102 protein-coding genes and 1 pseudogene (1 of these 103 only partly in view) are annotated in these 114,129 nt (G+C 72.5%); 42 read left to right on the plus strand and 61 right to left on the minus strand.

The window, feature by feature from the left end:
• Positions 1-427: 427 nt before the first annotated feature.
• The 5 genes from proC to D581_RS0123705 form a co-directional block, all read right to left on the minus strand.
• Complete coding sequence (gene proC / locus D581_RS0123685) at positions 428-1,237, minus strand: pyrroline-5-carboxylate reductase (RefSeq protein WP_018959680.1); 810 nt, start codon at positions 1,235-1,237, stop codon at positions 428-430.
• A 120-nt stretch (positions 1,238-1,357) separates the two neighbouring features.
• Positions 1,358-2,143, minus strand: coding sequence for an ABC transporter permease (locus D581_RS0123690; RefSeq protein WP_018959681.1), 786 nt, complete (start codon positions 2,141-2,143; stop codon positions 1,358-1,360).
• Positions 2,140-2,982: an ABC transporter ATP-binding protein gene (locus D581_RS0123695; RefSeq protein WP_018959682.1), complete on the minus strand. Its 843-nt coding sequence runs from the start codon at positions 2,980-2,982 to the stop codon at positions 2,140-2,142. The genes D581_RS0123690 and D581_RS0123695 overlap by 4 nt, the downstream gene beginning before the upstream one ends.
• A 160-nt stretch (positions 2,983-3,142) precedes the next feature.
• On the minus strand, positions 3,143-3,673 hold the full coding sequence (locus D581_RS0123700; protein ID WP_018959683.1) for a hypothetical protein: 531 nt from the start codon (positions 3,671-3,673) through the stop codon (positions 3,143-3,145).
• Positions 3,674-3,717: 44 nt separating this feature from the next.
• Entirely contained in the window at positions 3,718-4,083 is a 366-nt protein-coding gene (locus D581_RS0123705) for an SH3 domain-containing protein (RefSeq protein WP_018959684.1), read from the minus strand.
• A 133-nt stretch (positions 4,084-4,216) separates the two neighbouring features.
• On the opposite strand from D581_RS0123705, the gene D581_RS0123710 reads away from it, so the two are divergent.
• Positions 4,217-6,391, plus strand: a complete 2,175-nt coding sequence (locus D581_RS0123710) for a serine/threonine-protein kinase (protein WP_018959685.1) — start codon at positions 4,217-4,219, stop codon at positions 6,389-6,391.
• 352 nt (positions 6,392-6,743) lie between these two features.
• On the opposite strand, the gene ilvD is transcribed toward D581_RS0123710, so the two are convergent.
• The 4 genes from ilvD to D581_RS0123730 all read right to left on the minus strand — a co-directional run bounded on the left by ilvD (position 6,744) and on the right by D581_RS0123730 (position 11,482).
• On the minus strand, positions 6,744-8,594 hold the full coding sequence (gene ilvD / locus D581_RS0123715; RefSeq protein ID WP_018959686.1) for a dihydroxy-acid dehydratase: 1,851 nt from the start codon (positions 8,592-8,594) through the stop codon (positions 6,744-6,746).
• 181 nt (positions 8,595-8,775) lie between these two features.
• On the minus strand, positions 8,776-9,402 hold the full coding sequence (locus tag D581_RS0123720; protein ID WP_026290840.1) for a TetR/AcrR family transcriptional regulator: 627 nt from the start codon (positions 9,400-9,402) through the stop codon (positions 8,776-8,778).
• A gap of 50 nt (positions 9,403-9,452) precedes the next feature.
• Positions 9,453-10,286 carry a sugar phosphate isomerase/epimerase family protein gene (locus tag D581_RS0123725; protein ID WP_018959688.1) on the minus strand — a complete coding sequence of 278 codons (834 nt, stop codon included), beginning with the start codon at positions 10,284-10,286 and terminating at the stop codon, positions 9,453-9,455.
• Between the two features lie 245 nt (positions 10,287-10,531).
• Entirely contained in the window at positions 10,532-11,482 is a 951-nt protein-coding gene (locus D581_RS0123730; protein WP_026290841.1) for a Ppx/GppA family phosphatase, read from the minus strand.
• Between the two features lie 238 nt (positions 11,483-11,720).
• Between D581_RS0123730 and D581_RS0123735 the strand changes: the two genes are divergently transcribed.
• The gene (locus D581_RS0123735) at positions 11,721-12,602 is read left to right on the plus strand and encodes a DUF3109 family protein (RefSeq protein ID WP_026290842.1); all 882 of its coding nucleotides are present in this window, start codon (positions 11,721-11,723) and stop codon (positions 12,600-12,602) included.
• 37 nt (positions 12,603-12,639) lie between these two features.
• On the opposite strand, the gene D581_RS0123740 is transcribed toward D581_RS0123735, so the two are convergent.
• Positions 12,640-14,607 (minus strand): BACON domain-containing protein, encoded by a 1,968-nt coding sequence (locus D581_RS0123740; RefSeq protein ID WP_018959692.1) that lies wholly within the window; start codon positions 14,605-14,607, stop codon positions 12,640-12,642.
• 210 nt (positions 14,608-14,817) lie between these two features.
• Between D581_RS0123740 and radA the strand changes: the two genes are divergently transcribed.
• Complete coding sequence (radA, locus tag D581_RS0123745) at positions 14,818-16,239, plus strand: DNA repair protein RadA (RefSeq protein ID WP_018959693.1); 1,422 nt, start codon at positions 14,818-14,820, stop codon at positions 16,237-16,239.
• 79 nt (positions 16,240-16,318) lie between these two features.
• Complete coding sequence (disA, locus tag D581_RS0123750; RefSeq protein ID WP_007456913.1) at positions 16,319-17,443, plus strand: DNA integrity scanning diadenylate cyclase DisA; 1,125 nt, start codon at positions 16,319-16,321, stop codon at positions 17,441-17,443.
• 593 nt (positions 17,444-18,036) lie between these two features.
• On the opposite strand, the gene D581_RS0123755 is transcribed toward disA, so the two are convergent.
• A complete protein-coding gene (locus tag D581_RS0123755) occupies positions 18,037-18,783 on the minus strand; it encodes a hypothetical protein (RefSeq protein WP_018959694.1) in 747 nt (248 codons plus the stop codon).
• 292 nt (positions 18,784-19,075) lie between these two features.
• On the opposite strand from D581_RS0123755, the gene D581_RS0123760 reads away from it, so the two are divergent.
• The 5 genes from D581_RS0123760 to cseC all read left to right on the plus strand — a co-directional run bounded on the left by D581_RS0123760 (position 19,076) and on the right by cseC (position 24,176).
• Complete coding sequence (locus tag D581_RS0123760; protein WP_026290844.1) at positions 19,076-19,981, plus strand: HhH-GPD family protein; 906 nt, start codon at positions 19,076-19,078, stop codon at positions 19,979-19,981.
• Between the two features lie 444 nt (positions 19,982-20,425).
• A complete protein-coding gene (locus D581_RS0123765) occupies positions 20,426-21,097 on the plus strand; it encodes a SigE family RNA polymerase sigma factor (protein ID WP_018959696.1) in 672 nt (223 codons plus the stop codon).
• 230 nt (positions 21,098-21,327) lie between these two features.
• Positions 21,328-22,005, plus strand: a complete 678-nt coding sequence (locus D581_RS0123770) for a hypothetical protein (protein ID WP_018959697.1) — start codon at positions 21,328-21,330, stop codon at positions 22,003-22,005.
• 64 nt (positions 22,006-22,069) lie between these two features.
• Complete coding sequence (cseB, locus tag D581_RS0123775) at positions 22,070-22,783, plus strand: two-component system response regulator CseB (protein WP_018959698.1); 714 nt, start codon at positions 22,070-22,072, stop codon at positions 22,781-22,783.
• A 55-nt stretch (positions 22,784-22,838) separates the two neighbouring features.
• On the plus strand, positions 22,839-24,176 hold the full coding sequence (gene cseC, locus D581_RS0123780) for a two-component system sensor histidine kinase CseC (RefSeq protein WP_018959699.1): 1,338 nt from the start codon (positions 22,839-22,841) through the stop codon (positions 24,174-24,176).
• A 265-nt stretch (positions 24,177-24,441) separates the two neighbouring features.
• On the opposite strand, the gene D581_RS0123785 is transcribed toward cseC, so the two are convergent.
• Positions 24,442-25,146 (minus strand): M23 family metallopeptidase, encoded by a 705-nt coding sequence (locus D581_RS0123785; RefSeq protein ID WP_018959700.1) that lies wholly within the window; start codon positions 25,144-25,146, stop codon positions 24,442-24,444.
• A 457-nt stretch (positions 25,147-25,603) separates the two neighbouring features.
• On the opposite strand from D581_RS0123785, the gene D581_RS0123790 reads away from it, so the two are divergent.
• A complete protein-coding gene (locus D581_RS0123790) occupies positions 25,604-26,020 on the plus strand; it encodes a trypco2 family protein (RefSeq protein ID WP_018959701.1) in 417 nt (138 codons plus the stop codon).
• Positions 26,017-29,241, plus strand: a complete 3,225-nt coding sequence (locus D581_RS0123795) for a serine protease (RefSeq protein ID WP_018959702.1) — start codon at positions 26,017-26,019, stop codon at positions 29,239-29,241. The genes D581_RS0123790 and D581_RS0123795 overlap by 4 nt, the downstream gene beginning before the upstream one ends.
• A gap of 7 nt (positions 29,242-29,248) precedes the next feature.
• Here the strand turns inward: D581_RS0123795 and D581_RS0123800 are convergent, their stop codons facing one another.
• Positions 29,249-31,777, minus strand: coding sequence for an ATP-dependent Clp protease ATP-binding subunit (locus D581_RS0123800; protein ID WP_018959703.1), 2,529 nt, complete (start codon positions 31,775-31,777; stop codon positions 29,249-29,251).
• Positions 31,778-32,227: 450 nt separating this feature from the next.
• Here D581_RS0123800 and D581_RS0123805 point away from each other — a divergent pair, with 450 nt between their 5' ends.
• The gene (locus tag D581_RS0123805) at positions 32,228-32,830 is read left to right on the plus strand and encodes an SCO3374 family protein (RefSeq protein WP_018959704.1); all 603 of its coding nucleotides are present in this window, start codon (positions 32,228-32,230) and stop codon (positions 32,828-32,830) included.
• Here D581_RS0123805 and D581_RS0123810 read toward each other — a convergent pair.
• The 11 genes from D581_RS0123810 to D581_RS0123860 form a co-directional block, all read right to left on the minus strand.
• Complete coding sequence (locus tag D581_RS0123810) at positions 32,809-33,144, minus strand: histone-like nucleoid-structuring protein Lsr2 (protein WP_003968298.1); 336 nt, start codon at positions 33,142-33,144, stop codon at positions 32,809-32,811. The genes D581_RS0123805 and D581_RS0123810 overlap by 22 nt on opposite strands.
• Positions 33,145-33,288: 144 nt before the next feature.
• The gene (locus tag D581_RS0123815) at positions 33,289-33,858 is read right to left on the minus strand and encodes an amino-acid N-acetyltransferase (RefSeq protein ID WP_063738211.1); all 570 of its coding nucleotides are present in this window, start codon (positions 33,856-33,858) and stop codon (positions 33,289-33,291) included.
• A gap of 9 nt (positions 33,859-33,867) precedes the next feature.
• A complete protein-coding gene (locus D581_RS0123820) occupies positions 33,868-34,329 on the minus strand; it encodes a BlaI/MecI/CopY family transcriptional regulator (RefSeq protein ID WP_032752961.1) in 462 nt (153 codons plus the stop codon).
• Between the two features lie 168 nt (positions 34,330-34,497).
• Positions 34,498-34,677 carry a hypothetical protein gene (locus D581_RS0123825; protein WP_026290848.1) on the minus strand — a complete coding sequence of 60 codons (180 nt, stop codon included), beginning with the start codon at positions 34,675-34,677 and terminating at the stop codon, positions 34,498-34,500.
• A gap of 82 nt (positions 34,678-34,759) precedes the next feature.
• Entirely contained in the window at positions 34,760-35,344 is a 585-nt protein-coding gene (locus tag D581_RS0123830) for a hypothetical protein (protein WP_018959708.1), read from the minus strand.
• A 173-nt stretch (positions 35,345-35,517) separates the two neighbouring features.
• Positions 35,518-36,315 (minus strand): type III pantothenate kinase, encoded by a 798-nt coding sequence (locus D581_RS0123835; RefSeq protein WP_018959709.1) that lies wholly within the window; start codon positions 36,313-36,315, stop codon positions 35,518-35,520.
• Positions 36,315-37,388: a carboxylating nicotinate-nucleotide diphosphorylase gene (gene nadC, locus D581_RS0123840; RefSeq protein ID WP_018959710.1), complete on the minus strand. Its 1,074-nt coding sequence runs from the start codon at positions 37,386-37,388 to the stop codon at positions 36,315-36,317. The genes D581_RS0123835 and nadC overlap by 1 nt, the downstream gene beginning before the upstream one ends.
• A 112-nt stretch (positions 37,389-37,500) precedes the next feature.
• The gene (locus D581_RS0123845; protein WP_018959711.1) at positions 37,501-39,192 is read right to left on the minus strand and encodes an L-aspartate oxidase; all 1,692 of its coding nucleotides are present in this window, start codon (positions 39,190-39,192) and stop codon (positions 37,501-37,503) included.
• A complete protein-coding gene (gene panC, locus D581_RS0123850) occupies positions 39,189-40,208 on the minus strand; it encodes a pantoate--beta-alanine ligase (protein WP_018959712.1) in 1,020 nt (339 codons plus the stop codon). Before panC ends, D581_RS0123845 begins: the two co-directional genes overlap by 4 nt.
• Positions 40,205-40,573: a hypothetical protein gene (locus D581_RS0123855; protein ID WP_018959713.1), complete on the minus strand. Its 369-nt coding sequence runs from the start codon at positions 40,571-40,573 to the stop codon at positions 40,205-40,207. Before D581_RS0123855 ends, panC begins: the two co-directional genes overlap by 4 nt.
• The gene (locus tag D581_RS0123860) at positions 40,570-41,511 is read right to left on the minus strand and encodes a Rossmann-like and DUF2520 domain-containing protein (protein WP_018959714.1); all 942 of its coding nucleotides are present in this window, start codon (positions 41,509-41,511) and stop codon (positions 40,570-40,572) included. The genes D581_RS0123855 and D581_RS0123860 overlap by 4 nt, the downstream gene beginning before the upstream one ends.
• Positions 41,512-41,758: 247 nt before the next feature.
• Between D581_RS0123860 and D581_RS0123865 the strand changes: the two genes are divergently transcribed.
• Positions 41,759-42,922: a beta-eliminating lyase-related protein gene (locus tag D581_RS0123865; protein WP_018959715.1), complete on the plus strand. Its 1,164-nt coding sequence runs from the start codon at positions 41,759-41,761 to the stop codon at positions 42,920-42,922.
• A gap of 246 nt (positions 42,923-43,168) precedes the next feature.
• A complete protein-coding gene (locus D581_RS0123870; RefSeq protein ID WP_018959716.1) occupies positions 43,169-44,281 on the plus strand; it encodes a DUF5937 family protein in 1,113 nt (370 codons plus the stop codon).
• A 41-nt stretch (positions 44,282-44,322) separates the two neighbouring features.
• Here D581_RS0123870 and D581_RS0123875 read toward each other — a convergent pair whose 3' ends face one another.
• Complete coding sequence (locus D581_RS0123875) at positions 44,323-45,003, minus strand: response regulator transcription factor (RefSeq protein ID WP_018959717.1); 681 nt, start codon at positions 45,001-45,003, stop codon at positions 44,323-44,325.
• A gap of 134 nt (positions 45,004-45,137) precedes the next feature.
• Positions 45,138-46,340, minus strand: a complete 1,203-nt coding sequence (locus tag D581_RS0123885) for a sensor histidine kinase (protein WP_018959718.1) — start codon at positions 46,338-46,340, stop codon at positions 45,138-45,140.
• A gap of 96 nt (positions 46,341-46,436) precedes the next feature.
• On the opposite strand from D581_RS0123885, the gene D581_RS0123890 reads away from it, so the two are divergent.
• Together D581_RS0123890 and D581_RS0123895 are read left to right on the plus strand one after the other, a co-directional pair.
• Complete coding sequence (locus tag D581_RS0123890; protein WP_018959719.1) at positions 46,437-47,441, plus strand: SAM-dependent methyltransferase; 1,005 nt, start codon at positions 46,437-46,439, stop codon at positions 47,439-47,441.
• 133 nt (positions 47,442-47,574) lie between these two features.
• Positions 47,575-48,717, plus strand: a complete 1,143-nt coding sequence (locus tag D581_RS0123895) for an NADH-quinone oxidoreductase subunit D (RefSeq protein WP_018959720.1) — start codon at positions 47,575-47,577, stop codon at positions 48,715-48,717.
• Between the two features lie 6 nt (positions 48,718-48,723).
• Here the strand turns inward: D581_RS0123895 and D581_RS0123900 are convergent, their stop codons facing one another.
• The 4 genes from D581_RS0123900 to D581_RS0123915 all read right to left on the minus strand — a co-directional run bounded on the left by D581_RS0123900 (position 48,724) and on the right by D581_RS0123915 (position 52,375).
• Complete coding sequence (locus D581_RS0123900) at positions 48,724-49,791, minus strand: coiled-coil domain-containing protein (protein ID WP_106434449.1); 1,068 nt, start codon at positions 49,789-49,791, stop codon at positions 48,724-48,726.
• Between the two features lie 101 nt (positions 49,792-49,892).
• Positions 49,893-50,861, minus strand: a complete 969-nt coding sequence (locus D581_RS0123905; RefSeq protein ID WP_026290850.1) for an ABC transporter substrate-binding protein — start codon at positions 50,859-50,861, stop codon at positions 49,893-49,895.
• 65 nt (positions 50,862-50,926) lie between these two features.
• Positions 50,927-51,601, minus strand: coding sequence for an ABC transporter permease (locus D581_RS0123910; RefSeq protein ID WP_018959723.1), 675 nt, complete (start codon positions 51,599-51,601; stop codon positions 50,927-50,929).
• A 3-nt stretch (positions 51,602-51,604) separates the two neighbouring features.
• Positions 51,605-52,375 carry an ABC transporter permease gene (locus D581_RS0123915; RefSeq protein ID WP_018959724.1) on the minus strand — a complete coding sequence of 257 codons (771 nt, stop codon included), beginning with the start codon at positions 52,373-52,375 and terminating at the stop codon, positions 51,605-51,607.
• Positions 52,376-52,646: 271 nt separating this feature from the next.
• On the opposite strand from D581_RS0123915, the gene D581_RS0123920 reads away from it, so the two are divergent.
• Positions 52,647-53,861, plus strand: a complete 1,215-nt coding sequence (locus tag D581_RS0123920) for a betaine/proline/choline family ABC transporter ATP-binding protein (RefSeq protein ID WP_018959725.1) — start codon at positions 52,647-52,649, stop codon at positions 53,859-53,861.
• An 11-nt stretch (positions 53,862-53,872) separates the two neighbouring features.
• Here the strand turns inward: D581_RS0123920 and D581_RS1000000138685 are convergent.
• Positions 53,873-54,525 (minus strand): annotated as a pseudogene (locus D581_RS1000000138685) (hypothetical protein).
• A 160-nt stretch (positions 54,526-54,685) separates the two neighbouring features.
• On the opposite strand from D581_RS1000000138685, the gene D581_RS0123930 reads away from it, so the two are divergent.
• The 6 genes from D581_RS0123930 (at position 54,686) to D581_RS0123955 (ending at position 59,606) form a co-directional block, all read left to right on the plus strand.
• Positions 54,686-56,515, plus strand: a complete 1,830-nt coding sequence (locus D581_RS0123930; protein ID WP_051114632.1) for a phosphatidylglycerol lysyltransferase domain-containing protein — start codon at positions 54,686-54,688, stop codon at positions 56,513-56,515.
• A gap of 41 nt (positions 56,516-56,556) precedes the next feature.
• Positions 56,557-57,417, plus strand: coding sequence for a dihydropteroate synthase (gene folP, locus D581_RS0123935; RefSeq protein ID WP_026290851.1), 861 nt, complete (start codon positions 56,557-56,559; stop codon positions 57,415-57,417).
• Entirely contained in the window at positions 57,414-57,887 is a 474-nt protein-coding gene (locus D581_RS0123940; protein WP_018959728.1) for a nuclear transport factor 2 family protein, read from the plus strand. The genes folP and D581_RS0123940 overlap by 4 nt, the downstream gene beginning before the upstream one ends.
• A gap of 188 nt (positions 57,888-58,075) precedes the next feature.
• The gene (folB, locus tag D581_RS0123945; protein ID WP_018959729.1) at positions 58,076-58,435 is read left to right on the plus strand and encodes a dihydroneopterin aldolase; all 360 of its coding nucleotides are present in this window, start codon (positions 58,076-58,078) and stop codon (positions 58,433-58,435) included.
• Entirely contained in the window at positions 58,432-59,043 is a 612-nt protein-coding gene (gene folK, locus D581_RS0123950) for a 2-amino-4-hydroxy-6-hydroxymethyldihydropteridine diphosphokinase (protein ID WP_018959730.1), read from the plus strand. Before folB ends, folK begins: the two co-directional genes overlap by 4 nt.
• A gap of 74 nt (positions 59,044-59,117) precedes the next feature.
• The gene (locus D581_RS0123955) at positions 59,118-59,606 is read left to right on the plus strand and encodes a DUF3180 domain-containing protein (RefSeq protein WP_018959731.1); all 489 of its coding nucleotides are present in this window, start codon (positions 59,118-59,120) and stop codon (positions 59,604-59,606) included.
• 65 nt (positions 59,607-59,671) lie between these two features.
• Here the strand turns inward: D581_RS0123955 and folE are convergent, their stop codons facing one another.
• The 6 genes from folE to dacB all read right to left on the minus strand — a co-directional run bounded on the left by folE (position 59,672) and on the right by dacB (position 67,309).
• Positions 59,672-60,277, minus strand: a complete 606-nt coding sequence (gene folE / locus D581_RS0123960) for a GTP cyclohydrolase I FolE (protein WP_018959732.1) — start codon at positions 60,275-60,277, stop codon at positions 59,672-59,674.
• Between the two features lie 161 nt (positions 60,278-60,438).
• Complete coding sequence (gene ftsH / locus D581_RS0123965) at positions 60,439-62,499, minus strand: ATP-dependent zinc metalloprotease FtsH (protein ID WP_018959733.1); 2,061 nt, start codon at positions 62,497-62,499, stop codon at positions 60,439-60,441.
• Between the two features lie 182 nt (positions 62,500-62,681).
• Entirely contained in the window at positions 62,682-63,221 is a 540-nt protein-coding gene (hpt, locus tag D581_RS0123970; protein ID WP_032752963.1) for a hypoxanthine phosphoribosyltransferase, read from the minus strand.
• 97 nt (positions 63,222-63,318) lie between these two features.
• Complete coding sequence (gene tilS / locus D581_RS0123975) at positions 63,319-64,431, minus strand: tRNA lysidine(34) synthetase TilS (protein WP_018959735.1); 1,113 nt, start codon at positions 64,429-64,431, stop codon at positions 63,319-63,321.
• A gap of 186 nt (positions 64,432-64,617) precedes the next feature.
• On the minus strand, positions 64,618-65,754 hold the full coding sequence (locus tag D581_RS0123980) for a zinc-dependent metalloprotease (RefSeq protein ID WP_020679239.1): 1,137 nt from the start codon (positions 65,752-65,754) through the stop codon (positions 64,618-64,620).
• A gap of 70 nt (positions 65,755-65,824) precedes the next feature.
• Positions 65,825-67,309 (minus strand): D-alanyl-D-alanine carboxypeptidase/D-alanyl-D-alanine endopeptidase, encoded by a 1,485-nt coding sequence (dacB, locus tag D581_RS0123985; protein ID WP_018959737.1) that lies wholly within the window; start codon positions 67,307-67,309, stop codon positions 65,825-65,827.
• Between the two features lie 113 nt (positions 67,310-67,422).
• Between dacB and D581_RS0123990 the strand changes: the two genes are divergently transcribed.
• Both D581_RS0123990 and D581_RS0123995 read left to right on the plus strand, forming a co-directional pair.
• Positions 67,423-67,917 (plus strand): inorganic diphosphatase, encoded by a 495-nt coding sequence (locus tag D581_RS0123990; protein WP_018959738.1) that lies wholly within the window; start codon positions 67,423-67,425, stop codon positions 67,915-67,917.
• Between the two features lie 191 nt (positions 67,918-68,108).
• Complete coding sequence (locus D581_RS0123995) at positions 68,109-69,809, plus strand: threonine/serine exporter family protein (protein WP_018959739.1); 1,701 nt, start codon at positions 68,109-68,111, stop codon at positions 69,807-69,809.
• A 185-nt stretch (positions 69,810-69,994) separates the two neighbouring features.
• On the opposite strand, the gene D581_RS0124000 is transcribed toward D581_RS0123995, so the two are convergent.
• The gene (locus D581_RS0124000) at positions 69,995-70,720 is read right to left on the minus strand and encodes a DedA family protein (RefSeq protein ID WP_018959740.1); all 726 of its coding nucleotides are present in this window, start codon (positions 70,718-70,720) and stop codon (positions 69,995-69,997) included.
• A gap of 340 nt (positions 70,721-71,060) precedes the next feature.
• Here D581_RS0124000 and D581_RS0124005 point away from each other — a divergent pair, with 340 nt between their 5' ends.
• From D581_RS0124005 to gad, 3 genes are all read left to right on the plus strand, one after another.
• Entirely contained in the window at positions 71,061-72,353 is a 1,293-nt protein-coding gene (locus D581_RS0124005; protein ID WP_018959741.1) for an ion channel protein, read from the plus strand.
• Positions 72,354-72,479: 126 nt separating this feature from the next.
• On the plus strand, positions 72,480-73,103 hold the full coding sequence (wrbA, locus tag D581_RS0124010) for an NAD(P)H:quinone oxidoreductase (RefSeq protein ID WP_018959742.1): 624 nt from the start codon (positions 72,480-72,482) through the stop codon (positions 73,101-73,103).
• A gap of 96 nt (positions 73,104-73,199) precedes the next feature.
• On the plus strand, positions 73,200-74,627 hold the full coding sequence (gene gad / locus D581_RS0124015) for a glutamate decarboxylase (protein WP_018959743.1): 1,428 nt from the start codon (positions 73,200-73,202) through the stop codon (positions 74,625-74,627).
• A 30-nt stretch (positions 74,628-74,657) separates the two neighbouring features.
• Here the strand turns inward: gad and D581_RS0124020 are convergent, their stop codons facing one another.
• The 4 genes from D581_RS0124020 to D581_RS0124035 all read right to left on the minus strand — a co-directional run bounded on the left by D581_RS0124020 (position 74,658) and on the right by D581_RS0124035 (position 78,535).
• Positions 74,658-75,485: an ABC transporter permease gene (locus D581_RS0124020; protein WP_018959744.1), complete on the minus strand. Its 828-nt coding sequence runs from the start codon at positions 75,483-75,485 to the stop codon at positions 74,658-74,660.
• Entirely contained in the window at positions 75,482-76,465 is a 984-nt protein-coding gene (locus D581_RS0124025) for a daunorubicin resistance protein DrrA family ABC transporter ATP-binding protein (protein ID WP_018959745.1), read from the minus strand. Before D581_RS0124025 ends, D581_RS0124020 begins: the two co-directional genes overlap by 4 nt.
• An 80-nt stretch (positions 76,466-76,545) precedes the next feature.
• Positions 76,546-77,187, minus strand: coding sequence for a PadR family transcriptional regulator (locus D581_RS0124030; RefSeq protein WP_018959746.1), 642 nt, complete (start codon positions 77,185-77,187; stop codon positions 76,546-76,548).
• A gap of 34 nt (positions 77,188-77,221) precedes the next feature.
• A complete protein-coding gene (locus tag D581_RS0124035) occupies positions 77,222-78,535 on the minus strand; it encodes an MFS transporter (RefSeq protein WP_018959747.1) in 1,314 nt (437 codons plus the stop codon).
• Between the two features lie 64 nt (positions 78,536-78,599).
• On the opposite strand from D581_RS0124035, the gene D581_RS0124040 reads away from it, so the two are divergent.
• The gene (locus D581_RS0124040; protein ID WP_018959748.1) at positions 78,600-79,601 is read left to right on the plus strand and encodes a helix-turn-helix domain-containing protein; all 1,002 of its coding nucleotides are present in this window, start codon (positions 78,600-78,602) and stop codon (positions 79,599-79,601) included.
• 133 nt (positions 79,602-79,734) lie between these two features.
• Here D581_RS0124040 and D581_RS0124045 read toward each other — a convergent pair whose 3' ends face one another.
• Positions 79,735-81,192, minus strand: a complete 1,458-nt coding sequence (locus D581_RS0124045; protein WP_018959749.1) for an aldehyde dehydrogenase family protein — start codon at positions 81,190-81,192, stop codon at positions 79,735-79,737.
• A 58-nt stretch (positions 81,193-81,250) separates the two neighbouring features.
• Positions 81,251-82,114 (minus strand): Scr1 family TA system antitoxin-like transcriptional regulator, encoded by an 864-nt coding sequence (locus tag D581_RS0124050; RefSeq protein WP_026290853.1) that lies wholly within the window; start codon positions 82,112-82,114, stop codon positions 81,251-81,253.
• A 357-nt stretch (positions 82,115-82,471) separates the two neighbouring features.
• On the opposite strand from D581_RS0124050, the gene D581_RS0124055 reads away from it, so the two are divergent.
• Positions 82,472-82,978 carry an ATP-binding protein gene (locus D581_RS0124055; protein WP_018959751.1) on the plus strand — a complete coding sequence of 169 codons (507 nt, stop codon included), beginning with the start codon at positions 82,472-82,474 and terminating at the stop codon, positions 82,976-82,978.
• A gap of 37 nt (positions 82,979-83,015) precedes the next feature.
• On the opposite strand, the gene D581_RS0124060 is transcribed toward D581_RS0124055, so the two are convergent.
• Positions 83,016-83,258: a DUF397 domain-containing protein gene (locus D581_RS0124060; RefSeq protein ID WP_003968242.1), complete on the minus strand. Its 243-nt coding sequence runs from the start codon at positions 83,256-83,258 to the stop codon at positions 83,016-83,018.
• Between the two features lie 255 nt (positions 83,259-83,513).
• Here D581_RS0124060 and D581_RS0124065 point away from each other — a divergent pair, with 255 nt between their 5' ends.
• Entirely contained in the window at positions 83,514-84,041 is a 528-nt protein-coding gene (locus D581_RS0124065) for a hypothetical protein (protein ID WP_018959752.1), read from the plus strand.
• 18 nt (positions 84,042-84,059) lie between these two features.
• Here D581_RS0124065 and D581_RS0124070 read toward each other — a convergent pair whose 3' ends face one another.
• Both D581_RS0124070 and D581_RS0124075 read right to left on the minus strand, forming a co-directional pair.
• Positions 84,060-86,186 (minus strand): FUSC family protein, encoded by a 2,127-nt coding sequence (locus tag D581_RS0124070; protein ID WP_018959753.1) that lies wholly within the window; start codon positions 86,184-86,186, stop codon positions 84,060-84,062.
• Between the two features lie 38 nt (positions 86,187-86,224).
• Complete coding sequence (locus D581_RS0124075; protein WP_026290854.1) at positions 86,225-87,397, minus strand: DUF2786 domain-containing protein; 1,173 nt, start codon at positions 87,395-87,397, stop codon at positions 86,225-86,227.
• 109 nt (positions 87,398-87,506) lie between these two features.
• Here D581_RS0124075 and D581_RS0124080 point away from each other — a divergent pair, with 109 nt between their 5' ends.
• Positions 87,507-89,183: a bifunctional 3'-5' exonuclease/DNA polymerase gene (locus tag D581_RS0124080; RefSeq protein ID WP_018959755.1), complete on the plus strand. Its 1,677-nt coding sequence runs from the start codon at positions 87,507-87,509 to the stop codon at positions 89,181-89,183.
• A gap of 146 nt (positions 89,184-89,329) precedes the next feature.
• Here the strand turns inward: D581_RS0124080 and D581_RS0124085 are convergent, their stop codons facing one another.
• The 4 genes from D581_RS0124085 to D581_RS0124100 all read right to left on the minus strand — a co-directional run bounded on the left by D581_RS0124085 (position 89,330) and on the right by D581_RS0124100 (position 93,492).
• Positions 89,330-90,238, minus strand: a complete 909-nt coding sequence (locus tag D581_RS0124085) for a hypothetical protein (RefSeq protein ID WP_026290855.1) — start codon at positions 90,236-90,238, stop codon at positions 89,330-89,332.
• Between the two features lie 125 nt (positions 90,239-90,363).
• Positions 90,364-90,873, minus strand: a complete 510-nt coding sequence (locus D581_RS0124090; RefSeq protein ID WP_018959756.1) for a SigE family RNA polymerase sigma factor — start codon at positions 90,871-90,873, stop codon at positions 90,364-90,366.
• A 241-nt stretch (positions 90,874-91,114) separates the two neighbouring features.
• Positions 91,115-91,978 carry a dioxygenase family protein gene (locus D581_RS0124095; protein ID WP_018959757.1) on the minus strand — a complete coding sequence of 288 codons (864 nt, stop codon included), beginning with the start codon at positions 91,976-91,978 and terminating at the stop codon, positions 91,115-91,117.
• Between the two features lie 134 nt (positions 91,979-92,112).
• Positions 92,113-93,492 carry an alpha-lytic protease prodomain-containing protein gene (locus D581_RS0124100; RefSeq protein ID WP_018959758.1) on the minus strand — a complete coding sequence of 460 codons (1,380 nt, stop codon included), beginning with the start codon at positions 93,490-93,492 and terminating at the stop codon, positions 92,113-92,115.
• 252 nt (positions 93,493-93,744) lie between these two features.
• On the opposite strand from D581_RS0124100, the gene D581_RS0124105 reads away from it, so the two are divergent.
• On the plus strand, positions 93,745-94,425 hold the full coding sequence (locus D581_RS0124105; RefSeq protein ID WP_018959759.1) for a phosphotransferase: 681 nt from the start codon (positions 93,745-93,747) through the stop codon (positions 94,423-94,425).
• Positions 94,426-94,494: 69 nt separating this feature from the next.
• On the opposite strand, the gene D581_RS0124110 is transcribed toward D581_RS0124105, so the two are convergent.
• Both D581_RS0124110 and D581_RS0124115 read right to left on the minus strand, forming a co-directional pair.
• Positions 94,495-94,776, minus strand: coding sequence for a DUF3263 domain-containing protein (locus D581_RS0124110; protein WP_018959760.1), 282 nt, complete (start codon positions 94,774-94,776; stop codon positions 94,495-94,497).
• A gap of 44 nt (positions 94,777-94,820) precedes the next feature.
• The gene (locus D581_RS0124115; RefSeq protein WP_026290856.1) at positions 94,821-96,101 is read right to left on the minus strand and encodes an extracellular solute-binding protein; all 1,281 of its coding nucleotides are present in this window, start codon (positions 96,099-96,101) and stop codon (positions 94,821-94,823) included.
• A 433-nt stretch (positions 96,102-96,534) separates the two neighbouring features.
• Here D581_RS0124115 and D581_RS0124120 point away from each other — a divergent pair, with 433 nt between their 5' ends.
• From D581_RS0124120 to D581_RS0124130, 3 genes are all read left to right on the plus strand, one after another.
• Complete coding sequence (locus D581_RS0124120; RefSeq protein ID WP_018959762.1) at positions 96,535-97,425, plus strand: ROK family protein; 891 nt, start codon at positions 96,535-96,537, stop codon at positions 97,423-97,425.
• Positions 97,425-98,582, plus strand: a complete 1,158-nt coding sequence (gene nagA / locus D581_RS0124125) for an N-acetylglucosamine-6-phosphate deacetylase (RefSeq protein WP_018959763.1) — start codon at positions 97,425-97,427, stop codon at positions 98,580-98,582. Before D581_RS0124120 ends, nagA begins: the two co-directional genes overlap by 1 nt.
• A gap of 148 nt (positions 98,583-98,730) precedes the next feature.
• Positions 98,731-99,657, plus strand: coding sequence for a 1-phosphofructokinase (locus D581_RS0124130; protein ID WP_018959764.1), 927 nt, complete (start codon positions 98,731-98,733; stop codon positions 99,655-99,657).
• A 41-nt stretch (positions 99,658-99,698) separates the two neighbouring features.
• Here D581_RS0124130 and D581_RS0124135 read toward each other — a convergent pair whose 3' ends face one another.
• Both D581_RS0124135 and cdgB read right to left on the minus strand, forming a co-directional pair.
• A complete protein-coding gene (locus D581_RS0124135; RefSeq protein ID WP_018959765.1) occupies positions 99,699-100,706 on the minus strand; it encodes a hypothetical protein in 1,008 nt (335 codons plus the stop codon).
• A gap of 143 nt (positions 100,707-100,849) precedes the next feature.
• Positions 100,850-102,538 (minus strand): diguanylate cyclase CdgB, encoded by a 1,689-nt coding sequence (gene cdgB / locus D581_RS0124140; protein ID WP_018959766.1) that lies wholly within the window; start codon positions 102,536-102,538, stop codon positions 100,850-100,852.
• A gap of 491 nt (positions 102,539-103,029) precedes the next feature.
• Between cdgB and D581_RS0124145 the strand changes: the two genes are divergently transcribed.
• The gene (locus D581_RS0124145) at positions 103,030-103,536 is read left to right on the plus strand and encodes a flavin reductase family protein (RefSeq protein ID WP_018959767.1); all 507 of its coding nucleotides are present in this window, start codon (positions 103,030-103,032) and stop codon (positions 103,534-103,536) included.
• An 83-nt stretch (positions 103,537-103,619) separates the two neighbouring features.
• Here D581_RS0124145 and arfB read toward each other — a convergent pair whose 3' ends face one another.
• Positions 103,620-104,054, minus strand: coding sequence for an alternative ribosome rescue aminoacyl-tRNA hydrolase ArfB (gene arfB, locus D581_RS0124150; protein WP_018959768.1), 435 nt, complete (start codon positions 104,052-104,054; stop codon positions 103,620-103,622).
• 215 nt (positions 104,055-104,269) lie between these two features.
• Here arfB and D581_RS0124155 point away from each other — a divergent pair, with 215 nt between their 5' ends.
• Positions 104,270-104,845 (plus strand): TerD family protein, encoded by a 576-nt coding sequence (locus tag D581_RS0124155; RefSeq protein WP_018959769.1) that lies wholly within the window; start codon positions 104,270-104,272, stop codon positions 104,843-104,845.
• 108 nt (positions 104,846-104,953) lie between these two features.
• Here D581_RS0124155 and D581_RS0124160 read toward each other — a convergent pair whose 3' ends face one another.
• From D581_RS0124160 to D581_RS0124175, 4 genes are all read right to left on the minus strand, one after another.
• A complete protein-coding gene (locus tag D581_RS0124160) occupies positions 104,954-106,369 on the minus strand; it encodes a M1 family metallopeptidase (RefSeq protein ID WP_018959770.1) in 1,416 nt (471 codons plus the stop codon).
• A 171-nt stretch (positions 106,370-106,540) separates the two neighbouring features.
• Positions 106,541-107,758, minus strand: coding sequence for a hypothetical protein (locus tag D581_RS0124165; protein WP_018959771.1), 1,218 nt, complete (start codon positions 107,756-107,758; stop codon positions 106,541-106,543).
• Positions 107,755-108,351, minus strand: a complete 597-nt coding sequence (locus tag D581_RS0124170) for an ankyrin repeat domain-containing protein (RefSeq protein ID WP_018959772.1) — start codon at positions 108,349-108,351, stop codon at positions 107,755-107,757. The genes D581_RS0124165 and D581_RS0124170 overlap by 4 nt, the downstream gene beginning before the upstream one ends.
• Positions 108,352-108,449: 98 nt before the next feature.
• The gene (locus D581_RS0124175) at positions 108,450-109,007 is read right to left on the minus strand and encodes a heme-binding protein (protein ID WP_018959773.1); all 558 of its coding nucleotides are present in this window, start codon (positions 109,005-109,007) and stop codon (positions 108,450-108,452) included.
• A gap of 274 nt (positions 109,008-109,281) precedes the next feature.
• Here D581_RS0124175 and D581_RS0124180 point away from each other — a divergent pair, with 274 nt between their 5' ends.
• From D581_RS0124180 to D581_RS0124195, 4 genes are all read left to right on the plus strand, one after another.
• Positions 109,282-110,817 (plus strand): sensor histidine kinase, encoded by a 1,536-nt coding sequence (locus tag D581_RS0124180; protein ID WP_018959774.1) that lies wholly within the window; start codon positions 109,282-109,284, stop codon positions 110,815-110,817.
• Positions 110,814-111,458: a response regulator gene (locus tag D581_RS0124185; RefSeq protein WP_018959775.1), complete on the plus strand. Its 645-nt coding sequence runs from the start codon at positions 110,814-110,816 to the stop codon at positions 111,456-111,458. Before D581_RS0124180 ends, D581_RS0124185 begins: the two co-directional genes overlap by 4 nt.
• A 109-nt stretch (positions 111,459-111,567) precedes the next feature.
• Positions 111,568-112,395, plus strand: a complete 828-nt coding sequence (locus D581_RS0124190) for a helix-turn-helix domain-containing protein (protein WP_026290858.1) — start codon at positions 111,568-111,570, stop codon at positions 112,393-112,395.
• A gap of 82 nt (positions 112,396-112,477) precedes the next feature.
• Positions 112,478-113,542: a methyltransferase gene (locus tag D581_RS0124195; RefSeq protein WP_018959777.1), complete on the plus strand. Its 1,065-nt coding sequence runs from the start codon at positions 112,478-112,480 to the stop codon at positions 113,540-113,542.
• Between the two features lie 78 nt (positions 113,543-113,620).
• On the opposite strand, the gene D581_RS0124200 is transcribed toward D581_RS0124195, so the two are convergent.
• Positions 113,621-114,129, minus strand: the 3' portion of a protein-coding gene (locus D581_RS0124200; RefSeq protein ID WP_026290859.1) for a hypothetical protein. 376 nt of this gene lie beyond the right edge of the window; 509 of the gene's 885 nt are visible here — the last part of the coding sequence; its start codon lies beyond the right edge, outside the window — the gene reads right to left on this strand; it ends in the stop codon at positions 113,621-113,623.

Here is a 114,129-nt window from a genome sequence, read left to right on the forward strand (position 1 = left end):
TGTCCGATTCCCGGTCGAAGCGGGTCTCACATCTCGCTTTCCAGGTCCTCCGCTTTCGCGTTCTCCCTTTCCGGCGAGTCCGACTCTATCAGATCCTTTCGGGCCTGATTCCCAGTCAGCGGGGTTTGTCTTCCCGGCTGTTGGGCCGTTCCGACGAGTGAGACTTTAGCGGAATCCTGCTCCCCGACGCTAATCGGGGTGCGTTCCTTCGAACGCGGATTCCTCATTTCGCGCAGGCACACGAAAGAGCATGCGACACGAGGTCGCGCGTTCTGTCGTGGTTACTGCGGAATGGCTGTCCGGGGACCGACCGGAGTCGGCGCTCACGTCGGACAACTCGGAGCACACTACGGAGGTGTCCGGAGTGTGTCAACCCCCGGCCGGTGGTGCCGGTGGCCGGGGGCGGGCGGTGGGGCTGAGCCGGTCGTCAGCCGTTGCCGGAGGCCAGTTCGCGGCTGCGGTCGCGGGCCGCCTCCAGGGCGGCGATGAGGGCCGCGCGCACTCCGTGGTTCTCCAGCTCGCGGATGGCGCTGATGGTCGTGCCGGCCGGGCTGGTGACGGCTTCACGGAGCTTGACCGGGTGTTCGCCGCTGTCCCGGAGCATGACGGCCGCACCGATCGCGGCCTGGACGATGAGGTCGTGGGCCTGGGCGCGGGGCAGTCCGAGCAGGATGCCCGCGTCGGTCATGGCCTCGACCAGGAAGTAGAAGTAGGCGGGCCCGGAGCCGGAGAGGGCGGTCGCCGCGTCCTGCTGGGACTCCGGGACGCGCAGGGTCTTGCCGACGCCGCCGAAGATCTCCTCGGCGGTGGCGAGGTGCGCGCCGGTGGCGTGGCTGCCGGCGGAGATGACGGACATGCCCTCGTCGACGAGGACCGGGGTGTTGGGCATGACCCGGACGACCGGGGTGTCCGGGGTGAGCCGGTCCTCGATGAAAGCGGTGGTGATGCCGGCCGCGGCGCTGATGACCAGGCGGTCGGCGGTGACGTGCGGGGCGAGTTCGTCCAGGAGCTTGCCCATGTCCTGGGGCTTCACGGCGAGGATGAGGATGTCGGCGTTCTTCGCCGCCTCCACGTTGGTGACGGACTCGACCCCGTACCGCGTGTGGAGTTCCTGGGCCCGGTCGCCGCGGCGGGTGGTCACCAGGAGGTCGGCCGGTCGCCAGCCCGCCCGGATCATCCCGCTGAGCAGGGCCTCGCCGATCTTGCCGGTGCCGAGGACTGCGACTGTCTGGGTCATGCGTTCACCCTCCGGGCGGTGCTGGGCTGTGCTTTGGGCGGTGCTCTGGCTGTGGATCTGGGCTGTGATCTGTCGTCTGGTGCGGGCCGTCGTCCCGTCGTCATCCTCGCATCGGGGTTCTCACGGCGTACGGCGGCGGAGGGTGATCGCGCCGAGGCAGAGAACCAGGAGGGCGCTTCCGGCGACCACGGCGATGTCGCGGACGAAGTCTCCGGTGATGTCGGGGTGGTGGAGGACCTGGTTCATGCCGTCGACCGCGTACGACATGGGCAGGACGTTCGAGATCGCCTCCAGGGCGGGGTGCATCGCCTCGCGCGGGGTGAACAGGCCGCACAGCAGGAGCTGCGGGAAGATCACCGCCGGCATGAACTGGACCGCCTGGAACTCGGACGCGGCGAACGCGGAGACGAACAGGCCGAGCGCGGTGCCGAGCAGGGCGTCGAGGAGGGCGACCAGGAGGAGCAGCCAGGGTGAGCCGGTGACGTCCAGGCCCAGCAGCCAGATGGAGACGCCCGTCGCGAGCGCCGACTGGAGAATTGCGACCGCGCCGAACGCCAGGGCGTAGCCCGCGATCAGGTCGCCCTTGCCGAGTGGGAGGGCGAGAAGGCGCTCCAGGGTGCCCGAGGTGCGTTCGCGCAGGGTGGCGATCGAGGTCACCAGGAACATCGTGATCAGCGGGAAGATGCCGAGGAGGGCGGCCCCGATCGCGTCGAAGGTCCCGGCCGCGCCGTCGAAGACGTAACGGAGCAGGGTGATCAGCAGGACCGGGACGATCACGAGGAGCGCGATCGTGCGGGGGTCGTGGGTCAGCTGGCGCAGGACGCGTCCCGCGGTGGCTGCCGTGCGGGACGGGCCGAGCGGGCGGGCAGGGGCGCTCTCGGCCGCGGGCGGGGCGGTGGCCGTCATCGGGAGGCCTCCCGGGTGTGGGGCGGGGTGGGTGGTGGCGTGGCCAGGTCGGCCGGGTGTTCGTCGACCAGGTGGAGGAACGCTTCCTCGACGGTCTCCGTGCCGGTGCGGCGGCGCAGTGCGTCGGGGGTGTCCTCGGCGAGGATCAGGCCGTCCCGCATCAGGAGGAGGCGGTGGCAGCGCTCGGCCTCGTCCATGACGTGGGAGGAGATGAGGAGTGCGGTGGAGCGGTCGGCGGCCAGGCGGTGGAAGAGGTCCCAGAGATCGCGGCGGAGTACGGGATCGAGCCCGACGGTCGGTTCGTCCAGGACCAGCAGCTCCGGGGTGCCGAGGAGGGCGACGGCCAGCGAGACGCGGCTGCGCTGGCCGCCGGAGAGCGCCCCTGCGAGGGCGTCGGCGTGGCGGGTGAGGTCGACGTCCTCGATGGTGCGGGTGACGGCGTCGCGGCGGGCGGCCCGGTGGGCGCGGCCGGGGTGCAGGACGGCGGCGAAGTAGTCGAGGTTCTGCCGGACGGTGAGGTCGGTGTAGACGGAGGGCGCCTGGGTGACGTACCCGATGCGGCTGCGCAGCGCGGGGTCGCCGGCGGGGCGGCCGAGGACGGCGAGGGTGCCGGTGGCCCTGGCCTGGGTGCCGACCACGGTGCGCATGAGGGTGGTCTTGCCGCAGCCCGAGGGGCCGAGGAGGCCGGTGACGCTGCCGGGGCGGACGGTGAAGTCGAGGGCGCGCAGGACGGTGCGGTCGCCCCGGGCGACGGTGAGGCCGCGGGCTTCGATCGCCGGGGGTGGTGGTGGGTGCGTCGGGGGGTTGGGTGGCGCCGCCCCGGGTCCGTTATTCATCATGTGATGAATTCTTCGCCCGACAGTGCCGCCCGTCAAGAGGTCCTGTCAGGGGTCCCGTGAAGGTGTGAGGGCACGGGACCGAACGGCTCAGCCCGCCGACGCGGGGTCGGCGGGCTGCTGGGTCTCGTCTCTCAGACGCGGGCGGGGGCGGGGCCGGCCCTCAGGCGCGCTTGGGGCGCTTGCGGCCGGAGGTCCTGCGGGCCGCCGGGTTGCCGGTCCGGGTGGAGCGGCGCTTCTCGAACTGGGCGCGGGCCTTCTCGTACTCGGTGCGGCGCAGCTTCTCGCCCGGGGCCTCGGTGAGCGAGCGGACGAAGTAGGCGAGGAGCGAGCCGATGAAGCCGATCGACTTCAGGCCGCGCAGGGCGTCCTCGCGGCCCGGGTCCTTCGGGCGGGCGCCGAAACCCTCCCAGGTCTTGCGGAACGCGATGGCGCTGCAGACGGAGAACATCCCGATCACCAGCATTCCGACGATGCCCCCGACCTCCGCGATCTCCAGCCCCTGGTAGGCGAAGCGCAGGAGGAAGCAGGCGGCCACGGCTGCGGCCAGCGAGCCGACGGCGACGCCGGCCCGCCGGAGGCCGTAACCGCCGTCGTGGTCGACCCAGGTCGTGCCGAAGAAGCGGATGGGCTCGGGCCGCGGGCCCGGGGCCGTGGCGGGCGGGGTGCCGGGGGCTGCGCTGTTCTCGCTCACGAGGCCGATTATCCCCGCACGCCCCCGGGTGCCCGGCGGAGCCGTCAGTCGCAGCGCGGTGCGACGTAGCCGTCACGCCCCGTGTAGACGTAGGCGTCCGCGACGAACTGGCCGTTGGCGATGTTGTCCCAGAGGTTCGACGTGCCGTACGGACCGGTGACCCACTCGCCCGGCTTCTGGCAGTAGATCGGGATCTTCTGCCCGTACGGCATGGTCCTGACGATGCGGTAACTGGTGCCGGGGCCGGTACGGACGTTGACCCGGTAGCCCGGGGCGACCGGGTAGCGGGTGCCGGACGCGGTGGTCTCCACCTTCAGCTCGGCCTCCGCCACGGCCGTCGCCCTCTCCGCCCCTTCCGCCCCGTCCACCTCGTCGCGCGTGGGCTCTGCGGTGTGCTCTTCAACGCCCATGTGGGCCTCCCCCGTTGAGATGTCGCGTACGCGAGGCGCGCACGACGCGCAGGCTAGCAAGCCCCGTGCCTCTCGCACGCACCATCGACTAGGCTCCGTGCGTCGCATGCGCACGAACACACGGGGGTGGACGATGCCGCCGCTGCGAGAGCCCGGAGCGCATCCGGAAGCGGAGTTTCCGAGTTACGCCGGCGTCTACCGTCTGGAGGCCCGTCTCGGCTCGGGCGGCATGGGGGTCGTGCATCTGGCGCGCTCGGCGTCGGGGATGCAGCTCGCGGTGAAGGTGGTGCACGCGCCCTACGCGGCGGATGCCGAGTTCAGGGCGCGGTTCCGGCAGGAGGTGGCGGCCGCGCGACGGGTGAGCGGGGCGTTCACGGCTCCCGTCGTCGACGCCGATCCGGAGGCCGGGCGGCCCTGGATGGCCACCCTGTACGTGCCCGGGCCCACGCTCGCCGAGCAGGTGAAGCGGAGCGGCCCGATGGCCCCCGCCGAGCTGCGCAGACTGACCGCCGGGCTCGCCGAGGCGCTGCGGGACATCCATCGGGCGGGCGTGATCCACCGCGATCTGAAGCCGAGCAACGTGCTGCTGACCGACGGGGGCCCCAAGGTCATCGACTTCGGGATCTCCCGGCCGTACGACAGTGATCTGCGCACCGAGACGGGCAAGCTGATCGGTTCGCCGCCCTATATGGCTCCCGAGCAGTTCCAGCGGCCGCGCGAGGTCGGGCCGCCGGCCGACGTGTTCGCGCTGGGGGCCGTGATCGTCCACGCGGCGACGGGCCGGGGTCCGTTCGACTCGGACAGCCCGTACATCGTGGCGTACCAGGTGGTGCACGACCAGCCGGACCTCGGCGGAGTGCCGGAGGACCTCGCGCCGCTGGTCGCCCGGTGCCTGGCGAAGGACCCGGTCGACCGGCCCACGCCGGGCGAGGTGATGGAGGCGCTGCTGCCCCCGTCGTACGAGGCCGACGCGTTCCTGCCGTCGCAGCGGCGCCGGGCGGGGGTCGTGGCGGCGGTGCCGCCGGTGCGGGAGCGGGACGGTTCGGAGGCGGACACGCATGTGGGCCCCGCGCCCGTGGTGCGGCGCCGGCGGCTGCCGCGCGTCCGGCTGGTCGTGGCGGCGGCGCTGCTCCTGCTGGTGGCGGGGGCGGGCGCCGGGGCGTACGCCGTGTGGGGCGGCGGTACGGACGCGAGCCGCCCGGAGCCGGAACGCGCGGGCGCCGGAGGCGGGCAGGGCGACGGTGCCGTCACCCCGTGGCGTACCGCGTTGCGGACCTCCGGCACCGCGACGCCCGCCTGTTCCACCGCCGGGGCGGGGGGCGCGCTGTACTGCTCGGCGGCCGGGGGCGGCACCGCCAGGATCGATCCGGCGGACGGGCGCGTGCTGTGGTCGGCCCGGTCCGCCTCGTCGAGGACGGCCGCCCGCGCTCCGATCGTCTCGGGCGGGGTCGTGCTGTCCGCCGGTCCGGACGGGAAGCTGCGCGCGTTCGACCCGGTGAAGGGCACCGCCCTCCGGGACACCGCCCTGTCCGCGAGTCCCGGTGGCGCGTTCCCGGCGGGCGACACGCTGCTGACCGTCGCGGACGACGGCACGGTGACGGCGCTGGACGGGGCGAGCGGGGCGACCCGCTGGGAGGGGCCGCTGGCGAAGCACAGCCGGCCCGACTTCGCCCTGTACGACGGGGCGTCCGGGCTCGCCTACGCCTTCGAGCAGACATCCTCCGGCGCGTCGACCCTGGTCACGGCGGTGGACGCCGCGACCGGCCGGGCGTCCTGGCAGCGGCGGCTGGACGGGGCCCTCACCCCGGTCGGGACCGCCGGGGCCGGGGAGCTGGTGCTGACGGCGATGGACGAGAACTCGGACACCACGGAGCTGGTCCGGTACGCGCCCGGCACCGGCGGATCGGCCCGGGTCCCGCTGCCCTTCAGGCTGGACGGGCCGCAGGTGGTCATGGCCGGGGACGTCGCGTACCTGCTGGCGCGGGGCGGGTCGCTGCTGGCGGTCGACACGGCGGCGGGCGGGGCGAAGGCCGAGCTGTGGCGGCTGGAGACGGGGGTCGGGCGGGCTTCCGCCCCGGTGCTCGGCGAGGGCGGCCACCTGTACTTCTCCGCCGCGGACGGGCGGCTGCTGGCCGTCGACACGGACCGGGGTGCGCTGGTGGGGCAGACCCGGGCGCGGCTGAGCGGGGGGAAGCTCGCCTACGCCTCCGACCTGCCCGCCCCGGTCACGGCGGGGCGGGCGGTCGTGGGGACGGCGCCGGACGGGTCGGTCTTCGCGGTGGACGGGGCGGAGCCGGGCTCCTGGTGAGGGCCATCCCGGGCGCGCCGCCTGGTGAGGGCCCGGGTCCGGCCTCGGGTTCCTCCCGGGGCTCTGCCCCGGACCCCGCTCCTCAATCGCCGGAGGGGCTGAAATGGGCCGCCCGGAGCCGCCGGGACGGCCGGTGGAGAGACTGAATGGGGCGCCTTGAGCCACCGGGATGGCCGGTGGAGAGACTGAACGGGTCGCCCGGAGCCACCGGGAGAGTCGCCGGAGGAACTGAGAAGGGCGTCCGGAGCCACCAGGCAGGCCGAGACGGTCACCGGAGCCCTCGGGGAGGTGCCCGAAGGCCCCGGAGAGGTGCCCGAAGGCCCCGGGGAAGCCGAGCCCCTGAGCAGGGACGTCAGCCCAGCTTCGAGACGTCCCTGACCGCGCCGCGGTCCGCGCTCGTCGCCATCGCCGCGTAGGCGCGCAGCGCGGCCGAGACCTTGCGGTCGCGGTTCTTCGGCGCGTACACGCCGTTCAGCGCCTCGCGTCGGGTGGCCAGTTCGGTGTCGTCGACGAGCAGTTCGATAGAGCGGTTCGGGATGTCGATCCGGATCAGGTCGCCGTCCTCGACGAGGGCGATCGTGCCGCCGGAGGCCGCCTCGGGCGAGGCGTGGCCGATGGAGAGGCCCGACGTGCCGCCGGAGAAGCGGCCGTCGGTGACCAGCGCGCAGACCTTGCCCAGACCCCGGCCCTTGAGGAAGGAGGTGGGGTAGAGCATCTCCTGCATGCCGGGGCCGCCGCGCGGGCCCTCGTACCGGATGACGACGACGTCGCCCGGCTGGATCTCCTTGCGGAGGATCTTGTCGACGGCCTCGTCCTGCGACTCGCAGACGACGGCCGGGCCCTCGAAGGTCCAGATCGACTCGTCGACGCCGGCCGTCTTCACGACACAGCCGTCCACGGCGAGGTTGCCCTTGAGGACGGCGAGGCCGCCGTCCTTGGAGTAGGCGTGCTCGACGTCGCGGATGCAGCCGCCCGCCGCGTCCAGGTCGAGGGTGTCCCACCGCTCGGACTGCGAGAAGGCGGTGGCGGAGCGGACGCAGCCCGGGGCGGCGTGCCACAGCTCGACGGCCTCGGGGGACGGGGAGCCGCCGCGGACGTCCCAGTTCTTCAGCCACTCGGCGAGGGTGTCGGAGTGCACCGCGTGCACGTCCTCGTTGAGCAGGCCGCCGCGGTGGAGCTCGCCGATGAGGGCGGGGATACCGCCGGCCCGGTGGACGTCCTCCATGTAGTACGTGCCGCCGGGGGCGACGTTCGGGGCGACCTTGGAGAGACAGGGGACCCGGCGGGAGACCTCGTTGATGTCGTCGAGGCCGTACGCCAGCTCCGCTTCCTCGGCGGCGGCCAGCAGGTGCAGGATCGTGTTGGTCGAGCCGCCCATGGCGATGTCCAGCGCCATCGCGTTGTCGAACGCGGCGCGGGTGCCGATGGCGCGCGGCAGGACCGTCTCGTCGTCCTGCTCGTAATAACGCTTGGTGATCTCGACGACCGTACGGCCGGCCGCCTCGTACAGCCCCTTGCGGGCGGTGTGCGTGGCGAGGACGGAGCCGTTGCCGGGGAGGGAGAGGCCGAGGACCTCGGTCAGGCAGTTCATCGAGTTGGCGGTGAACATGCCGGAACAGCTGCCGCAGGTGGGGCAGGCGTTCTCCTCGATGCGGAGCATGTCCTCGTCGGAGACGGACTCGTCGACCGCGTCGCTGATCGCGTTGACCAGGTCGAGCTTGCGGACCGTGCCGTCGACCAGGGTGGCCTTGCCGGCCTCCATCGGGCCGCCGGAGACGAAGACGGTCGGGATGTTGAGGCGCATGGCGGCCATCAGCATGCCCGGGGTGATCTTGTCGCAGTTGGAGATGCAGATCAGCGCGTCCGCGCAGTGCGCCTCGACCATGTACTCCACGGAGTCGGCGATCAGGTCGCGGGAGGGCAGGCTGTAGAGCATGCCGCCGTGGCCCATCGCGATGCCGTCGTCCACGGCGATGGTGTTGAACTCGCGCGGGACCGCGCCCGCCGCCAGGATCGCCTCGGAGACGATACGGCCGACCGGGGCGAGGTGGGTGTGGCCGGGGACGAACTCGGTGAACGAGTTGGCGACCGCGATGATCGGCTTGCCGATGTCCGCGCTCGCTACGCCCGACGCGCGCATAAGGGCGCGCGCGCCCGCCATGTTGCGTCCGTGGGTGACCGTGCGGGACCTCAGCTGCGGCATCGTCGCTCGCTCCTTCGGCAGGGGGACTGCCTCCGACAGTTAAAGAAAAGACTGCCTTCGAGCGTACGCCCCGGATCCAAGATCTGGACAGCCTGTCCGGAATGCGGGACACGGTGGCCGGTGGATGGTCAGCCCCGGTCGGGGTTCCGGTCGGAGTTCCGGCCGGAACTCCGACCGGGATTCAGCGCTCGCCCAAGTATCGCTGGAGCGTGGGGGCGACCAGCGCCACGATGTCCTCCGGATCGGCGGAGGCGAGCGGCTCGGCGCGGATCACGTACCGCAGCATCGCGATGCCGATCATGTGCGAGGCGGCCAGCTCCGCGCGGAACGTGGCGTCCGGAACGTCCAGCTCCGCCGCGATCCGCTCCAGCAGCCGCCGCAGGACGAAGTCGCGCAGCACCTTCGCCGCCGCCTCGTGGGTCAGCGTGGAGCGCAGGATCGCCAGCAGGGGGGAGCGGGTCGCCGGGTCCTCCCACACGGAGAGGAAGAAGCGCGCCAGCCGCTCCCCCAGGCCCTCCGGCGGGCCGCCGAGAACGGTGTGGACGACCAGGGCGGGTTCGAAGGTGACCTCGACGGCGGCGGCGAAGACCTCGTCCTTCGTGCCGAAGTAGTGGTGGACGAGGGCCGCGTCGACCCCGGCGGCCTTGGCGATGCCCCGGATCGACGTCTTGTCGTAGCCCCGCTCGGCGAACTCCGTACGGGCCGCCTCCAGGATGCGGGTACGGGCGTCGGGGCCCTCGGACGCGGCCTTGCGGGAGGGCCGGCCCCGGCGGCGCGGCGCGGGAGTGGCGGGAGCGTCCTCGGTCACGGGCTGTCGGTTGGGTTCCTCGGTCACGGGCTGTCGTCCCGGCTCCCCGGTCACGGGCGGCGGATCCTCGGGGACGGGCCGTCGGCGGCGGTCGCGGTCGCCAGGTGGAGGCGGGTGAAGGCCAGCGCCTCCGCGAGGTCGGCCTCGCGTTCGGCGGAGGACATCGCGCGGCGGGTGTTGACCTCGATGACGACATGGCCGTCGAAGCCCGTACGGGCGAGGCGCTCCAGCAGCTCCGCGCACGGCTGGTCGCCCCGGCCGGGCACCAGGTGCTCGTCCTTGGCCGAGCCCTTGCCGTCGGCGAGGTGGACGTGGGCGAGCCGGTCGCCCATCCGGTCCACCATGGCGAGCGCCTCGGTGCGGGCGGTCGCGGTGTGCGAGAGGTCGACCGTGAAGTGCCGGTAGTCGTCGTTGGTGACGTCCCAGTCGGGGGCGTACGCGAGCATCTCGCGGTCCCGGTAGCGCCAGGGGTACATGTTCTCGACGGCGAACCGGACGTCCGTCTCCTCCGCCATCCGCCAGATCCCGGTCACGAAGTCGCGGGCGTAGTTGCGCTGCCACCGGAACGGCGGGTGCACCACGACGGTGGAGGCCCCGAGCTTCTCGGCGGCGGCCCTGGCCCGCTGGAGCTTGACCCAGGGGTCGGTGGACCAGACGCGCTGGGTGATCAGGAGGCAGGGGGCGTGCACCGCGAGGATCGGGACCCGGTGGTAGTCGGAGAGCCGGCGCAGGGCCTCGATGTCCTGGCTGACGGGGTCGGTCCAGACCATGACCTCGACGCCGTCGTACCCCAGGCGCGCGGCGATCTCGAAGGCCGTCGCGGTGGACTCGGGGTAGACCGAGGCCGTTGACAGGGCGACCTTCGCATCGGGGATGCGCACCACTGGTTCTGCCACCTGGACAGCGTACGGGCACGGGTGCGCCGCGCCGAGGTCTCCTGGCGGAAAGTGACCAGGGCCATGGGCCCGTCACCGTACGTCACCGAGCGGTGCGGCTCGTTCCGCCGTACGTCATCGGAGGGGTGCGGCCCGTTCCGCCGTAGGTCACCCGGGCGGTGGGGCCGGAGTCCGCCGTCGTACGCCGCCGGTCGGTGCGGCCCGGGGTCCGTCGGCCCAGGTTCAGTCAGCAGTCAGCCCAGCAGTGCGGCGCGTTCCGCGGGGAGGTGGTCCAGGCGGCGCAGGATGACGCCCTCGCGCAGGGCCCAGGGGCAGATCTCCAGCTCCTCGACGCCGAACAGGTCCATCGCCCCCTCGGCCACCAGGGCCCCGGCGAGCAGCTGGGCGGCCCGGCCCTCGGAGACTCCGGGGAGCCGGCCGCGCTCCTCGACCGTCATCGCCGCCAGCTTGGGCACCCAGTCCTCCAGCGCCTTGCGGCTCAGCGAGCGCTGGACGTACAGGCCCTCGGTGGAGCGGGCGGCGCCGGCGATCCGGGCGAGCTGCTTGAAGGTCTTGGAGGTGGCGACGACGTGGTCGGGGCGGCCGGCCCGGCTGAACTCGCCCACCGTCCGCGCGATGCTGGCCCGGACGTGCCGGCGCAACGCCCTGACCTGCTCGGGGCCGGCGGGGTCGTCCGGCAGCCAGGCGCCGGTGAGACGGCCCGCGCCGAGCGGCAGGGAGACGGCGGTGTCCGGCTCCTCGTCGATGCCGAAGGCGATCTCCAGGGAGCCGCCGCCGATGTCGAGGACGAGGAGTTTCCCCGCCGACCAGCCGAACCAGCGGCGGGCGGCCAGGAAGGTCAGCCGGGCCTCCTCCTCGCCGCTGAGGACCGCCAGGTCGACGCCGGTCTCGACCCGTACGCGCTCCAGGACCAGGTCCGCGTTGGTCGCCTCGCGCACGGCGGAGGTGGCGAAGGCGAGCACGTCCTCGCACCCCTTGTCCTCGGCGGCCTGGACCGCGCCGGCGATCGTCGCCACGAGCCGGTCCACGCCGAGGGGGCCGATCGCGCCGGCCTCGTCGAGGAGTTCGGCGAGGCGGAGCTCCGCCTTGTGCGAGTGCGCGGGCAGCGGGCGGGCGCCGGGGTGGGCGTCGACCACCAGCAGATGAACCGTGTTCGATCCCACGTCGAGGACTCCGAGTCTCATACGGGAACGCTACTGCGCCATCGGACGAGTCCGACCGGCGCATGGGGGGTGGGAGAAGGAGCGGGGCTGGGTGCGTGCAGCTGCAAGGCGGAGGATTGAGGCAGATGGGGTCTCCCCTGCTCGAGCGGAGCCGAGAGCTTGGGGAAGGAGCCATGGTGATTGACGACAACGCCGCAGATGCGCGTGCCCAGCCCCGTGACGCCGCCCCCCATGCGCCGGTCGGACTTACTCTGGGCGCGTGCCAAAGACGAAAAAGGCTAAGCAGGACAAAGCCACGAAGAAGCAGAAGTCGAACAAGCAGGCAGCGCGGCCGGAGGCGAGCGGGCCGGTCCCGTCCGCGGGCCCGTCCGCGGTCCCGTCCGACGAGAAGGGCATCGACTTCGCGCGGGCCTGGGTGGAGTTCCCCGACCCGGCCGACGACGAGCAGGTCTTCCGCTGCGATCTGACGTGGCTGACCTCGCGGTGGACCTGCATCTTCGGCAGCGGCTGCCAGGGCATCCAGGCGGGCCGGGCGGACGACGGCTGCTGCACGCTGGGCGCGCACTTCTCCGACGAGGACGACGAGAAGCGGGTCGCGGGGCACGTGGCCCGGCTCACTCCCGAGCTGTGGCAGTTCCACGACGTCGGTGCGGAGTCGGGGTGGGTCGGCGTCGACGAGGACGGGGAACGCCAGACGCGCCGCTGGGAGGGCTCCTGCATCTTCCAGAACCGGCCCGGCTTTCCCGCCGGGGCGGGCTGCTCGCTGCACATCCTGGCGCTGCGGGAGGGCAAGGAGCCGCTGGAGACCAAGCCGGACGTGTGCTGGCAGCTGCCGGTGCGGCGGACGTACGACTGGATCGACCGGCCCGACGACACGCGGGTGCTCCAGGTGACGATCGGTGAGTACGACCGCCGGGGCTGGGGTCCGGGCGGTCATGACCTGCACTGGTGGTGCACCTCGGCCACCTCGGCGCACGGGGCCGGTGACCCGGTGTACGTGTCCTACCGCCCGGAGCTGATCGAGCTGATGGGCAAGGAGGGGTACGACCGGCTGGTCGAGCTCTGCGAGGAGCGGCTGTCGTCGCTGCTGCCGATGGCCCCGCACCCGGCGGACCCGCTCCCGGCGCCGAAGAAGCGCTGAGACCAGCCGCGGACCCTCGGCCCGCCGGGCCCGGGGCTCAGCCCGCCGGGTCCGGCGCGGAGGGGCCGGGGCCGGTCGGGGCCGGGTCCGTGGGGCTCGGGTCGGTCGGGTCGGTGGGGCCCGGTGTCGGTTCGGGCGGGCCGGTCGGGTCCGGCGGGTCCGTGGGGTCCGGCGGATCGGTGGGGTCGGTCGGGCCCGGCCCGGGGTCGGTGGGGCCGGGGTCGGTCGGAGCTGGATCGGTCGGGCCCGGGTCGGTCGGGCCGGGGTCCGTGGTGCCCGGGTCCGTGGGCCGGGGGGAGTCCGTTCCCGGGCGCGTGGGGCGCGGGCCGCCCGTCGTCGGGGCCGTCGCCCCGTGACCGTCGATGAGTACGGCGGAGCCCGAGGGCGTCAGTGAGATCCGGGCCCGCCAGGGTCCGCGCGGCTGGATGTGCCGGATCACCGAGACCGCGATCGTGGTGCTCTGCCCGGCCGCGAGCGTGCCGGACGTACGGCTGAGGCGCAGCCACGGGGCATCCGCCACCGCCGACCAGCTGACCGGTCCCCGGCCGGAGGCGGTCAGCGTGAGCGTCGTGACGGCCCCGGAGGTCCGGGCCGTCACCGCGAGCCGGGCGTCGCCGTGCCGGGCGCCACCGGTGCTGACGACCTCGGCGGTGACATCCGGGACGCGGGCGCCGAAGCGGTTGCCGGGGCGGCCGTCGCCGCTGTGGCCGGTGTCGTCGGTGTCGTTGTGGGAGTCGCCGCTCGTACCGCCGACGCCGTCGGCCTCCGTGGCGGTGACCGAGGTCCCGTCGTGACCCTCGCCGGTCTGGGGCGCACCCCGGTACGCGGCCCACAGGGCGATCACGGGGGCGGCGACCACCGTCGCGACGACCGTGGTCGTCACGACCCGGGCTCGCAGCCGGTCCCGGCGGGCGGCCTGGTCCTTGGGGTCGAGCGGATACCCGGCCCGGTCGAAGCGCGGGCCGGCGGCGCGGGAGCGCTGGGCCTGGGCCATCGCGACGTACACGGAGGGGCGGGGGGCCTCGACGAGTGGCAGGACGGCGACCGGGGCGAGGGCCGCTCCGGGCCAGGGTCCCGCGGCATCGGCCCGCTCGGCGGCACGGCGGCAGCGGGGGCAGTCGTCGACGTGCCGGACGAGCTCGCGGCGCAGGGCGGCGGAGAGCAGCACCTGGTGGTCGCCGGTGATCCGGGCGACGGTGGGGCAGCCGCCGGTCTCGACGACCGCGAGGGCCGCGCGGGTGCGCTCCACCTCGCAGGCCGCGCCGGCCAGCAGCTCCCGGGCGGTGGCCGGCTCCAGACCGAGCACGGTGGCGACGGCGCGCGGGGCGAGCCCGTGGCGCACGGCCAGTTCGAGGGCTTCGCGCTGTTCCGGGGTGGTGCCCGCGGCCTCGGGCCAGGCGAGTGTGGCGAGCTCCCGGCGGCGGGCCTCGGCGGCCGGCGACTCGGAAGGGGCGGGCACGGTGGCGTCCTCGGGGGTGGCGGGCAAGGTGTGCTCCGGCGTGCGCCGGGCGGTGTGCGCCCCCGGGTGCCAGGGCGGCGGCGCGGAGGTGCCGGAGCCCTGGCTTGGATCGGAGACCTTGCGCGTCTCGGAGCCCTTGCGCGTCTCGGAGCCCTTCCGGGTGGCGGAGGTCTCGCGCGTGGCGGAGGCCTTGGCCGTGCGGGGCGGCTTGACCGTCCCGGAGGAACGGCGGTGGGCCTGACGCCCGCGTCCGCGCTCGGTGAGGGTGCGCAGGCAGGTCCAGCGGGCCAGCGCGTACAGCCAGGATTTACGTTCCTCCTCGGCCGTGGGGCCCCGGGCGTCCTGCCGGTCCGCGACCGACAGGGCGGCGCCGAGCGCTTCGGCGGCCGCGTCGTGGTCGCAGAGCACGGAGAGGCAGTAGGTGAAGAGTCCGTCGAGATACGGCTCGTAACGTGCGGGCGGTCGCTGTGCCGGGGCGTGGGTCACTCGGCGGTGCGCCCGGTGTGCGCCGGTGGTGTGCGTCGGGGTCTCCAGCCTGCTGCTCATCACCCGGCGACCGTAGGCAGAGGAGCACATGCCCCAAGTGCCCCTGGAGCACATTTAACCCTTACGGGTGAACGTATCCCTCGAAAGAGGACAGGGATCGCGCATTCCGCCCGTAGTGCTCCGGCGCGCCTCCGTGCGCCCTGCGCGCGGAGGCGCCCCGCACGCCGCCGCCCTGGAGGCGTTGTCGTACCTCACCTATACGGTGGCGCCATGGCTGCCCGTACGAAATCCGCGAAGGACCGGCCGTCCTACCGCTGTACCGAATGCGGCTGGACCACCGCCAAGTGGCTCGGCCGTTGCCCCGAGTGCCAGGCGTGGGGGACGGTCGAGGAGTTCGGCGGCGCCCCCGCCGTGCGCACCACCGCGGCCGGCCGGGTCTCCACGGCGGCCGTGCCGATCGGCCAGGTCGACAGCCGGCAGGCCACGGCCCGTTCGACCGGCGTCGGTGAGCTGGACCGGGTGCTCGGCGGCGGGCTCGTGCCGGGCGCCGTCGTCCTGCTGGCGGGCGAGCCGGGCGTCGGCAAGTCGACGCTGCTGCTGGACGTGGCGGCCAAGGCGGCGAGCGAGGACCACCGCACGCTCTATGTGACCGCCGAGGAGTCCGCGAGCCAGGTCCGGATGCGGGCCGACCGGATCCGGGCGATCAACGATCACCTCTACCTCGCGGCGGAGACCGATCTCTCCGCGGTGCTCGGCCACCTGGACGCGGTGAAGCCCTCGCTGCTCGTCCTGGACTCGGTGCAGACGGTCGCCTCGCCCGAGATCGACGGCGCGCCCGGCGGGATGGCCCAGGTCCGGGAGGTCGCCGGAGCGCTGATCCGGGCCTCCAAGGAGCGCGGGATGGCCACGCTGCTCGTCGGCCACGTCACGAAGGACGGCGCGATCGCCGGGCCCCGGCTGCTGGAGCACCTGGTGGACGTGGTGCTGTCCTTCGAGGGCGACCGGCACGCCCGGCTGCGGCTGGTGCGCGGCGTCAAGAACCGTTACGGGGCGACCGACGAGGTCGGCTGCTTCGAGCTGCACGACGAGGGCATCACCGGTCTCGCCGACCCCTCGGGCCTCTTCCTGACCCGCCGCGACGTGGCGGTGCCGGGCACCTGTCTGACGGTGACCCTGGAGGGCAAGCGGCCCCTGGTCGCCGAGGTGCAGGCGCTCACCGTCGACTCGCAGATCCCCTCGCCCCGGCGCACCACCTCGGGTCTGGAGACCTCCCGGGTCTCGATGATGCTCGCTGTGCTGGAGCAGCGCGGCCGGATCACCGCGCTCGGCAAGCGGGACATCTACAGCGCGACGGTGGGCGGCGTGAAGCTCACCGAGCCCGCCGCGGACCTGGCCATCGCGCTCGCGCTGGCCAGCGCGGCCAGCGACACCCCGCTCCCGAAGAACCTGGTCGCGATCGGTGAGGTGGGGCTCGCGGGCGAGGTCAGGAGGGTCACCGGGGTGCAGCGGAGACTGGCCGAGGCACACCGTCTGGGCTTCACCCACGCGCTCGTTCCGACGGACCCGGGCAAGGTCCCGGCCGGTATGAAGGTCACGGAAGTCGCCGACATGGGCGACGCTCTGCGGGTCCTCCCGCGCCGGTCTCGTCAAGAGGCGCCGCAGCCTCGTCAGGAAGACAACGCGCGCCGGTAGACTTTGCCCTGGTCTCGCCCGCCCGTGGACACGGCATGGGGGACGCAAGGGCACCGCAACCTGTGACCGGAGGAGTGCAGTGGCAGCCAACGACCGGGCGACGACGCCCGGAAAGTCCGGCCAAGGCACCGGTAACGAGGCGCTGATGCGCGCCTCGTTGAGCGCGGTCGCGCCCGGAATGGCCCTGCGGGACGGCCTGGAGCGCATTCTCCGCGGCAATACCGGTGGGCTGATCGTGCTGGGCATGGACAAGACCGTCGAGTCGATGTGCACCGGCGGATTCGTGCTGGACGTGGAGTTCACGGCGACGCGCCTGCGCGAGCTGTGCAAGCTCGACGGGGCGCTGATCCTCGACAAGGACATGACCAAGATCCTGCGGGCCGGCGTGCAGCTGGTCCCGGACGCCTCGATCCACACGGAGGAGACGGGTACCCGTCACCGCACGGCGGACCGGGTCTCCAAGGCGTGCGGCTTCCCCGTCGTCTCGGTCTCCCAGTCGATGCGTCTGATCGCGCTGTACGTGGACGGGGAGCGGCGGGTCCTGGAGGAGTCCTCCGCGATCCTGTCCCGGGCCAATCAGGCGCTCGCCACGCTGGAGCGGTACAAACTGCGCCTCGACGAGGTGGCGGGCACGCTGTCCGCGCTGGAGATCGAGGACCTGGTCACCGTCCGGGACGTGACGGCGGTGGCGCAGCGGCTGGAGATGGTGCGGCGGATCGCGACGGAGATCGCGGAGTACGTGGTCGAGCTCGGCACCGACGGGCGGCTGCTCTCCCTCCAGCTGGACGAGCTGATCGCCGGGGTGGAGCCGGAGCGGGAGCTGGTCGTCCGGGATTACGTCCCCGAGCCGACGGCGAAGCGGTCGCGCACGGTGGCGGAGGCGCTGACCGAGCTGGACGCGCTGAGCCACACGGAGCTGCTGGAGCTGGCGGTGGTGGCGCGGGCGCTGGGCTACAGCGGCTCGCCCGAGACGCTGGACTCGGCGGTGTCCCCGCGGGGCTTCCGGCTGCTGGCGAAGGTGCCGCGGCTGCCGGGGGCGATCATCGAGCGGCTGGTGGAGCACTTCGGTGGTCTCCAGAAGCTGCTGGCGGCGAGCGTGGACGACCTCCAGACCGTGGACGGCGTCGGCGAGGCGCGGGCCCGCAGCGTGCGGGAGGGGCTTTCGCGGCTGGCGGAGTCGTCGATCCTGGAGCGGTACGTCTGAGATCGGCCGCGGGTGAGGGCGTCCGGGTGGGCGCCCTCTTTCGCGTGCCGCGCGCGGTTCAGCTCGCCGGGCCACCGCGCCCGTCTCCCGGGCCACCACCAGCCCGTCCGGCGCTTGAGGGCGGGCCCGGGCCACGCCCCCCTGCCCGTCTCCGGCATCGAGGACTGTTCCCGGGCCCACAACCAGCCCGTCCGGCGTTTGAGGACGGAACCCCGGGCCTGGGCGGGCGGCGCTCATACGGGCTCGCCCGGCCCCGTGAGGGCTTCGCCCGTCCGCGTGGACGGTTCCGTCCTCAAACGCCGGACGGGCTGGGATTACCGGGCCCGCCCGACCCGTAGGCGCACCGCCCGCCCCCGTGCACGGTTCCGTCCTCAAACGCCGGACAGGCTGGGATTACCGGGCCTGCCCGACCTCACAGGCTCGTCGCCCGCCCGCGCAGGGGGTCCGTCCTCAAGCGCCGGACGGGCTGGGTTCACCGGCCCCCAGGACCCGCAGACGCCACCCGCCCAGGCCCGGGGGTTCCGTCCTCAAACGCCGGACGGGCTGGAGATGGCCGGACGGGCTGAAGGGGGTCCGAGGTGGGCTGGGAGGGGTCAGTCCTTCGCGAGGACGAACGACGCCCTCTGGACCGCCTCGCCCGGGGTCTTCGCCTCCAGGAGGTACGTCCCCGGGCCGGCCTTGCCGGTCGGCGGGGTCGCACAGCCGGGGGCGGACAGCGTGCGGTTCCAGTCGACCGTGTGGATCACCGTCGCGCCCGCCGGAACCTTCAGGAACAGCGGACCGGCCGCGGCGGGGCAGTCCTTCGAGGACCAGATCGGATCGTCGTCCTCGCCGCCGGCCTCGGTCACCGTGAGGACCGCGCTCTTCGGCCCGAGGTCGGCCTTGCAGGCGGCCGACGAGGTGTTCTTGGCGATCAGTTCGAACTTCGGCTTGTCTTCGGGGCCGTAACTGACCTTCGTCCGCAGGCTCAACCGCACCGCGTCGGGCTTGCACTCGGGGAGCGGGGAGCCGGCCGGGACCTGCTGGCCGGCCGTGCCGCCGCCGCCCGCACCCGAACCGGCCGTGCCCGCACCGCCCGTTGACGCCCCGTCGGACGAGGCCCCGTCGCCCGCGCCGCCGGAGGACGCGCCCGCGCCACCGTCGGAGCCGCCCGGCCCGCCCGAGCCCCCCGAGCCGCCGTCCGCACCCGACTCGTCGCGGCCGCCCGGCTGTTGGCTGATCGCGGGGCCCGAGCCCGACGGCCCGGGAGTGATCGACTCGACCGGATCGGAGCCGCCGGACTTGCCGTCGCTCCGGTTTCCCCCACCGCCTCCGGACGTCACGCCCCAGGCGATCAACACGGCGAGCAGCGCAACCAGAAGTCCCGCTACCGCCCTCCGTCGCCAGTAGATGCTGGAGGGAAGCGGACCGACCGGATTGCGCATAGATCCCACGTCCCGAACTCTACGAGAGATCCGGGCCCGCTCAGGCCCCACCCGCCGCTCCGGCAGCAAGTTTTGCCGATCATCATCACGGGGATCCGGTCACAGGGGACAGAACGGGTGGCGTTGTCACCCCCTGGGCCGCCGCGTGGGCCGACACTCCCCTGCCCGTGACCGCCGCTCCCTCTTCCGTGCCAGGATCGTCCGTGCGATGACTGCCATGACTTCGACACAGACGCCCCCCGCCGCCTCCCTCCACGCCCCCGTCATCGGGTGGTTCGAGCAGCATGCCCGCGATCTGCCCTGGCGCCGCCCCGAAGCGGGCGCCTGGTCGGTGATGGTGAGCGAGTTCATGCTGCAGCAGACCCCGGTGAGCCGGGTCCTCCCGGTGTACGAACAGTGGCTCGCCCGCTGGCCCCGCCCCGCCGACCTGGCCGCCGAGGCGCCCGGGGAGGCGGTCCGCGCCTGGGGCCGGCTCGGCTACCCGCGCCGTGCGCTACGCCTGCACGGGGCCGCGCAGGCGATAACGGAACGGCACGGCGGCGATGTGCCGAGCGAGCACGCCCAGCTGCTGGCGCTGCCCGGGATCGGCGAGTACACGGCGGCGGCCGTGGCCTCGTTCGCGTACGGACAGCGGCACGCGGTGCTCGACACGAACGTCCGCCGGGTGTTCGCCCGCGCCGCTTCCGGCGTCCAGTACCCGCCGAACGCGACCACGGCCGCCGAGCGCAAGCTCGCGCGGGCGCTGCTGCCCGAGGAGGACGAGCGGGCGGCGCGCTGGGCGGCGGCCACGATGGAGCTGGGCGCCCTCGTGTGCACCGCGCGCAACGAGGACTGCGACCGGTGCCCGATCGCCTCGCGGTGCGCCTGGCGGCTGGCCGGGAAGCCCGCGCACCAGGGTCCGCCGCGCAAGGGCCAGACGTACGCCGGCACCGACCGCCAGGTGCGCGGGCGGCTGCTGGCGGTGTTGCGGGACTCAGTGAGCCCCGTGGCCCAGGCCGCGCTGGACGCGGTGTGGGAGGAGCCGGTGCAGCGGGCCCGTGCGCTGGACGGGCTGGTGGCCGACGGACTGGTCGAGCCGCTGGCCGACGGCCGGTACCGGCTGCCACTGACCTGATCCCCGGGCCCGGGCCCTCTGCGCCGGGCCCCCGGGCGTAGTCCGTGATCCGTAATCCGTAATCCGTAATCCGTGATCCGTGATCCGCGATCCGTGATCCGCGATCCGTGATCCGCGATCCGTGATCCGGGATCCGCGATCCGTGATCCGTGATCCGTGATCCGCGGGCGCGGGCGCGGTGAGCTGTGCGCGGTGCCTGGCCCGTGATCCGTAGCGTCTCCGTAGCCCGTGACCGCGGGCCCCGGCCCCTGGCCCCGGTCCGCGGAAACGTCCCCTCCTGCGCTGTTACACAACCGATGGGCAGCCGTGCACCGGCCTACGGCTGCTCCGCACATCGCCGTGACAACGCCTCCGTAGCGTCTCCGACAGCAGGACGGCCGGACCGCGCGGAACACCCGCGGCCCGGCGGTGACACGGGGATGTTCGGGGACGGAGGCGGTTGTCATGGCGCAGGGCGAGGTGCTCGCATTCGAGGACTACGTACGCACGCGGCAGGAGGCGCTGCTGCGCAGCGCGCGCCGTCTGGTTCCCGACCCTGTGGATGCCCAGGACCTGCTGCAGACCGCCCTGGTGCGCACCTACGGCCGCTGGGACGGCATCGCCGACAAGTCGCTGGCCGACGCCTACCTGCGCCGCGTCATGATCAACACCCGTACCGAGTGGTGGCGGGCGCGCAAGCTGGAAGAGGTCCCGACCGAGCAGCTGCCCGACGCGAGTGTCGACGACGGCAGCGAGCAGCGCGCCGACCGCGCCCTCCTGATGGACATTCTGGGCATTCTGGCTCCCAAGCAGCGCAGCGTCGTCGTGCTGCGACACTGGGAGCAGATGAGCACGGAGGAGACGGCCGCGGCGCTCGGCATGTCGGCCGGTACGGTCAAGAGCACGCTGCACCGGGCCCTGGCACGACTGCGCCAGGAGCTGGAGAGCCGCGATCTGGTCAGCCGCGAGGCGGTCGCCCGGGAGACCGGGGGCCACCGGAGCGCGGCGCCGGTCGCCTCCGCCCGTGTCCCCGCCCAGCGGTCGCCCGTCACGACGGTGCCGGGGGCGAGGGCACATACACCGGCGCAGCGCAACGGGCGTCACGACGAGCGGGGGATGGAGCGGTGCGCGGCCTGAGTGGCAGCAGCGGCGGCGGGGGCGGCTTCGGGGACGATTCCTTGGGCAGCGTTTCCAGGAGGGGCCCTGCGTCGAGTGATTCCTCCTCGAACAGCTCCTCCAACTCCTCCCTGAGTGGTTCCTCCTTCACCAGATGCCCCCCGAGTGGTGCGTCCGTGAGTGGTTCCGGGAGCCCGGACGACGGTGACGATCCGGGGAGACCGGGCCGGAGCCGGCGGTTCCGGAGCGGTATGGCGGCGAGTGGCACGGCCTTGGCCGGACTCGTCGCCTTCGGGCTGTTCGGCGTCGGCTGCACCACGGGCGGCACCGGCACCCGGGACGAGGGCCCCGCCGGCAGTCAGCCGGTCGCCCAGATCACCCCCCAGGCCAGCCCTTCCGGCACGACCCCGCCCGTCAGGCGGGTCGACGCCGTACGGCTGCTCAAGGGCGACCCCAAGGTGGGCGAGCAGGTCAGGGACGGGCTCAAGCCCTGCGCGGGCAAGGCTTATCCGGTCGACACCTCCTACGGGTCGTTGACGGGCGGCCGGGCCGCCGACGTGGTGGTCAACGTGATGAGCTGCGCCGACTCGGTGGGCGTCGGAACGTATGTGTACCGGGCGGACGGCGACGGCTCGTACGAGAACGTCTTCGCGGCCGAGGTCCCCGCCGTCTACGGGACGATCGACCGGGGCGACCTGGTGGTGACGACCCAGGTCTACGGGTCGAAGGATCCGCTGGCGTACCCGTCCGGCTCGGAGGTGGTCACCTACCGTTGGGCGAGCGACCGCTTCACCGAGCACGACCGGGTGCACAACGACTTCAGCCGTGCCGTCGAGGGCACGGACGGCGAGCTGCCGGTGCAGTCGGAGCCGGTGGACCCGGTGGAACCGGTTCCGTCGGAGGCGCCGGTGGAGCAGGACAGGAACTGAGACCGGGCAGGCACGAAGCCGTGCCGGTGCAACCGGGCGGGAACGGAAAGCGAGAAGCAGCCCCATGGCCGAGACCCACGTCCTCTTCGTCGAGGACGACGACGTGATCCGCGAGGCCACCCAGCTCGCCCTGGAGCGGGTCGGCTTCACGGTCACCGCGATGCCCGACGGGCTCTCCGGTCTGGAGGCGTTCCGCGCCGACCGGCCGGACATCGCCCTGCTCGACGTGATGGTCCCGGGCCTTGACGGGGTGAGCCTGTGCCGCCGCATCCGGGACGAGTCGACCGTCCCGGTGATCATGCTCTCCGCGCGGGCCGACTCGATCGACGTGGTGCTGGGTCTGGAGGCCGGGGCGGACGACTACGTCACCAAGCCCTTCGACGGAGCGGTCCTGGTGGCCCGCATCCGGGCGGTGCTGCGCCGCTTCGGCCACGCGGCCGGACCGGACGGGCTGGGCCAGGGCGGTGCGGAGGGGGAGGCCGAGACGTTCGGCGGAGTGCTGGTCTTCGGCGATCTGGAGGTCGACACGGACGGCATGGAGGTGCGGCGCGCCGGTGAGCAGGTGGCGCTGACACCCACCGAGATGCGGCTGCTGCTGGAGTTCTCGTCCGCGCCGGGCACCGTCCTGTCCCGCGACAAGCTCCTGGAGCGGGTCTGGGACTACGGCTGGGGCGGGGACACCCGGGTCGTGGACGTCCACGTCCAGCGGCTGCGCACCAAGATCGGCCAGGACCGGATCGACACGGTCCGCGGCTTCGGCTACAAGCTCCGCGGATGAAGCGGCCCGCGCGGACGAAGCGACCAGTGGGGACGGAGCGACCGGTGGGGCGCGCATGAAGCGACTGGCCCTGCGGACCGGGGTCCGCTGGAAGATCAGCATCGCCATCGCGGCGGTGGGCGCGCTCGTCGCGGTGGCGCTGAGCCTCGTGGTGCACAACGCGGCCCGCGTCTCGATGATCGAGAACGCCCGCGAGGTACAGCTGGAGCGGCTGCTGGGCGCCCAGCGGTTCTACGAGGCGACGAGCATGCAGAAGGGCGGGCCGAAGTTCGGGGCGAAGCTCAACGACCCGGGGATCCCGCCGAGCCTGCGCGACGAGGTCCGCAAGAACCGCCGGGCCACCCACGTGACGCAGGGCTCCGACGGGGTCCCCGAGGTCTGGGCGGCGGTTCCGCTGGCCGGCGGGGACGTGCTCTCGCTGCACTCCCGGTTCGCGGACCGCTCCGCCACGATCATGGACGACCTGGACCGGGCCCTGATCATCGGCTCGGTCTCGGTGGTCTTCGGCGGCTGCGCGCTCGGGGTCCTCATCGGCGGCCAGCTCTCGCGCCGGCTGCGCAAGGCGGCGGCAGCGGCGGGCCGGGTCGCCGAGGGGCAGACGGACGTACGGGTCAGGGAGGCCGTCGGTGGGGTCGTCCGCGACGAGACCGACGAGCTGGCGCGGGCGGTCGACGCGCTGACCGACGCGTTGAACGAGCGCATCGAGGCGGAGCGCCGGGTCACCGCGGACATCGCCCATGAGCTGCGTACCCCGGTGACCGGGCTGCTCACGGCGGCCGAGCTGCTGCCGCCGGGCCGCCCCACCGAGCTGGTACGGGACCGGGCGCAGGCGATGCGGACGCTGGTCGAGGACGTGCTGGAGGTGGCCCGCCTGGACAGCGCCTCGGAGCGGGCGGAGCTCCAGGAGCTGCCGCTCGGCGAGTTCGTCAGCCGCCGGATAGGCCTGCTGAACCCCGAGGTGACCGTGCGGGTGGTGCACGAGTCGTGGGTGTCCACCGATCCGCGCCGGCTGGAGCGCATCCTCGGCAATCTGCTGGGGAACGCCGCCAAGCACGGCTCGACCCCGGTGGAGGTCACGGTCGAGGGCCGGGTGGTGCGGGTCCGCGACCACGGTCCGGGATTCCCTGAGGAGCTGCTGCGCGACGGGCCGAGCCGGTTCCGTACCGGAAGCATGGACCGGGCCGGGCACGGGCACGGTCTCGGCCTGACGATCGCGGCGGGCCAGGCGAGGGTGCTGGGGGCCCGGCTGACCTTCCGCAACGCGGCGCCCTCGGGCGCGGCGGAGGGCACGGGCGGGGCGATCGCGGTGCTCTGGCTGCCGGAACACGCGCCGACGGTCACCGGGAGCTTCCCGGTGCTGCGGATGGCGGACCAGCGGCCGGCGTCGGACTGAGCCGGACGCACGGTGGAGGCCGGACTGAGCCGGACCCACGGTGGGGGCCGGACTGAGCCGGACCCACGGTGGACGGTGTGGTGGAACGCCGACGGCGACCCCGAGGAGTGAGCCGTGAGGCTGTCCTCGACGTCGCCGTCGGACGGGTGACCCGGGCGCACGCCCCGGGTACCGGGGTGTAACGGGTCCACTGACTCTTTTCGGTTGTGCTGCGCGTCCGCCGGGCACGGGGCTCCGGCGTGGCCGCGCGGTTACGCCGGCCGGATCAGATGGAGACGTGCACCGAGCGGAGGAACGCGGCCGGGTTCAGCGCCGAGCCGTAGTTCGGGCTGGTGCGGATCTCGAAGTGCAGGTGCGGGCCGCTGGAGTTTCCGGTGTTGCCGGACAGGGCGATCTTCTCGCCCGTCTTCACGGTCTCGCCGACCTTCACGTTGACCGTCGACAGGTGCGCGTACTGCGAGTACTTGCCGTTGGAGTGCTTGATCACGACGGCGTTGCCGTACGCGGGGCCGTCGCCGGCGCCGTTCGGGCCGGCCTTCACGACGGTGCCCTTGTGGACGGCCGTGACCGTGGTGCCGACCGGCACGGCGAAGTCCTGGCCGGAGTGCTTGGCGGCCCAGCGGGCGCCGCCGGTGCCGTAGCTGGCGCTCAGCGTGTACTTCTTGACCGGGGACTTCCAGGAGGCGGCGTTCTTCTTCGCGGCCTTCTTCTTGTCCTCGGCCTTCTTCTTCGCGTCGGAGGCCTTCTTCGCGGCCGCCTCGGCGGCCTTGCCCTGCGCGGTCGCCTGCGCGGCGACGGAGTTGGCGGTCGTGCCCGCGGCCAGGGGAGCGGCAGCGGCTTCACTGCCGCTGGACGCGAACGCCGTTCCGGCACCCAGCACCACGGACGCTCCCAGGCCGGCGGCCAGGACGGCGCCACGGACGCGGAGGGCGGACGGGCGGATGGTGTGCTGGTTCGTTGCGCGCTTCATACGAGGAAGTCCTCCGGAGGTGAGTGGACCCGGCGTGCTGTCCGGGCTTGCTCCACCTTGGTAACCCGCACCCCCGCCGGTGCTCAAACACCCCATCTACGAAGAAAAGCCGTAGAGAGGACTGGGGGAATTCGTCGCGCTTGTCCCTTTGCGGGGAGTCGACGCGGGCCACGAAATCCTTCGCACGGAAGACGTTTAACGCCTGCTCCATAAGCACTTTTCCGGACATGGCACCGCGAAAAGGCCGTACCGCCCAGAACCTCGGAAGGGCCCGCCGAGGCCGGGCCGAAGGTCCCGCGGCCGCTCACGGCCTCTTCTCCTAGCTTGGGTAGTAGGCCTGTTTCGGCCTGTGCGCCTTGTCACCGCCGGTGGGACCTAGGTCCTTCCGATTCGGGACCTTCGGCCTGCTACTTCACTACGCTGACGGGAAAGCGGCACCGCACCCCGGGGGGACCCCATGACGGCCGAGAACACCCACGTACCGGAGACCCGCGCACCGGAAACCCACGTACCGGACACGCACGCACCGGGCAGCCACGCGCTGGACGGCATCGAGCTCGCCGATGCCGTCGCGTCCATCCGCAACCAGCTCATCGACGCGGCGACCCGGGCCACGGACCACCCGGTCTCGTTCGCGGTCGGCGACATCCAGATGGAGTTCACCCTCGAACTGCGCCGGGAGGCCAGGACGGGCGGCAAGGTGAAGGCGTGGGTGGTCGAGGCGGGCGCGGACGTCGCCCGCACCACGGGCCGCACGCACAAGGTGGCCTTCACCCTGACCCCGCGCAACGCCGCCACGGGCGAGGCGTGGGAGATCGGGACGGAGGACGACGGTTCGACGGCGGGGTTCGGTGACGGGGCGGGGCGCCCGTGAGTGCGCCGCACACCACCGCCACCCATTTCGCCGACCGCACGGTGGTCGTCTCCGGCGACCTCCAGGGCAGCGGCGTTCTGCTCACCGACCGGCTGGTCCTGACCTGCGCCCATGTCGTCAAGTCCGGCTCCGTCCTCATCGCCCACCCCGCGCTCCCGGACCGGATACGGGCCACCGTCACCTGGATCGACTACCGGCTGGACGTGGCCTTGCTGGAGGCCACCGAGCCGGTGCAGCCGATCCCCCCGGCGCGGCTCGGCGTGCTGGACACCCGCGAGGCGATCCCGGGGTGCGAGATCACCGGCTTCCCACGTGTGCAGCGCTACGGTGGCGGCCGCCGCAGGAGCCTGGAGGTGGACCAGTACACGGTGACCGTCCTGCCCATGGCGGGCCGCGTGCGTGACCTGTTGGTCTGCGACCTGGACAGCCCACCCGCCGTCCGCCCGGACGACGAGTCCCCGGCCCTGTCCGGACTCTCCGGCGGCCCTGTCTTCGCCGGGGACATCCTCCTGGGTCTCGCCCGCGGGGTTCCGCAGCAGCGCGGGGGCCGCCGCGTCGAGTGCGTACCGCTCGGCCCGGTCCTCGCGGCGGAGCGCTTCCTTCAGGCCTACCGCAGGGCCGGCGCCCTGCTGCGCGAGGAACGCGTCCACGGCAACTTCCCGAGAGACCTGCGGTATGAGGCGGAGTACGCGCAAGCTCTCGGCGTCGCCTACCGCCGCACGAAGATCTTCGGCCTGGACGAGCTGAGCCGGCACGACGCCGAGTGGGACCTGGACACCGCCTACCTCAGCCTGGAGGCCCAGGCGCAGGACCGGGCCGCTCCCGGGCCCCCCGCGGCCCACGCCCCACCCCTCCCCCAACGCGTCCACACCCTCCTCGCCGACCGGCCCCGTGTCCTGCTGCGCGGCGAGGCGGGGGCGGGCAAGACAACGCTGCTGTGGTGGCTTGCCGCCCACGCCTCGGCCCGCACCCTCGACGACGACCTGGCCCCACTCAACGGGCTGGTCCCCTTCGTGGTGCCCGTGCGCACCCTACGGGCCCGCGGGGCGACCTTCCCGGGCCCGGCCGAGCTGTCGGGTGCGGCGGGACTGGTGGTCGACGGGGCGCCGGAGGGCTGGGCGGGCCGGGTCTTGGAGTCGGGGCGGGCGCTGCTCCTGGTGGACGGGCTGGACGAGGTACCGCCGGAGGAGCGCGAGCAGGCGCATTCCTGGCTCACCCAGCTGCTGGCCCGCTACCCGGACACCCGGTGCGTCGCGACCGTACGACCGCTCGCTGTCGAGGCGGACTGGCTGCGCACCGAGGGCTTCGCGGAACTGCGGCTGCTGCCGATGCGCAATGAGGACATCCAGACGTTCGTGGCTTCCTGGCACCGGGCGGCCCGACTGTCCGAGCAGGACGATGCTGAGCGGCTCGACGCACTCGAACGCGACCTGTCCCGCCAGTTCGACCAGAATCCCACGCTCCGTGACCTGGCCCGTACACCGCTGCTCTGCGCGGTGATCTGCGCGCTGCACCGCCGCCGCGACGGCTTCCTCCCGGAGACCCGCTGGAAGCTGTACCGCTCGGCGCTGGAGATGCTTCTGGGCCAGCGCGACCATCGCCGTCGGATCGCGGACCCCGAGGGCATCGAGCTGGACGTCGAGGAATCCACCCAGCTCCTCCAGCGGATCGCCGTCTGGCTGGTCCGCGAAGGCCAGTCTGAGTTCACCCGGGGCCAGGCGCTGCGCCAACTCGGCCGCGCGCTGACGGGAATGGACCGGGTCAGGCCCCAGGGCCCGCCCGAGCAGATCCTCACCCATCTGCTCAACCGCAGCGGTCTGCTCCAGGAGCGCGCCGACGGCGCCTACCAGTTCATCCACCGGACGTTTCAGGATTACCTGGCCGCGAAAGAACTCGTCGAGGACGATCACCTCAACGAACTGCTGCGGCACGCGGACGAGGAGCCCTGGCAGGACGTGGTCCTGTTGGCGGCGGGTCATTGCGGACGCCGAGAACTGGCCACGCTGGTACAAGGGTTACTGGACGCCGGCTTCTATTACTCGGAGAACACAGCCGACCGGGCACACCTCCACGTCCTGGCCGCCCTGTGCGCCGAGCACGCGGTCTGGCTGGACGAGGTGGTGAGTCAACGGGTCCGGCAGCGTACGGCGGCACTGTTCCCGCCTGCGGACGAGGACCAAGTGGAGGCCCTGAGCCGCCTGGGCGAGGCCGCACTGGAATTTCTGCCAGATCCGGAGAACCTGCCCGCTGATCACCCATCGGTTCGCCGTGTCATCCAGTTACTGGGAAGGATCGGAGGCCAGGCGGCAGTCCCGCGTGCTCGCGCATGGGCATTGGCGCGACCCGATCTGGGCCACGAGTTCATCAGGGACTGGAGCAACTTCCCGCCGGACGAGTACGCGTCCGAGGTACTCGAGATCTGCCGACTCGCAGGGGACTTCGTTCTGGTCTCCCGCAAACACGTGAGCTACCTGCCTCGCTTGACGGACATCGACCAGGTCCTGATGAGAGGCGATATTTCTGAGGCGGAGTTCCGAAAGGCCTTCGAGGCTCACTGCCTCACCCGACTGGGGTTCGATGACAACCAGCTGATCAGTGACCTCGGCGTGGTGGCCTCGTCCGTGCCGGACCTGGTGCTTCTCCATCTGTCGAGATGCTCCGCCATCCAGGATTTCGATGCGCTGATGGACTTCGCGGCGCTGGACAGCCTGGGCCTGTACCACTGTGGTCCGGCCCGGCTGGACGAGTTACCGGCCCTCCCCCGAGTCATCTACTTGAGCATGCACTGCGACAGTCCCATCAGCCTGGAGGGGCTCGCGTGCTGGGAATCGCTGACGTCGCTAGCCCTGTCCCGGCCCGCCTCGTTCACCGATGTGGCAGCGGAGTTACGAGCGCACGCGGGCATCGTCCTCCTCAAGCTCGCCTCAGCCCCGTCGGCTGCCGACTGCCGCGCTGCCGGGCCGGTTCCCTCCGTCGAACACCTCACTCTCGACAACCTCGATGACGGGGAATGCCTGCCTCTCCTGCGGCAGACCTTCCCCGCACTCCGGTCGCTCACATTGCACAACGCCGCCGCGTCTACACCGGCAGACCTCATGCAGCTGCGCAACTGGCCGGGTCTGGTGCTGACAGTGCTGGACACCGAAAAGGGGCTGCCCCGGACCGGTACGGATACCGGTTCCGGGGCAGCCCCTTCACACACGCTCGGGCTGACGCCCTAGGCGCGTGTCACGCGTCCTTCGTGAGGTTCGGGCCGGCGCCGCCTGCCGCCTGCTCGATCGGCGGGACGTCGGGCAGAGCCGACTTCTCCTCGCCGCGGAAGGTGAACGTCTTCTCGTCACCCTCGCCCTCGGTGCCCACGACCACGATGTGACCGGGACGCAGCTCACCGAAGAGGATCTTCTCCGAGAGGATGTCCTCGATCTGCCGCTGGATCGTCCGGCGCAGCGGCCGGGCGCCCATCACGGGGTCGTAGCCCTTCTTGGCGAGCAGCATCTTGGCCTCGCCGCTGAGCTCGATGCCCATGTCGCGGTCCCTGAGGCGCTCGTCGACCTTGGCGAGCATGAGGTCGACGATCTGGATGATGTCTTCCTCGGTCAGCTGGTGGAAGACGACCGTGTCGTCGACACGGTTGAGGAATTCCGGCCGGAAGTGCTGCTTGAGCTCCTCGTTGACCTTGGTCTTCATCCGCTCGTAGTTCGTCTTGACGTCGCCCTGGGCGGCGAAGCCCAGGTTGAAGCCCTTCGAGATGTCCCGGGTCCCGAGGTTGGTCGTCATGATGATGACCGTGTTCTTGAAGTCCACGACCCGGCCCTGGGAGTCGGTCAGGCGACCGTCCTCCAGAATCTGGAGCAGGGAATTGAAGATATCGGGGTGGGCCTTCTCGACCTCGTCGAAGAGGACGACGGAGAACGGCTTGCGGCGCACCTTCTCGGTGAGCTGCCCGCCCTCCTCGTAGCCCACGTAGCCGGGGGGCGAACCGAAGAGACGGGAAACCGTGTGCTTCTCGCTGAACTCCGACATGTCGAGGGAGATCAGCGCGTCCTCGTCGCCGAAGAGGAATTCGGCGAGCGTCTTGGAGAGCTCGGTCTTACCGACACCGGACGGGCCGGCGAAGATGAACGAGCCACCGGGGCGCTTCGGGTCCTTCAGACCGGCTCGCGTACGGCGGATCGCCTGCGAAAGGGCCTTGATGGCGTCCTTCTGCCCGATGACGCGCTTGTGGAGCTCGTCCTCCATGCGCAGCAGACGGGAGGACTCCTCCTCCGTCAGCTTGAAGACCGGGATTCCGGTGGCCGTGGCCAGGACTTCGGCGATGAGCTCGCCGTCGACCTCGGCGACGACGTCCATGTCGCCGGCCTTCCACTCCTTCTCCCGCTTGGCCTTCGCCGCCAGCAGCTGCTTCTCCTTGTCGCGGAGGGAAGCCGCCTTCTCGAAGTCCTGGGAGTCGATGGCCGACTCCTTGTCGCGGCGGACGCCCGCGATCTTCTCGTCGAACTCGCGGAGGTCCGGCGGCGCGGTCATCCGGCGGATGCGCATGCGGGAACCGGCCTCGTCGATCAGGTCGATCGCCTTGTCCGGCAGGAAGCGGTCCGAGATGTACCGGTCGGCCAGGGTCGCGGCCTGGACCAGCGCCTCGTCCGTGATGGAGACCCGGTGGTGGGCCTCGTAACGGTCGCGCAGACCCTTGAGGATCTCGATGGTGTGCGGCAGCGACGGCTCCGCGACCTGGATGGGCTGGAAGCGGCGCTCGAGAGCGGCGTCCTTCTCCAGGTGCTTGCGGTACTCGTCGAGCGTGGTGGCGCCGATGGTCTGGAGCTCACCGCGCGCCAGCATGGGCTTCAGGATCGAAGCCGCGTCGATGGCGCCTTCCGCGGCACCCGCACCGACGAGCGTGTGGAGCTCGTCGATGAACAGGATGATGTCGCCGCGGGTGCGGATCTCCTTGAGGACCTTCTTCAGGCGCTCCTCGAAGTCACCTCGGTACCGGGAGCCGGCGACCAGGGCGCCGAGGTCCAGGGTGTAGAGGTGCTTGTCCTTGAGGGTCTCGGGCACCTCGCCCTTGACGATCGCCTGGGCCAGGCCCTCGACGACCGCCGTCTTGCCGACGCCGGGCTCGCCGATGAGGACCGGGTTGTTCTTGGTCCGGCGGGACAGCACCTGCATGACCCGCTCGATCTCCTTCTCGCGCCCGATGACCGGGTCGAGCTTGGACTCACGAGCGGCCTGGGTGAGATTCCGGCCGAACTGGTCGAGCACCAGGGACGTGGAGGGCGTGCCCTCGGCGGGACCGCCTGCGGTGGCCGCCTCCTTGCCGCCCGAATACCCGGAAAGCAGCTGGATGACCTGCTGCCGGACCCGGTTCAGGTCGGCGCCCAGCTTCACGAGGACCTGGGCGGCGACGCCCTCGCCCTCGCGGATCAGGCCGAGCAGGATGTGCTCGGTGCCGATGTAGTTGTGGCCCAGCTGAAGTGCCTCGCGGAGCGACAGCTCCAGGACCTTCTTGGCTCGCGGGGTGAAGGGGATGTGCCCGGAAGGAGCCTGCTGCCCCTGCCCGATGATCTCCTCCACCTGCTGGCGGACCGCCTCGAGCGAAATCCCGAGGCTCTCCAGGGCCTTAGCGGCGACACCCTCACCCTCATGGATCAGGCCCAGGAGGATGTGCTCGGTGCCGATGTAGTTGTGGTTGAGCATCCGGGCTTCTTCCTGAGCCAGGACGACAACCCGCCGCGCGCGGTCGGTGAACCTCTCGAACATCGTTAATCGCTCCTCAGAGCGGTCGGTCAGTGAGGGGTCGGTCCCCTCCCAGTCCTTCCGCATGCTAGTCCCGCAGGACGGGACAGCTCATTCCAACTGCCGACATCCGTCCGGATCACCCCGCGCCGGGCGGGGATTCTTACTGCCGAACAGCTGACAACTGCTCCAACCCGATGGTGCGAGACGATGTTCCCGCAGGCCAGGCAGATACCCCTTTCGCCAGTACGCCGATGGCGAACGTGAGACGCCTCGGCCAGCGTGTCGCCCCTTCCCACTAGGAAAGTCTTACCCGCAATCACTGACAGTCCATGCGGCGCGCCCCGGTTCCCTCCGCTACGGGCGAACATCCTTGCGCTGCTGAACGCTCTCGCACGCCCCCGCGGCCAGGACTGAACGTGATTCCCTGGCGACCCTGCGTAACCCCGGAGGCGGTTCGGCTGTTCATCGGACATGCCTCCCACCGTCCCCCAGCCCCGATCGTCACCCGACGCCGCTCCGGGTTCGGCCGACGCCGCACTCGCTCAGCGGTACGCGAGGGAGCTGGGCTGGGCCACCGTGGGACGGGCTCCGCTGCGACTGCTCACCGGGGCGCTCTTCGATGTGCTGGAGCTGCCCGCCGAGGCCGGTCACGCCGTGCTGCGGCGCGGGGTGCGCACCGGTCCCGTGCTGCTGTCCGGTGCGCGGATGGGGCTGCTGGTCGCCGCGGGCGGCGCCGATGAGCTGCCGGGGCTGCTCGACTGGCTGGAGTGGGGCCCGGTCGCCCTGGACCTGACCGCCGTGGGCGCGGGGGGCCGCGTCACGGCCCCGCCTCTCCCGGGCGCCCCGGGGGACTCGCCGGGGGCCGCTGTCTGGCTGCGGCCCCCAGAGCCGAGGCGTGCGCCCGACAGGATGCTGCCGGCCTTCGCGGGCTTCGGGAGCAGCGGTGGGGATGCCCCCGATCTCGTACGCCTGGTGGACGCCGCGGCAACCGAATGCCATCGGGTCCGGCTGTCACGCGCCCGTTCCGGGGCGCCGACAAGGGGTGGAGCGGATCAGCCGTTGGCCTTCTCGTAAGCCTCGCGGATCTCTGCGGGGACGCGGCCGCGGTCATTCACGTTGTGGCCGTTCTCCCGCGCCCACCGGCGGATTTCCGCGGTGTCCTTGTTACCGCCGGCCACGGCGCGGCCCTTGCCACGGCCCGTGGCGGCACGGCCACCGGTGCGACGTCCACCCTTGGTGTAGGGCTCGAGAAGGCCGCGAAGCTTGTCCGCGTTGGCCGTGGTGAGGTCGATCTCGTACGTCTTGCCGTCAAGGGCGAACGTGACGGTCTCATCGGCCTCGACGCCGTCGAGGTCATCGACAAGAAGGACCTGAACCTTCTGTGCCACGGGATTTCCTTTCATCGAAAATGGAGTACGCGGAAAGGAAACCGCTTTTCCCTCGAAAACACAAACCCCCTGCAGAGGCTCAGCAGCCCGAGAAGACAGGAAACGTGCGCGATTCGGACATAGGGTTGCAGGTCCTTCTGCAGATCACAGGTGCAGAAGCATGCGGCTGTTGCCCAAGGTGTTCGGCTTCACTCGTTCGAGACCGAGGAACTCCGCGACACCCTCGTCGTACGAACGCAGCAGCTCACTGTAGACATCGGTGTCCACAGGCGTCTCCCCGATCTCGACGAAGCCGTGCTTCGCGAAGAAGTCCACTTCGAAGGTGAGACAGAAAACCCTGCGGACACCGAGCCATCGCGCGGTCTGCAAGAGCTTGTCCAGTACGTGGTGCCCGACTCCCGCCCCCCTGATGCGGGGGTCGACGGCAAGGGTCCGCACTTCCGCCAGGTCTTCCCACATGACGTGAAGTGCGCCGCAGCCGATGACTGTCGCGTCCTCGTCGCGTTCCGCGACCCAGAACTCCTGGATGTCCTCGTAAAGGGTGACGGTCGCTTTGTCGAGCAGGATGCCTCCGGACACGTACCCGTCGAGGAGTCGTCGTACGGACGTGACATCACTCGTCCTGGCCCGCCGGACGGTGAGGGCGGGCTTATTTACCGACGGGTCGGTATGGAGTTCGGTATCCGGATCGTTTCGTGGCTGCTCTGGGGACATGCCCCGACGCTATCTCCCGCTCTCCGGCTCCACGTCATCGGCCGGGGCGTCATCTCCGCCGGCGTCGGCGGTCGGTTCCGCGGGGTTGCCGGAGGATTCGGCGGGGTTGCCGGAGGATTCGGCGGGGTTGACGGAGGATTCGGCGGGGCTGGGGGAAACCATGCGAACAGCGTCCTGCAGCGCTTCGCGCTGTTCGGCGGACATCATGCCGAAGAACGCGACAAGTGCGGCGGCGGGGTTGTCACTGCGTGACCAGGCTTCGTTCATCAGTGCGGCCGAGTAGGCGGCCCTGGTGGAGACGGCCGTATATCGATAGGCCCGGCCGTCGACTTCCCTGCGGACCCAGCCCTTCTGATGGAGATTGTCCATTACCGTCATCACGGTCGTGTAGGCGATGGACCGTTCCTGCTGAAGGTCCTCAAGGACTTCCCGCACGGTGACCGGTCGGTTCCATTGCCAGACGCGTGTCATCACGGCGTCTTCGAGGTCTCCCAAGGGGCGGGGCACAGGATCATTTTAGTGCTAGATGTCCTGAATGTTCTGGTATTTACACAGCGAAAGAGCGCACGGCTCCGATGAGTCGTGCGCTCTTGGGGTGCGCGTCGGGAGGATTACGGGGCGGACGGGCCGCTCGCGCGATCAGGCATTCTCCGGACGAGCGGTCTGCTTTACGGATTCCGCGCGGGCGAGCGCCGCGTCCACCATGGCGTCCTCCTTGGTCTTGTTCGGACCGCCCTGGCTCTTGACGATGATCACGATCAGGGCGATGAAGAAGACGGCCATCACCACGGGGGGCACGAGCGCGGATACGTAGTCCATGCCGTCCAGAGTAGCGAGCCCGGAACGGTCCGACGCGGCGACCTCCTGGTGGGCGGCCGCCGCGTCGGACACCGCGCGGAGGTCAGCCGGCCGCCCGCTCCTCGGACGGCGGCGGCGCGGGGCGACGGCGCGGCGGGAAGACCTCGGAGGGCTTGGGCATCGGGCGGTCGCCGGGCTTCCGCGGGCGCTCCGGGGCGGCCGGGGTGCTGGGCCGGTCAGGTTCCCGGTCGGCGGCGCGGCCGCCGGGCAGGGCGAGCAGCCGGCTGCGGGGACCGGGGGCCGTGAGTCCGGCGGAGCGGCCGGCGAGCCGGGCCCGTACGGAACGCTCGGCGAGCACCTGGCAGCGCTCCAGGAGGGCCGCCGCGAGCCGCCCGCCGCGCAGGGCCCGCAGGGCGGCCAGATCGTCCGGGCGGGGGTCGTAGCCGGCCGCCAGGGCGTCCTGGAGCAGCTCCAGGTAGCCGGCGGCGGAGCCGGGGAGGGCGTTGCGGTAGCGGGCGAGGTCGGCGAGGAGGAACGCTCGCAGCCGACCCGCCTCGCCGACCGCCTCGTCCACGGAGCCGGCGAGCCGCAGGCAGTCCTGGACGTCCTCGTCGGACAGGGGCATGGGGTGGAGGGCGATGGCAAGGGCACGTCGGAGCACCCGCAGCTCGTCCGCGCTGAACGCCATGCCGCCTCGTGAACCGTAGGGCGTGGGCATAACGCGACAATACGTGCTAAATGGACAAAATCCGTTTAACTGGTCGTCGGTGGCGCGGCGTACCCCGGCGGTGTCCCGGCCCCCGCCCCCGGCCGTCGCCGCGCCGTCGCCGCAGGTACCGCCCGGTTCCGGCGGAACGCCCCCTACGACCGGGAGGCGTTCCGCTCGTACACCAGGCGCAGCCCGATGAGCGTCAGCCACGGCTCGTGCTCGTCGATGACCGAGGACTCCCCCAACACCATCGGAGCAAGGCCGCCCGTCGCGATGACGGTGACGTCGTCCGGGTCGGCCGCCAGCTCCTTCTTCATCCGGGCCACCACCCCGTCGACCTGGCCCGCGAAGCCGTAGACGATGCCGGACTGCATGGCCTCGACGGTGTTCTTGCCGATCACGCTGCGCGGCCGGGCCAGCTCGATCTTGCGGAGCTGGGCGCCCTTGACGCCGAGGGCCTCGACCGAGATCTCGATGCCGGGGGCGATCACCCCGCCGGTGTACTCGCCGCGCGGGGAGACCGCGTCGAAGGTGGTGGCGGTGCCGAAGTCGACGACGATCGCCGGGCCCCCGTACAGCTCGACGGCGGCGACCGCGTTGACGATGCGGTCCGCGCCGACCTCCTTGGGGTTGTCCATCAGGATCGGCACGCCCGTCTTGACGCCGGGCTCCACCAGGACCGCGGGCACGTCGCCGTAGTAGCGGCGGGTGACCTCGCGCAGTTCGTGCAGGACCGAGGGGACGGTGGCGCAGATCGCGATGCCCTCGATGCCGTCGCCCAGCTCCATGCCGAGCAGCGGGTGCATGCCCATCAGGCCCTGGAGCAGGACGGCCAGCTCGTCGGCGGTGCGGCGGGCGTCCGTGGAGATCCGCCAGTGCTCGACGATCTCCTCGCCGTCGAAGAGGCCGAGGACCGTGTGCGTGTTGCCGACGTCGATGGTGAGCAGCATCAGGCGTCGGCCCCGTCGGTGGCGGAGGCGTCGGCGTCGGCGTCGCGGAAGTCCAGGCCGATGTCGAGGATCGGCGAGGAGTGGGTGAGCGCCCCGACCGCGAGGTAGTCGACGCCCGCGTCGGCGTAGGCGCGGGCCGAGTCGAGGGTCAGCCGGCCGGAGGACTCCAGGACCGCCCGGCCGGCGACCAGGGCGACGGCCTCGGCGGTCTCGGCCGGGGTGAAGTTGTCCAGCAGGATCAGGTCGACGCCCGCGTCCAGCACCTCACGGACCTGGTCCATCGTGTCGACCTCGACCTCGATGGGCAGCTCGGGGAACTCGGCGCGGACCCGCTTGAAGGCCTCGGCGACGCCGCCCGCGGCGATCACGTGGTTGTCCTTGACCAGGGCCGCGTCGGAGAGCGACATGCGGTGGTTGACGCCGCCGCCGCAGCGCACCGCGTACTTCTCCAGCGCGCGCAGGCCCGCCGTCGTCTTGCGGGTGTCGCGGACCTTGGCCTTGCTGCCCTCCAGCACGTCCGCCCAGGCGCGGGTGGCGGTCGCGATGCCGGAGAGGCGGCAGAGCAGGTTCAGCGCGCTGCGCTCGCCGGTCAGCAGGTCCCGGGTGCGGGTGGTGACGGTCAGCAGCTTCTCGCCGGGGGCGATCCGGTCGCCGTCCTCGACGTGCCGCTCGACCTCGAACTCCTCGGTGCAGACGATCGACAGGACCGCCTCGGCGACCCGGAGCCCGGCGACGACGCCCGCCTCCCGGGCGGTGAAGTCACCGGTGATCACGGCGTCCTCCGGCACGGTCGCCACGGTCGTGACGTCCACCCCGCCGTCGAGGTCCTCCTCGATCGCCACATGGGCGACGTCCTCGACCTGGACGGGGTCGAGCCCCGCCCGGGCCAGCAGCAGGGCGAGCGCGGGGTCCAGGCCGCACTCCAGGGCCTCGGGGTCGAACCCGTCGTCACCGCCGCAGCCGCAGCCGTCGCCGCAGCCGCCTTCCGCCGGTACGGAGGATGCGGGCGCGCCGACGCTGATCAGCGGTACGTCCACGGGTGTGGGGCGCGGATTCTCTTCGGGCGTGCTCACGGTGACGGCTCCTCGGGGGCGTGGCGGGCGGTGCGGGTCGGGCGGGTGATTCTCGTGTGCCGCCGGTGCCGCCGTGGGGTGTCCGGCGGTGCGGCTGCTTCCAGCAGTCTGCTCAATCGGAGGGGCGTACGGGCGGGAACGCGGCGGTCTCCGTGCGGTGCACGACCGGGGTGCGGTCCGGCGCGATACGGACGACCAGGTGGCTGCGGCCGTGGGCGTCGTCGCGGTCGGGCCGGTCCTCCCGCCAGTGGCAGCCACGGGTCTCCTCACGGTCCCGGGCGGCGGCGACCAGGACCCGGGAGACCAGGAGCAGGTTGGTGACCTCCCAGGCGTCGACCCCGGGGACGACCGCCTTGGCGTCTCTCGGCCCCTCCGCGTCGGCGGCGGCCTCGCGGTGCAGGGCCTCCAGCTCCTCGGCGGCGGCGGCCAGGCTGTCGGCGGAGCGCAGGACTCCGGCGCCCCGGGTCATGGCGCGCTGGATCGCCGTACGTGCCTCGGGGGCCAGCAGCGGGACGGGGTCGCCGGCAGCCGGGCTCGCGGCCGGTTCGGTGCGGGGCGGGCGGGCCCCGGCGATGTCGGCGGCGATGCGCTCGGCGAAGACCAGGCCCTCCAGGAGGGAGTTGGACGCGAGGCGGTTGGCCCCGTGCACACCGGTGCAGGCGACCTCGCCGCAGGCGTACAGGCCGGGGACGGTGGTGCGGCCCCGCAGGTCGGTGCGGACGCCGCCGGAGGCGTAGTGCGCGGCCGGGGCGACCGGGACCGGCTCGGTCACCGGGTCGATGCCGTGGGACCGGCAGGCGGCCAGGATGGTGGGGAAGCGCTGCTCCCACATCCGCGCCCCGAAGTGCCGGGCGTCGAGATACATGTGCTCGGCGCCGTGCTCGTGCATGCGGCGGGTGATGGCCTTGGCGACGATGTCGCGGGGGGCCAGCTCGGCCAGCTCGTGCTGTCCGAGCATGAAGCGGACGCCGTCGCCGTCGACGAGATGGGCGCCCTCGCCGCGTACGGCCTCGGAGACCAGCGGCTGCTGGCCCTCGGAGTCCGCGCCGAGGAACAGGACGGTCGGGTGGAACTGGACGAACTCCAGGTCCGAGACCTCCGCCCCGGCCCGCAGCGCGAGCGCCACCCCGTCGCCGGTGGAGACGGGGGGGTTGGTGGTGGCGGAGAAGACCTGGCCCATGCCGCCGGTGGCCAGGACGACCGAGGGGGCCCGGACCGCGCCGACGCCGTCGTGCTGGCCCTCGCCCATGACGTGCAGCGAGACGCCCGCCGTACGGCCTTCGGCGTCCGTGAGCAGATCCAGGACCAGGGCGTTCTCGATGGTGTGCAGGGCGGCCTCGCGGACCGCGCCGACCAGGGCACGGGAGATCTCCGCACCGGTCGCGTCGCCGCCCGCGTGGGCGATGCGGCGGCGGTGGTGGCCGCCCTCGCGGGTCAGCGCGATGTCGCCGCTGGCGGTGGTGTCGAAGTGCGCGCCGGTGGTGATCAGCCGGCGTACGGCGTCGGGGCCCTCGGTGACCAGGGTGCGCACGGCCTCCTCGTCGCAGAGGCCCGCGCCCGCGACGAGGGTGTCGTCGAGGTGCTGCTCGGGGGTGTCGCCCTCGCCGAGCGCGGCGGCGATGCCGCCCTGGGCCCAGCGGGTCGAGCCGTCGTCGAGGCGGGCCTTGGTGACGACGACGGTGTCCAGGCCGGCGGCGGCGCAGCGCAGCGCCGTGGTGAGCCCGGCGACGCCGGAGCCGACCACGACGACGTCCGCGTCGATGGCCCAGCCGGGGGCGGGGGCGGTCAGCCGTATTCCGGTCACGTCAGGGCTCCGAAGGTGAGGGGGATGTTGTCGATGAGGCGGGTGTCCCCGACCCGGGCCGCGACGGCGAGGATCGCCTCCCCGCTCTCGCGGTCGTCCGGGATCTCGGTGAAGTCCGCCGGGTCCACCAGGGCCAGGTAGTCGAGGGCGAGCGGCGCCCTGTCCCGGGCGGCGGCGGCCTCCAGGATCGTCCGCGCGGCGGCCCGGACGGCTGCGGGCGCCCCGCCCGGCCGGACCAGCGCCACGGCCTGGGCGTCGGCGGCGGCGCGGGCCTCGCCGAGCCTGTTGAGCCCGGCGGCCCGGTCGCCGCCGGGCGCGGTGGCCCGGGCCCGCTCGTGCAGGGCCTGCTGGGCGGCGAGCCGGTCGCGGGCCGCGAACAGGGCGCGGGGCAGGGCGAGCGCGGTGTGCCGCTCCGCGGCGGTCAGGAAGCGGTTGCGGCTGGAGAGCGCGAGACCGTCCGGATCCCGGACGGTGGGCACGCCGGTGATCCGGACGCCGAAGTTCAGGTCGCGGACCATGCGGCGGATCAGGGCGAGCTGCTGGGCGTCCTTCTGCCCGTAGAACGCCTCGTCGGGGCGGGTGAGGTGGAGGAGCTTGGCGACGACGGTGAGCATGCCGTCGAAGTGCCCGGGGCGGGCCGCGCCTTCGAGGCGCTCGCCCATGGGGCCGGCGGTGATCCGGACCTGGGGCTCTCCGCCCGGATAGACCTCGTCCACGCCGGGGGCGAAGACCGCGTCGGCCCCCGCCGCCGCGGCGGTCTCCAGGTCGGCGTCCAGGGTGCGCGGATAGCGGTCCAGGTCGGCGGCCTCGCCGAACTGGAGGGGGTTCACGAAGACGGTGACCACGACCTGGCCGTCCGCACCCGCGGCTTCGCGCGCTGCGCGGATCAGGGAGGCGTGGCCCTCGTGGAGCGCGCCCATCGTCATGACGACGGCCCGCTCGGCCCCGGCGGGGCGGGACAGCGCGTCCAGCTCGGCGGCGGTGCGCAGGAGGGCGGGGCGGACCGTGCGCGTCATCGGGGCTCCCCGGGGCCGGTGCGGCCGGTGATCGGGGCGGGGACCGCTCCCGTACGGCCGGCGGTCGATGCCGGGGCCGGTCCCGTACAGCCGGTGATCGATGCCGGGGGCGGTCCCGTACAGCCGGTGATCGATGCCGGGGCCGGTCCCGTACAGCCGGTGATCGACGCCGGGGCCGGTCCCCTACAGCCGGTGATCGACGCCGGGGCCGGTCCCGTACAGCCGGTGATCGATGCCGGGGGCGGTCCCGTACAGCCGGTGATCGATGCCGGGGGCGGTCCCGTACGGCTGATGATCGTCCGGCCGGTGACCGTCCCGCTGGTGGGCGTCCCGCCGGTGACCGTCCCGCCGGTGATCGGCGTCATCGGGTCTCCCCCGGTCCGGGGCGGCGTTCCTGGTCGGCCAGGACGACGAGGAGGTCCTCGGCCAGCTCGGCCTTGAGCAGGCCGTGGGCGAGCGCCCGGTCGGCGGTGGCGCGGGCCATCGTGAGGTATCCGGCCACCGCCTGCGGGGCGTGCTCGCGCAGCTCGCCGATGTGGGCGGCGACCGTCCCCGCGTCCCCCCGGGCGACCGGGCCGGTCAGCGCGGCGTCGCCGGAGCGCAGGGCGTTGTCCAGGGCCGCGCCGAGCAGCGGGCCGAGCATCCGGTCGGGGGCGGCGACCCCGGCCTTGGCCAGCAGCTCCATCGACTGGGCGACCAGGGTGACCAGGTGGTTCGCGCCGAGGGCGAGGGCCGTGTGGTAGAGCGGGCGGGACTCCTCGGCGATCCACTCGGGCTCGCCGCCCATCTCGATGACCAGGGCCTGGGCGGCGAGCCGCAGCTCTTCGGGGGCGGTGACGCCGAAGGAGCAGCCGGCGAGCCGCTGCACGTCGACGGCGGTGCCGGTGAACGTCATCGCGGGGTGCAGCGCGAGCGGCAGGGCCCCGGCCCGCAGCGCGGGGTCCAGCACCCTCGCCCCGTACCGCCCGGAGGTGTGGACGAGCAGTTGGCCCGGCCGTACGGCGCCGGTCTCGGCGAGGCCCTCGACCAGCGTGGGCAGCACGTCGTCGGGGACGGTCAGCAGCACCAGCTCGGCGCGGGCCAGCACCTCGGCGGGCTCCACCAGGGGCACGTCGGGGAGCAGCTCGGCGGCGCGGCGCCGGGAGGCGTCGGAGACGCCGGACACGGCGACCGGGCGGTGCCCGGCGAGCCGGAGCGACGCGGCGAGGGCGGGTCCGACCCGGCCCGCACCGACGACGCCGACCGTGAGTCGGGCGGGGCGGTCCCTCGCGTCGAGGGGTTCCTTCGAAACTGGTGCGTTCACGCGGCGATGGCCTTCCGTTCCAGTCCGCGGGGGGTACCGGACGATTTCTCTGCATGCTACGCCAGCCGTTTCAGCGAAGCCCTCCGGCCGCCCACAGCCTGTGGATAACTTTCCCGGCCGGCCCCCTGCCCGCCCCCTGCCCATCCCCTGCCCGACCCCGGCGAGCTCCGGCGGGGCTCCGGACCGGCCGGGACGCCGGGCGGAAATCGGCGGGCGCGCGGCGGGAGGCACGGGCGATGATCGTCCCATGGTGACCATGGATGAGCAGGAGCGGCGGCGGCGCAGGCTGACCGCGTGGCGGGCGTCGCGGCGGACGCTGGCCCGGGTGGGCGCGGACGGCACGCTGGGCGAGCGGCTGGCGGCACTGGCCGCCGACGCCTCTTCCGTACACGACCTGGAGGACTGGACCGACGTGTACGGGGGCGGGGTCGTCGCCGATCTGGAGCGACGGGTCGCCGGGCTGCTGGGGATGGAGGCGGCGGCGTTCTTCCCGACCGGGACGATGGCCCAGCAGATCGCGCTGCGATGCTGGGCGGGACGTACGGGCGACGCGACGGTGGCGCTGCACCCCCTGTCCCACCCGGAGCTGCACGAGGGCGGGGCGCTGGGCGCGGTGAGCGGGCTGCGCACGGTGCATCCGACGTCCGAGCCGAGGCTGCCGAGCGCCGAGGAGGTCCGGGAGCACCCCGAGCCGTTCGGAACGCTGATGCTGGAGCTGCCGCTGCGGGACGCCGGGTTCGTACTGCCGTCCTGGGAGGAGCTGACGGCGGTGGTGGCGGCGGCCCGGGAGCGGGACGCGGTGGTCCACTTCGACGGGGCGCGGCTGTGGGAGTGCGCGCCGCACTTCGGGCGGGAGCTGCCGGAGATCGCCGCCCTCGCGGACAGCGTGTACGTGTCGTTCTACAAGTCCCTGGACGGGCTGTCTGGCGCGGTGCTGGCGGGCCCCTCCACGCTGGTGGAGGAGGCCCGGGTGTGGCGCCACCGGTACGGGGGGCTGCTCTTCCAGCAGTACCCGGCGGCGCTGTCCGCGCTGCTGGGCCTGGAGCGGGAGCTGCCTCGCCTCCCGGCGTACGTGGCCCACGCGAAGGTGGTGGCCGGTGCGCTGGCGGAGGGGTTGGCGGCGTCGGGGGTGCCGTGGTTCCGGGTGCGTCCGGAGCCGCCGCACACGCATCAGTTCCAGGTCTGGCTGCCGTACGGGGCCGACGTGCTGGACGAGGCGTCGGTGCGGCAGGCCGAGGAGACGGGCGTGACGCTGTTCCGGCGCTGGTTCGCCGGGGCGGGCGGGGCGGGGCTGCCCCTCCCGCCCGGGGTCTCGTGCACCGAGGTGACGGTGGCGGGGGCGGGTCTTGAGTGGTCGGCCGAGGATGTGCGGGACGCGGTGGCGGGGTTCGTGGGGTACCTGGAGCGGTAGGGCTTCGTCGAGTGGCCGTCCCGGCCTCGGAGCCCTGTCGAGTGACCGTCCCAGGCCTCGGAGCCCTGGCCAATGGCCGCCCCCGCCTCCCGGCCTTGGAGCCCTGTCCAGTGGCCGCCCCCCGGCCTCGGGGTTCCGTCCTCAAACGGCGGACGGGCTGGGTGTGGCGGCAGCGCGCATGGATTGACGGCCCCCGTCAAATGGCACGACGGCCCGCCCGCGTGCCCCCACTATGGAGAGGTGAGCGTGCACATAGACATCGCGGGCCTGCCCGCCGACCGCGTCGTTTTCGCGACCTCTCCCCTGGCCGAACTGGGCCTCGCCCTGCACGCGCTCTCCGAGCCCGGACACCATCCGGGGCTGCACGGCTGGGCCACCGCGACCGCGACGGCCCTGGAGCCCGACCTCGCGGACCGGCTGCTGGAGGCGGAGTTCCTCTGGCGGAACACCTTCTCCGACGTGTTCATGCCGTTCTCCGGGATCCGGGGCGGCGACGGCAGGACCGGGGCGACGCTCGCCGAGGACCTGGACCTGCTGGACAAGCTGGACGACGAGCGGTTCGTCGCCGCGGCCCTGGAGTTCACCTGCGCCAGTCATTACGGGGCCGGGTCGCCCTCACCGCTGAACGACGCGGGGATGCGGGGCCGCGCCCTGGACCTGGCGGCGGCGCGCGGCCCGCAGCAGATGGACTTCACCCGGCGGCTGCTGGCCGACCCCGCCTCCGTACGCGGCTGGGTCCGGCGGCTCTTCGAGGACTGCGACCAGGCGTTCTTCGCCGACACCTGGCGCCGGGTCTCCGTCCAGCTGGTCGCCGACGCCCGGCACAAGACGGAGCTGCTGCGGCGCAAGGGGCTGGCCGACGCGGTCGGGGCGGTGTCGTCCGCCGTGACGCTGGACGAGGGCGCGGACCGGATCAACGTCGACAAGCTGTCCGAGGGCCGGACCACCGCCGTCGACCCGGGCGTCGGCCGGGGCCTGACGCTCATCCCGACCAGCTTCGGCTGGCCGCATCTGATGGTGCTGCACGCCCCGGGCTGGCGGCCGGTGATCCACTACCCGGTCCACCTGCCCGACCTGCCGGCGCCCGCCTCCGTGGAACTGCTCCAGCTGCGCCTGGAGGCGCTGGCCCACCCGATGCGGATGCGGCTCTGCCGCAACCTGGCCCGCTCCCCGTACACCACCGGCGAGCTGGCCGACTCCAACGGCATCACCTCCCCCGAGGTCTCCCGCCATCTCTCCATGCTCAAGAAGGCCGGCCTGGTCACGACGCGCCGCCGCGGCCGCTACGTCCTGCACCAGCTGGACCTGACGGTCGTCGCCCGGCTCGGCAGCGACTTCCTGGAGGGCGTGCTGCGCTGAGCCCGTCAGCTTCCTGGAGGGCTCTCCCGCACCGAGACTCCTCAGCCCGCGCCGCCGCCTGCCCGGACCAGGCCGGTCTCGTAGGCGAGGACGACGACCTGGACCCGGTCGCGGAGGTTCAGCTTGGTGAGGATCCGGCCGACGTGCGTCTTGACCGTGGCTTCGGAGAGCACGAGCCGGGCGGCGATCTCCCCGTTCGACAGGCCCTGGGCGACCAGGAGCATGACTTCCCGTTCGCGCTCGGTGAGCTTGCTGACGTGCTTGTTCTTCGGCTCCTTCTCGCCGCTGGGCAGCATCGGCGAGAAGCGGTCGAGCAGCCGGCGGGTGGTGGACGGGGCGACGACCGCGTCGCCGCTGTGCACCGAACGGATCGCGGCGAGCAGCTCGGCGGGCGGCACGTCCTTGAGCATGAAGCCGCTGGCCCCCGCCTTCAGCCCGGAGAAGGCGTACTCGTCGAGGTCGAAGGTGGTCAGGATGAGCACCTTCGGCGGGTCCTGCTGCGCACAGATGCGGCGGGTTGCCTCGACACCGTCCAGCCGGGGCATGCGGACGTCCATCAGCACCACGTCGACGGCGGTGGACCGCAGGATCTCGATCGCCTCCGCACCGTCCCCGGCCTCGGCCACGACCTCCATGTCGGGCTGGGCCGCGAGCACCATCCGGAAGCCGGTCCGCAGCAGCACCTGGTCGTCGACGAGCATCACGCGGATGGCGGTGGTCATGGGGATCGTGTCCTGTCCTGGGGTCGGTCGTCGTGCCCTGGGGTCGGTCGTGGTGTTCGTTGTGGCGGCCGTGGTCGCTGTGGTCGCCTTGGCCGCCGTGGTCGTGAAAGGCGGGTCGACGACCGGGCGGCGGATCAGCCCGGGGGCTTGAGCGGCAGCAGGGCGCTGATCCGGAATCCGCCGCCGGGGCGGGGGCCCGCGTCCAGAGTGCCGCCGACCATGCCGATCCGCTCCCGCATCCCGATCATCCCGTGCCCGGCGCCGTCCGCGCCGCCGTCCTCGTACAGTTCGTGCGCCGCGCCCCGGCCGTCGTCCTCGATCAGCAGCCCGAGGCCGTCGTCGAAGTAGACCAGCCGGACGCTGGCCCCGGCGTCGGGTCCGCCGTGCTTGCGGGTGTTCGTCAGGGCCTCCTGGACGACCCGGTACGCGGTCAGCTCCACGCCGCTGGGCAGCGGGCGCGGGGTGCCCTCCACCTTGAAGTCGACCACCAGGCCGGTCTGCCGCACCTGCGCGACCAGGTCCTCGATCTGCTCCACATCGGGCTGGGGGACGTACTCCCCGCTCTCCGGGGCGTCACCGGTCCGCAGCACCCCGAGCAGCCGCCGCATCTCCGCGAGTGCCTGGCGGCCGGTACTGGAGATGGTCTCCAGTGCCTGCTTGGCCTGGTCGGGGGCGGCGTCCATGACATAGGCAGCGCCGTCGGCCTGGACGACCATCACGGAGACGTTGTGCGCGACGACGTCGTGCAGTTCGCGGGCGATCCGGGCCCGCTCGGCGGCGACCGCGACCTTGGACTGCGCCTCCCGTTCCCGCTCCAGGCGGGCGGCACGCTCCTCCAACTGGTCGAAGTAGGCGCGCCGGGTCCGCAGCGAGTCCCCGAGCACCCAGGCCAGCACGAACGGAACGGTCATGATGATCGTCACGAAGACCACCTGGGCCCAGGAACCCCCGGGCTCGGCCTCCCACCGCAGCTGCGACAGGGCCGCCGCGCTCAGGCTGCACACCAGGGCGAGCCGGGACGCCCAGCGCTCGCCGACCGTGGCGACGGTGTAGGTGATCACCAGCATCGCGAAGTCCCCGATACCGGGCCGGACGTCGAACACCAGCTGCACGACGCCCACCAGGATGGCGAGCAGCAGCATCTTCTCCGGGGCCCTGCGGCGCAGCGCCACCACCGTGGAGAGCCCCAGCACCACGGGAACGGCGACGATCTCCTCACGCCCGGCGTCGTACATGCCCGACGCCATCGACATGCCGGAGAGCCCGAGGAGGAAGACGGCCCAGAAGACGTCGACGCCCGTCGGGTGTCTGCGGATGAAATCGTAGAGGCGCTGCACGTAACCCAGCGTAGGGACAGCTGATCGGTGCCCGGGTCAACCGGAGGGTCGATCCGGGTCCTGGGACCGTACTCCCCAAGGTGGAGACTTGGCCATGTGACGGACGAGTGGCGTGGGTGGCGGGAGGCGGCTCAGGCCGCTCTGTACGGATACGAGGGCTTTTATCGCAGCCGGCTGCGGAGCCCGGAGGGGCCGGCGGGCCACTTCCGTACATCGGTCCACGCCTCGCCCCTTTTCGCGGCGGCGGTGGCCCGGCTGCTGACCGGAACGGCGCGGGAGCTGGGCACCGGCACGGTCGCGCTGGTCGACGTAGGGGCGGGGCGCGGCGAGCTGCTGACCGGAGTGCTGGCCGCGCTGGCCAGGCTGTCCGGCGGGCCGGACGTGACCGCGTACGCCGTCGAGGTCGCTGACCGGCCCCCGGGCCTGGACCCCCGGATCGAGTGGTGCGCGGAGCCGCCCGCGGGGGTCACCGGGCTGCTGTTCGCCAACGAGTGGCTGGACAACGTTCCGGCCGAGGTGGCGGAGGCGGACGCGGACGGCATCCCCCGGTACGTCCAGGTGCGGACCTCGGACGGCGCGGAGCGCCTCGGCGAGGCGGTGAGCGGGGCCGACGCGGCGTGGCTGGAGCGCTGGTGGCCGTTGACCGCGCCGGGCGAGCGGGCCGAGATCGGCCGGACCCGGGACGCGGCCTGGGCGCGGGCGGTCGGCTCCCTCACCGCCGGTCTCGCGGTGGCGGTGGACTACGCGCATGTACGGGGCGCCAGGCCGCCCTTCGGAACGCTGACCGGCTTCCGGGGCGGGCGCGAGGTGCGCCCGGTGCCGGACGGCTCCTGCGACCTGACCGCGCACGTGGCGCTGGACGCCTGCGCGGCGGCGGTCCCGTACGCGAGCGCGGAGCTGACCGATCAGCGGGCGGCGCTGCACCGGCTGGGCGTCGACGGCGGCCGGCCGCCGCTGAGCCTGGCCGCGACCGATCCCGCGGGCTACGTCACCGCTCTGTCGGCCGCGGGCGAGGCGGCGGAGCTGACGGCCCGCGGCGGCCTCGGTGACTTCGGCTGGCTGCTGCACCGGGTGGGGCCGGTGCGGCCGGATCGCGGGTGACCCCGTGGCGGGCCGGCCTCGGGGAATCGTGGCGGGCCGGCCTCGGGGAATCGTGGCGGGCCGGTCTCAGGGAATCGTGGCGGGCCGGCCTCGGGAAATCGTGGCGGGCCTGCGTCAGGGAATACTGTCCCGCATGACGGAGACGACGATCGGCATCGGCGGAGCGGCGGAGAGCACCGACATGGTGCTGAACATCGGTCCCCAGCACCCCTCGACGCACGGGGTCCTCCGGCTGCGGATCGTGCTGGACGGCGAGCGCGTACAGCACGCGGAGCCGGTCATCGGCTATATGCACCGGGGCGCGGAGAAACTCTTCGAGGCGCGTGACTACCGGCAGATCATCATGCTCGCCAACCGCCACGACTGGCTCTCCGCGTTCTCGAACGAGCTGGGCGTGGTGATGGCCGTCGAGCGGATGCTCGGCATGGAGGTCCCCGAGCGCGCCGTGTGGACGCGGACGCTGCTCGCCGAGCTGAACCGGGTCCTCAACCACCTGATGTTCCTCGGCTCCTACCCCCTCGAACTCGGCGGCATCACCCCGGTCTTCCACGCCTTCCGAGAGCGCGAGGAGCTCCAGGCAGTGATGGAGGAGGTCTCCGGCGGGCGGATGCACTACATGTTCAACCGGGTCGGCGGGCTCAAGGAGGACGTCCCGGCGGGCTGGGCCGGCCGGGTCCGCGACGCCGTCGCCTCCGTCCGCTCCCGCATGGACGTGTACGAGAACCTCGTCCTCGGCAACGAGATCTTCCGGGGCCGTACGCGCGACGTGGGCGTGCTGTCCGCCGCGGCGGTGCACGCGTACGGGGTGTCGGGGCCGATCGCCCGCGCCTCGGGCGTCGACTTCGACCTGCGGCGCGACGAGCCGTATCTCGCGTACGGGGAGCTCCAGGACACCCTGAAGGTCGTCACCCGGACCGAGGGCGACTGCCTGGCCCGCTTCGAATGCCTGCTGGAGCAGACCCTGGGCTCCCTGGACCTGGCGGACGCCTGCCTGGACCGGATGGCCCACCTGGCGCCGGGGCCGATCAACCAGCGGCTGCCCAAGGTGCTCAAGGCGCCGGAGGGCCACACCTACGCCTGGACGGAGAACCCGCTCGGCGTCAACGGCTACTACCTGGTGTCCAAGGGCGAGAAGACGCCCTACCGGCTGAAGCTGCGCTCCGCCTCGTTCAACAACATCCAGGCGCTCACCGAGCTGCTGCCGGGCACCCTGGTCGCCGACATGGTGGCGATCCTGGGCTCGCTGTTCTTCGTCGTCGGCGACATCGACAAGTAGGGGTTCTCAGACCGCGCCGCGCAGTTCCGCCACCTCGATCTGCTCGGTCTCGTCGTGCGCGGTGAGGTCGATGACCTTGCCGACGGCCCGGTTGTCGACGGCTCCCGTGCGGTGGGCGGCGAGCGCCTCCTCGCCGACGACGTCCGCTAGGTCCTCGTTCTGCACGGACTCGATCACGGCGTTCGCCTTCTCGGCGCTCTGGGCGTGCTGGGCGCCGAAGAAGTCGAAGTTGCCCTGGGGTGCCAGGTTGCGGCGCGCGGCGTACGGGACGACGGCCGAGGCGCCCGGGATCGCGCGCGGCACGGGCACCGGCGCGATGGAGGCCGGGGCCTTCACGCTCGGGAGCGCCGGGGCGGGCAGGGGGGTGGAGGGGCGGCGGTGCTGGTGGTCCCGGTGCTCGCCCGCCCCGGGGGCCGCCGCGTGCTTCCCCCGCGGGCCCTCCCCCTCCGTGTCCTGGTGCCGGTCGTCGACGGCCGCCTGTCGCCGCCGGGCCGCCTCCACCGTCCGGCGGGTCTCCTGGAGCGCCGCGTTGCGTGTGAGGTTCATCAGGGCCTCGTCCGCGCGCCGGTACGCCTCGGGGGCCGGCGTGGACCGCGCGGGCAGCAGCTCCTTGGGGGCGGCGGCCTCGATGGCGAGCTGCCTGCGGCCCTCCAGCGCGCTGGCCCGCTCGGTCTCGGCGTTGGCGTAGCGGCGCAGCAGTCCGGCGTGCTCCCCGCGCAGCCCCGCGAGCTCGACGCGCTTGCGGCGGAGCTTGGTCTCCAGACGGGTGCGCAGCTCGCGCGACTCCTCCAGATCCTGCTCCAGCTCGGCTATCCGCTCCTCGGCCCGCCATTCGTCACTGGCGCGGGCCCGGGTCAGCTCGGCGACCCGCAGTCCCGCCGCCCGGTCCCAGCTGCGCATCAGATACGCGCCGGTGACGGCGGCGGCCGCCACGGCGGCCACCAGGCCGCGCAGGACCAGGGGTTCGGCCAGGAGCCAGGCGCCGGCGGCACCGACGACCGACACTCCCGCCACCACGGAGGGGGGCAGGATTCTGTGGAGGGGTGGGGAATGGCGGTGGCGTCCACGTGGCATGGCCTGAAATTTACCGTGTGTACGCGCCACTTGGGGGCCGCTCGGCAATCTGTTCCCCGCCGGTTACCTCACGGCCCCCGAAATGACCCGTAGCCCGAGCCCTACTTCTTGATCAGCCCCTTCGACTCCAGATACTCCTTGGCCACGTCGGCCGGCTTCGCGCGCTCGGCGTCGACCTTGCGGTTCAGCTCCGCGAGATCCTCCGTGGTGAGCGCGTCGGTGAGCTTTCCGAGCGCGTCGGCGATCTCCGGGGCGCCCGCGTCCTGGGCATTGAGGACCGGCAGGACGTTGTCGGCGTTCTGCAGCTTCTTGTCGTCCTCCAGGAAGACCAGCCCGTCCAGCACCGCGTCCGTCGTGGTCGTCAGGACCAGCTCGACCTTGCCGTCGCGGACGGCCTGCTTGGACTGCGGGGTTCCGACTCCCTTGGGGTCGATACCCGTGACGTCGATGCCGTACGTCTTCTTCAGACCGGGCGCGCAGAACGGCCGCACCTCGCACTCGTCGCCCGCCGCGATCTTCACCTTGAGCTTCGACTTTCCAAGATCGGAAAGGGTCGTGAGCTTGTTCTTCTCGGCGAATTCCTTCGAGACCGCGAAAGCGTTCTGGTCGACGGCCTTCCCCGCCGGGAGCACCTTGAGGCCCAGCGGGCCCGCGAGCTTCTCCAGCGCGGCGACCGTGGCGTCGGCGTCCGGGGAGGCGAGCGGGGCGCCCTGGGCCTTCTCCGCCCCGTTCACCTTGGCGTTGAGGAATTCGGTGATCGTCGCGGCGTATTCGGGGACGACGTCGATCTCCCCCTTCTCCAGCGAGGGCTCGTACAGCTCGCGGTTCTTCACCGTGGTGACCGAGGTGTCGTACCCGGCGTCGCCGAGGATCTGCGCGTACAGCTCGGCGAGCACCTTGGACTCGGTGAAGGAGGCCGAGCCGACGACGAGGGAGCCCTTCTTGCCGTCGCCGCCCGAGGAGCCGGAGCCCTTCTCCTGCTCCAGGCTGTCGCCGCCGCAGGCCGCCAGCGACCCCGCCAGCGCCACCATGCCCACGACCGCTCCGGCTATGCGCGAGGTTCTGCTCATGTCTGTTCTCCGTCCGAACCGAAAAAGGGTGACCAAAGGGAAGTTGGGGAGGGACGCCGGGCCCGTCACGCGGGCCGGCGGCGGCGCAGCGGTGACAGCAGCCGGTCCAGGCCCACGAGCACTCCTTCCACCAGCAGGGCGAGTCCCGCGACCAGGATCGCGCCCGCGAAGACCTGGGCCGTGTCGTAGGTGTTGAACCCGGCGGTGATGATCCGGCCGAGACCGCCGAGGCCGACCATCGCGGCGATCGACGCGGTGGCCACGACCTGGACGGCGGCGGACCGCAGCCCGGTCATGATCATCGGGTAGGCGAGCGGCAGCTCGACCCGGACGAAGAGCTGCCCGCCCGACATCCCCATGCCGCGCGCGGCCTCCACCACGGCCCGGTCCACCTCCCGCATCCCGACATAGGCGTTGGTCAGCAGCGGCGGCACCGCGAACAGCACCAGCGCGATGATCGTGGGCCAGTAACCCGAGTTGCGCAGGGGCGTGACCATGAACAGGGCGAGCACCGCGAAGACCGGGACGGCCCGCCCCACGTTGGAGATGTTCACGGCGAGCGCACCGCCCCTGCCGATGTGCCCCAGATACAGGGCGAGCGGCAGGGCTATCGCGCAGGCCACCGCGAGGGCGACCCCGCTCACGTACAGATGCTCGCCGAGCCGGTGCGCGGCCCCGCCGTCGCCCGACCAGTTGGACCCGGTCGTCAGCCAGGTCCAGGCATCGCCGATGACTCCCACGGGTCAGCCCGCCTCCACCTTCGCCGGGGCGGGCAGGCCCGCCGGTCCGCCCGGTCCGTTTGGGTCCGTGCGCCTGGCCTTGTCCACCCCGGACGGACCGGGCGCCCCGGATATCCGGGTCCAGGGCGTCAGGAGCCGCTGGAGGCCGAGCAGCAGCAGGTCCGCCGCCACCGCGAGCAGCACGCACAGGACCGAGGCGGCGAGCACCTGGGCCTTGAAGAAGCTGGGCAGCGCGTCCTCGATGAGATTGCCGAGGCCACCCTTGCCGACGAGCGAGCCGACCGTGGTCAGCGCGACCGTCGACACGGTGGCTATCCGCAGCCCCGCCATCACCGCGGGCAGCGCCAGCGGGAGCTCCACCTCCCACAGCAGCCGCCCCGGCCCGTATCCCATGCCGCGGGCGGCTTCCCGGGCCTCCTCGGGCACCGCTTCGAGCCCGGCCAGGATGTTGCGTACGAGGATGGTCAGCGAATAGAGCACCAGGCCCGTGACGACGAGCGCGGCCGACAGCCCGAACAGGGGCAGCAGCAGCGAGAACATCGCCAGCGAGGGCACGGTGTAGAGCACGGTCGTCAGCCCGAGCACCGGCCCGGCGAAGCGCCGGCCCCGGCGGGCGAGCAGCGCCAGCGGAAAGGCGACCGCGAGCCCGATCAGCACCGAGACCACCGTGATCCCGATGTGCTGCACGGTCGCGTCGGTCAACTCCTGGCTGCGGGAGCGCAGATACTCCCCGCAGATCCAGTCGTTCGTCACCAGGCAGTTCTGCTCGGCCATCCGTCCCCCACCTCCTGCTTTCGCCCGTCGCCCGGAATCTCGTCCGGGATCGCACCGCTTCCCCCGGGATCACACCGGGCTCTCCGCCGGATCACGCCGGGTCCCCCGGGGATCACGCCGTGTTCTCCCCGGGGATCACGCCGCGTTCTCCCCCGGATCGCCCCGGATCGAACTGATGACTGGCGAGCCTATCCTCGACCACTGACAATCGCGGAGGCTGTCGCATTCCGGCAACACGCCCTTCACAGAACGCCCTCCACAATGGGGAACCATGATCCGTTTCGAGCACGTCACCAAGCGTTACGCGGACGGCACCACGGCCGTCGACGACCTTTCCTTCGAGGTCGCCGAGGGTGAACTGGTCACGCTCGTCGGACCTTCCGGTTGCGGCAAGACGACCACCATGAAGATGGTGAACCGGCTGATCGAACCGACCGAGGGCGGGATATTCCTCGACGGGGACGACATATCCACCATCGATCCCGTCCAACTGCGCCGCCGCATCGGCTATGTGATCCAGCAGGTGGGACTCTTCCCGCACAAGACGGTGCTGGAGAACACCGCGACCGTTCCCCATCTGCTGGGCTGGAAGCGCGGAAAGGGGCGCGACCGCGCCGCCGAACTCCTCGACCTCGTCGGACTCGACCCTTCCGTTTATGGCGACCGCTATCCGGAACAGCTTTCCGGAGGCCAGCGCCAACGCGTGGGCGTGGCCCGCGCATTGGCCGCCGATCCGCCCGTGCTCCTGATGGACGAGCCTTTCGGCGCGGTCGATCCGGTCGTCCGCGAACGGCTCCAGAACGAATTCCTGAAACTCCAGGCCCAGGTGCGCAAGACCGTGTTGTTCGTCACGCACGACATCGAGGAGGCCGTCCGCCTGGGCGACCGGATCGCCGTCTACGGCCAGGGCCGCATCGAGCAGTTCGACTCCCCCGCCACCGTGCTCGGAGCCCCCGCGACCCCGTACGTGGCCGACTTCGTCGGCGCGGACCGCGGGCTCAAGCGGCTCTCGGTGACGCCCATCGAGGAGAGCGACCTCGACCAGCCGCCGGTCGTCCACCTCGACGACCCGCTGGCCACGGCCACCGAACGGCTCAGGTCCCAGGGCGCGCGCTGGGCGGTCGTCCTGGACGGCCGGAACGACCTCCACGGCTGGATCCCCGCCGACGCGACCGCCGACGCGACGGCCGGCACGGCGTCCGGCGGCGCACCGGCCACCTCCCAGGGCACCGTCCGCGAACACGCCCGCCGGATGGAGGCCTGGCTTCCGCTCGGCGCGCCCCTCAAGCAGGCCTTCGCCACCATGCTCCAGCACGACGCGGGCTGGATCGCCGTCATCGACGAGAAGAGCGAGGGGCGCTTCCTCGGCGTGCTGACCCCCGCCCGGCTCCACGAGGCCCTGCGCCGCTCCATCGACGCGGACGCCCAGGACGTACCGCGCGCCGAAATCGCCGTGGAGACGGTCGCGACGGTCACCGCCCCCTGAGGGCGCCCGCATCAGTTCGCGCTGAGCCGGGCGCTCAGCCACTCCAGGGCCGGCGGGATCTCCCGCCGCCAGGTCGTGAAGTTGTGCCCGCCGCTGTCGAGCACGATGGAGGACACCTTCGCGGGCGCCCTCACCTTCCCGATGAACTCCATCGTGCTCCCGAGGTTGTCCTCGCCCTCCCGGGACGTCGTCACCAGGAACGAACCGCCGGACGGCGGCCGGTTCTCCAGGGTCCACATCAGGTCGGCCCGGTCGCGCAGTTCCCGCTTCCCGTGGAACAGGTCGCCCGTCGTCGGGTCCTCGGCCGCCTTGTAGTACGCGGAGAGCCCGGCACCCGGCCGCCCGGCACGTCCGGGCGCTGGGTGCCGATCCGCGTGATCTGCCGCGGACCGGGCCCGTTCCCCGCGTGGTCGGTGACCACACCGAGTTCCTGCTGCCGGCCGAAGAGGTCGGCCCAGGAACCGTAGAAGAGGAAGGCGTTGTTGGCGGCGAGACCCACCGCCGCGAACAGCGTCAGCTGGGTCACCAGCAACAGCCCGATCCGGCCCGACACCGCTGCGGCCCCGGGCCGGGCCAGCCGCGGCCAGAGCCCTACCGTGGCGGCGAACAGGGCGACGGCGACCGCTGCCACGACCGCCAGAACTGCGGAGCTGGTGAGACCCATGAGCGTGCCTTCTCCGTGATTCCTTACGCGGGCCGGATGCGGGAAATTTCCGGAATGTGGGTGAACCCGCGCTCCCCGACCCCCGTCCTAGAGGGCGCACATCGTCCGTGGGGCTCCAGCCGGCGGACTCAACGAACCTCTTGCGAAGCCACGGGAAGCGATGTCTGTCACGCCAGATGGGGATAAGTCGGTTTCGGTTCCGCAGCGCGTGCGCCGGTTGCTCCGCGGACCGCGCCCCGAATCCGTACCGGCGCTCGTCGGTACCGCCTGCACCGTCGTCGGGCTGATCGACGTCGCCGCCGGGGTCTTCCCCCGCTTCCGGCACAGCCGGATGCACACCCTCGCCGAGGTGCTCCCCGGGGCGCTCGGCCCGTTCGCCGCCGCGCTCTCGCTCAGCGCGGGCATGCTGCTGCTCCTGCTCGCCCACGGGCTGAAACGGCACAAGCGGCGGGCCTGGCGCGCGGCGGTGATCCTGCTGCCCGCGGGGGCCGTGGCCCAGTTCGCGTACCGCCACTCGATCGTCGGGGTGCTCGTGTCGCTGGCGCTCTGCTGGCTGCTGGTGCGCCACCGGGACCAGTTCCGGGCGCTGCCCGACCCGCGTAGCCGCTGGCGCGCGCTCGCCAACTTCGTACTGCTCGGCGCCGGGTCGCTGGGGCTCGGGCTGATCATCGTCAGCGTCCACCCCGGCCGGGTCGTCGGCGACCCGTCCATCGCCGACCGTCTCCAGCACGTGCTGTACGGCCTGTTCGGCGTCGAGGGGCCCGTCGGCTACGCCGGGCGCACCGGCTGGACCGTGGCCTACTCGCTGGGCGCGCTCGGCCTGCTCACCGCCGTCACCACCATCTACCTCGCCTTCCGCCCCGAACACCCGGCCGCCCGCCTCACCGAGGACGACGAGAGCCGGCTGCGGGCCCTCCTGGAGCGGCACGGCGGCCGGGACTCGCTCGGCCACTTCGCGCTCCGCCGCGACAAGGGCGTCGTCTTCTCCCCCAGCGGCAAGGCCGCCGTCTGCTACCGGGTCGTCTCCGGGGTGATGCTGGCCGGCGGCGACCCCATCGGTGACGTGGAGGCCTGGCCGGGCGCGATCGAACGCTTCATGGACGAGGCGCAGGCGCACTCCTGGACCCCCGCCGTGATGGGCTGCAGCGAGACCGGCGGCCAGGTCTGGACCCGCGAGACCGGCCTCACCGCCCTGGAACTGGGCGACGAGGCGGTGGTGGACGTGGCGGATTTCTCCCTCGCCGGACGGGCCATGCGGAACGTGCGCCAGATGGTCAAGCGCATCGAACGGAACGGCTACGAGACCCGGGTCCGGCGGGCACGTGACATCGGCGACACCGAGCTGGACCGGATCCGCCGCGCCGCCGCCGACTGGCGCGGCACCGACACCGAACGCGGCTTCTCCATGGCGTTGGGCCGGATCGGCGACCCGGCCGACGGCGACTGCGTGATCGCCACCGCCCACCTGACCGGCTCGGGTGCGGAGGACCCCCCGGGCGGCGACCTGAAGGCGGTCCTCCACTTCGTCCCCTGGGGGCCGGACGGCATGTCCCTGGAGCTGATGCGCCGCGACCGCTCGGCCGACCCCGGCATGAACGAGCTCCTGATCGTCGCCTCCCTCCAGGCCGCCGAGAGGCTCGGCGTCGCCCGGGTCTCGCTGAACTTCGCCATGTTCCGCTCCGCGCTGGCCCGCGGCGAGCGGCTGGGCGCGGGACCGGTGCTGCGCTGCTGGCGGGGGCTGCTGATCTTCCTCTCACGCTGGTTCCAGATCGAGTCGCTGTACCGGTTCAACGCCAAGTTCAAGCCCCGCTGGGAGCCCCGCTTCGTGGTCTTCCGCACCAGCCGCGACCTGCCCCGCATCGGGATCGCGGCGATGCGGGCCGAGGGCTTCGTGAACCTCTCGCCGCCCCGCCCGTTCCGCCCCCGCCGCCCGCGCCCGTGCGGCCACACGCCGCGTACGCCGTCGGAGCACGAGGTGAGCGCGGCGTGAGCGCGGCGCGCGGGGCCCATGGCAGGTCCTAGTCTGGTCGTATGAGTACGACACGCACGCGGGGCACGGTCCGAGGACTGCCGGAGTGGGACCGCTGCGCGGTCATGGGCGTCGTCAACGTGACGCCCGACTCCTTCTCCGACGGCGGGCGCTGGTTCGACACCGCGGCCGCGGTCAAGCACGGTCTGCACCTGGTGTCCGAGGGCGCGGACCTGGTGGACGTGGGCGGTGAGTCGACCCGTCCCGGCGCCAGCCGGGTGGACGAGGCCGAGGAGCTGCGCCGGGTCGTGCCCGTCGTGCGGGGGCTGGCCTCCGAGGGCGTCACCGTCTCCGTGGACACCATGCGCGCCCGCGTCGCCGAGCAGGCCGTCGCCGCCGGGGCCGCCCTGGTCAACGACGTCAGCGGCGGCCTCGCCGACCCGGACATGATCCCGGCCGTCGCCGCCGCCGAGGTCCCGTTCGTCGTGATGCACTGGCGCGGCTTCAGCGAGTCGATGAACAGCCGTGCGGTGTACGAGGACGTGGTCGCCGAGGTCCTCGACGAGCTGCGGCAGCGGATGGACGCGGTGGTCGCGGGCGGCGTCGCCCCCGAGCGCCTCGTGATCGACCCCGGCCTCGGCTTCGCGAAGGACGCCGCCCACGACCTGTCGCTCGTCGCGCACCTGGCCGGCCTGCACACGCTGGGCCGCCCGCTGCTGGTGGCCGCCTCCCGCAAACGTTTCCTCGGGCACGTCCTGGCCGGGCCCGGCTCGGCCCCGCCGCCCGCCCGCGAACGCGACGCGGCGACCGCGGCCGTCTCCGCGCTGTCCGCGGCGGCCGGAGCCTGGGCGGTCCGGGTCCACGAGGTACGGGCCACCGCCGACGCGGTCCGCGTCGCCCGCGCGGTCGAGGGCGCCGCGTGAACGAGGAACACGCACGGGCCGCCGCCGACATCGCTGAGGTCGAGGCCGCCAACACCGCCTTCTACGAGGCGCTGGAACGCGGCGACCACGACGAGCTCGCCGGCCGGTGGCTGCCGGGCGAGGACCTCACGGTCTCCTGCGTCCACCCCGGCTGGCCGGTGCTCACGGGCCGCGGCGACGTACTGCGCAGTTACGCCCTGATCATGGCGAACACCGAGTACATCCAGTTCTTCCTCACCGACGTCAACATCGCGATGACGGAGGACACCGCCCTGGTGACCTGCACCGAGAACATCCTGAGCGGCGGCCCCGCCGAGGAGGGCAACGCGCTGGGCCCGCTCGTGGGCCAGCTGGTCGTCGCCACCAACGTGTTCCGGCGCACCGCCGACGGCTGGAAACTCTGGTCCCACCACGGATCGCCCGTCCTGACCGATTCCGATGAGGACGACGACGAGGAAACACCCTCGTGAGTGGGTACGGGACCGGTAGGGGTTGGAACCGATGACCACCGGGTAGGGGCGGCTACCAGCCCGAAGGCGCTGTCCACGGCCCCCACGGGCGAGCACTGTCGGTGCTCGCAGGTAGATTCGAAAGAAGGCACCTCGCCGCCCGCACGCGGCCGGGTGCCTCTCGACCAACGACAGCAGGAGTGATTCGCGTGGATCGTGTCGCGCTGCGCGGCCTCAAGGCCCGTGGGCACCACGGTGTCTTCCCCCGGGAACGGGAAGAGGGCCAGACCTTCATCGTCGACCTGGTGCTCGGCCTCGACACCCGCCCCGCGGCAGCCACCGACGACCTGGCCCGCACCGTGCACTACGGCGTGGTGGCCGAGGAGGTCGTCGACGTGGTGACGGGCGAACCGGTCGATCTGATCGAGACGCTCGCCGAACGCATCGCCCAGCAGTGCCTGAAGCACGAAGGCGTCCAGGAGGTCGAGGTCGTGGTGCACAAGCCGGACGCACCGATCACCGTCCCCTTCGACGACGTGACCATCACCATCATCCGGAGCCGAGCATGACTGCATTTTCCACCGAAGGGCAGAGCGACCCGACCGTACAGCCGGTTCCGACCGCCGTCGTCCAGCAGGTGGACGCCGCCGACGTCACGCTCTCCAACCCCAAGATGGCCGTGATCTCCCTCGGCTCCAACCTGGGCAACCGGCTGGAGACCCTCCAGGGGGCCGTCGACGCCCTGGAGGACACCCCGGGCCTCCGGGTCAAGGCCGTCTCCCCGGTGTACGAGACGGAGCCCTGGGGCGTCGAGGCGGATTCCCAGCCCTCGTACTTCAACGCCGTCATCCTCGTGAAGACGACGCTGCCCCCGGCCTCCCTGCTGGAGCGCGGCCAGGCCGTCGAGGAGGCCTTCGACCGGGTCCGCGAGGAGCGCTGGGGTCCGCGCACCATCGACGTCGACATCGTGGCGTACGCCGACGTCCTCTCCGACGACCCGGTGCTCACGCTCCCGCACCCGCGCGCCCACGAGCGGGCCTTCGTCCTCGCCCCCTGGCACGACATCGACCCCGAGGCCCAGCTGCCCGGCGCCGGCCCGGTGGCCCAGCTCCTCGCCGAGGTCGGCCGCGACAGCGTCCTGCCCCGCGCCGACCTGGAACTGCGCCTACCGGAGTAATCGTTAGGCTCGACGGACGGTGGTCCGGCGCACGGCCGGACCGGGCACAGGCGGCGCGAAAGGCGGCTCACTCGGTGAAGCAACTACGGCTCGGGGTACTGGCGGGCCTCTTCGCCGCCGCCGGTGTCCTCTCCTGGGGCGGGGCCCGCCTCTGGGACTCCCTCGGCACCCTGCCGAGCGTCCCGCTGGCCGCGTCGATCGTGCTCGCCGTGATCGCGGTGATCCTCCTCGCGACCGCCCTCTCCACCCGCACCCGCCTGCGCGCCCAGCGCGAGCGCCGCCCCGGCGCCAAGGGGGTCGAGCCGCTGTTCGCGGCTCGCGCGGTCGTCTTCGGCCAGGCGAGCGCCCTGGTCGCCGCCCTCGTCGCCGGCATGTACGGCGGCACCGGCGTCTTCCTCCTGGGCTACCTCGACATCCCGCCCCGCCGCGACCAGGCCATCTACGCGGGCGCGGCGGTGGTGGCCGGCATCGCTGTGATCGCGGCCGCGCTCTTCCTGGAACGCGTCTGCCGCCTCCCGGAGGACGGCAACGACCACGACGGCACGGGCGCGGCAGCCGCGTAGACGGATACGGGCGCGGCAGCCGCTCCACGCGGCTGCCGCGCCCGCTTCTCGCGTTCGGGAGAGCGTCAGCGCGCCATGATGAGGCTCATCGCCTCGGCGCGGGTCGCGGGGTCCCGGAGCTGGCCGCGGACCGCGGAGGTGAGGGTCTTCGCCCCGGGCTTGCGGATACCGCGCATCGACATGCACATGTGCTCGCACTCGATGACGACGATGACTCCGCGGGGCTCCAGGATCGACATGAGGGACTCGGCGATCTGCGTCGTCAGCCGCTCCTGGACCTGCGGACGGCGGGCGTACACGTCGACCAGCCGGGCCAGCTTCGACAGACCGGTGATCTTGCCGGTGGAGGCGGGGATGTAGCCGACGTGCGCGACGCCCCTGAACGGCACCAGATGATGTTCGCAGGTCGAGAACACCTCGATGTCCTTGACCAGCACCATCTCGTCGTGGCCCAGATCGAACGTGGTCGTCAGGACGTCCTCGGGCTGCTGGTACAGGCCGGCGAATATCTCCTTGTACGCCCGTGCCACCCGCCCCGGCGTCTCCCGCAGGCCCTCGCGGTCCGGGTCCTCTCCGACGGCGATCAGCAGTTCGCGTACGGCCGCCTCGGCCCGCTTCTCGTCGAACTCGCCGATCGAACCCTGGCCGTCCAGCGTCACCGGGTCGGTCATCTGTGCCTCGTTCCTCTGTGCTGTCCCGTGCGCGGGTTCGCGCTCAGACCTCGCAGGCATACGGAAAAGCCGCGCCCCCACAGGCTAAAACCTGGGGGGCGCGGCATCCATTCCGGGACCGGGTCGGCCCCCGTGACGGGGGTCTCACCGGAGTCGGTCTGTCACTGGTTCTCGGGACGCTCCTCGGGGGTCGCCTCGGTGGACGGGGCGATGTCCTTCGTCAGGTCCTTCGGGGCGATCTCCGGCGGGGTGGCCGAACCGTTGGCGACCGATGCGCCGTTGGTGAGGGCCAGCTCCTTGGGAGAGAGCACCGGGGGCCGCGTCGACGGGGTGCGCCGGACGGATCCGGTCCATGCCGGTCGGGCGGGGCGCCGGACGAGCGGGGCGAAGATCTCCGCGATCTCGTCCTTGCCCAGCGTCTCCTTCTCCAGCAGTTCGAGCACCAGGGCGTCGAGGATGTCGCGGTTCTCGACGAGGATCTCCCACGCGTCGTTGTGGGCGGTCTCGATGAGCTTCTTGACCTCCTCGTCGACCAGTGCCGCGACCTCTTCCGAGTAGTCGCGCTGGTGGCCCATCTCGCGGCCCAGGAAGGGCTCCGAGTTGTCGCCGCCGAACTTGATCGCGCCGAGGCGCTCCGTCATGCCGTACTGCGTGACCATCGCGCGGGCCGTCGCCGTGGCCTTCTCGATGTCGTTCGCGGCGCCGGTGGTCGGGTCGTGGAAGACCAGCTCCTCGGCCGCACGCCCGCCCAGCATGTACGCCAGCTGGTCGAGCATCTCGTTGCGGGTCGTGGAGTACTTGTCCTCCTCCGGGAGCACCATCGTGTAACCGAGGGCGCGACCGCGGGAGAGGATCGTGATCTTGTGGACCGGGTCCGACTGGGGGGAGGCCGCCGCGACCAGGGCGTGTCCGCCCTCGTGGTACGCGGTGATCTTCTTCTCCTTCTCGGACATGATCCGGGTCCGCTTCTGCGGGCCCGCCACGACGCGGTCGATGGCCTCGTCGAGGCTCTCGTTGTCGATGAGCTTCTTGTTGCCGCGCGCCGTCAGGAGCGCGGCCTCGTTGAGCACGTTCGACAGGTCGGCGCCGGTGAAGCCGGGCGTGCGTCGGGCGACGGCGCCGAGGTCGACGCCCTCCGCCACGGGCTTGCCCTTCTGGTGCACCTTGAGGATCTCCAGGCGGCCCTGCATGTCCGGGCGGTCGACCGCGATCTGCCGGTCGAAGCGTCCGGGGCGCAGCAGCGCCGGGTCGAGGATGTCCGGGCGGTTCGTGGCGGCGATCAGGATGACGCCGCCCTTCACGTCGAACCCGTCCATCTCGACGAGCAGCTGGTTGAGCGTCTGCTCGCGCTCGTCGTGACCGCCGCCCATGCCGGCGCCGCGGTGGCGGCCCACGGCGTCGATCTCGTCGACGAAGACGATCGCCGGGGCGTTCGCCTTGGCCTGCTCGAAGAGGTCGCGCACCCGGGAGGCGCCGACACCGACGAACATCTCGACGAAGTCGGACCCGGAGATCGAGTAGAACGGCACGCCCGCTTCGCCGGCGACGGCGCGTGCGAGCAGCGTCTTGCCCGTACCGGGCGGCCCGTAGAGCAGGACGCCCTTGGGGATCTTGGCGCCGACGGCCTGGAACTTCGCCGGCTCCTGGAGGAACTCCTTGATCTCGTGGAGTTCCTCGACCGCCTCGTCGGATCCCGCCACGTCGGAGAAGGTCGTCTTGGGGGTGTCCTTGGTGATCAGCTTGGCCTTGGACTTGCCGAACTGCATGACCTTGGATCCGCCGCCCTGCATCTGGTTCATCAGAAACAGGAAGACGACCACGATGAGGACGAAGGGCAGCAGCGAGAGGAGAATCGAGACGAACGGGGACTGCTTCGACGGCGAGACGGTGTAACCCTTCTCGATGTCACCGTCCTCGAACTTCTGTTGCAGCGTGTCGGCGAGCTCGACGCCCTGGTTGCCGATGTAGCTCGCCTGGAACTTGCTGCCGGACTCGCCTTCGAGCTTCTGGCCCTTCTTCAGCTCGATCTTGAGGATTTGTTCGTCACCGGTGGTCAGCTTGGCCTGCTCCACCTGGTTCTTGCTGATCGCCTGGATCACCTTGCCGGTGTCCACCGTCTTGTGGCCGCCGGACGAGCCGACGACCTGCATCAACACGACCACGGCGAGGACGGCCAGCACGATCCACATGACGGGCCCACGGAAGTATCGCTTCACGTCCATCCATACGGAGCGAAGATGCCCCGTCCCTCCTGCCCGTAGGTAAATGCTGCTGTTGAAAAAGACTGTTCTTCGGACGGTACCCCAGCATCGTCACCAGCGACTGCCGGGTACGACGGAGAAACCTGCTTTCGCAGCTTCAACGGCCCGAGGGCGGCGAGGGTTCCCCAGCGGGTCGGCCGGGGTCAGCCACCGTAGACGTGCGGGGCGAGCGTGCCGACGAAGGGCAGGTTGCGGTACTTCTCCGCGTAGTCCAGCCCGTAGCCGACGACGAACTCGTTGGGGATGTCGAAACCGATCCACTTCACATCGATCGCGACCTTTGCGGCATCCGGCTTGCGCAGCAGGGTGCAGACCTCCAGCGAGGCCGGTTCCCGGGAGCCCAGGTTGGAGAGCAGCCAGGACAGCGTCAGACCGGAGTCGATGATGTCCTCGACGATCAGGACGTGCTTGCCCTTGATGTCGGTGTCGAGGTCCTTGAGGATCCGGACGACGCCGGAGGACTGGGTGCCGGCCCCGTACGAGGAGACGGCCATCCAGTCCATCGTGACGGGGGTGGACAGCGCGCGCGCCAGGTCCGCCATGACCATCACCGCGCCCTTGAGGACGCCGACGATCAGCAGGTCCTTGCCCGCGTACTCCGCGTCGATCTCCGCGGCCAGCTCGACGAGCTTCGCGTCGATCTCTTCCTTGGTGAGGAGCACCGACTGAAGGTCGGTACCCATGTCCTTCTCGTTCACCCACGTCTCTTTCTCTGCCTGCCGGCCCGGGAAAGCGCCCGGTCCGGGCCGGCTGTTCGCCTGCACTTCAGCCGCTCGCGCGTCAGCTCTGCCGAATGACCAGTCTGCCACCCTGCCGCATCGCCTCGACGCGGCCGGGCAGGTTGATGGCCCGCTGGCCGCGCCAGCCGGTGATCAGGCGGTCGACTTCTTCGAGGTGCCGGGCGAAGAGGGAGCCGGCGGGCGCCCCGGCCTCGATCAGTGCGCGGCGCAGCACCCGGCGGCGTACCGCGGGCGGCAGGACGTAGAGCTTGGCGCACTCCAGGCGGCCGGTCTCGTCGCGTACGGACAGCTCCGCCTCGGCGGCCCAGGTGTCCAGGGCGTCGGCGTCGTCGCGGGAGAGCTGGGCGGTGCGGGCGAGAGCTTCGACGACGCCTTTGCCGAGCGCCTTCTCCAGCGCGGGCAGGCCTTCGTGGCGGAGCCGGGAGCGGGTGTAGGCGGGGTCGATGTTGTGCGGGTCGTCCCAGACGGGCAGGGATTGGACCAGGCAGGCCTTGCGGACGGCCTGCCGGTCGAGCTGGAGGAAGGGACGGCGGTAGCGGCCGGCCGGCCCGGAGGCGGCGGCCATGCCGGAGAGCGAGCGGATGCCGGAGCCGCGGGCGAGGCCGAGGAGGACCGTCTCGGCCTGGTCGTCGCGGGTGTGGCCGAGCAGGACGGCGGCGGCGCCGTGGCGCTCGGCGGCGGCGTCCAGCGCGGCGTACCGGGCGTCGCGGGCGGCGGCCTCGGGGCCGCCCTCGCGTCCGACGTGCACGGCGACGGCCTCGACGGGGTCGAGGTCCATGGCGGTGAGCCGGGTGACGACCTCGGCGGCGCGGAGGCCGGACCCCGACTGGAGGTTGTGGTCGACGGTGATGCCGCCGGCCCGGACGGAGAGTTTGCGGGCCTCGAACGCGAGGGCGGAGGCGAGCGCCATGGAGTCGGCGCCGCCGGAGCAGGCGACGAGGACGAGCGGGGTGTCGGGCCGGTCGGGGAGAGCGGTCCTGCCCGCGGCGCCGGCTTCGGCATAGCGGGTGCGGGAGCGGGCGGCGTGCGCGGGGCGCCTCGCCGCGTCGGCGGGCCGGCCGTGGTCGGCGTGCCGGTGGAATTCGGTGAGTACGTCGTGGAGTACGCGGCGGACCGCCAGGCGTATCGCCGCGACCGCAGGATGGGGACCCATGTCCGGTGCCCTTCGTGGAGTTCTGGAGGAGCGTCGAGCGCCGGAACGCGTCAGTCCCGTCACTCAGAGTGCGTCGATGGTGACAGAGGCAAGCTGTTCATCGAGCATTGCACGCCTTCCCATGCCCCTACGGTCCCTCGGATGGGTGATTGGCGGGCCAATATCGGCCCCCGGGCCGTCCGACGGTCAGGATTCGGCCTTACGGTGCACCCGCGCGACCCAGTCGGCGGGCTTGGCGATCTCGGCCTTGGTCGGGAGGGTGTTCGGTGAGGTCCAGACGCGGTTGAAGCCGTCCATGCCGACCTCTTCGACGACCGATCGTACGAACTTCTCGCCGTCCTTGTACTGCCGGAGCTTGGCGTCCAGGCCGAGGAGCTTGCGCAGGGCCTGGTCGAGGCGGCCGGCGCCCTGGGCCCGGCGCTGCTGGAACTTCTCGCGGATCTCGGAGACGGAGCCGACGACGTCGGGGCCCACGCCGTCCATCACGTAGTCCGCGTGCCCTTCGAGGAGGGACATGACGGCGGTGAGGCGGCCGAGCACTTCGCGCTGGGCGGGGGTCTGGACGATGTCGACGAGGCTCCGGCTGTCGCTCTCGCCCTGTTCGCCCTCGGGGCGGCCCGCGCCGGAGAGGGACTGGGCGGCCTCGCGGAGGCGTTCCAGGAAGGTCACCGGGTCGACGTCGGTCTCGTCGAGGAACGTCTGGATCTCGCCCCGGAGGTGGTCGCGGAGCCAGGGCACGCCGGTGAACTGGGTGCGGTGGGTCTCCTCGTGGAGGGCGACCCAGAGCCGGAAGTCGTGCGGGTCGACGTCCAGCTCGCGTTCGACGTGGACGATGTTGGGGGCGACGAGGAGCAGCCGGCCGCCGCCGTCGGCGGAGGCGGGGAGGTCCCTGGTGGCCGGGGCGAACGTCTCGTACTGGCCGAGGACCCGGGAGGCGAGGAACGAGAGCAGCATGCCCAGTTCGACGCCGGTGACCTTGCCGCCGACCATGCCGACGACGGCGCCGCCGGGTCCGCCGGAGCGGCGGCTCTCCATCTTGGCGAGCAGGGGGCGCAGCAGTTCGCGGAAGCCGGCGACGTTGGCCTTGATCCAGCCGGCCCGGTCGACGACGAGGACGGGGGTGTCCTCGGGTTCGGTCCCCTCGGGGATCATCCGGGTGAAGAGCCGGACGTGTTCCTCCGAGGCCTTGGCATGCCGCCGCAGCTCCGCGACGACGGCGCGGGCCTCCTCGCGGCTGATGTCGGGACCGGGCCGGACCAGTCGGGTCGCGGTCGCCACCGCGAGATTCCAGTCGACCATCTGGGCACCACCGATGCTCGTCATGCGTCAACCGTACGTGAGCCCGTCGCCCGGTGGTGGGGTCTTGCAGCGCTCTTCGGGTGCTGGGCGGTGATCAGCGGGCCGGGCGGGCGAGTGCGGTGGCCAGGGCGTCGAGGGCTGGTTCGGCCTCGGTGGCGGAGCGGCTGCCGGAGGCGAGGAAGGCGAAGGCCAGCAGGCGGCCCCGGGGGTCGACGACGGTTCCGGCGAGGGAGTTGACGCGGCTGAGGGTGCCGGTCTTGGCGCGGATCAGGCCGGTGCCCTCGGAGCCGTCCCCGTAGCGGCCGCCGAGGGTGCCGCTGAATCCGGCGATCGGGAGGCCGGTGAGGACCGGGCGCAGTCCGGGGCGGCCGGGGTCGGCGGCGCGGGCGAGGAGGGCGGTGAGGAGCGCGGGGGTGACCCGGCCCTCTCGGTCGAGGCCGCTGCCGTCGGCGAGGTGGGCCCCGGTCACCGGGACTCCCAGCTTCTTCAGTTCGTTGGTGACGGCGCGGCGGGCTCCGGCGAAGTCGGCGCTCTCGCCCTTGGCGATGGCGGTCTGCCGGGCGAGTGCCTCGGCGATGTCGTTGTCGCTGTTGGTGAGGGTGCGCTCGACGAGGGCGGCGAGCGGGGCCGAGTGGTGGGTGGCGACGGTGCGGGCCCCGTCGGCCGGGCGGGCCTCGCGGGGGGCGCCGGTGACCTCGACGCCGGCCTTCTTCAGCTGTGCGGCGAAGGCGCGGGCGGCGTCGCCGGCGGGGTCGTCGGTGCGCTCGGCGGGGCCGCGGTCCGTGTCGTTCAGGCGGCCCTCGTTGACCATGAGGGCGGTGACGGGGGCGATGTTCACGTTCGGGCTGATCGGGTGGAGCACGGGGCCGCTGTAGCGGGAGACGTCGTACGTGAGGCGTACCGGGCCTGCCGGCTCCTCGCCGTTCGCGCCGTCCCCGGCGTCCTCGCCGTCCTCGCGCAGGGCCTTCGCGGCGTCGGCGGCCATCGAGCGCAGGGCCGCCCGGCTCAGCGTGGGGTCGCCGCCGCCGACGAGGGTGAGGGTGCGGGCGTCGGGGGAGATCGCGGCGGTGGTGGCGATGCGGTGGTCGGGGCCCAGGACGGAGAGCGCGGCGGCGGTGGTGGCGATCTTGATGGTGGAGGCCGGGGTCATCGGGGTGGTGGCGCCGGTTCCGTACAGCTGCTTGCCGGTGGCGGTGTCGATGACGGACGCGGCGACCCTGTCGCCGAGTCCGGGCGCGCCGATGAGCGGGGCGAGGGTGTCGCGGAGCGCGGCGGCGTCCCTCGGGGCGTCGTGGGTGGTGGTGCCGAGGGCCGGGAGGACGGCCGGGGCGCTGGGGGCCGGGCGGGGGCCGTCGGGTGTCGGGCGACCGTGATGTGCGCCACCTGTTCGGTCCGCGGTGACCGCCAGTGCCCGCTCGGCCTTACGCTGACCGTTGTCCCAGGGGCCGGCGGCGAGGACGGCGCCGGCAGCGACGACCAGGCCGAGCGTTGCGGAGCCTGCGATGACCTGCCAGGTGTACGACCCGTTGTGTCTGTTCTTCAGGACCCTCAGCCCGCCCCACGGGTCCGACGGGCGCATCGACGGTCTTTCCACCGGCTCGGCCACCGTTGACCAGCCCCTTTCGCGAGCACTCTTCTGCGTGGGGGACACTTAATCACCAGTCGTATGTGTTGATCATGGAGGAGCCACCCGTGGAGTTCGACGTCACCATCGAGATCCCGAAGGGTTCGCGGAACAAGTACGAGGTGGACCACGAGACCGGTCGGATCCGCCTGGACCGTCGACTCTTCACCTCGACCAGCTACCCGGCCGACTACGGCTTCGTCGAGAACACCCTCGGCGAGGACGGCGACCCGCTGGACGCGCTGGTCATTCTGGACGAGCCGACCTTCCCCGGTTGCCTCATCAAGTGCCGCGCCATCGGTATGTTCCGGATGACCGACGAGGCGGGCGGCGACGACAAGCTGCTCTGCGTCCCGGCGTCCGACCCGCGGGTGGAGCACCTGCGCGACATCCACCACGTGTCGGAGTTCGACCGCCTGGAGATCCAGCACTTCTTCGAGGTCTACAAGGACCTGGAGCCGGGCAAGTCCGTCGAGGGCGCCGACTGGGTCGGCCGTACCGAGGCGGAGGCCGAGATCGAGGCCTCGTACAAGCGTCTTGAGGCGCAGGGCGGCGCGCACTGACGTCCCTCTTCCGGTTCCGCTTGTGAGCCGGACGGCCGTCTCGGAACGGGCGGCACACCTTCACGGGTGTGCCGCCCGTTTCGCTGTCCGCACTTCCGCGCGTGCGGGGCCCATGCCCGTGGCCATACTGGGCAGACGTGCGACGGGACAGACACCCAGGTTGTGCGGTCGAGGAGGAGCGAGGTCGAGCAGTGGCGGAATCGGGCGGTCCCGAGGACCAGAAGCCCCAGTCCGACGAGGCGCGGAGCGCTTTCGCCCCGCCCGCGGGGACGAGTCATCCGGCGTCGCCGCCCGAGGAGGACCATCCGACGTCGGAGTTCGCGCTGCCGACCGGTGTGCACCAGGAGCAGTCCCATCCGGCCGGTTCGGGCGGCGGCTCCGGGGGCGGTTCGAACTCCGACACGCTGAGTTCCGCTTTCACCCCGCCGGCCACGTACCGGGCCCAGCAGTCGCCGCCCGCGTTCACCCCGGCGCAGGGCATTCCGATGGTCAGGCTGACTAAGGAGGCGCCCTGGCAGGACCGGATGCGCACGATGCTGCGGATGCCGGTGACCGAGCGTCCGGCCACGGAGGCGATCCAGCACACCGACGACGAGACGGGTCCCGCCGTGCCGCGCGTGCTCGACCTGACGCTGCGTATCGGGGAGCTGCTGCTGGCGGGCGGCGAGGGCGCCGAGGACGTCGAGGCGGCGATGTTCGCGGTGACCCGGTCCTACGGTCTCGACCGCAGTGAGCCGACGGTCACGTTCACGCTGCTGTCCATCTCGCACCAGCCGTCACTGGTCGACGACCCGGTGACGGCGAGCCGTACGGTACGCCGCCGGGGCACCGACTACACCCGTCTGGCGGCCGTGTTCCGGCTGGTCGACGACATCACCAGCACGGACACCGAGATCTCGTTGGAGGAGGCCTACCGGCGGCTCGCGGAGATCCGCCGTAACCGCCACCCGTATCCGGGCTGGGTGCTGACGGCGGCCGCCGGGCTGCTGGCCGGTTCGGCCTCCGTGCTGGTCGGCGGCGGGTTCCTCGTGTTCGTCGTGGCGGCGGCGGGCGCGATGCTCGGCGACCGTCTCGCGTGGCTGTGCGCCGGGCGCGGGCTGCCGGAGTTCTACCAGTTCACGGTGGCCGCGATGCCGCCCGCCGCGATGGGGGTGGCGCTGACGCTGACCCATTCGACGGACATCCGGCCGTCCGCGGTGATCACCGGTGGGCTGTTCGCGCTGCTGCCGGGGCGGGCGCTGGTGGCGGGGGTGCAGGACGGGCTGACCGGTTACTACATCACCGCGTCGGCCCGGCTGCTCGAAGTCATGTACTTCTTCATCGGGATCGTCGCGGGTGTGCTGATCGTCCTGTATCTGGGGCTCCAGCTGGGGGCCCAGCTCAATCCGGAGGCGCGGTTCACGCCGTACAACGAGCCGGTGATCCAGATCCTGGCGTCGATGGCGCTGAGCCTGGCCTTCGCGGTGCTGCTCCAGCAGGAGCGCTCCACCGTGCTGGCGGTCACCCTGAACGGCGGAGTGGCCTGGCTCATCTTCGGGGCGCTGGCCCGGACCGGGGGCATCTCGCCGGTCGCCGCGACGGCGGTGGCGGCCGGTCTGGTGGGACTGTTCGGCCAGTTGTTCTCGCGCTACCGGTTCCATTCCTCGCTGCCGTACATCACGGCGGCCATCGGGCCGCTGCTGCCCGGTTCGGCGACGTACTTCGGTCTGCTGGGCGTGGCGCAGAACGAGCTGGACACGGGGCTGGCCTCGCTGTCGACGGCGGTCGCGACGGCCCTGGCCATCGCGATCGGGGTGAACCTGGGGAGTGAGATCTCGCGGCTGTTCATGGGGGCGCCGGGGGCGGTCGGCGGGGCGAGCCGCCGGGCGGCGAAGCGGACCCGGGGGTTCTGAGCGCGCGTACGGCGCCGGGCCCGCGCCGCCCCCGAGCGGCCGCGCTGCCCGCACCTCGTACCTCGTGCCTCGTACCTCACGCCCGTGCCCGTGCCCGTGCCCGTGCCCGTCTCCGTACGACGAAGGCGCCCCTCCCCCGATCTGCGGGGACGGGCGCCTTCGGTGCGTGCGTACGCGGCGTGGGGTCAGCGCTTGGCGTGCCGGCCGCGCTGGCCGGTGGAGGGGCCGTTGCCGCCCGCCGGGGGGAGGCCGGAGCCGCCGCCCTCCCGTGCCGCGGCCGCGGCGGCCTTCTTGCCCTGGCTGCGGGCGCGCAGCACCTCGACCACGATCGGCACCACGGAGATGAGCACGATCAGGATGAGGATCATCTCGATGTGCTCGTGCACGAAGTCGATCTTGCCGAGCATCGCGCCGAGCACGGTGACGCCGACGCCCCAGAGGATCGCGCCGACGATGTTGTACGTGATGAAGGAGCGGTAGTTCATCCGGCTGACGCCCGCGATGATCGGCGTGAAGGTGCGCACGATGGGCACGAAGCGCGCCAGGACCAGGGACTTCGGGCCGTGCTTCTCGAAGAACTCGTGGGCCTTCTCCACGTTCTCCTGCTTGAAGAGGCGGGAGTCGGGGCGCTTGAAGAGGGCCGGGCCGACCTTGCGGCCGAAGAGATAGCCCACCTGGTCGCCGACGATCGCGGCGACGGCGACCAGCGTGCAGACGAGCCAGAGCGGGTACTTCAGCTGGCCCGTGGTCACCAGCAGCCCCGTGGTGAACAGCAGCGAGTCGCCGGGCAGGAAGAACCCGATCAGGAGGCCGGACTCGGCGAAGACGATGAGGAGCAGGCCGGGGAGCCCGAACGTGTTGAGCAGATAGTCCGGGTCCAGCCAGCTCGGTCCGAGCGCAAGCGTATTCAAGGGTCCGGGCTCCAGGATGGTGTGCGATGGCGGCTCTGTGGCTGCCCCAAGCTATCAACGCCCGGCCGGCGCCCTTGGTTCCAGTGGCGCACAGCGGGAGTGCGCATCGTGCGGAGCGGTCCGAAGCCGCTCACAGGAGGTGCCACAAACACGGGCATTGAGGATTTCGGCGGCGGTCGGGCCGCCCGGGCGGACGTGCTGGTCGTCACCACGAACGACGTACCCGGCCATCAGGTGACCCAGGTCATCGGCGAGGTCTTCGGACTGACCGGGCGAGACGCGGGACCGCTGGGGCCACCATTGAGGCGTTTTGTCTGGTTCGCCCCTCTAGGGTGAGCCGGTGGTCCCAGAATCCCCCGCACCTCCGTCGGCTCCCCCGCACCCTCCGGCCGCCCCGGCCCGGCGGCTGCTGCCGCTCGTGCTGCCCGCGATCGCCGTCGGCGTCGCCTGCGCGCTGATCCTGCTCGGGGTGAGCCTGCTCGCGGAGAGGCTCCAGGACGTGCTCTGGGAGACGCTGCCCGACACGCTCGGGGTGGGGCGGTTCTCCTCGCTCTGGATGATCGTGATGCTCACCGCGACCGGCCTCGCGGTGGGGCTCGTCCTGCGGACCGTGCCCGGTCACGGCGGGCCCGATCCGGCCACCACCGGCCTGGTGGACGCGCCGATGAGGCCCGGCATCGTGCCCGGGCTGCTCCTGGTGACCACCCTGGCGCTGGCGGGCGGGGTGAGCCTCGGCCCGGAGAACCCGATCACCGCGGCCAACGTCGCGCTGGCCTTCTGGCTCGGCCGGCGGTTCGCGCCCGGGGCGCCCGGCGAGCTGTGGGTGGCGCTCGCCGCGGCCGGGACCATCGGGGCCCTCTTCGGGACCCCGGTCGCCGCCGCGCTGATCCTCTCCGAGACGCTGGCCTCGCAGCCGGGCCACGGGGCGTTCTGGGACCGGCTGTTCGCCCCGCTCGCGGCCGGTACGGCGGGCGCGCTGACCATGTCGCTGATCGCGCACCCCAGCTTCGACCTGTCCCTCCCGGCATACGCGGGACCGCACTGGGGCGATCTGCTCTCCGCCCTGCTGATCGCCTCGGCGGGCGCCCTCCTCGGTCTGCTCGCGGTGTACGCCTTCCCGGTGGCCCACCGGGTCTTCACGGCGCTGCGGTACCCGGTGCTCGCCCTGACGCTGGGCGGTCTTGTGCTGGGGCTGCTCGGAGCGCTGGGCGGCCACCTCACCCTCTTCAAGGGGCTCGACGAGGTGAAGGAGCTCGCCGGGGACCCGGACGGCTGGTCGGCCGGGGAGTTCGCGGGAATGGCGCTGGTGAAGACGGCCGCCCTCGTGATCGCGGCGGCCTGCGGCTTCCGGGGCGGCCGGATCTTCCCGGCGGTCTTCGCGGGGGTGTCGCTGGGGCTCTGCGCCCACGCGCTGGTCGACGCGGTCCCGCCGTCGCTCGCGGTGTCCTGTGCGGTGCTGGGCGTGCTGCTGGCCGTCACCCGGCAGGGCTGGGTGAGCCTGTTCACGGCGGCGGTGCTGGTGAGCGACACGTCCGTGCTGCCGCTGCTGTGCGCCGCCACCCTGCCCGCCTGGCTGCTGGTCACGGGACGGGCCCAGATGCAGCTGGACGAGGACGGGAAGTCGCTGCGCTGAGGGGCCGCCCCCACGCTCACGGAGAAGGCCCCGTCCGGCGCGCCGGACGCACGGAACCTCCGTATCGTCTAATTCGTGCGCTTTTACAGCGTTCCGTAACGATCCCGCTCCGTCGGAGGCCCCCGCATGCCCACGCCCGTCAACGTCGCCGTCATCTACTACTCCTCCACCGGCACCGTCGCCGCGATCGCGAAGGCCATCGCCGGAGACGCGGAGCGGGCCGGGGCCCAGGTGCGGCTGCGCCGGGCGGCGGAGCTCGCCCCGCAGGCGGCCATCGACTCCAACCCGGCGTGGGCCGAGAACGTGACCGCGACCGCGGACATCCCCGAGGTCTCGCCGGACGACATGGCGTGGGCGGACGCGGTGATCTTCGGTTCGCCGACCCGGTACGGGAACGTCACCGCCCAGCTGAAGCAGTTCATCGACACGCTCGGCGGGATGTGGCAGGCGGGGCAGCTCGCCGACAAGGTCTACAGCGGCTTCACCTCCAGTTCCACCGCCCACGGCGGCCAGGAGTCCACGCTGCTCGCGCTCTACAACACGATCCACCACTTCGGCGGCATCCTCGTCGCCCCCGGGTACACCGACCCCTCGAAGTTCGTGGACGGCAACCCGTACGGCACCTCCCACGTCTCCGGGCAGGGCGACATCCCGGTCGGCGAGCAGACCCTGACCGCCGCCCGGGTGCAGGCCGAGCGGGTCGTGAAGTTCACCCGGGCGATCAAGGCGGGCCTGGCCGCCGAGAGCTGACCCCGCACCCCGAGCTGACCCCGCACCCCGAGCCGACCCCGCGCCGAGAGCCGCCCCCGCACCCCGACCGCTTCGGCCGAGAGAAGGGCCTCCACCATGCCGCTCCACCGCGGTGCCCACCCGGAACAGGACGAACCCTCGAAGGAGCGGCGCAGGCTCGCCCTGAACCCGTTCTTCGGCGAGGCCGACCCGACGGCCGCGATGAACACCGCGCCACCCCGGCACCGGCTGCCCGACGGGCCGCTGCCGCCGTCGACGGCGTACCGGCTGGTCCACGACGAGCTGATGCTCGACGGCAACTCCCGGCTCAACCTGGCCACGTTCGTCACCACGTGGATGGAGCCGCAGGCCGGCGTCCTGATGGGTGAGTGCCGGGACAAGAACATGATCGACAAGGACGAGTACCCGCGCACGGCCGAGCTGGAGCGGCGCTGTGTGGCGATGCTCGCCGACCTGTGGAACGCGCCCGACCCGAGGGCGACCGTGGGGTGTTCGACCACCGGGTCGAGCGAGGCGTGCATGCTCGCGGGGCTCGCCCTGAAGCGGCGCTGGGCGAAGTGGAACGCCGACCGCTATCCCGCGACGGCCCGGCCCAATCTGGTGATGGGCGTCAACGTTCAGGTCTGCTGGGAGAAGTTCTGCGACTTCTGGGAGGTGGAGGCCCGGCTCGTCCCGATGGAGGGCGAGCGGTTCCATCTCGACCCGGCGGCCGCCGCCGAGCTGTGCGACGAGAACACCATCGGGGTCGTCGGCGTCCTCGGCTCCACCTTTGACGGGTCCTACGAGCCGATCGCCGACCTGTGCGCGGCCCTGGACGCCCTCCAGGAGCGGACCGGTCTCGACATCCCGGTCCATGTGGACGGGGCGTCGGGCGCGATGGTGGCGCCCTTCCTCGACCCCGACCTGGTGTGGGACTTCCGGCTGCCGAGAGTGGCGTCGATCAACACCTCGGGGCACAAGTACGGCCTCGTCTACCCGGGGGTCGGCTGGGCGCTGTGGCGGACGGCGGACGCGCTACCCGAGGAGCTGGTCCTGCGGGTCAACTACCTGGGCGGCGACATGCCGACGTTCGCGCTGAACTTCTCCCGGCCCGGGGCGCAGGTGGTCGCGCAGTACTACACGTTCCTGCGCCTCGGGCACGAGGGCTACCGCGCGGTCCAGCAGGCCTCCCGGGACGTGGCGTGCGCTCTGGCCCGCGCGGTGGAGGAGCTGGGCGACTTCCGCCTCCTCACCCGGGGCGACGAGCTGCCGGTGTTCGCCTTCACGATGAACGCGGACGTCCACGCGTACGACGTGTTCGACGTGTCCCGCCGGCTGCGGGAGCACGGCTGGCTGGTGCCCGCGTACACCTTCCCCGCCAACCGGCAGGACCTCTCCGTGCTGCGCGTGGTGTGCCGCAACGGGTTCTCCTCGGACCTGGCCGAGCTGCTGATCGAGGACCTGAAGCAGCTGCTTCCCGAACTCCGGTCCCAGAAGCACCCGTTGAGCCATGACCGGACGGCCCCGACGGCCTTCCACCACTGAGCACGGCCATCGGCGCCACCCGGACCGCCGTTACCGGCTGAGGCGCGCGAACTTGGCCACCGCCAGGGGGAAGAACACCGCGATGATGGCCACCGGCCAGAGCACCGCGAGCAGTTGGGCGTGCTCGGCCGCCCAGGAGCCGGTCGCGCCGCCCGGATTGCCGAACAACTCCCGTACGGCGGTGGCCGTGGCGGACATCGGGTTCCACTCGACCAACGCGCCCAGCCAGCCCGGCATCGAATCGGGGGTGGCGAAGACGTTGGAGAGGAAGCCGACCGGCCAGACCAGGATCTGGACCGCCGCGACCATCTCCGGCCGCCCCGCCACCATGGCCAGCAGGATGCCGACCCAGAGCATCGCGAACCGCAGCAGGAGCAGCAGCCCGAACGCTCCCAGCGCGGCGGCGACCCCGTGGTGCCAGCGCCAGCCGACGGCGTAACCGACCCCGGTCATCACCGCGAGCCCGGCCGTCGAATGGAGCATGTCCGCGGCGCTGCGGCCGACCAGGACGGCGCCGGGGACCATCGGCATCGAGCGGAAGCGGTCGATGACGCCCTTGCCGAGGTCCTGGGTGACCGCGAGCATCGTGCTCTCCAGGCCGAAGGCCATGGTCAGCGCGAGCATCCCGGGGACCAGGAACTCCGTGGGGTCGCCGTCCACCCCCCGGCCGCCGCCGACCAGATAGGTGAACATCAGCAGCAGCATCACCGGGAAGACCAGGTTGACCAGGACCGCGACGGGCTGCCGGGCCCAGTGGGCCAGTTCGCGGCGGGTCATCGTCCAGGAGTCGGCCAGCGCCCAGCCGAGCCGGGAGGGCGCCCCGCCCGGTCCTGGCGCCGTCGTCGTCGCCGCGCTCATGCCGCCACCTCCGCCTTGTCCGCCTTCGCCGTCTTCCCGTCACGCCGTTCGCCGGCGGGCCGGCCGGTCAGCGACAGGAACACCTCGTCCAGGGTGGGGCGGCGCACCGCGATGTCCTCCGCCTCGATGCCCGCCTCCTCCAGCACCCGCACCGTCCGGGCCAGGGCCGCCATCCGGTCCGGGGCGGGCGCGCCGATCCGCCGCCGGTCGGCGTCCAGCACCAGGTCCGCGCCGCCGAGCAGGGCGCCCGCCTCCACCAGCCGGGACGCGTCGCGCAGGACGATGTCGATCCGGTCGCCGCCGACGAGGGCCTTCAGCTCGTCGGGGGTGCCCTCGGCGACCGCCCGGCCGTCGTCGATGAGGGAGATCCGGTCGGCCAGCTGGTCCGCCTCGTCCAGGTACTGCGTGGTCAGCAGCACCGTGGTGCCGCCGCCGACCAGGGACCGCACCGCGTCCCACACCTCGGTCCGGCCGCGCGGGTCGAGGCCGGTCGTCGGCTCGTCCAGGAACAGCACGTCCGGGTCGGTGATCAGCGACGCGGCCAGGTCGAGGCGCCTGCGCATGCCGCCGCTGTACTGCTTGACGGCCTTGCGCCCGGTGTCCGCGAGGCCGAATCGCTCCAGCAGCTCGTCCGCCCGGCTGCCCGCCCGGCGTGCGCCCAGGTGGTACAGCCGCCCGAACATCTCCAGGTTCTGCCGCCCGCCGAGCTGCTCGTCCACCGCCGCGTGCTGGCCGAGCAGCCCGATCCTGCGCCGCACCTCGCCCGCCCGTTCGCGGACGTCCAGGCCGGCCACGGTCACCCGGCCCGCGTCGTGGCGCAGCAGTGTCGACATGATCCGTACGGCGGTGGTCTTGCCCGCCCCGTTGGGGCCGAGCACTCCGTGGACGGTGCCGCTGCCGACGGCCAGGTCCAGTCCGCCCAGGGCGCTCTTCTCCCCGTACCGCTTGTGCACGCCGTCCATGACGATCGCTTCGGTCACGTTTCGTTCCCCGCCCTCCTGTAGTCAAACTTGACTAGGGGGTCGAAGGTAAACCCGGATCTCCCATTCGTCAAACTTGATTAGTCGTGGTCCCCGGGGTGGGGCACTCCGGTGGCGTACGGGTTCCCGTCGTCATCGGCGAGCAGTCCGACGAACGGATCGCCCTCGTCGACGAAGGTGTACGCGCCGCCCTCGATGCGGGCGATCAGACCTCGGGTCCACTCCGCGCCGGTGTCGGCCGAGTGCACCCAGAGGTTCATGATCTCGCCGATGTGGCCGAGGGATTCGGGGCCCTCCTCGGGGGTGTAGTACTCGGTGACCGCCCTGCGCCACTTCTCGATGCCCTCGATCCGCTCCTTGAGCAGCGCGACCGCCTCCGCCCGGGGCAGGTCGACGATGAAACCGATGGCCGCCGAGAGGACGTCCATGTTCCGGTCGTAGGAGCGGATGGCGTCACGCAGCAGGCGGCGGCACTCCGCCAGCCCCTTGTCCGTGAGCTCGTACTCGGTGCGCGGCGGGCCGCCCGCCGTGGAGGGGGCCGTCTCGTGCGCGAGGAGCAGTCCCTGCTTCGCCATCTGCTTCAGGGCGTGGTAGATCGACCCGGGCTTGGCGTTGGACCACTCGTGCGCGCCCCAGTACTCCAGGTCGTTGCGGACCTGATAGCCGTGTGCGCGACCGTGCATGCGGACGGCGCCGAGGACCAGCAGTCGGATCGCGGACATGACACCCAACACCCATCTTCCTATTCAACTTTGACTAGGGTAGCCCCGCCCGCTTGCGTTCGGTCGGCCGGTGTGCCCTCACGCGTACGGCCGGGGCCAGCAGCGCGGCGACGAGGCAGCCGGCCGCCAGCGCCGCCCACACCACGTCGTACGTGCCGAAGACGTCCCGTGCGGTGGCCCCGAGGAACGCCGAGGCGCCCGCCCCCAGCTGGTGGGCGGCGTTCGTCCAGCCGAAGACGACAGGACCGTCGTCCCCGTACACCCGGCGGGCCAGCTCGATGACGGGCGGCACGGTCGCGACGTCGACGAGTCCGTAGACCGCCACGAACAGGAGCATCGGGGCCGTGACCGTGGAGGTGAACACCAGGGGCAGCGCGAGCAGGGTGAGCGCGCGGACGGCGAAGCAGACGGTCAGCAGCCGGCGCGGGTCGAACCGGTCGGTCAGCCAGCCGGCCACCAGCGCGCCGAGGGCGGAGAAGACCCCGACGAGGGACAGCAGCGAGGCCGCCGCCGTCGCCCGCATGCCGTGATCATGTGCGGCGGGCGCCCAGTTGGACCACATGATGCCGTTGGTGGAGGCCCCGCAGAGGGCGAACACCCCGGCGAGCAACCAGAACGGACCGGTGCGCGCCGCACGCAGCAGCACCCTCAGCGCCCGCCCGGCCGCTCCGGGGACCGGGGGCGGGCGGGGGACGAACTCCGTTGCCCCGTACGGCTTCACGCCCCCGTCCGCCGGGTGGTCGCGCAGCAGCAGGAACACCAGGGCGGCGACCGCCAGGGCCGCCAGGGCCAGCGTCACCACCGGCGGGCGCCAGCCGAAGCGGCCCACGGACCAGGCCAGCAGGGGCAGGAAGAGCAGCTGGCCCAGGTGGCTGGAGGAGCTGAGCGCACCGGTCACCAGGCCGCGCCGCCGGTCGAACCAGCGGGCGGTGATCCCGGCGGCGAACGTCATGGTCAGGCAGCCGCTGCCGAGGCCGATCAGCACGCCCCAGTACGCGACCAGCTGCCACGGCCGCGTCATGACGCCGGTGAGCAGCGCCCCCGCGGCGACCAGCAGCAGCGCACCCATGACGACGCGGCGGGCCCCGACGCGGTCCATCAGCGCCGCCGCGAACGGGGCGGTGAGGCCGAACAACACCATGTTCACCGAGGCGGCGAGCGCGATCTGCCCGCGCTCCCAGGCGTACTCCTCGTGCAGGGGCGTCACCAGCAGACCCGGCACGGTGGTGAACGCCCCGGCCGTGACGATGGCCGCGCCCGCGACGGCGGCCATCAGCCAGGCGCGGTGGATCCGGGAGGGCCGGCGGGAGGGCGGGGTGTACGGGGATGCCGTGGTCGAAGGGGCCATGGCTTCAGCGTCGCGAGCGGGGCCCGTCCCCACGAGTGTCCAGATAGACCGGGTGCGCAAAGATATGGCCATGACGGTCTTCACCCGCCCCGGACGGCACCGCGTCGCCGTGCTCGCCCGCGAGGTCCTGCTCCCCATCGAGCTGGGCATCGTGCACCAGCTCTTCGGCCAGGCCAGGCAGGGGGCCTCGGCGGACGGCGAGCCGCTGTACGAGGTCGCCACCTGCACCCTGTCGCCCGGGGACGTGCGCACGGACGGCGACTTCACCGTGGCCGTCCCGCACGGCCCCGAGGCACTGGCCGAGGCCGACACCGTGATCGTCCTGTCCTCGTACGAGGACTACGTCCAGGAGACCCCGGCGCTGCCGGCCCCGCTGGCGGAGGCCTTCGCGCTGATCCGGCCCGGCGTCCGGGTGGCCTCGATCTGCACGGGGGCGTATCTGCTGGCCTCGGCCGGACTGCTCGACGGGCACCGGGCGACGACCCACTGGCGGTACACGGAGCGGTTCGCCCGGCTCTTCCCCCGGGTCGAGCTGGACCCGGACGTGCTCTACACCGACGGGGGGACCGTGCTGACCTCGGCGGGCTGCGCCTCCGGGATCGACCTCTGCCTGCACATGATCCGCCGCGACCACGGGAGCGCCGTCGCGAACGACGTGGCCCGGCGCACGGTCGTACCGCCGCACCGCGAGGGCGGGCAGGTCCAGTACATCCGCCGGCCGGTGCCCGAACGGTCGGCTCCGGGGACATCGGCGGCCCGTGCGTGGGCGCTGCGCCGGCTCCAGGACCCGATCACGCTGGGGCAGCTGGCGGCCAGGGAGTCGATGAGCGTGCGGCACTTCACCCGGCGGTTCCGGGACGAGGTCGGGCTGACGCCCATGAACTGGCTGACCCGGCAACGTATCGAACTGGCCCGGGAGTTGCTGGAGGAGTCGGACGTGCCCGTCGAGCAGGTGGCCGCCCGCGCCGGGCTCGGCACGGCGGCCAATCTGCGCCACCACTTCCACACGGCGCTGGGCGTCTCGCCGAGCGCCTACCGCGCCACGTTCCGGGGGCCGGGGGACTGAGGCAGGCCGCAGACCCCGTCAGGAAGCGGCTGCCCCCGGCAGGAGGCGGCTGCCCCCGGCAGGAGGCGGCTGCCCCCGGCAGGAGGCGGCTGCCCCCCGTCAGAGCGGGAAGACCGCCAGAACGGGAAGGCCGTCAGAACGGGAAGACCGAGCGGCCGTGCTGGATCGACATCCACCGCTGGGTGGTGAACGCCTCGACCACGGCCTCGCCGTTCAGCCGTCCCACCCCGGACGTCTTCTCGCCGCCGAACGCGACCAGCGGATCGTCCTGCACGGTGGAGTCGTTGACGTGGAACATCCCGCTGACGATCCGCTGCGCGAACTTCACGCCGCGCTCCGCGTCCCGCGTGTGCACCGCGCCGCTGAGTCCGTACGGGCTGTCGTTGACGATCCGCACGGCCTCCTCCTCGCCGTCGAACGTCATCAACAGGGCCACCGGCCCGAGGATCTCCTGCCGAAGCAGCGGGGAGTCCTCCGCGAGGCCGGTCAGGACGGTCGGGCCGACGACGTTGCCGACGGTCCGGCCGCGCACGAGCGCCGTCGCGCCGTCCGCGACCGCCCGGGCCACCAGGGCGTCCAACGCGTCGGCCTGGAAGGCGTTGATGACGGGGCCGATCCGGGTCTCCGGGTCCCTCGGGTCCCCGGTCTTCAGGGCGGCCACCTCGGCGGTGAACCGTTCGGTGAACTCCGCCGCCACCGACCGGTCCACCAGGATCCGGTTGGCCGCCATGCTGACCTGCCCCTGGTGCAGGAAGCGGCTGAAGACGGCCGCCCGGACCGCGTAGTCGACGTCGGCGTCCTCCAGCACCACCAGGGCGCTGTTCCCGCTCAGTTCGAGGATGGTCCGCTTGAAGGCGCCCGCCGCGGTGGCGGCGATGTGCCGGCCGACCCGGTCCGATCCGGTGAACGAGATCACCTTGGGCACGGGGTGCTCGATGAACGCGTCGCCGATCTCGGCGCTGTCGGTGATCACCACGTTGAGCAGCCCGGCCGGCAGCCCGGCGTCCTCGAAGATCCTCGCTATCAGGCCGCCGCCCACGACGGGGGCGTTCTGGTGGGGTTTCACGACGACCGCGTTGCCGAGCGCCAGAGCGGGGGCCACGGACTTCATCGTCACCAGGAAAGGGAAGTTGAAGGCGCTGATGACACCCACGACACCGACGGGCAGCCGGTAGAGCCGGTTCTCCCGGCCGTCCCCCACGGCGGGCAGCAGCCGCCCGGTGGGCCGCAGCGCCTGGCGGATCGCCTCGCGCAGGAACTCGGTCGCTCCCCGGACCTCGTACTGGGCCCGCAGCCGGGTGCCGCCGAGTTCGTCGATGATCGCCTCGGCGATCTCCTCCGCGCGTTCACCGGTGACGCGGAGCGCGCGTTCGAGGACGGCGCGGCGCTCGTAGGGATTGACGGCGGCCCATTCCCGCTGGGCCCGCTCGGCGGCCCGGTAGGCCCGGTCGACCTCCAGCGCGGTGGCCACGGTGACGGCGGCGAGTTTCTCACCGTTGTAGGGATTGAAATCGATGATGTCCCACGAGCCGCTGCCGGTCAGCCACTCGCCGTCGATGTACTGGTGGGCCAGTTCATGGAAGAAGGACATGCAATCCCTTACTGCAGGCGTTCGCAGACTCCTGATGCCACGTCATCCTACTGAGAAATTACGCCAGTTGGAGTAGACCGCGCAGAAGATCCCGGCTGTCTTCCGGTGTGGGGCTGTCCTGGGCGAGACCCGCCATGGCCTTTTCGTACTGCGCGACCTCCTCGGGCTTGTCCAGATAGAGCGCGCTCGTCAGCTGCTCCAAATAGACAATGTCCGACAGATCGGATTCCGGGAAACGCAGCATCGTGAACGATCCGCTCTCGCCGGCATGACCGCCATGGCTGAAGGGCATGACCTGGAGCGTGATGTTCGGCTGCTCCGACATATCGATCAGATGCCGCAACTGGGCACGCATGACGTCGCGTTCGCCGTACGGTCGGCGCAGCGCCGCCTCGTCGAGCACGGCGTGGAACGTCGGGGCGCGCTCCGAGACGAGGGCCTTCTGGCGCGCCAGCCGCAGGGCCACCCGGCGGTCGACCTCGGCGGGCGAGGCTCCGCGCATTCCGCGCGAGACGACGGCGTGGGCATACGCCTCGGTCTGCAACAGCCCGTGCACGAACTGCACTTCATAGACACGGATGAGAGAGGCGGCGCCCTCCAGGCCGATGTACGTCTGGAACCAGCCGGGCAGCACGTCTCCGTAACTGTGCCACCAACCGGCCACGTTGGCCTCACGGGCCAGACCGAGGAGGGAGTCGCGCTCCGCCTCGTCCGCGACCCCGTAGAGCGTGAGCAGGTCCTCGACGTCCCTGGCCTTGAAGCTCACCCGTCCCAACTCCATGCGGCTGATCTTCGATTCGGAGGCCCGGATCGAGTAGCCGGCCGCCTCACGGGTGATTCCGCGCGACTCCCGCAGTCTCCTGAGCTGAGAGCCCAGGAGGATGCGCCGCACCACCGATCCACTCGACTCGCCTGCCGACACTGGCCCGACCCTCCCCATCGCTTCCCCTGGCAACCGGAGCCCCCCAACCCCGACTGCCGGATTCTGCCACCAAAACGCATCAGCCCGTACTCATTCGATTACGGAAATGGGAAGACGTTTAGGAAGCACCCGAAACTGACCCAGGGAAGAAATACCCCGGAACCACCACGGTATCGGGCAGGTCCGGCGCGTGCACGTGCATCTGCCCTTGCATCTGCCCTGCGCATTCGGAACCATGGTCCTCGCGCACCTGCGTGCTCGTGTTGTGCCGCTGTACCCCCCGCAGTACCGCTACAGGCAGTGCCGCTACAGCCGCGAATCCCGGGAGTGCCTCGTATGGGGACGAATGGATCGACGATGCTCGAGCCGTTACGGCAGGGGCTTCCCCCCACCGACCCCTCAGGGGTTGCCGGATCGGCGTCCTGTGCTCTGCCCGCACGCTACGAAGCGGTCGGCGGGGCACGGAAGTTCACCCGGTCGACGCTGGAGCGATGGGAGCTGGGCGACCGATTCGACGACGTCGCCCTGGTGGTGTCCGAACTCGTCACCAACGCCCTGCGCCACGCGCTGCCCGGCGATCCGCCCCGGGAAATGACGGACCCGCCGGTGCGACTGCATCTGATGCGCTGGACCTCGCGACTGGTGTGCGCCGTGCGCGACCCCAGCCGGGAGAGCCCGGTGGCGGGCGAGGCGGCGGATTCGGCCGAATCCGGCCGCGGACTCTTCCTGGTGGAATGCGTCAGCGACAGCTGGGGCTGGCACCCTTCTCCCGTACAGCTCGGAGAACTGCCTTCGGGCCCGCTGTACGGCAAGGTCGTCTGGGCCCTTTTCCGGCTCCAGGAGAACGCGAAGCCGAGTTCGTGAGTACCCCGGTCCGGCCCGTCACGGGCCGGACCCCGCGTCAGGCGCCCGCGGCGAGGTGGTCGAACTCGCCGTCCTTGACGCCGAGCAGCAGCGCCTCTATCTCCGCCGGCGTATAGACGAGGGCGGGCCCGTCGGGGTGGCGGGAGTTCCGCATCGCCACATTCCCTCCGGGCAGCCGCGCGAACTCCACACAGGATCCCTGGGAGTTGCTGTGCCTGCTCTTCTGCCAGACGACTCCGCGAAGCTCTGTGGCCGCCATGCCGTTGTACACGTGGTGCACAGGACGCTCCCCGAGTTGCAAGGTGCAAGTGTCAACTAGCTCGGATCATAGCTCTGTTCATATGCCAATGCATGAGCAGATGCACGTGCACGCGGGGTGTTCCTTTGATTACAGGCCTTTCCGCCCCGGCCGCGCCCTCCGGGAAGAGAGACGAACGGCACGCCTATTTCGCTCCCGTTCAAGGGAGTTGATCGCTACGGACCTTGGTAACGTGGCGCGGTCTTTCGACCGGAAAACAGCAAGGGGGAACTCCACGTGACCAGATCTCTACGCACCGGCGCCGTCGCGGTCGCCGCTCTGGCCGCCGCACTGGCGCTGACCGCGTGCGGCGGAGACGGGGCGAGCAAGGATTCCGGCGCGGATTCCGCGGCGAGCCCGACGCCCGGGAGCGGCGGCGGCAACGGTTCCGGGGAGTCGGCGGGCAGCGGCGCCGTGGACGCGGCGGCGCTGGAGGGCACCTGGGTGGGGCTGACGGGCGGCAAGAACGTCACGGCGTCCATCAGCGCCCGCAAGGTCGCCCTGGTCGCCGATCAGTCCGTGTGCCAGGGCGATGTGAAGGACATGGGCGGCGAACCGATGCTGGCGCTGAAGTGCACCGGCGGCTCCACCGACCGCACGATGGGCGCGATCGACTCCGTGGACGGCACGAAGCTGGTGCTCTCGTGGGACGGCGGCGTCAAGGACACCCTCACCAAGGCCGAACCGGGCAAACTGCCGAGCGGCATGCCCTCGCTCCCCGGCCTCGGCGACCTGCCCGACATCCCTGACGTCCCCGCGCCCTGACGCCCGCCCGGGGGCCGCTCAGCCCTCGGCCAGCGTGCTGCTGACCCGGGTGGAGCCGCCCCGCTCGTCCAGGGCCCGGGTGAACTCCTCCAGCGCGTCCAGGAGCAGCGCCGCGCCCCGGCGCACGACCGGGTCGCCGATCGGCGTCGTGCCGTCGTCCGCCGGGGTGGGCATGTCCCAGTGGGCCACCGCGTCCACCACCGGCTGCCAGTCGGGCAGCCGCCGCTCCCGTACCGCCCTGGCGCCCTTCTCGGTGGCCCGGCGCACCGCCTCGGCCAGCTGGGCGGCGCCGGGCACCGGGTCGGCCGACCGGGCCGGCAGATGGGCCTCCAGCACCATCGCGGACCGGCCCAGCTGGGCCAGCGCGTGCTGGGCGTCGGTGGCGGCGGCCCGGGAGATGCCCCGGTGGCGTACGGGTTCGTGCTGGGCGGTCGCCAGCGCCTCCTGCCACGCCACACGCGCCTCCCGGGTGGCGATCAGGGCGTCCCGGACGTCCTCGGCGTCCCGGGAGGCGGGGTCCGCGTACCGGTCGACGACCGTGGCCGCGTACCGCCCGTCCGCCACCAGCCACTCGGCCAGCCGGTCGCGCAGCCGCGGGGTCTCCCAGGCCGGGTAGACGGCGTACGAGATCATCGCGAGGAGCCCGCCGACGAGCGTCAGGACGATGCGCTCGGTGACGGTCTGGGACCAGTCGTCGCCGGCCATGCCGAGCAGGAAGACGACGTACGCGGCGACGCAGACCTGGCCGACGGCGTAGCCGGTGCGCATCAGCAGGTACATCAGCCAGGCGCAGATCACCGCGAGGAGCGCGGAGAGCCGGGCGTCGGGACTGGTGGTCTGCACGACGGCGGTGGCGAGCCCGACGCCGACCAGGGTGCCGCCGAAGCGTCCCGCCGCGCGGGCGTACGTCTGCGAGAACTCGGGCCGCATCACCATGACGGCGGTCATCGGCGCCCAGTAGCCGTGGCCGAACGGCACGGCCTCGCCGACGAAGTACCCGGAGACGGCGACCACCGCGACCCGGACGGCGTGGCGCAGGATCGGCGAGCCGTGGTGCAGCTCGCGGCGCATCGAGGCCAGCACCACCGGGACCAGTTTCAGCAGCGTGGGCCGGTGCCGGGTGTCCGGGGCGAGGCCGGAGGGGACCCCGCTGTCGGTCCCCGTGCCCTCGGCGATCTCCAGGACGTCGTCGAGCAGGGCCGAGAGCCGGTCGGCGGCGCGGCGGGCGGGGCCGACGAGGATCACGTCGTTGTCGGGGGTCTTCAGGACGCCCAGGTCCGTGGCGGAGAGATGGACGGGCTCGCCGTGCCGGACAGCGCGCGCGGCGGCGTCCAGGACCGATCCGGCCGCGCCCAGCAACTCGTTCACCCAGAGCCGCTCAAGACCGTCGCCGGGCACCCCCATCGCCGGGTCCGCGAGCGAGGCGAGCACCGGGCGCAGCCGCTCGGCGACCCCCCGTGCCCCGTGCAGTTCGGCCGGGCGGCGGCGGGCCTCCCGCGGGGTGACGGCGGCGGCGCTGCGGGCGGTCATCAGGGGCAGCGGGTCGAAGGCGGCGACCGGGTCGAGCCGCAGGCGGCGGGCGTAGTCGGCCTCGGCGGCCAGGGCGTCGGCGAGCGCGTCGCGCTGGGCGCCCCATCTGCGGACCGGGAAGAGGACGATGAGGGCGGCCTGCACGACCCCGCCGACGGCGATCATCCCGGCGTGGGCGGCGGCGTCCACGACCGAGGTGGGCAGGGTGATCGTCACCAGCATGATCGCGACGTTGGACGCGGCGATGATGCCGCCCGTGGGGCCCGCCGCCCAGGCCAGTCCGGCGAGGAAGGTCCAGGCGCCGAGGAGGCACAGGAAGAGCACGACGTGCGCGCCGCTGACGTAACCGACGAACGTCGATACGGCGAGGCTCGCACCGGAGACGAGGGCGAGGACGGGGCGGGGCCGCCAGCTGCGCTGGAAGGTGGCGAGGGCCGCCTGGAACGCGCCGAACGCGGAGCTCGCCGCGATCTCCGGCCCGAACATCACGAGGCCGGCCCCGACGACGAGGGCGAGGCCGGCCGCACCGCGCAGGGCGATGAGGGGTTCCAGCCTCTGCCGCTCGATCTCCAGCCCCGAGCGGGCGGTCTCCTTCAGCGCCCGGAGCCAGCTCATGGGCCGAGCCTAGCCGTGCAATCCAGGACAAGCTCGACTTAGGACATGATTTCGCCATCGGGTCGGTGGGACGTGCCGCCCGTGTGGGCCCGGTCGGCGGCCTCGGTGCCGTGTGTCCAGCCGTCCAGGTCGGTGATGCCGCGGACCCGGGATGTGGTGGTCCTCGGGAACATCCGCCCGGCGGTTTCGGTGACCGCGACGTCCCGGGCGGCCAGCACCGGCAGCAGCTCGCCGGCCGGAACCGCGTCGGCGCCGTCGGCCGCCGCGGTGACCCGCTCGGCGCCGTCGGCGAGCCGGCGGCCGAGCCGCTGGGCGTACCCCATCAGAAACGCCTGCCGGAAGGTCTTGGTCCGCTTGCGTCCTCCGGCGCGCTGACCGGCCTCCGCCCGGGTCATCGCGGCCGTCCCCTGGACGAGCAGGGAGGTGAACAGCAGCTCGACGGCCTCCAGGTCCGGCTCGAAGCCGACGACCGTGGTGAAGCCGAGATCGTCGTTCCACACGGCCCGGCAGCGGTTGGCGGAGGCGACCGCGTCGAGCAGGATCGCCTTGGCGCTCTCGTACGGGGGCTCCACCCCGATCCGGCAGGCGCCCGGCGTCTCGCGGCTGTGCGTCCGGGCGGCGAGGAGGGCCTCGTCGATGCTGTGCCGGGCCATCAGCTCCTGCGCCTTGGTGGTCAGCGCCTCGGCCTCCTCCGGGAAACCGGTCGCCTCCGCCTTCGCCAGCAGCGCCCGGATCCGGGTCAGCATGCGGGGCTCGTCGGCGGCGGGCGGCCGGTGCGGGTGATCGGCGGCGGCGCCGGGCGGGGGCCCCACGGGCTCGATGGCGGGCAGCCGCAGCAGCAGCCGGTACAGCTCCAGCAGGTCACCCGCGTAACGGAACCGGTCGGGGCGGTTGCGCGGCACCGGGGCGGGCAGTTCGGCGAGCTGCTGCCGCCAGCGGGGCGGCAGCTCCGCGTACCGGGCGGTCTCGGCGGCGATCAGGGTCGCGGCCAGCGCCGCCCGCCGCTCGTCCAGCTCGTGGCGGACGAACCGGACCAGGTCGGCCGGGTGCCAGCCCCGGTCCCATGCCCGGCGCACGAACTCCTCGCCGCGCCGGTGCGCCTCCGCGTCGGCCTCCGGGGCTGCGGCGAGCAGGGAGGCCCCGGTGTCGAGGGCGGCGTCGCCCGCCACGTAGAGGGCCGCCGCGCACGCCCGGTCGATCACCGATTCCATCCGGCCAAGGGTAGGCGCACGGCCCGGCCCACTGAAGGTTCGGTCCACCCGAGGCCCGGCGCGCTCCGCCTCCGGGGCACTGTCAGTGGCGGGTGCCAGACTCGCACCCATGACCGAACGGTGGGCGGTGGCGGCTGCGGACGGGGGCGGGGCGCTGCTCGCGCCGCTGGCCCGGGACGGCATGCCCGCCGGGCCGGTCCTCGCCGAGCCCGACCTGGTCGAGGCGATCCGCTCCCGGCCCGACGTGGTGCGCTGGGTGTGGCGGTCGACCGCCGAGATCTACCCCCGGCTGCTGGCCGCCGGGGTCCGGGTCGAGCGGTGCTACGACATCGAGTGCGCCGAGCTGCTGCTGCTCGGGCACGCCGGGCGGCTCGGCGAGCCCCGTTCCGCCGCCGCCGCGCTGGCCAGGCTGGACAACGCGCCGGTGCCGCCGGACCCGCCCGCCCGGTCCGCCGAGCCGGGCGCGCAGTCCTCCCTCTTCGAGCCGCCGTCGGGCCCCGGGGTGCCGTTCGAGGGGCTCCTGCGGGTCTACGCGGACCAGGTGCGCCGTCACGACGCGGCGGAGCACCCGGACCGGATGCGCCTGCTGACCGCGTCGGAGTCGGCGGGGATGCTCGTGACCGCCGAGATGCACCGGGCCGGGCTGCCCTGGCGTGCCGACGTCCACCGGGAGCTGCTGAACGGGCTGCTGGGCGAGCGGTACGCGGGCGGCGGCGAGCCCCGCAGACTCGCCGAGCTGGCGGACGAGGTGTCGGCGGCGTTCGGCCGAAGAGTCCGCCCCGACCTGCCGGCCGATGTGGTGAAGGCGTTCGCGCAGGCGGGCATCCCGGTGAAGTCGACCCGGCGGTGGGAGCTGGAGGAGCTGGACCATCCGGCGGTCGAGCCGCTGATCGCGTACAAGAAGCTGTACCGGATCTGGACGGCGCACGGCTGGTCCTGGCTCCAGGACTGGGTGCGCGAGGGCCGTTTCCGCCCGGAGTACCAGCCGGGCGGTACGGTCAGCGGCCGCTGGACGACCAACGGCGGCGGGGCCCTCCAGATCCCCAAGGTGATCCGGCAGGCCGTCGTCGCCGACGAGGGGTGGCGGCTCGTCGTCGCGGACGCCGACCAGATGGAGCCCCGGGTGCTGGCGGCGATCTCCCGCGACCGGGGTCTGATGGAGGTGGCCGGTCATGACGGCGACCTCTACAAGGCCCTGTCCGACCGGGCGTTCTCCGGCGACCGCGACCACGCCAAGCTGGCCCTGCTCGGGGCGATCTACGGCCAGACGTCCGGGGACGGACTGAAGAACCTGGCCGCTCTGCGCCGCCGCTTCCCGCTGGCCGTCGCCTATGTCGACGACGCGGCGCGGGCGGGCGAGGAGGGGCGGGTGGTGCGGACCTGGCTGGGCCGGACCAGCCCGCCGCTCGCGTTGGCGGGGCAGGACGAGGAGGCGGGCCTTCCCCAGGAGGGTCCCGAGGGCTCCGGGGCCGCGCCGGACGGCGGTCCGGCGCGGGCCCGGGGGCGCTTCACCCGTAACTTCGTGGTGCAGGGCAGCGCGGCCGACTGGGCGCTGCTGCTGCTGGCCGCGCTGCGCCGGACCCTCCATGAGCAGGGGCTGCGGGCGCGGTTGGTGTTCTTCCAGCACGACGAGGTGATCGTGCACTGCCCTGCCGAAGAGAGCACCGCCGTCGCGGAGGCGATCCGCGCGGCGGGCGAGCTGGCCGGGCGGACCGCCTTCGGCCGGACGCCGGCGCGGTTCCCCTTCACGACGGCGGTGGTGGAGCGGTATGCGGACGCGAAGTGACGCCCGTGGCGTGACTGAGGCATGCCGGCCGTCGCGGACCCGGTCCCTGGCGTGACTGGGACATGCTGGCCGTCGCGGACCCGGTCCCTGGCGTGACTGGGACATGCTGGCCGTCGCGGACCCGGTCATGATGCGCCGGACGTCCCCTACCGCTGCTGGAGCCTCGGCCATTCCGGGCTGATGGCCAGGGCGGTGAGCTGGTCCATCGTGAGCGCGGGCGCGGGCCGGGTGGCGGGGCTCGACTGCTCGCCGGAGTTGAAGGCCGAGACGACGACCCGCATACCGTCGGGGCGCAACGTGTCGGCCGTCCACATGACCACTCCCTGGCCGCCCTTCTCACCGGGCTTCTTCGAGGTGGCGAGCAGGGTGCCGTCCGGCAGGGTGGTCGCCTCGCGGTACAGCTGGTCGGCGACGTCCCGCATGTCGCGCTGCACATTGATCTGCACGAGGGACCGGCCCTCGCCGTCGTCGACGACGACCGACGCGAACTCACCCCCGCTGTCCGTCTCATCCCCCACGGAGAGGCCGTCGGGCAGCAGCGAGCGGAAGGTGGGCATCAGCAGCGCGTAGTCGAGCGGCGGCGCCGGCTCCCCCGCATCGTGCGTTCCGCGCGAGGCCGGGTCCGACGAGGGCTCGCCGGTGCGCGCGGTTTCCTTGGCGGTGGGCGCCGACGCGTCCGGGGCCGGGGGCGCGTCCGACGGGGTGGCCGTCGCGGCGTCCGTGGGCGCGGCCGTCGGCGTGGGGGTGGCGGTGTCCGTGGCAGCGTCCGTGGGGGTGGCGGCCGTCTGCGGGACCGGGCCACTGCTCGCGACGTTCGCCCGGTCGACGGGGGCGCCCAGCTGCCCGGTGGCGAAAGTGACCCCGCCGCCGACGAGGGCCAGGGTCAGTACGCTGCCCGCCACGGCGGCGGCACGGCGGCGGCGCACGGTGCGCCGGCCGTGTTCCAGCGCGCCGTCCACCAGGGCGCCGCGGCCGGACAGCTCGAAGGTCTCTCCGGCACGGCGCATTTCCGTACCGAGGCCGTCCTCGAACGGCTGATCGTCTTCACTGGGCATGGGGAACCACCACTTCTCGTTCTCAATGATCGACGGTTGACGGCCCACGGGGCCGGTCGGGCAGGCGGCCGGAGGCCGCCGGAGGTCAGCGGAGGTCAGCGGAGGTCAGGCGAGGTCAGCGGAGGTCAGCGGGCGGCGAACTCCGCGATGCTGCCGCCCAGCAGCTCACGCAGCCGCCCGAGGGCCCGCACGCAGCGGGTCCGTACGGCGGCGGAGCTGACCTGGAGGGCGGCGGCGGTCTCCTCGATGCTCCGGTCCTCCCAGTACCGCAGCACCACGACCGCCCGGTCCTTGGGGGCCAGTTGGGCCAGGGCCCGGAGCAGCGTCATCCGCAGCGCCGGGTCGTCGGGGGCGGTCTGAGCGCCCTCGGGCAGTTCGGCCAGCGGGCGTTCGCTCGCGGAGCGGCGTCGCCGGTGGGTCAGGAAGGTCCGTACGAGCACGGTCTGCGCGTACGCCGCCGGGTTGTCGATCCTGCGGGCCCGGCCCCACAGCACGTACATCCGGCTCAGCGTCTCCTGCACCAGGTCCTCGGCGAGGTGCACATCGCCGCTGGTCAGCAGGCAGGCCGAGCGGAACAGATGGCCGGCCCGGCCGGCCGCGAACACCTTGAACTCCTCGGTACGCGACGCCCTCATGCACTCCCCCGTCCGTCCGTTCCGCCCTTCCCCCTGTACGACGCGGCGGGGGCGGGCAAATGTTTCGGACGATCCGCGAGAACTTTTCCGGGCCCGGGGCCGGACCACCTCGTGGGGGCTCGTGGGGGCTCGTGGGAGCTCGTGGGAGCTCGTGGGGGGAGGGGAACGCGAGAAGCGCCCCGTTCACGCGCCGGACGGCGTGAACGGGGCGCGGGCGGTGGTGCGCTCGCTGTGTCCTCGTCTACCCGCGTTCCCACAACGCGGGGACGTTCGGCGGCTCCCAGCCCGACATGGCCTGGTGCGCCTGCAGACAGCGGTAGGCGACCCCGCCGTACGTCACGCGGTCACCCGCGCGGTAGGAGGTGCCGGACGACCAGGTGCCGCCCGGCGGATCGGTGGGAGGGTCGGTGGGCGGATCGGTCGGGCCGGGCGTCTGGGCGACGTCCAGCACGAAGTCGAAGGTGCCCTGCCGCCCGTTCCCGACGGTGCGGACGTTCATCAGCAGCTCGGGATCGAACAGCGCGTCGGTGTTGTTGCGCGGCTCGTTCGGGAAGTACAGCTGGGTGGTGAGGATGCGCCCGCCGGGCGCCTGCGCCTTCACATGGATGTGCCGGGTACGGCCCGGGTAGAGGCCCGCCACGATGGTGGTGAGGCTGAACGACCCGTCCGAGCCGGTGAACTGATGCCCCCGGAAGGCGAACTGGGCCATGTCGTACGACCCGTTGGTGTCGGCCTGCCAGAAGTCGAGCAGCGCCCCGGCGATGGGACGGCAGGCCCGGCCGAAGACGTAGCCGCTCACGGTGAGCGGTACGCCGGGGGTGCTCGGGGTCACCAGGCTGGTGCGGCGCGGCGAGTTGGGCTTGAAGTACGGCCCCTCCATCTGCGGAGGCGTCGTGTCGTCGCCGTCGTCGCACTCCGGGGTCGGGGCCAGCGGCCCGTTCCCGGACGCGGCGGCGTCCCGGGCGAGCGCGACGCCCCCTCCGGCGAGCAGGGGCGCGGCGCTCGCGACGAGCGCGGCCTTCAGGAGACCCTTGCGGCTGATCCGCCGCCGGTCCCCCGACGTCTCGTCGGACGCGTTGGGCTCATGGGGGGTTGTGTTGTCCATTTGTGGGGTCATGACGGTTTCCTCGGAGTCCTCGGGGTTCCTCGACGCGGGGAGGCGGGAGGCGGGAGGTTCAGGAGGTTCGGTGGTGCCGGACCGGTCCCGGGGCGGTCACACCCGGGACCGGTCCCGGGTGGTCAGACCCGCTGCCAGAGCGCCGGGACGGCCGCGGGGGTCCAGCCGGGCTGGGCCGTGTGTCCCTGGAGGCAGCGGTAGGTCGCTCCGCCGTACGTCACCGTGGCGCCGGCGGCGTACGCGGTGCCGGCCGCCCAGGTGCCGCCCGGCGGGTCGGTGGGCGGGTCGGTCGGCGGGTCGGTGGGCGGGTCCGTCGGCCCGCCGTTGGTGACCAGGGTCAGCCCGTACGTCTGGAGCAACGGGTTGATCGGCTGGAAGTACGTCGTACCGCCGGAGGAGCAGTTGCCCGAGCCGCCGGAGGTGACGCCCTGCGCCTGGCTGCCGGAGATGTAGGAGCCGCCGGAGTCGCCCGGTTCGGCGCAGACGCTGGTGCGGGTCACCCCGGAGATGGTGCCCTCCGGGTAGGTGACGCTGGTGTTCAGCTGCTGGATGGTGCCGCAGTGCCAGCCCGTGGTGGAGCCGGAGCGGCAGACCGAGGCGCCGACGACCGCGGCGGTGGAGCCGGCGACGGTGACGTCGCCCCGCCCGTAGCCGTTCACCAGCGGACGCGGGGTCCAGTTGGCGTTGGTGGCGACCCAGGCCATGTCCCGGCCCGGGAAGGTCGAGCCCTGGAAGGAGCCCTGGGCCTGCTGGTTGACGCCGTTGGTGGTGGTGCCGACGCGGCCGCAGTGGCCCGCGGTGGCGAAGCCGTTCTGGGTGCCGCGCTTCACCGAGAAGCCGACGGAACAGCGGCCGGAGCCGTTCATGTAGTACGCGTCGCCGCCACGGATGTCGGCGAGGGCGCGGGGCTGCTCGGCGGACTTCGCGACGGTGACGAGGCCGCTGTCGACCCCGGCCGCCTTGAGGAACGCCTTTCCTGCGGCGGTGCTGGCGGCGTTGACGACGACCCGGTTGGTCTCGACGTCGACGTACCAGACGGGCACGTTCTTGGGCGCCTTGTTCAGCGCGGCCTTGTCGAGGGCCTTCTTGACGCCTTCGAGCCGGTCCAGGCTGTGGCCGACGACCTCGGCGCGCGCTCCGGCGTCGGTGATCCGGGCGGCCTCGGAGGCGTCGGTGGTGGCGACGGTCAGCGTCGCCTTCGCGCCGCTGACCCTGGCTCCGGCGAAGCTGGCGCCGAGGGACTTCTCCAGCCCGGCGGCGACGGCGGCGGCGCGGTACTCGTTGGCTATCCGGCTGCGGGCGTCGTCCGCGTCGAGGCCGAGGTCGCGCTCCAGGGCGGCCAGCATGCCGGGCGACAGGCTGTCGGCGGAGACCGGCGGGGCGGCGGTGGCCGCGGGGTCGGCGGACGCCACGCCGGTCAGCCCGGCGAGGGCGAGCGCACCCACGGCCACCGTGGCGGTGCCGGCGGCGAGGGCGCGTCTGCGGAGCGTGGTTCTCTCCACGTCACTCTCCTTGGTTCTGGGGGTGTCCAGGTCCGGCTGGGGTTGGTCCGGACCAGGGAATTGCCGAAACCGTAGCGGCGGCGACACCCGGCGCAGCAGATCCCGTTCACCCCCCTCCCTCCGCGTTATGGGGCCGCGCGGCGCGTGCTCCGGCCCACCCCGCGGGCGGGTACGGAGCCGATTTCGCGGCCCTGCCGGGCGAAGCCTGATCGCGTCTCCCTTTCGGCGGGGCGCCCGGGTAGGTTCGGCCCCATGCACACAGGCCAACTTCTGGGCTCGGGACGCACCGCCGACGTGTACGCACTCGACGGCTCCTGGGTCCTTCGCCGTTACCGGGACCGCACCGACATCACGGAGGAGCTGGCCGTGATGAGTTACGTCGGCGCCTTCGGCTTCCCGGTGCCGCGCATCGGTCCGCCCGCCGAAGGGGCCCGCCCCACGGACCTGGTGCTCCAGCGGCTGACCGGCCCGACCCTGGCCGAGGCCCTGCGGGCGGGGCGGTGGGGGGCGGCCGAGGCGGGCGCGCTGCTCGCCCGGCTGCTGCGCGAGCTCCACGCCATACCGCCCCGGGTCTCGGCCGACCCGGAGGACTGCGTGCTCCATCTGGATCTGCGTCCGGAGAACGTGGTGCTGACGGAGGGGGGCGCGGTGGTGATCGACTGGTCCACCGCGGCGGAGGGCCCGCCCGGTCTCGACCGGGCGATGTCGGCGCTGACGCTGGCCCGGATCGCGCTCGACCCGGAGCTCCCCGCCGGGGCGGACGTCCGGCCCCTGTTGACGGCGCTCCTGGCGGAACTCTCCGACGACGGCGGCGCGTCGGCCGCCGATCTGTCCCTCGCCCGCGCCCGCCAGCGGGCGAACCCGCATCTGACCGACCCCGAACGGGCCCGCCTGGTCCGGGCGGTGAACCTGGTGCTGGGCTGCGCCCCGTAAAGGCGAATAAAGCCCCTCCGGCGATTGAGGAGCGGGGGCCCGGGGTCGGAGCCCCCGTTCAGCGCGCGCTCAGCGCCGCCCACGCTTCGCGTCGCGCACACGCCGCAGCCGGTTCACCGTGACCGGGTCCTCGCGCAGCGCCCGCTCGTCGTCGATCAGCGCGTTCAGCAGCTGGTAGTAGCGGACCGGCGAGATCCCGAGCTCCTCGCGGATCGCCCGCTCCTTCGCCCCGGGCCCCGCCCAGGGCCGCCGCTCCAGGGCCAGCAGCGCCCGGTCCCGTACGGACAGTCCGCCGGCGTCGGGGGCGGGCTCGGCCCGGGGGGCGCGGTGCTCGTGGTCGGGGGCGGTCATATCGACCAACTTAACGCCCACCCCCGACACCGCGCCCGCGACCGCTACTCGGCGGCCTCCGCCTGTGACGCCTCGGTGGCGAGCTCGCCGAGGATGCTCTCGGGGTTGCTGCCCGGCGCGACCGCGCTGCCGATCTTCTTCTTGATCCCGTCGCTGACCGTGGCCCAGGACGTCTTGCTGTAGGGGATGAGCGTCGAGTTCGGCAGGGCCGCCAGGAACGGGCGCAGCTTCTTGTGCTTCTTGTCGGTCTCCATCGCGGCGGAGGCACTGCCGGTCACCGGGAGCATGTCGTAACTCTCGGCGAACTCCAGCACGTTCTCGTCGGAGTAGGCGTAGTCGAGGAACGTGCCTATCTCCTCGCGGTGGCCGTTCTCCTTGAAGCCCATCATCCAGTCGGCCACGCCCATGGAGCCCTTGGTCGGGCCGTCGAAGCCGGGCAGCGGCACCATGCCGACCTTGATGCCCTTGGCCTCGGCCTTGTCCATCAGGGTGGGGTGGCCGTTGAGCATGCCGACCTCGCCGTCGGCGAACGCCTCGAAGGCCTTCGCGCGGTCCAGCTTGCCGGGCTCGACCGGTCCGGTGAGGTCCTCGCCGACGAGGTTGTCCCGCAGCCAGCGGAACGTGGCGATGTTCTGGGCCGAGTCGAGGTCGTACGCGCCGACGTCGTCCGTGTAGCCGCCGCCACCGCTGAGGAGCCACATCAGGGTCTCGGCCTGGGCCTCCTCCTGGCCGAGCGGCAGGGCGAAGGGGTAGTCGACGCCCTTCGCCTTGAGCGCGGCGGCGTCGCTCCGGATGTCGTCCCAGGTCTCGGGGGCGCCCAGCCCCGCCTCGTCGAAGAGCTCCTTGTTGTAGAAGAGCAGCCGGGTACTGGCGACGAAGGGCAGGCCGTACAGCGTGCCGTCGATCTTGCCCGCGTCGGCGAGCCTCGGCAGGAAGTTCGCCGTGGTGCGGATCGCGAGCGTCTCGTCGGCGGTGTAGAGCTTGCCCGCCTTGGCGTAGTCCGCGTAAGCGCCGATCTGGGCGATGTCCGGGGCGTTGCCGGCCTTGACCATGGCGGCGACCTCGCGGTCGACGTCCTTCCAGTGCAGGACGGTGACGTCGACCTTGATGCCGGGGTGCTCCTTCTCGAAGCCCGCCGCGACTCCGCTCCAGTACTTCTCGGAGCTGTTCTCCGGGGTGGTGCCGTAGTCGGCGGCGACCAGCTTGAGCGTGACGTCGCCCTTGCCGCCGCCGTCACCGCCGCAGCCCGCCAGCGTCGCCGTCATTGCCAACGCGGCCACCGCCGCGGTCAGACCCACAAAGCGCCGCTGCACAGCCTCGCCCATCCTCGTTGATCACCTGGCTCACGGACGGCGCGCACGGCGCCGGCCCCGGCCTCCGTTCGGCCGCGGCAGCGCCGCCCCTGTCCTGGGCACCGTCCGGATGAACTGCGATTTTCCCCCATTGGCGACGCGGAGGTCTACACCACCGGCGTATCGCTTCGGCAACGTATACGGGTCTCGGGGGCCACAACTGGCGTACGCGCACTGGCAGTCGGGTGCCCCTGCCCGTATCTTGGTCCAGACCTTTGGGCCGATTCCCCCCGGTCCGGGGCCGCCCATGAGTGACTTTCCGGTAGAAAACGACCGGTCTTCACTCCTTCATCATTTTGTATGGGTGCGCAACAAACCTCGCTAGTGGACTAGACCTTTTGGGGGTCGGCGGGCGAAACTGTCTCCCGTGAGACATGTCATCGCCCTCGATGTGGGCGGCACCGGAATGAAGGCCGCACTGGTCGGGACCGACGGCACCCTCCTCCACGAGGCGCGGCGAGCCACCGGCCGGGAGCGCGGCGCCGACGCGGTCGTCGAGACCATCCTCGGGTTCGCGGCGGACCTGCGGGCCCACGGCGAGGAGCACCTCGGCGAGAGCGCCGTCGCCGCCGGGGTCGCCGTGCCCGGCATCGTCGACGCCGAGAAGGGCGTCGCGGTGTACTCCGCGAACCTGGGCTGGCGCGACGTACCGCTGCGCACCCTCCTCGGCGAGCGCCTCGGCGTCCCCGTCGCCCTCGGCCACGACGTCCGCACCGGCGGGCTCGCCGAGGGCCGGATCGGGGCCGGGCGGGGCGCGGACCGCTTCCTGTTCGTCCCGCTGGGCACCGGGATAGCCGGGGCCATCGGCATCGCGGGGGCCATCGAGGCGGGCGCCCACGGGGACGCGGGCGAGATCGGCCACATCGTGGTCCGCCCGGACGGCCCCGACTGCAGCTGCGGCCAGCGCGGCTGTCTGGAGACGCTGGCCTCGGCCGCCGCGGTGACCCGGGCCTGGGCCGCCGCCTCCGGGGACCCCGGGGCGGACGCCGCGGACTGCGCGAAGGCCGTCGAGTCGGGCGACCCGGCGGCGGTCCGGGTCTGGCAGGACGCGATCGACGCGCTCGCCGCCGGCCTCGTCACCGCGCTCACCCTCCTCGACCCGGGCACGCTCATCATCGGTGGCGGACTCGCCGAAGCCGGGGAAACCTTGTTCACACCACTGCGTGCGGCCGTCGAGGAACGCGTCACGTTCCAGAAACTGCCCCACATCGTCCCGGCGGCCCTCGGGGACACCGCCGGATGCCTGGGCGCGGGGCTGCTCGCCTGGGATCTACTCTCCACGGAGGTTTCCGCCTGATGGCCGGACGCGCAGCAGACAGCACCGTTCTCGCCGGCGCCCGGGTGGTGCTCCCCACCGGCACCGTCGAGGACGGCCGGGTGGCCGTCGAGGGCTCCCGGATCTCCGGTTCCGCACCGGAGGGCGCCCGGACCATCGACCTCAGCGGCCACTGGGTGGTCCCCGGCTTCGTGGACATGCACAACCACGGCGGCGGCGGGGCCTCCTTCACCTCCGGCACCGTCGACGAGGTCCTCACCGGTATCCGTACGCACCGCGAGCACGGCACCACCACGATGGTCGCCTCCACGGTCACCGGCGAGATGGACTTCCTCGCCCGGCGCGCGGGCGTCCTGTCCGAGCTGGTCGAGCAGGGCGACCTGGCCGGGATCCACTTCGAGGGCCCCTTCATCTCGCCGTGCCGCAAGGGCGCCCACAGCGAGGAGCTGCTGCGCGACCCGGACCCGGCCGACGTCCGCAAGCTGCTGGACGCCGCGCGCGGCACCGCCCGGATGTTCACCCTCGCCACCGAGCTGCCCGGCGGCATCGACTCCGTACGGCTGCTCGCCGAGCACGGGGTCATCGCCGCGATCGGCCACACGGACGCGACGTACGAGCAGACCGTCGAGGCCATCGAGGCGGGCGCGACCGTCGCCACGCACCTCTTCAACGCGATGCCGCCGCTCGCCCACCGCGACCCCGGCCCGATCGCCGCCCTCCTGGAGGACGACCGGATCACCGTCGAGCTGATCAACGACGGCACGCATCTGCACCCGGCCGTGCTGGAGCTGGCCTACCGCCACAAGGGCGCGGGCCTCGTCGCGCTGATCACCGACGCGATGGACGCCGCCGGCTTCGGCGACGGCGCGTACGAGCTCGGCCCGCTCGCGGTCGAGGTCACCGACGGCGTGGCCCGGCTGGTGGAGGGCGGCTCGATCGCCGGCTCCACGCTCACCCTGGACACCGCGTTCCGGCGGGCCGTCACCCTCGACGCCATCCCCGTCGAGGACGTCGTGCGGTCCATCTCCGCCAACCCCGCCCGGCTGCTCGGCGTCCACGACCGGGTCGGCTCGCTGGAGGCGGGCAAGGACGCCGACCTGGTCGTCCTCGACGAGGACTTCGTCCTCAAGGGCGTCATGCGCCGGGGCGAGTGGATCATCGAGCCGAAGACCGCGTAGCCCGCGCGGTGAGCACGTAACGAAGCGACGGCGGTCGGCCCGCGGGACTGGGCCGACCGCCAGCGCTTTGACATGATCATCAGAGGGGCGCGCCGCGGACGGATGCGCGCGCCGTTGAGGCCATGCACCGAAGGAGGGGCCGGCAGAGGTGATCCTGACCGTCACTCTGAACACCGCGCTCGACGTGACGTACACCGTCGACGCGCTCGTCCCGCACCGCAGCCACCGGGTCGGCGAGGTCACCGAACGCCCCGGCGGCAAGGGCCTCAACGTCGCCCGGGTCCTCGGCGCGCTGGGCCACGAAAGCGTGGTGACCGGCTTCGTCGGCGGGGCCACCGGGGGCGTCCTGCGCGACCTCCTCGCCCCGCTCCCGCCGCGCGACGCCCTCGTGCCCGTCGCCGGGAACACCCGCCGCACCCTGGCGGTCACCGACCGCTCGACCGGCGACACCACCCAGCTCAACGAACCCGGACCGCAGGTGAGCCCCGCCGAATGGGCCGCCTTCCTGCGGACGTACGAGGAGCTGCTCGCCGGAGCCGACGCCGTCGCGCTCTGCGGGAGCCTGCCGCCCGGCATCCACGTCGGGGCCTACGCGGAACTGGTCCGGACCGCCCGCGCCGCCGCCGTGCCCGTGCTCCTGGACACCAGCGGAGAACCGCTGCGCCGGGGCATCGCCGCCCGCCCCGACCTGGTCAAGCCGAACGCCGAGGAGCTGGCCCGGCTGACCGGCTCCCGCGAACCGCTGCGCGCCGCCCGCGACGCCCGCCGCCGCGGGGCCCAGTCCGTGATCGCCTCCCTGGGCCCGGAGGGGGTGCTCGCCCTCACCCCGGACGGCGTCTGGCGGGCCGCCCCGCCCGCCGCCGTGCGCGGCAACCCGACCGGGGCGGGCGACTCCGCGGTGGCCGGACTGCTGTCCGCCCTGGCCGAGGGCCTCGACTGGCCGGAGCGCCTCGCCCGGGCGGTGGCCCTGTCGACGGCGACCGTGCTGGCCCCGACGGCTGGCGAGTTCGACGCGGAGGCCTACGCGGAGCTGCTGCCGCGCGTCACGGTGGAGCCGGACACGACGACGCCCTGACCACTTCGGGGCGGTCAGGGCGTCGTCGCACGCACGCGTGTCTAGCTCTTGATGTGGCCGGACTTCAGCTCCAGCTGGTCGAGATTGGCGTCGCACTGATCGCCCGTCTCGCACGACAGCTTGAGGGTGTTGGAGCCCTTGTCGAGCTGGACGTACGCGTACGTGTTCGTCCAGCCCTTCTCCAGATCGCCCTCGGCGGCCTTCGCGAAGTTCTCCATGTTGATGGAGCGCGGCTCCTGCGCGTTGACCGTCAGGGTCGTCTTCGCGTCCTTGCCGGGCACGCCGTACGTCACGTACAGGGTGTACGCGCCGGCCTCGGGAACCTCGACCGTCCAGGTGGCCGACCGGCCGACCTCGTTCAGGTTGATGTAGTTGCCGTTGGCGCCCTTGGCGCCCTTGACCGTGGAGTCCAGGGCCGCCGTGCCGCCCAGCGTCAGCGTCGCCGCGTCCTGCTTCGGCAGCTCGACCGGCTTCGGCTTCTCCTTGGGCTTCTTCTCCGGCTTCTTCGACTCCTCGACCTCGCCGGCGGGGCCCTGCGAGGTGGACGCCTCGTCCTTCTTGTCGTCCTTGTCGCCGTCGTCGCCCGTGAGCAGGGCGGCGCCGATGCCGATGACGACGACCGCGACCACGGCGACGGCCCCGATCAGGAGCGCCTTGGTGTTCGGGCCGCCCCGGCCCGGACCGCCTCCATGGCCGTTCTGCGCCGGAGGCTGTCCGCCCGGCCCGCCGCCCGGGTAGGTCTCGGGGGCCGCGTACTGCGGGTTCGGCCGGTTGTACTGCTGCGGGGGCTGCTGGCCGTAGCTCTGCTGGGGCGGGTAGCCGTACCCGCCCTGCTGCTGGGGCGCCTGCTGCTGGCCGTACTGGCGCTCGCCGACGGCCCGCACCTGGTTGTAGGACGTTCTGGGCACGCCCGGCTGCGCGGCCGGCCCCGGGTAGCCGTAGCCGCCCTGGCCGGGCGGCTGGGCGCCTGCCGCCTGTCCGTCCGCGTACAGATAGCCGAACGGATCGTCGTCCTCGGGCTTGCTCCCGCCGTTGTTTCCGGCCGTCATCCCTGGGTCACTCCTCACCATGTCGCCAGCCGTCGCCGACCGGCCGAGCCTACCTCGAACGGAGCAAGCCCCGAATTGTGCTCAGTGACCCGGACGGCCGTGGGGAACGGTTACGGGGTAGGGGGAGAAACCGGCCGTGAACGTCATCCGGCCCTGCGGTGAACCTTCGACCGGGACCGCTTTTCCACGTACATCCGCTGGTCGGCGGAGCGCAGGACCTCTTCTACGGTCATGCCGCACTCGGCCCAGCCGATGCCGAAACTCGCCCCGACCCGGACCGCGCGACCATCGACCCTTATGGGCGGAATGATGGCATTTCTCAGGCGAACGGCCAGGTCAGCGGCGTCCGCTGCCCCGAGCCCGTCGGCGAGAACGACGAATTCGTCACCCCCGAGCCGGGCGACGGTGTCACCGTCCCGCACACAGGTGCTCAGCCGCCGGGAGACCTCGATGAGCACGGCGTCGCCGGTGTGGTGTCCGAAGCGGTCGTTGATGGTCTTGAAGCCGTCGAGGTCGCAGAAGAGGACCGCGAGGCCCTTCGTCCCGTCGTCGTGCTCCGGATCGGGGGCCACCGTGTGCACATGGTGGTCGAAGGGGCCGCCGCCGGGGACCGCCTCGCCCTCGTAGCCGTCGGGCTGGTAGCCGTGGGCCCCCTCGTACCGGTCGGCCTGGTAGCCGTGGGTCAGCGACGACTCGACGTCCCCGTACGCCGCGTCCAGCGCCTCGATCGCGGTCGCGGCCGGAGAGTGCGGCCGCTCGCAGATCCGGGCGCTGAGCCGCGACTTCAGCTCGGCGCTGTTGGGCAGCCCCGTCAGCGCGTCGTGCGAGGCGCGGTGGGCGAGGTTCAGCTCGTGCCGCTTGCGCTCCTCTATGTCCTCGACATGGGTGAGCAGGAAGCGCGGCCCGTCGGCGGTGTCGGCGACGACCGAATTGCGCAGCGAGACCCAGAGATAGGTGCCGTCCCGGCGGCTCAGCCGCAGCTCGGCCCGGCCGCCCTCGGCGGAGGTGCGCAGCAGGGTGCCGATGTCCTCGGGGTGGACCAGATCGGCGAAGGAGTAGCGGCGCATGACGGAGGCCGGGCGGCCGAGCAGCCGGCACAGGGCGTCGTTGGTGCGCAGCAGCCTGCCCTGCTGGTCGCCGCCCATCTCCGCGATGGCCATGCCGCTGGGCGCGTACTCGAAGGCCTGCCGGAAGGACTCCTCGCTGGCCCGCAGCGCCTGCTGCTCCCGCTCCAGGCGGACCAGGGCACGCTGCATGTTGGCTCGCAGGCGGGCGTTGCTGATCGCGATGGCGGCCTGGGAGGCGTACATCTGGAGCGCCTCGCGCCCCCAGGCTCCGGGACGGCGCCCGTTGCGCGGCCGGTCGACGGATATGACCCCGAGGAGGTCACGGCCGCCCGCGGCGGCGTACATCGGGGCGTAGAGCCGGTCCAGCGGGTGCCACTCGTCCTCGAACCGGGGCTCGGGCCCCTCGGTGTGCCACTGGGGTACGTCGTCGTCGAGGAGGACCCAGCCCTCGGTGTGCGGGATGAAGCGGAGGCTGTCCCAGGCCTCGCCCATGGAGAGCCGGCGTTCCCACGAGGCGCGGGAGCCGACGCGCCCGGTGATCAGGGCCTCGGCCGCGGCGTTGCCCGCGAACGCGGCGATGACGAGGTCGCCGTCCGGCCGGACCAGGTTCACGCAGCCCAGCTCGTAGCCGAGGCCGACGACGATTCCGTCGGCCACGGTCTGCAGCGTGTCCGCCAGACTCCGTGCCGTGTTGAGATCAGCGACGGCCTGATGCAGCTGCCGCATGGTCGCAAGGCGGACGTACGGTTCCGACTCGGCCTCCATCGCTCGCACTCCCCGAGACCTCGACAGCAACTCCAGGTTTCATATCCGGTTTCATATCGACGTACTTGTTGCAGTGTCACGGCCACTGAATCACAGTGAGCTGTGCACCCGGTACACAGGGTCAGCAGAAAATGGACTCTGTGACTCAAGTCACAACAGATGGCCAGGTGATGCCGGTGACTCACGGTGGCTGGTCCCGTTCGGAACGAAACCGGAAGGGTGGGCTCAGCGGCGCGTGGAGCCGGCTCGGCGGCGCGTGGAGCCGGAGGATCCGGTTCCCGTTGTGTGCGCCCGTATGCTGCCGTACCGCTCGTGCGCCCGTATGCTGCCGTACCGCTCGTGCGCCCGCGTGCACGGTTCGTGCCGGAGTCCTAGGACCGGCCTGGTCCCCTGGCCCGATGCGACCGCCCGCCCCCCGCGGTTAGCGTCGGTGTGTGCTCCAGACGAAGCCCCCCACCCCGCGCCCCGAGACCGTCCCCCATGCTGAGGGAGTGAGCAACGACGAGTTCCGTGCCGCCCTCGCGCGGCTGGCCGCCGGGGTGGTGCTGGTCACCGCCCAGGAACCGCCCCTCGACGAGGACGGCCGGGGCGAGGACGTGGGCATGACTGCGACCGCCTTCATGTCCGTGTCCCTGGACCCGCCCCTGGTGATGGTGAGCCTGCGCAACGGCTCCCGGATGGACGACCTGCTGGACGAGCAGCCGCTGTGGGCGGTCTCCGTCCTGGCGGCGAGCCAGCGGCACATCGCGGGCCGGTTCGCCATGAAGGGCCGGATCAGCGACCGGCTGCTGTTCGAGGACGTCCCGTACGTACGGGGCGAGGTCACGCACGCGCCGCTGATCGGCGGGGCGCTGGCGACGCTGGAGTGCCGGACCGAGCAGCGCGTGGTGGCCGGGGACCACACCCTGGTGATCGGGCGGGTGGTCACCGCGGTGCTGCCGAGCCCGGAGGGCGACCCGCTGGCGTACTTCAAGGGCCGCTACCGCCAGCTGGGCTGACGGGCCAGGCCCCCGGAGTCACCCGTCGCGGGACCGAGCGTCACCCGTCGCGGCTTGAACGTCACCCGTCGCGGGCCCGAGCGTCACCAGTCGCGGCCCGAGCGCCCGCGCTTCGTGTCGCCGCGCTGCTTCTTCTCCCGCAGCCTGCGCTCGTTGATGCCTCGCGGGATCTTCCGCTTGATCCGGGGCTTGGGCGGCGGCGCCGTGGCCTCGGCGAGGAGTGCGGCGAGGCGGACGCCGGCCGTTTCGCGGTTGCGCCACTGGGAGCGGTGCTCGGAGGCCCGTACGGATATCACCCCGCCCACCAGCCTGCTCGCGAGCCGCTCCAGCGCCCGCGCCTTCCACACCTCGGGGAGCGCGTCGGTCGCCGCCAGGTCGAAGCGCAGCTCCACCTGGGAGTCGCTGGTGTTGACGTGCTGGCCGCCGGGCCCGGAGGACCGCGAGAAACGCCACATGAGCTCGGCCTCCGGGAGGGAGACCGAGCCGCGGATGACATAGGGCCCGGACATGACACCCATGGTCCCTTCCCCGCGCCCTGTTCGTCACCTTCTTTTGCCGACGGGGTCGCGCACGGGACCGCCCGGTGTCCCCTGACCGGCTCCACTTCGGGACGAAGTTCGGCAAAGAAAGTAAAGCGACCAGGAACCTCGTGGTCTGCTGCTTGCGTTATGACGGGTGACGGTAGCTTTCGTGATGGCACGAAACCCGCACACGACGAGGAAAGGGACTTCCCATGGCAGTAAGCCTGTCCAAGGGCGGCAACGTCTCGCTCACCAAGGAGGCACCGGGCCTTACCGCCGTCACGGTCGGCCTCGGCTGGGACGTCCGCACCACCACCGGCACCGACTTCGACCTCGACGCCTCGGCGATCGCGGTCAACCCGGCGGGGAAGGTCGTCTCGGACGGCCACTTCGTCTTCTTCAACAACAAGTCGACGCCGGACCAGACCATCGTGCACACCGGTGACAACGTCACGGGTGAGGGCGAGGGCGACGACGAGCAGATCAACGTCAACCTGGCGGGTCTGCCGGCCGACGTGGACAAGATCGTCTTCCCGGTCTCCATCTACGACGCCGAGAACCGCAGCCAGAACTTCGGCCAGGTCCGGAACGCGTTCATCCGCATCCTCAACCAGGCCGGCGGCGCCGAGATCGCCCGCTACGACCTGAGCGAGGACGCCGCCACCGAGACCGCCATGGTCTTCGGCGAGCTCTACCGCAACGGCGCCGAGTGGAAGTTCCGCGCGGTCGGCCAGGGGTACGCCTCCGGCCTGCGCGGCATCGCCCAGGACTTCGGCGTCAACCTCTGACCCGAGCGCACACCCGCTTCACCCGCTTCACCGGAGCCCCCGGCCGCCTTCGCGGCCGGGGGCTCCGGCGGGTGTGAGGGGCCGTCACGTCCCGCGTCCGGGAGCCGGTCAGCCCTCCAGGGGCGGCCGGCTCCTGCCGTACAGCCAGGCGTCCCACAGCTCGGTGAGGTCCCGCCCCGTCTCCTCCTCCACGTACGCGGTGAAGTCGTCGGTCGAGGCGTTGGCGTGCCGGTGCGCCTTCGTCCACCCCTTGACCAGGGCGAAGAACGCCCGGTCGTCCTCCAGGGCGAGCCGGACGCGGTGCACGGCCATCGCCCCCCGTCCGTAGACCGGCGGCGCGGACAGCTCGGCGGCGCTCGGCGGATCGGCGGGCGGGAACGCCCAGTTCGCGTCGTCCGCGTACGCCGCCTCGAAGCTCTCCTCGACCGGTACGTCCTCGTGGTCGGCGGCCCAGAGCCACTCCGCGTAGGTCGCGAAGCCCTCGTTCAGCCACATGTCCCGCCAGGTCGCGGGCGTGACGGAGTTCCCGAACCACTGGTGGGCCAGTTCGTGCACGAGGAGCGCGGTGTCCGGCGGGCCGGGGAAGACGGGCCGGTTCTGGGTCTCCAGGGCGTACGCCGAGTCGCCCGTCCGCTCGACGATCGCCCCGGCGGAGGAGAAGGGATACGGGCCGAACCTCCCCGCCGACCACGTCAGCACCGCCGGGATCCGCGCCAGCGCGTCCGCGCTCGCCGCCGCCGACTCCGGATCCACGGCGGTGAACAGCCGGATGCCCTCGGGGGTCACCGACTCCGCGGTGGCGAACCGCCCCACGGCGACGGTCGCCAGATAGCTCGCCATCGGTTCGGCGGTCCGCCAGCGGTAGACGGTGCGCCCGTTCGCCGTACGCCGGGACACCAGCTCCCCGTTGGAGATCCCCGCGAGCCCTTCGGGCACGGTGACCGCGAGGTCGTACGCGGCCTTGTCGCTCGGGTGGTGGTTGCCGGGGAACCAGGCCATGGACCCGGCCGGTTCGCCGAGGGCGACCGCGCCGTCGGCCGTCCGCAGCCAGCCCTCCTTCGCCCCGTCCGGGTCGGTGACCGTCTCCGGGGAGCCGGAGTAGCGCACTACGGCGGTGAACGTACGCCCCTTGCCCAGCCGGCCCTCCACGTCGGCCGCCGGACGCAGCGTCAGCTCCTTGCCCGCCCGGTTCACGGCGGCCGGGCGACCCTCGACGGTGGCGCCGTCCACGTCGAGCCCGGCGAGGTCGAGGTGGAAGGCGCTCAGGTCCTGGGTGGCGCGGGCGGTGATCGTGGCGGTGCCGCGCAGCCGGTCTCCGGCCGGGTCGACGTCGAGCTCCAGGCCGTAGTGGGTGACGTCGTAGCCGCCGTTGCCGAGCCCCGGGAAGTACGGGTCGCGCAGTCCGGCCGCGCCCGGGGTTCCCGGCACCCCGCCCGTACAGCCCCCGCCGAGGAGGGCGAGGGCCAGGGCGAGCGGCGGGAGGAGGTGCGCGGTGCGCCGCCGGGCCGGGTGGGGGTGGTTCACCCGGCCGATCCTAGATCTCGGTACGCCGGAATCCGGGACCGGAAAGAGCCGACGGCCTCGGGAGGAGCCGGGGAGGGGCCGCCGCCTCGGGGGAAGCCGGGGAGGGGCCGCCGCATCGGGGGAAAGTCGGAAGGAGCCGCCCGCCTCGGGGGAAGAACGGGCGGCTCCCGTTTAGAGGATGGCGATTCCGAGCGGCCGGTTGCCTGCCTCCAGGCGGACCGGCTCGCTGTTCCCGTCGTCCAGGTCGACGACCGTGATGCCGTTCCAGTACCCGTCGCGGGTGAAGCCGCCGGTCACGTACGCCGTGCGGCCGTCCTTCGACACCGCCACGTCCTCGTGCGGCCCGTCCAGCGGAACGACCCGTTCCTCGCCGTCGGGGGACCGGACGGTGAGCGAGGGGTCCGCGTCGTCCGACCCGATCGGACCGGTGCCCACCACGAGGAGGGTGCCGTCGGGGGCGAGGGCCGCGCCGTGCTGGTGGGTGTTGGCGGTCATCGGCTCGATGGTCACCTCTCCGGTGCGCGGGTCGAGGACCGCGAGCCGCTCCCCCTCGAACGGCAGCAGCAGCTTGCCGTCCTCGGGGCGCACGACGGCGTAGTGCGGCTTCAGCCAGGAGCCGAGCCCGCCCTCCGTGCCGTACGGGGCGACCTCCATGCGCCGGGTCTGCAACGAGCCGGCGTCCACCGCCGTCACGTCGAAGGAGTCGTGATCGGTGGCGTACACCTCGCAGCCGTCCGGCGACACGTCCACGTCGAAGGGGCGCATGCCGACGGGCGCGACGCCGGTGACCTCGCGGGCAGCGGTGTCGATGACCTCGACCGCGCCGTCGCCGCCGGGCACGTTGACCCCGACGTAGACGTGCTGCCCGTCCGGGGCCAGGGCGATGCCCATGCCGCCGCCCCGGTACTCGCCGGTGGTGACCGGGCCGGACTCCGTCTCGTACGGGACGAGCGCGAGCCGGGTCCGCTCCCGGGTGTCGACGACCGCGACGCCCTCGGCGGTGGCGACCCAGGCCCGCCCGTCCTCGCCGACGACGAGGCCGTAGGGCGCGGTGCCGACCTCGACGGAGGCGATGGGGGCCCCGTTCCTCCCCGAACCGTCCTTCCCGGGGTCGACGAAGGTCACGGTGTCGCCGCCGAAGTCGGCGACGAGGAGGGTGCCGTCGGGGGTGCGGCCGGTCGGGGCGCGGGAGGGGTCGGGGGCCGCCGGGGTGCCGGCCGCGGCGGACGGGCCACGGGTGCCCGGGGTGCCCGGGGTGCCCGGGGCCGCCTCCGTCGTGCCGGTCGAGCACCCGGCGAGCAGGGCGGCGGCGACGAGCCCGAGGGCGAGGCGACGGGCGCGGGGGCCAGGCAGCCGGAGGGCGGCGCGGGGGCCGGGGCCCCCGGTCACGCCGCGTCCCGCAGCAGGGCGGCCAGCTCGGCGAAACCGCGCCGCTCGGCGTGGGCCAGGGGCGTCACCCCGTCGCCGTCGGGCAGGTCCCGCGTCGCCCCGGCCGCGAGGAGCAGCTCCACGACCTGTTGGTGCGCGAGCCCGCCCTCGCCGAGGATCACCGCCTCCAGCAGAGCGGTCCAGCCGAGCCGGTTGACGTGGTCGACGTCGATGTCGGTGACCCGCAGCACCTCCCGTACGTACGGGACATGGCCGCGTTCGCTCGCCGGGATGAGGGAGATGCCGCCGAACCGGTTGCGCAGGGTCAGATCCGGCCCGGCCGGCAGCAGTACGTGCAGCATCGCGACGCTGCCGGTGACGCCGGTGGCCAGCCACGGGCTCTCCTCGCGCCGGTCCTGGGCGTCCGGGTCCGCCCCGGCGGCCACGAGCAGCCGGGCCGCCTCGACGTGGTCGCCGTGGACGGCGAGGAGGAGAGGGGTGCGCGACTCGTCGTCGCGGACGTCGACCCGGGCGCCGCCCTCGATCGCGGTGCGCACACCTTCGGTGTCGCCGGTGCGTGCGGCGGTGAGCAGGTCGTGATCGAGGGCGTTCATGGGTACTCCGTTCCCGTCTGTGCCTGTGCCTGTGCCTGTGCGTGTGCGTGTGCGTGTGCCTGTGCGGGTGCGGGTGCGGGTGCCTGTGCGGGTCGTGACTACCGGGCGAGGGCCGCGACGCCCGCCTGGGCGAACTTCTCGTCGAGGTCGCCGCTGGGCGCGCCGGCCACGCCGATGCCGGCCACCGGGGCGCCCTTGACCTGCACCGGAGCACCGCCCCCGAGGAACAGGGTGCCAGGGATGTCCTTCAGGTTCGGGGCCTGCTCCAGGCGCTTGACCAGCTCGGAGGTGGGGGCGTTCCAGGAGACGGCGGTGTACGCCTTCTTCACCGCGGACTCGGGGGACTGCGGGCCCGCGCCGTCGCCGCGCAGGGAGACGATGGTGTTGCCGTTGCGGTCGACGACCGCGACGGAGATGCGCTGGTTCTCCTTCTTCGCCGCGTCCAGCGTGGCCTGCGCGGCCTTGGTGGCGGCGGCCACGGTCAGGTGCGTCGTCTGCTGGAGGTTCCGGTTGCTCGTGTCGGCCTTGACCGCGGCGGCGGGGGCGGCGGCCGGGGAGGAGGCGCTCGCGGACATCGCGCCGAACGTGCCGGCCCCGAGGGCGGCGACGACGACGGCGCCGGTGACGACACGGGTGCGCGGCGACAGCTTCTTCATTGAGACTCCTTGGTGATCCGGGGGCGGCCCGGTGGTTCGGTGTGCGGGGCGGCCCGGAAGAGGTCCGGGCGTTTCGCTCCGGTATCGATCCTCCCGGCGGATCCGGCCCCGTACGGTCGACGTACCGGCTGGAAGCGGCGCGCGGGTCGGCCGACGCCCCCGTCGGCCGATCGGTTGATGCGGGGGTGGCCGGATCGGGTCACCATGGAAGATCCGCGCAGGTCAGCAGGGTCTCAGCGGGTGGGTTCGGGCGAGACGGAACACGAGGTACGAGGTGGAGCACCGGAGCGATGCGCAGACCCCGGAGGGGGACGGACCCACCGGCTCCGCTTCCGGCTCGGGGGCCGGCTCTGGCACCGGCTCGGGCACCGACTCGGGGGCCGACGCTGCGCCCGGCCCGGGCTCCGACGCTGCACCCGGCTCCGGCTCCGGCCCGGGTTCCGCCTCGGGTTCCGGCGCTGCCCGCGGCCCGGGCACCGGCCCCGGCACAAGCGCCAGCCCGGGCACGGGCAAGGGCACGGGCACGGGCACGAGCCCCGGCCCCGGCCCCGGCCCCGGCCAGGATTCCGGCCCGGGGCCCAGCGCCGACCCCGACGCCCGCTGGCTCGCGCTGCTCATGCACGCCGCGTTCTTCCTGCTGCTCGGCGCCTCGCTGACCCGGTTCCTGATGCGGCACCCCGGGGAGGCCCGGACCCCGTGGATCATCGCCCTGTCGATCACCCTGGCGGTGCTGTACCTCCTGGGACCCGTCCTGGGTTCGCGCCCCACCCCGCGCCGGCTCGTCTGGCTCGGCGTGCTCGTCCTCGTCTGGATGGTGCTGGTCGTCCTCGCGCCGAGCTTCGCGTGGTGCGCGGTGCCGTTGTTCTACACCGGGCTGGGCATCCTGCCGCCGCGCGCGGCCCTCGCCCTGGTCGCCCTGCTCACCGCGTTCGTCGTGGCCGCGCAACTGCGCCTGGCCGAGGGGTTCGACCCGAATCTGGTCCTCGCCCCGCCCGCCGTCGCCGCCGTCGCGACCGCCGTCTTCGTCCACATGCAGCGCCAGGCGGTACGCCAGCGGGAACTGGCCGGACGCCAGCGCGAGCTGATCGACGACCTGCTGCGCACCCGGCGCGAACTGGCCGCCACCGAGCGGCGCGAGGGGACCCTCGCCGAGCGTCAGCGGCTCTCCATGGAGATCCACGACACCCTGGCGCAGGGCCTGTCCAGCCAGCAGATGCTGCTCCAGGCGGCCGACCGCACGTGGAGCGCCGACCCGGACGCGGCCCGCCGCCACGTCCGTACGGCCACCGGCATCGCGGAACGCAACCTCACCGAGGCCCGCCGCTTCGTCCACGACCTGGCCCCCGCCGACCTGGCGCAGGGCGGCGGCCTGGAAGCGGCCCTGCGCACGCTGGCGGCCCGCGAGAGCGCCCAGGCGGAGGGCGCGCTCACCGTCCACTGCCATGTGGAGGGCACCCCGGGCGTCCCGCTGCCGGACCGGGTGCAGTCGGCCCTGCTGCGCATCGCCCAGGGGGCCCTGGCCAACGTGCGGGAGCACTCCGGGGCCACCGCCGCCGGGTTGACCCTGACCCACCTCGACGACCGGGTGGTCCTCGACATCGGCGACAACGGCCGCGGCTTCACCGTGGAGCCCGCGCCCGTCCGCAGCCCCGCCACCGTGCGCGGCCACGGGCTCCCCGCCATCCGGGCCCGCGTGCACCAGCTCGGCGGCACGCTCACCATCGAGTCGGCCCCGGGCGAGGGCACGGTCCTCTCGGCCGCGATCCCGCTCGTGCCCGTCCCCCTCACCGCCCTGGAGGACCCCGTATGACCGGCCAAGGCCCGCAGACGCCCCCCGTACGCATCCTGCTCTGCGACGACCACGTGGTCGTCCGCGCCGGACTGCTCGCCCTCCTGGGGAGCGAACCGGACATCGAGGTCGTCGGCGAGGCCGGCAGCGGCGAGGAGGCCGTGGTGCTCGCCGCCCGGCTCACGCCGGACGTCGTCCTCATGGACCTCCAGCTCGGCGAGGGCATCGACGGCGTCGAGGCGACCCGCCGCATCGCGGCCGACGGCACGGTCCACGTACTCGTGCTGACCACGTACGACACGGACGCCGACATCACCCGGGCCATCGAGGCGGGGGCGACCGGCTATCTGCTGAAGGCGGAGCGCCCCGAGGAACTGTTCGCCGCGATCCGGTCCGCCGCCCAGGGCCGCACCACGCTCTCGGCCCCCGTCGCCAGCCGGGTCATGGCCCGGATGCGCAGCCCCCGCCCGGGCCTCACCGACCGTGAACGCGACATCCTGGCCCAGCTGTCCCAGGGCCTCGGCAACCGCGACATCGCCCGCGCCCTGTTCATCAGCGAAGCCACGGTCAAGACCCACCTGGGCCGGATCTACGACAAGCTCGGCGTCGACACGCGTGCGGGCGCGGTGTCGGTGGCGAAGGAGCAGCGCCTGCTTCCGTGAGCCGGGGCGCGGAGCCTGCGGGCCTGGCCCCCTGGACGGAGCTGCGGAACTCGGGAGCTGGGGAACTTTCGTCCAAGACAGACGCGCAGGAGTCGGCAACGGTAGGGGCATGCGCAGAAACCACGTGAGTCCCACGCCTCGGAAGCACGATTCCGAGCACGGCTGGGAGGTCGCCCACTTCGTCGGCAGCACGGCGCTCGACGGGGTCCGGCTGGCCGGTTTCCGTGACCGCGCCTCCGTCGGGCTGGACATGCAGGTGCTCCCCCAGCCCGTCGTGGTCGTCGTCATCGGGCTCGGGGACGCCTCCCTCACGGTGGAGAGTGCCACGGCGCGCCGGCCGCTGAGGAGTTTCGTCGCCTCGTTGTCGCCCGGCCCGGCCCGGGTCCGGGGCGAGCACGTCGAGTGCGTCGAGGTCTGCCTGCCGCCCCTGGCCGCCCATGCGGTGCTGGGCGTCTCCCCGCGCGAGCTGGACGGGTCGGTCAACGGTCTGGAAGAGCTGTGGGGGCGGCACGCCCGCTACCTCCGCGAGCAGTTGACCGACGCCACGACGTGGCAGGAACGCCTGGCGCTGACGGACGCGTTCCTCGCGAAGCGGGCTGCCGGCACACCGCCGGTGTCACCCGAGGTCGCCGCCGCCTGGGACACCATCGTGGCCCGCCGGGGCCGGGTACGGGTCGCCGGCCTCGCCGCGTCCTTCGGGTGGAGCCGCAAGCGGCTGTGGTCCCGGTTCACCGACCAGATCGGTCTCACCCCCAAACGCGCCGCCATGCTGGTCCGCTTCGACCACGCCGCCCGGGCCCTCTGCGCGGGCGAGAGTGCCGACGCCGTCGCCCTCGCCTGCGGATACGCCGACCAGTCCCACCTCCACCGCGACGTCACGGCCCTGGCCGGGTGCACGCCGCGCGCCCTGGCCGGCAGACCCACGTCCGCCGGCTGACCTTCGCGCACGTACGCACCGCACGTACGAACCGCACATACGCACCGCACTTCGCACCGCACACAGTCGAGAGGAAACACCCATGACGAACACGGACGCCGATGTCACGGCAGCGGGGACGGCCGACCACGATCTGGTCGTCCGACTCGCGTTCGGGAGCATGGCGGCGCAGGCCCTGCGCGCGGCGGCCCGGCTGAGGGTGGTGGAACTGCTGGGCGACGCGCCGCGCCGGGCTGTCGAGGTGGCCGCCGAAGCCGGAGCCGAACCCCAGCCCATGGAGCGGCTGCTGCGTGCCCTGGCCGGGCTCGGCCTGCTGCGGGAGCCCGCCCCGGGGACCTTCTCGGTGACCCCTGCGGGGGCGCTGCTGCACCCCGGCCGTCCCGACTCGCTCGCCTCGTTCGTCAGGATGTTCACCGAGCCGACGATCGTCCGTGCCTGGGAGCACCTGGACGACAGCGTCCGCACCGGTGAGGTCGCGTTCGACGGTGTGTTCGGCACCGACTTCTTCAGCCACCTCGCCCAGCACCCCGAGCTGTCCGCCGAGTTCAACGCGGCGATGAGCCAAGCCTCCTCGGAGACCGCCGCCGCCCTGCCGGGCGCCTTCGCCTTCGGCCGGTTCGCCTCGGTCACGGACGTCGGCGGGGGCGACGGGACCCTCCTGGCCGGCGTGCTGGCCGCCCATCCCGGCCTCACCGGTGTCGTCCTCGACACGGCGGAGGGCCTGGCCGGAACACCGGGCACGATGGCGCGGCACGGGCTGGAGGACCGGTGCTCCCTGATCGCCGGAGACTTCTTCCACTCGGTGCCCGGGGGCTCGGATCTCTACCTGCTGAAGAGCGTCCTGCACGACTGGACGGACGACCAGGCGGTCACGATCCTGAGCCACTGCCGTCAGGTGCTGCCGCCCGGCGGCGTCGTCTTGATCGTGGAGCCCGTGCTTCCCGACGCGGTCGACATCCGTGCCGACGTCACCGACGGCGGGGTCACCTACCTCAGCGACCTCAACATGCTGGTGAATCTGGGCGGCCGGGAGCGCACCCGCGATGACTTCGCGGAGGTGTGCCGCCGCGCGGGTCTGACCCTCACTACGGTCACCCCGCTCACCGAAGCCGCGCCGTTCGCCATGATCGAGGCCGTTGCCGACTGACCTGCGCCGAACAGCCCTCGGACACCGGACGTTGGTGAAGTGCAAGCGGAGACAGGTCCTCCGGGGCGAACCCGGCGATCAGATCTCCGCGAGCACCGCGTCGGCGGTCGTCGCCGTGACGGCGCGCTCGAACCACACATCGAGCACCGCAAGGTCCTTGCAGGCGGTGATCCGCTGCCGTGCTTCATCCGGCACCGTGACACCGCGCACCGCGAGAATCCGCAGAATGTCCTCGGCCCGGCCTTCGACGCGACCTTCCACGCGGCCTTCGTCGCGGAAGCTCTCGGCGACGAAGCCGCGGAAGTGACTGAGACCAGTGCCCATCAGGTTCCTCCAGATCTCACGGGCCGGGGTGGCGCCCAGACCCGCCTCGGTGAATTCGGCGAAAACCGCTGCGGCATCGGCGTCCGTGGCCCGGAGCGCCTCGGCAAGAGCCTCCAGTATGGCAGCGATGTCATGATCGTTACTATGCGTGATCGCCGAGAAGACGGCCATCGGGATGTCGTCGGCCGCCCTGACGGCGTCCGTGACCATGGGTACGTTGTGCGGTCCGAGCACCAGGGGGTGAGCGACCAGGCTGGGGTGCT

The sequence above is a fragment of the Streptomyces sp. CNB091 genome (assembly GCF_000377965.1).

Bases quoted from the DNA above. Each gene is read 5' to 3' on its own strand.
- proC (WP_018959680.1), bottom strand. From the start codon at position 1,237: ATGACCCAGACAGTCGCAGTCCTCGGCACCGGCAAGATCGGCGAGGCC.
- D581_RS0123690 (WP_018959681.1), bottom strand. From the start codon at position 2,143: ATGACGGCCACCGCCCCGCCCGCGGCCGAGAGCGCCCCTGCCCGCCCG.
- D581_RS0123695 (WP_018959682.1), bottom strand. From the start codon at position 2,982: ATGATGAATAACGGACCCGGGGCGGCGCCACCCAACCCCCCGACGCAC.
- D581_RS0123705 (WP_018959684.1), bottom strand. From the start codon at position 4,083: ATGGGCGTTGAAGAGCACACCGCAGAGCCCACGCGCGACGAGGTGGAC.
- D581_RS0123710 (WP_018959685.1), top strand. From the start codon at position 4,217: ATGCCGCCGCTGCGAGAGCCCGGAGCGCATCCGGAAGCGGAGTTTCCG.
- ilvD (WP_018959686.1), bottom strand. From the start codon at position 8,594: ATGCCGCAGCTGAGGTCCCGCACGGTCACCCACGGACGCAACATGGCG.
- D581_RS0123730 (WP_026290841.1), bottom strand. From the start codon at position 11,482: ATGAGACTCGGAGTCCTCGACGTGGGATCGAACACGGTTCATCTGCTG.
- D581_RS0123740 (WP_018959692.1), bottom strand. From the start codon at position 14,607: ATGAGCAGCAGGCTGGAGACCCCGACGCACACCACCGGCGCACACCGG.
- radA (WP_018959693.1), top strand. From the start codon at position 14,818: ATGGCTGCCCGTACGAAATCCGCGAAGGACCGGCCGTCCTACCGCTGT.
- D581_RS0123760 (WP_026290844.1), top strand. From the start codon at position 19,076: ATGACTGCCATGACTTCGACACAGACGCCCCCCGCCGCCTCCCTCCAC.
- D581_RS0123765 (WP_018959696.1), top strand. From the start codon at position 20,426: ATGGCGCAGGGCGAGGTGCTCGCATTCGAGGACTACGTACGCACGCGG.
- D581_RS0123770 (WP_018959697.1), top strand. From the start codon at position 21,328: ATGGCGGCGAGTGGCACGGCCTTGGCCGGACTCGTCGCCTTCGGGCTG.
- cseB (WP_018959698.1), top strand. From the start codon at position 22,070: ATGGCCGAGACCCACGTCCTCTTCGTCGAGGACGACGACGTGATCCGC.
- cseC (WP_018959699.1), top strand. From the start codon at position 22,839: ATGAAGCGACTGGCCCTGCGGACCGGGGTCCGCTGGAAGATCAGCATC.
- D581_RS0123785 (WP_018959700.1), bottom strand. From the start codon at position 25,146: ATGAAGCGCGCAACGAACCAGCACACCATCCGCCCGTCCGCCCTCCGC.
- D581_RS0123790 (WP_018959701.1), top strand. From the start codon at position 25,604: ATGACGGCCGAGAACACCCACGTACCGGAGACCCGCGCACCGGAAACC.
- D581_RS0123800 (WP_018959703.1), bottom strand. From the start codon at position 31,777: ATGTTCGAGAGGTTCACCGACCGCGCGCGGCGGGTTGTCGTCCTGGCT.
- D581_RS0123805 (WP_018959704.1), top strand. From the start codon at position 32,228: ATGCCTCCCACCGTCCCCCAGCCCCGATCGTCACCCGACGCCGCTCCG.
- D581_RS0123815 (WP_063738211.1), bottom strand. From the start codon at position 33,858: ATGTCCCCAGAGCAGCCACGAAACGATCCGGATACCGAACTCCATACC.
- D581_RS0123820 (WP_032752961.1), bottom strand. From the start codon at position 34,329: ATGACACGCGTCTGGCAATGGAACCGACCGGTCACCGTGCGGGAAGTC.
- D581_RS0123825 (WP_026290848.1), bottom strand. From the start codon at position 34,677: ATGGACTACGTATCCGCGCTCGTGCCCCCCGTGGTGATGGCCGTCTTC.
- D581_RS0123830 (WP_018959708.1), bottom strand. From the start codon at position 35,344: ATGGCGTTCAGCGCGGACGAGCTGCGGGTGCTCCGACGTGCCCTTGCC.
- D581_RS0123835 (WP_018959709.1), bottom strand. From the start codon at position 36,315: ATGCTGCTCACCATCGACGTCGGCAACACGCACACGGTCCTCGGCCTC.
- panC (WP_018959712.1), bottom strand. From the start codon at position 40,208: ATGACGCGCACGGTCCGCCCCGCCCTCCTGCGCACCGCCGCCGAGCTG.
- D581_RS0123855 (WP_018959713.1), bottom strand. From the start codon at position 40,573: ATGACGCCGATCACCGGCGGGACGGTCACCGGCGGGACGCCCACCAGC.
- D581_RS0123865 (WP_018959715.1), top strand. From the start codon at position 41,759: ATGGTGACCATGGATGAGCAGGAGCGGCGGCGGCGCAGGCTGACCGCG.
- D581_RS0123875 (WP_018959717.1), bottom strand. From the start codon at position 45,003: ATGACCACCGCCATCCGCGTGATGCTCGTCGACGACCAGGTGCTGCTG.
- D581_RS0123895 (WP_018959720.1), top strand. From the start codon at position 47,575: ATGACGGAGACGACGATCGGCATCGGCGGAGCGGCGGAGAGCACCGAC.
- D581_RS0123900 (WP_106434449.1), bottom strand. From the start codon at position 49,791: ATGCCACGTGGACGCCACCGCCATTCCCCACCCCTCCACAGAATCCTG.
- D581_RS0123905 (WP_026290850.1), bottom strand. From the start codon at position 50,861: ATGAGCAGAACCTCGCGCATAGCCGGAGCGGTCGTGGGCATGGTGGCG.
- D581_RS0123915 (WP_018959724.1), bottom strand. From the start codon at position 52,375: ATGGCCGAGCAGAACTGCCTGGTGACGAACGACTGGATCTGCGGGGAG.
- D581_RS0123920 (WP_018959725.1), top strand. From the start codon at position 52,647: ATGATCCGTTTCGAGCACGTCACCAAGCGTTACGCGGACGGCACCACG.
- D581_RS0123930 (WP_051114632.1), top strand. From the start codon at position 54,686: ATGTCTGTCACGCCAGATGGGGATAAGTCGGTTTCGGTTCCGCAGCGC.
- folP (WP_026290851.1), top strand. From the start codon at position 56,557: ATGAGTACGACACGCACGCGGGGCACGGTCCGAGGACTGCCGGAGTGG.
- folK (WP_018959730.1), top strand. From the start codon at position 58,432: ATGACTGCATTTTCCACCGAAGGGCAGAGCGACCCGACCGTACAGCCG.
- folE (WP_018959732.1), bottom strand. From the start codon at position 60,277: ATGACCGACCCGGTGACGCTGGACGGCCAGGGTTCGATCGGCGAGTTC.
- ftsH (WP_018959733.1), bottom strand. From the start codon at position 62,499: ATGGACGTGAAGCGATACTTCCGTGGGCCCGTCATGTGGATCGTGCTG.
- hpt (WP_032752963.1), bottom strand. From the start codon at position 63,221: ATGGGTACCGACCTTCAGTCGGTGCTCCTCACCAAGGAAGAGATCGAC.
- tilS (WP_018959735.1), bottom strand. From the start codon at position 64,431: ATGGGTCCCCATCCTGCGGTCGCGGCGATACGCCTGGCGGTCCGCCGC.
- D581_RS0123980 (WP_020679239.1), bottom strand. From the start codon at position 65,754: ATGACGAGCATCGGTGGTGCCCAGATGGTCGACTGGAATCTCGCGGTG.
- dacB (WP_018959737.1), bottom strand. From the start codon at position 67,309: ATGCGCCCGTCGGACCCGTGGGGCGGGCTGAGGGTCCTGAAGAACAGA.
- wrbA (WP_018959742.1), top strand. From the start codon at position 72,480: ATGCCCACGCCCGTCAACGTCGCCGTCATCTACTACTCCTCCACCGGC.
- gad (WP_018959743.1), top strand. From the start codon at position 73,200: ATGCCGCTCCACCGCGGTGCCCACCCGGAACAGGACGAACCCTCGAAG.
- D581_RS0124020 (WP_018959744.1), bottom strand. From the start codon at position 75,485: ATGAGCGCGGCGACGACGACGGCGCCAGGACCGGGCGGGGCGCCCTCC.
- D581_RS0124030 (WP_018959746.1), bottom strand. From the start codon at position 77,187: ATGTCCGCGATCCGACTGCTGGTCCTCGGCGCCGTCCGCATGCACGGT.
- D581_RS0124035 (WP_018959747.1), bottom strand. From the start codon at position 78,535: ATGGCCCCTTCGACCACGGCATCCCCGTACACCCCGCCCTCCCGCCGG.
- D581_RS0124040 (WP_018959748.1), top strand. From the start codon at position 78,600: ATGGCCATGACGGTCTTCACCCGCCCCGGACGGCACCGCGTCGCCGTG.
- D581_RS0124045 (WP_018959749.1), bottom strand. From the start codon at position 81,192: ATGTCCTTCTTCCATGAACTGGCCCACCAGTACATCGACGGCGAGTGG.
- D581_RS0124055 (WP_018959751.1), top strand. From the start codon at position 82,472: ATGCTCGAGCCGTTACGGCAGGGGCTTCCCCCCACCGACCCCTCAGGG.
- D581_RS0124070 (WP_018959753.1), bottom strand. From the start codon at position 86,186: ATGAGCTGGCTCCGGGCGCTGAAGGAGACCGCCCGCTCGGGGCTGGAG.
- D581_RS0124075 (WP_026290854.1), bottom strand. From the start codon at position 87,397: ATGGAATCGGTGATCGACCGGGCGTGCGCGGCGGCCCTCTACGTGGCG.
- D581_RS0124080 (WP_018959755.1), top strand. From the start codon at position 87,507: ATGACCGAACGGTGGGCGGTGGCGGCTGCGGACGGGGGCGGGGCGCTG.
- D581_RS0124085 (WP_026290855.1), bottom strand. From the start codon at position 90,238: ATGCCCAGTGAAGACGATCAGCCGTTCGAGGACGGCCTCGGTACGGAA.
- D581_RS0124090 (WP_018959756.1), bottom strand. From the start codon at position 90,873: ATGAGGGCGTCGCGTACCGAGGAGTTCAAGGTGTTCGCGGCCGGCCGG.
- D581_RS0124095 (WP_018959757.1), bottom strand. From the start codon at position 91,978: ATGGACAACACAACCCCCCATGAGCCCAACGCGTCCGACGAGACGTCG.
- D581_RS0124105 (WP_018959759.1), top strand. From the start codon at position 93,745: ATGCACACAGGCCAACTTCTGGGCTCGGGACGCACCGCCGACGTGTAC.
- D581_RS0124110 (WP_018959760.1), bottom strand. From the start codon at position 94,776: ATGACCGCCCCCGACCACGAGCACCGCGCCCCCCGGGCCGAGCCCGCC.
- D581_RS0124115 (WP_026290856.1), bottom strand. From the start codon at position 96,101: ATGGGCGAGGCTGTGCAGCGGCGCTTTGTGGGTCTGACCGCGGCGGTG.
- D581_RS0124120 (WP_018959762.1), top strand. From the start codon at position 96,535: ATGAAGGCCGCACTGGTCGGGACCGACGGCACCCTCCTCCACGAGGCG.
- nagA (WP_018959763.1), top strand. From the start codon at position 97,425: ATGGCCGGACGCGCAGCAGACAGCACCGTTCTCGCCGGCGCCCGGGTG.
- D581_RS0124135 (WP_018959765.1), bottom strand. From the start codon at position 100,706: ATGACGGCCGGAAACAACGGCGGGAGCAAGCCCGAGGACGACGATCCG.
- cdgB (WP_018959766.1), bottom strand. From the start codon at position 102,538: ATGGAGGCCGAGTCGGAACCGTACGTCCGCCTTGCGACCATGCGGCAG.
- arfB (WP_018959768.1), bottom strand. From the start codon at position 104,054: ATGGGTGTCATGTCCGGGCCCTATGTCATCCGCGGCTCGGTCTCCCTC.
- D581_RS0124155 (WP_018959769.1), top strand. From the start codon at position 104,270: ATGGCAGTAAGCCTGTCCAAGGGCGGCAACGTCTCGCTCACCAAGGAG.
- D581_RS0124170 (WP_018959772.1), bottom strand. From the start codon at position 108,351: ATGAACGCCCTCGATCACGACCTGCTCACCGCCGCACGCACCGGCGAC.
- D581_RS0124175 (WP_018959773.1), bottom strand. From the start codon at position 109,007: ATGAAGAAGCTGTCGCCGCGCACCCGTGTCGTCACCGGCGCCGTCGTC.
- D581_RS0124185 (WP_018959775.1), top strand. From the start codon at position 110,814: ATGACCGGCCAAGGCCCGCAGACGCCCCCCGTACGCATCCTGCTCTGC.
- D581_RS0124190 (WP_026290858.1), top strand. From the start codon at position 111,568: ATGCGCAGAAACCACGTGAGTCCCACGCCTCGGAAGCACGATTCCGAG.
- D581_RS0124195 (WP_018959777.1), top strand. From the start codon at position 112,478: ATGACGAACACGGACGCCGATGTCACGGCAGCGGGGACGGCCGACCAC.